General features: G+C 65.7%; 86 protein-coding genes and 1 pseudogene (1 of these 87 running past the window's edge). 33 read left to right on the forward strand and 54 right to left on the reverse strand.

What is annotated here, in order from left to right; translation table 11 throughout:
• Window positions 1-981, reverse strand: the 5' portion of a protein-coding gene (locus EWH10_RS04520; RefSeq protein WP_044660393.1) for a cytochrome P450. 393 nt of this gene lie to the left of the window's left edge; 981 of the gene's 1,374 nt are visible here — the first part of the coding sequence; the start codon lies at window positions 979-981; the stop codon falls past the left edge of the window.
• Window positions 978-2,105: a hypothetical protein gene (locus EWH10_RS04525; RefSeq protein WP_044660394.1), complete on the reverse strand. Its 1,128-nt coding sequence runs from the start codon at window positions 2,103-2,105 to the stop codon at window positions 978-980. Before EWH10_RS04525 ends, EWH10_RS04520 begins: the two co-directional genes overlap by 4 nt.
• Window positions 2,106-2,126: 21 nt before the next feature.
• Between EWH10_RS04525 and EWH10_RS04530 the strand changes: the two genes are divergently transcribed.
• Window positions 2,127-2,420, forward strand: coding sequence for a hypothetical protein (locus tag EWH10_RS04530; RefSeq protein ID WP_025551496.1), 294 nt, complete (start codon window positions 2,127-2,129; stop codon window positions 2,418-2,420).
• A gap of 5 nt (window positions 2,421-2,425) precedes the next feature.
• Window positions 2,426-3,253 (forward strand): 3-deoxy-8-phosphooctulonate synthase, encoded by an 828-nt coding sequence (gene kdsA / locus EWH10_RS04535; protein WP_044662825.1) that lies wholly within the window; start codon window positions 2,426-2,428, stop codon window positions 3,251-3,253.
• 101 nt (window positions 3,254-3,354) lie between these two features.
• On the opposite strand, the gene EWH10_RS04540 is transcribed toward kdsA, so the two are convergent.
• From EWH10_RS04540 to EWH10_RS04550, 3 genes are all read right to left on the reverse strand, one after another.
• Window positions 3,355-4,620: a glutamate-5-semialdehyde dehydrogenase gene (locus EWH10_RS04540; RefSeq protein ID WP_044660395.1), complete on the reverse strand. Its 1,266-nt coding sequence runs from the start codon at window positions 4,618-4,620 to the stop codon at window positions 3,355-3,357.
• 253 nt (window positions 4,621-4,873) lie between these two features.
• Window positions 4,874-5,518, reverse strand: a complete 645-nt coding sequence (locus EWH10_RS04545) for a class I SAM-dependent methyltransferase (protein ID WP_044660396.1) — start codon at window positions 5,516-5,518, stop codon at window positions 4,874-4,876.
• Between the two features lie 214 nt (window positions 5,519-5,732).
• Complete coding sequence (locus tag EWH10_RS04550; protein ID WP_025551488.1) at window positions 5,733-8,027, reverse strand: CDC48 family AAA ATPase; 2,295 nt, start codon at window positions 8,025-8,027, stop codon at window positions 5,733-5,735.
• 338 nt (window positions 8,028-8,365) lie between these two features.
• Between EWH10_RS04550 and EWH10_RS04555 the strand changes: the two genes are divergently transcribed.
• Window positions 8,366-9,247 carry a LysR substrate-binding domain-containing protein gene (locus tag EWH10_RS04555; protein ID WP_025551486.1) on the forward strand — a complete coding sequence of 294 codons (882 nt, stop codon included), beginning with the start codon at window positions 8,366-8,368 and terminating at the stop codon, window positions 9,245-9,247.
• Between the two features lie 77 nt (window positions 9,248-9,324).
• On the forward strand, window positions 9,325-10,488 hold the full coding sequence (locus EWH10_RS04560) for a GGDEF domain-containing protein (RefSeq protein ID WP_044660398.1): 1,164 nt from the start codon (window positions 9,325-9,327) through the stop codon (window positions 10,486-10,488).
• 142 nt (window positions 10,489-10,630) lie between these two features.
• Here the strand turns inward: EWH10_RS04560 and EWH10_RS04565 are convergent, their stop codons facing one another.
• On the reverse strand, window positions 10,631-11,302 hold the full coding sequence (locus EWH10_RS04565) for a glutathione S-transferase family protein (RefSeq protein WP_044660399.1): 672 nt from the start codon (window positions 11,300-11,302) through the stop codon (window positions 10,631-10,633).
• Window positions 11,303-11,483: 181 nt separating this feature from the next.
• On the opposite strand from EWH10_RS04565, the gene acs reads away from it, so the two are divergent.
• Window positions 11,484-13,427, forward strand: coding sequence for an acetate--CoA ligase (gene acs / locus EWH10_RS04570; RefSeq protein WP_044660400.1), 1,944 nt, complete (start codon window positions 11,484-11,486; stop codon window positions 13,425-13,427).
• 21 nt (window positions 13,428-13,448) lie between these two features.
• Entirely contained in the window at window positions 13,449-13,961 is a 513-nt protein-coding gene (locus EWH10_RS04575; protein WP_044660401.1) for a cytochrome b, read from the forward strand.
• Window positions 13,962-14,151: 190 nt separating this feature from the next.
• Here EWH10_RS04575 and EWH10_RS04580 read toward each other — a convergent pair whose 3' ends face one another.
• Together EWH10_RS04580 and EWH10_RS04585 are read right to left on the reverse strand one after the other, a co-directional pair.
• Window positions 14,152-15,360 (reverse strand): UbiH/UbiF/VisC/COQ6 family ubiquinone biosynthesis hydroxylase, encoded by a 1,209-nt coding sequence (locus EWH10_RS04580; protein WP_044660402.1) that lies wholly within the window; start codon window positions 15,358-15,360, stop codon window positions 14,152-14,154.
• A 180-nt stretch (window positions 15,361-15,540) separates the two neighbouring features.
• Window positions 15,541-16,632 carry a branched-chain amino acid aminotransferase gene (locus EWH10_RS04585; RefSeq protein WP_025549772.1) on the reverse strand — a complete coding sequence of 364 codons (1,092 nt, stop codon included), beginning with the start codon at window positions 16,630-16,632 and terminating at the stop codon, window positions 15,541-15,543.
• 152 nt (window positions 16,633-16,784) lie between these two features.
• Here EWH10_RS04585 and EWH10_RS04590 point away from each other — a divergent pair, with 152 nt between their 5' ends.
• Window positions 16,785-17,801 carry a threonine aldolase family protein gene (locus EWH10_RS04590; protein ID WP_044660403.1) on the forward strand — a complete coding sequence of 339 codons (1,017 nt, stop codon included), beginning with the start codon at window positions 16,785-16,787 and terminating at the stop codon, window positions 17,799-17,801.
• Window positions 17,798-18,688, forward strand: a complete 891-nt coding sequence (locus EWH10_RS04595) for a DMT family transporter (protein WP_044660404.1) — start codon at window positions 17,798-17,800, stop codon at window positions 18,686-18,688. Before EWH10_RS04590 ends, EWH10_RS04595 begins: the two co-directional genes overlap by 4 nt.
• On the opposite strand, the gene EWH10_RS21645 is transcribed toward EWH10_RS04595, so the two are convergent.
• The 12 genes from EWH10_RS21645 to EWH10_RS04650 all read right to left on the reverse strand — a co-directional run bounded on the left by EWH10_RS21645 (window position 18,685) and on the right by EWH10_RS04650 (window position 27,321).
• Complete coding sequence (locus EWH10_RS21645; RefSeq protein ID WP_165363314.1) at window positions 18,685-18,840, reverse strand: hypothetical protein; 156 nt, start codon at window positions 18,838-18,840, stop codon at window positions 18,685-18,687. The genes EWH10_RS04595 and EWH10_RS21645 overlap by 4 nt on opposite strands.
• Before the next feature lie 89 nt (window positions 18,841-18,929).
• Complete coding sequence (locus EWH10_RS04600) at window positions 18,930-19,727, reverse strand: Rossmann-fold NAD(P)-binding domain-containing protein (RefSeq protein ID WP_044660405.1); 798 nt, start codon at window positions 19,725-19,727, stop codon at window positions 18,930-18,932.
• Between the two features lie 14 nt (window positions 19,728-19,741).
• Window positions 19,742-20,104 (reverse strand): HesB/IscA family protein, encoded by a 363-nt coding sequence (locus EWH10_RS04605; RefSeq protein WP_044660406.1) that lies wholly within the window; start codon window positions 20,102-20,104, stop codon window positions 19,742-19,744.
• Window positions 20,105-20,148: 44 nt separating this feature from the next.
• Entirely contained in the window at window positions 20,149-20,598 is a 450-nt protein-coding gene (locus EWH10_RS04610) for an SUF system Fe-S cluster assembly protein (protein WP_044660407.1), read from the reverse strand.
• A complete protein-coding gene (locus tag EWH10_RS04615; RefSeq protein ID WP_044660408.1) occupies window positions 20,595-21,815 on the reverse strand; it encodes a cysteine desulfurase in 1,221 nt (406 codons plus the stop codon). Before EWH10_RS04615 ends, EWH10_RS04610 begins: the two co-directional genes overlap by 4 nt.
• On the reverse strand, window positions 21,812-22,564 hold the full coding sequence (locus EWH10_RS04620; protein WP_044660409.1) for a SufD family Fe-S cluster assembly protein: 753 nt from the start codon (window positions 22,562-22,564) through the stop codon (window positions 21,812-21,814). The genes EWH10_RS04615 and EWH10_RS04620 overlap by 4 nt, the downstream gene beginning before the upstream one ends.
• Before the next feature lie 145 nt (window positions 22,565-22,709).
• Window positions 22,710-23,456, reverse strand: a complete 747-nt coding sequence (sufC, locus tag EWH10_RS04625; protein WP_044660410.1) for a Fe-S cluster assembly ATPase SufC — start codon at window positions 23,454-23,456, stop codon at window positions 22,710-22,712.
• 3 nt (window positions 23,457-23,459) lie between these two features.
• Entirely contained in the window at window positions 23,460-23,915 is a 456-nt protein-coding gene (locus EWH10_RS04630) for a hypothetical protein (protein ID WP_025549781.1), read from the reverse strand.
• Complete coding sequence (locus EWH10_RS04635; protein WP_268236453.1) at window positions 23,912-24,307, reverse strand: endonuclease domain-containing protein; 396 nt, start codon at window positions 24,305-24,307, stop codon at window positions 23,912-23,914. The genes EWH10_RS04630 and EWH10_RS04635 overlap by 4 nt, the downstream gene beginning before the upstream one ends.
• A gap of 98 nt (window positions 24,308-24,405) precedes the next feature.
• Window positions 24,406-25,890, reverse strand: coding sequence for a Fe-S cluster assembly protein SufB (gene sufB / locus EWH10_RS04640; protein ID WP_044660412.1), 1,485 nt, complete (start codon window positions 25,888-25,890; stop codon window positions 24,406-24,408).
• Window positions 25,887-26,384, reverse strand: a complete 498-nt coding sequence (locus EWH10_RS04645) for an RrF2 family transcriptional regulator (RefSeq protein WP_044660413.1) — start codon at window positions 26,382-26,384, stop codon at window positions 25,887-25,889. The genes sufB and EWH10_RS04645 overlap by 4 nt, the downstream gene beginning before the upstream one ends.
• Window positions 26,385-26,490: 106 nt before the next feature.
• Window positions 26,491-27,321: a helix-turn-helix domain-containing protein gene (locus EWH10_RS04650; RefSeq protein ID WP_044662826.1), complete on the reverse strand. Its 831-nt coding sequence runs from the start codon at window positions 27,319-27,321 to the stop codon at window positions 26,491-26,493.
• A gap of 464 nt (window positions 27,322-27,785) precedes the next feature.
• On the opposite strand from EWH10_RS04650, the gene EWH10_RS04655 reads away from it, so the two are divergent.
• Complete coding sequence (locus tag EWH10_RS04655; RefSeq protein WP_044662827.1) at window positions 27,786-28,823, forward strand: quinone-dependent dihydroorotate dehydrogenase; 1,038 nt, start codon at window positions 27,786-27,788, stop codon at window positions 28,821-28,823.
• Window positions 28,824-28,871: 48 nt separating this feature from the next.
• Window positions 28,872-30,572 (forward strand): gamma-glutamyltransferase, encoded by a 1,701-nt coding sequence (gene ggt / locus EWH10_RS04660; RefSeq protein ID WP_044660414.1) that lies wholly within the window; start codon window positions 28,872-28,874, stop codon window positions 30,570-30,572.
• A 52-nt stretch (window positions 30,573-30,624) separates the two neighbouring features.
• Here the strand turns inward: ggt and EWH10_RS04665 are convergent, their stop codons facing one another.
• The 9 genes from EWH10_RS04665 to EWH10_RS21650 all read right to left on the reverse strand — a co-directional run bounded on the left by EWH10_RS04665 (window position 30,625) and on the right by EWH10_RS21650 (window position 34,380).
• Entirely contained in the window at window positions 30,625-31,119 is a 495-nt protein-coding gene (locus EWH10_RS04665) for a hypothetical protein (protein WP_044660415.1), read from the reverse strand.
• A gap of 69 nt (window positions 31,120-31,188) precedes the next feature.
• The gene (locus tag EWH10_RS04670) at window positions 31,189-31,617 is read right to left on the reverse strand and encodes a SufE family protein (protein WP_025549788.1); all 429 of its coding nucleotides are present in this window, start codon (window positions 31,615-31,617) and stop codon (window positions 31,189-31,191) included.
• A 203-nt stretch (window positions 31,618-31,820) separates the two neighbouring features.
• The gene (locus tag EWH10_RS04675) at window positions 31,821-32,054 is read right to left on the reverse strand and encodes a hypothetical protein (protein WP_025549789.1); all 234 of its coding nucleotides are present in this window, start codon (window positions 32,052-32,054) and stop codon (window positions 31,821-31,823) included.
• 28 nt (window positions 32,055-32,082) lie between these two features.
• Window positions 32,083-32,334, reverse strand: a complete 252-nt coding sequence (locus tag EWH10_RS04680) for a hypothetical protein (RefSeq protein WP_025549790.1) — start codon at window positions 32,332-32,334, stop codon at window positions 32,083-32,085.
• Window positions 32,335-32,365: 31 nt separating this feature from the next.
• Window positions 32,366-32,689, reverse strand: coding sequence for a hypothetical protein (locus EWH10_RS04685; protein WP_044660416.1), 324 nt, complete (start codon window positions 32,687-32,689; stop codon window positions 32,366-32,368).
• Window positions 32,690-32,817: 128 nt separating this feature from the next.
• A complete protein-coding gene (gene pspC / locus EWH10_RS04690) occupies window positions 32,818-33,198 on the reverse strand; it encodes an envelope stress response membrane protein PspC (RefSeq protein WP_025549791.1) in 381 nt (126 codons plus the stop codon).
• A 1-nt stretch (window position 33,199) separates the two neighbouring features.
• On the reverse strand, window positions 33,200-33,496 hold the full coding sequence (gene pspB, locus EWH10_RS04695) for an envelope stress response membrane protein PspB (protein ID WP_025549792.1): 297 nt from the start codon (window positions 33,494-33,496) through the stop codon (window positions 33,200-33,202).
• Window positions 33,497-33,499: 3 nt separating this feature from the next.
• Window positions 33,500-34,168 (reverse strand): phage shock protein PspA, encoded by a 669-nt coding sequence (pspA, locus tag EWH10_RS04700; RefSeq protein ID WP_025549793.1) that lies wholly within the window; start codon window positions 34,166-34,168, stop codon window positions 33,500-33,502.
• 38 nt (window positions 34,169-34,206) lie between these two features.
• Complete coding sequence (locus tag EWH10_RS21650) at window positions 34,207-34,380, reverse strand: hypothetical protein (RefSeq protein WP_165363315.1); 174 nt, start codon at window positions 34,378-34,380, stop codon at window positions 34,207-34,209.
• A gap of 175 nt (window positions 34,381-34,555) precedes the next feature.
• Here EWH10_RS21650 and pspF point away from each other — a divergent pair, with 175 nt between their 5' ends.
• Complete coding sequence (gene pspF, locus EWH10_RS04705; RefSeq protein ID WP_025549794.1) at window positions 34,556-35,572, forward strand: phage shock protein operon transcriptional activator; 1,017 nt, start codon at window positions 34,556-34,558, stop codon at window positions 35,570-35,572.
• A 140-nt stretch (window positions 35,573-35,712) separates the two neighbouring features.
• Here the strand turns inward: pspF and EWH10_RS04710 are convergent, their stop codons facing one another.
• Window positions 35,713-36,591 (reverse strand): 3-hydroxybutyryl-CoA dehydrogenase, encoded by an 879-nt coding sequence (locus EWH10_RS04710; protein WP_044660418.1) that lies wholly within the window; start codon window positions 36,589-36,591, stop codon window positions 35,713-35,715.
• A gap of 179 nt (window positions 36,592-36,770) precedes the next feature.
• On the opposite strand from EWH10_RS04710, the gene EWH10_RS04715 reads away from it, so the two are divergent.
• From EWH10_RS04715 to pal, 6 genes are all read left to right on the forward strand, one after another.
• Window positions 36,771-37,241 carry a YbgC/FadM family acyl-CoA thioesterase gene (locus tag EWH10_RS04715; RefSeq protein WP_044660419.1) on the forward strand — a complete coding sequence of 157 codons (471 nt, stop codon included), beginning with the start codon at window positions 36,771-36,773 and terminating at the stop codon, window positions 37,239-37,241.
• Window positions 37,238-37,957, forward strand: coding sequence for a protein TolQ (gene tolQ, locus EWH10_RS04720; protein WP_044660420.1), 720 nt, complete (start codon window positions 37,238-37,240; stop codon window positions 37,955-37,957). The genes EWH10_RS04715 and tolQ overlap by 4 nt, the downstream gene beginning before the upstream one ends.
• 22 nt (window positions 37,958-37,979) lie before the next feature.
• Window positions 37,980-38,447 (forward strand): protein TolR, encoded by a 468-nt coding sequence (tolR, locus tag EWH10_RS04725; protein WP_025549797.1) that lies wholly within the window; start codon window positions 37,980-37,982, stop codon window positions 38,445-38,447.
• Window positions 38,448-38,465: 18 nt separating this feature from the next.
• On the forward strand, window positions 38,466-39,428 hold the full coding sequence (locus tag EWH10_RS04730) for a cell envelope integrity/translocation protein TolA (RefSeq protein WP_044660421.1): 963 nt from the start codon (window positions 38,466-38,468) through the stop codon (window positions 39,426-39,428).
• Window positions 39,429-39,460: 32 nt separating this feature from the next.
• On the forward strand, window positions 39,461-40,774 hold the full coding sequence (gene tolB / locus EWH10_RS04735; RefSeq protein ID WP_044660422.1) for a Tol-Pal system beta propeller repeat protein TolB: 1,314 nt from the start codon (window positions 39,461-39,463) through the stop codon (window positions 40,772-40,774).
• A gap of 114 nt (window positions 40,775-40,888) precedes the next feature.
• Complete coding sequence (gene pal, locus EWH10_RS04740; protein WP_044660423.1) at window positions 40,889-41,401, forward strand: peptidoglycan-associated lipoprotein Pal; 513 nt, start codon at window positions 40,889-40,891, stop codon at window positions 41,399-41,401.
• A gap of 134 nt (window positions 41,402-41,535) precedes the next feature.
• Here pal and EWH10_RS04745 read toward each other — a convergent pair whose 3' ends face one another.
• From EWH10_RS04745 to EWH10_RS04775, 7 genes are all read right to left on the reverse strand, one after another.
• On the reverse strand, window positions 41,536-42,909 hold the full coding sequence (locus EWH10_RS04745; RefSeq protein ID WP_044662828.1) for an efflux transporter outer membrane subunit: 1,374 nt from the start codon (window positions 42,907-42,909) through the stop codon (window positions 41,536-41,538).
• Between the two features lie 124 nt (window positions 42,910-43,033).
• Window positions 43,034-43,951 (reverse strand): efflux RND transporter periplasmic adaptor subunit, encoded by a 918-nt coding sequence (locus tag EWH10_RS04750; protein ID WP_044660424.1) that lies wholly within the window; start codon window positions 43,949-43,951, stop codon window positions 43,034-43,036.
• Complete coding sequence (locus tag EWH10_RS04755) at window positions 43,948-44,163, reverse strand: DUF1656 domain-containing protein (protein WP_025549801.1); 216 nt, start codon at window positions 44,161-44,163, stop codon at window positions 43,948-43,950. The genes EWH10_RS04750 and EWH10_RS04755 overlap by 4 nt, the downstream gene beginning before the upstream one ends.
• A complete protein-coding gene (locus EWH10_RS04760) occupies window positions 44,160-46,220 on the reverse strand; it encodes an FUSC family protein (RefSeq protein ID WP_083199212.1) in 2,061 nt (686 codons plus the stop codon). Before EWH10_RS04760 ends, EWH10_RS04755 begins: the two co-directional genes overlap by 4 nt.
• 42 nt (window positions 46,221-46,262) lie before the next feature.
• Window positions 46,263-46,712, reverse strand: a complete 450-nt coding sequence (locus EWH10_RS04765; protein WP_025549803.1) for a MarR family winged helix-turn-helix transcriptional regulator — start codon at window positions 46,710-46,712, stop codon at window positions 46,263-46,265.
• Window positions 46,713-46,934: 222 nt separating this feature from the next.
• The gene (locus EWH10_RS04770; protein ID WP_044660426.1) at window positions 46,935-47,237 is read right to left on the reverse strand and encodes a hypothetical protein; all 303 of its coding nucleotides are present in this window, start codon (window positions 47,235-47,237) and stop codon (window positions 46,935-46,937) included.
• Window positions 47,238-47,260: 23 nt separating this feature from the next.
• Window positions 47,261-50,131, reverse strand: a complete 2,871-nt coding sequence (locus EWH10_RS04775; RefSeq protein WP_044660427.1) for a M16 family metallopeptidase — start codon at window positions 50,129-50,131, stop codon at window positions 47,261-47,263.
• A 173-nt stretch (window positions 50,132-50,304) separates the two neighbouring features.
• Here EWH10_RS04775 and EWH10_RS04780 point away from each other — a divergent pair, with 173 nt between their 5' ends.
• From EWH10_RS04780 to EWH10_RS04790, 3 genes are all read left to right on the forward strand, one after another.
• Window positions 50,305-51,954: a M28 family metallopeptidase gene (locus EWH10_RS04780; protein ID WP_044660428.1), complete on the forward strand. Its 1,650-nt coding sequence runs from the start codon at window positions 50,305-50,307 to the stop codon at window positions 51,952-51,954.
• 215 nt (window positions 51,955-52,169) lie between these two features.
• Window positions 52,170-54,749: an ATP-dependent chaperone ClpB gene (gene clpB, locus EWH10_RS04785; RefSeq protein WP_044662829.1), complete on the forward strand. Its 2,580-nt coding sequence runs from the start codon at window positions 52,170-52,172 to the stop codon at window positions 54,747-54,749.
• Between the two features lie 77 nt (window positions 54,750-54,826).
• Complete coding sequence (locus EWH10_RS04790) at window positions 54,827-55,549, forward strand: 2OG-Fe(II) oxygenase (RefSeq protein WP_044660429.1); 723 nt, start codon at window positions 54,827-54,829, stop codon at window positions 55,547-55,549.
• A gap of 8 nt (window positions 55,550-55,557) precedes the next feature.
• Here the strand turns inward: EWH10_RS04790 and EWH10_RS21870 are convergent, their stop codons facing one another.
• The 7 genes from EWH10_RS21870 to xseA all read right to left on the reverse strand — a co-directional run bounded on the left by EWH10_RS21870 (window position 55,558) and on the right by xseA (window position 66,078).
• Window positions 55,558-56,196 carry a hypothetical protein gene (locus tag EWH10_RS21870; RefSeq protein ID WP_130029829.1) on the reverse strand — a complete coding sequence of 213 codons (639 nt, stop codon included), beginning with the start codon at window positions 56,194-56,196 and terminating at the stop codon, window positions 55,558-55,560.
• 432 nt (window positions 56,197-56,628) lie between these two features.
• Complete coding sequence (locus tag EWH10_RS04800; RefSeq protein WP_025549425.1) at window positions 56,629-59,487, reverse strand: TonB-dependent receptor plug domain-containing protein; 2,859 nt, start codon at window positions 59,485-59,487, stop codon at window positions 56,629-56,631.
• Between the two features lie 329 nt (window positions 59,488-59,816).
• Complete coding sequence (locus EWH10_RS04805; protein ID WP_052628080.1) at window positions 59,817-60,080, reverse strand: hypothetical protein; 264 nt, start codon at window positions 60,078-60,080, stop codon at window positions 59,817-59,819.
• Between the two features lie 70 nt (window positions 60,081-60,150).
• Entirely contained in the window at window positions 60,151-63,165 is a 3,015-nt protein-coding gene (locus EWH10_RS04810; RefSeq protein WP_052628081.1) for a TonB-dependent receptor domain-containing protein, read from the reverse strand.
• A gap of 320 nt (window positions 63,166-63,485) precedes the next feature.
• Window positions 63,486-64,322, reverse strand: coding sequence for a M23 family metallopeptidase (locus EWH10_RS04815; protein ID WP_044660431.1), 837 nt, complete (start codon window positions 64,320-64,322; stop codon window positions 63,486-63,488).
• Between the two features lie 15 nt (window positions 64,323-64,337).
• Window positions 64,338-64,547 carry a DUF2093 domain-containing protein gene (locus EWH10_RS04820; RefSeq protein ID WP_044660432.1) on the reverse strand — a complete coding sequence of 70 codons (210 nt, stop codon included), beginning with the start codon at window positions 64,545-64,547 and terminating at the stop codon, window positions 64,338-64,340.
• Between the two features lie 31 nt (window positions 64,548-64,578).
• On the reverse strand, window positions 64,579-66,078 hold the full coding sequence (gene xseA / locus EWH10_RS04825; RefSeq protein WP_025549422.1) for an exodeoxyribonuclease VII large subunit: 1,500 nt from the start codon (window positions 66,076-66,078) through the stop codon (window positions 64,579-64,581).
• Between the two features lie 7 nt (window positions 66,079-66,085).
• On the opposite strand from xseA, the gene purD reads away from it, so the two are divergent.
• Entirely contained in the window at window positions 66,086-67,369 is a 1,284-nt protein-coding gene (gene purD / locus EWH10_RS04830; protein WP_044660433.1) for a phosphoribosylamine--glycine ligase, read from the forward strand.
• Between the two features lie 64 nt (window positions 67,370-67,433).
• Window positions 67,434-67,961 (forward strand): hypothetical protein, encoded by a 528-nt coding sequence (locus EWH10_RS04835; protein WP_044660434.1) that lies wholly within the window; start codon window positions 67,434-67,436, stop codon window positions 67,959-67,961.
• Between the two features lie 4 nt (window positions 67,962-67,965).
• On the opposite strand, the gene EWH10_RS04840 is transcribed toward EWH10_RS04835, so the two are convergent.
• Complete coding sequence (locus EWH10_RS04840) at window positions 67,966-68,922, reverse strand: acyltransferase family protein (RefSeq protein WP_044660435.1); 957 nt, start codon at window positions 68,920-68,922, stop codon at window positions 67,966-67,968.
• Window positions 68,923-69,039: 117 nt separating this feature from the next.
• Here EWH10_RS04840 and EWH10_RS04845 point away from each other — a divergent pair, with 117 nt between their 5' ends.
• Window positions 69,040-69,753, forward strand: a complete 714-nt coding sequence (locus tag EWH10_RS04845) for a GDSL-type esterase/lipase family protein (RefSeq protein ID WP_044660436.1) — start codon at window positions 69,040-69,042, stop codon at window positions 69,751-69,753.
• 96 nt (window positions 69,754-69,849) lie between these two features.
• On the opposite strand, the gene EWH10_RS04850 is transcribed toward EWH10_RS04845, so the two are convergent.
• From EWH10_RS04850 to EWH10_RS04865, 4 genes are read right to left on the reverse strand one after another with little or no spacing between them, the layout of a single operon-like run.
• On the reverse strand, window positions 69,850-70,647 hold the full coding sequence (locus EWH10_RS04850) for an inositol monophosphatase family protein (protein WP_025549418.1): 798 nt from the start codon (window positions 70,645-70,647) through the stop codon (window positions 69,850-69,852).
• Complete coding sequence (locus EWH10_RS04855; RefSeq protein ID WP_044660437.1) at window positions 70,634-71,980, reverse strand: TldD/PmbA family protein; 1,347 nt, start codon at window positions 71,978-71,980, stop codon at window positions 70,634-70,636. The genes EWH10_RS04850 and EWH10_RS04855 overlap by 14 nt, the downstream gene beginning before the upstream one ends.
• Window positions 71,981-72,028: 48 nt before the next feature.
• On the reverse strand, window positions 72,029-72,961 hold the full coding sequence (gene nudC, locus EWH10_RS04860; protein WP_044660438.1) for an NAD(+) diphosphatase: 933 nt from the start codon (window positions 72,959-72,961) through the stop codon (window positions 72,029-72,031).
• Complete coding sequence (locus EWH10_RS04865) at window positions 72,948-74,018, reverse strand: A/G-specific adenine glycosylase (protein WP_044660439.1); 1,071 nt, start codon at window positions 74,016-74,018, stop codon at window positions 72,948-72,950. Before EWH10_RS04865 ends, nudC begins: the two co-directional genes overlap by 14 nt.
• A 26-nt stretch (window positions 74,019-74,044) precedes the next feature.
• Here EWH10_RS04865 and EWH10_RS04870 point away from each other — a divergent pair, with 26 nt between their 5' ends.
• The 4 genes from EWH10_RS04870 to smc all read left to right on the forward strand — a co-directional run bounded on the left by EWH10_RS04870 (window position 74,045) and on the right by smc (window position 79,636).
• Window positions 74,045-74,587: a DUF721 domain-containing protein gene (locus tag EWH10_RS04870; protein ID WP_044660440.1), complete on the forward strand. Its 543-nt coding sequence runs from the start codon at window positions 74,045-74,047 to the stop codon at window positions 74,585-74,587.
• A 70-nt stretch (window positions 74,588-74,657) separates the two neighbouring features.
• A complete protein-coding gene (locus tag EWH10_RS04875; protein ID WP_044660441.1) occupies window positions 74,658-75,329 on the forward strand; it encodes a DsbA family protein in 672 nt (223 codons plus the stop codon).
• Window positions 75,330-75,377: 48 nt separating this feature from the next.
• Entirely contained in the window at window positions 75,378-76,112 is a 735-nt protein-coding gene (locus EWH10_RS04880; RefSeq protein WP_044660442.1) for a thioredoxin domain-containing protein, read from the forward strand.
• 80 nt (window positions 76,113-76,192) lie between these two features.
• Complete coding sequence (gene smc / locus EWH10_RS04885) at window positions 76,193-79,636, forward strand: chromosome segregation protein SMC (RefSeq protein WP_130029830.1); 3,444 nt, start codon at window positions 76,193-76,195, stop codon at window positions 79,634-79,636.
• A 57-nt stretch (window positions 79,637-79,693) separates the two neighbouring features.
• On the opposite strand, the gene EWH10_RS04890 is transcribed toward smc, so the two are convergent.
• Both EWH10_RS04890 and ubiA read right to left on the reverse strand, forming a co-directional pair.
• Window positions 79,694-81,151 carry a phospholipase D-like domain-containing protein gene (locus EWH10_RS04890; RefSeq protein ID WP_044660444.1) on the reverse strand — a complete coding sequence of 486 codons (1,458 nt, stop codon included), beginning with the start codon at window positions 81,149-81,151 and terminating at the stop codon, window positions 79,694-79,696.
• The gene (ubiA, locus tag EWH10_RS04895) at window positions 81,148-82,050 is read right to left on the reverse strand and encodes a 4-hydroxybenzoate octaprenyltransferase (protein WP_044660445.1); all 903 of its coding nucleotides are present in this window, start codon (window positions 82,048-82,050) and stop codon (window positions 81,148-81,150) included. Before ubiA ends, EWH10_RS04890 begins: the two co-directional genes overlap by 4 nt.
• Window positions 82,051-82,171: 121 nt before the next feature.
• On the opposite strand from ubiA, the gene EWH10_RS04900 reads away from it, so the two are divergent.
• Together EWH10_RS04900 and EWH10_RS04905 are read left to right on the forward strand one after the other, a co-directional pair.
• On the forward strand, window positions 82,172-82,918 hold the full coding sequence (locus tag EWH10_RS04900; RefSeq protein ID WP_044660446.1) for a 16S rRNA (uracil(1498)-N(3))-methyltransferase: 747 nt from the start codon (window positions 82,172-82,174) through the stop codon (window positions 82,916-82,918).
• A gap of 115 nt (window positions 82,919-83,033) precedes the next feature.
• Complete coding sequence (locus EWH10_RS04905) at window positions 83,034-84,407, forward strand: glutamate--cysteine ligase (RefSeq protein ID WP_044660447.1); 1,374 nt, start codon at window positions 83,034-83,036, stop codon at window positions 84,405-84,407.
• Between the two features lie 96 nt (window positions 84,408-84,503).
• Here EWH10_RS04905 and EWH10_RS04910 read toward each other — a convergent pair whose 3' ends face one another.
• The 3 genes from EWH10_RS04910 to EWH10_RS04920 all read right to left on the reverse strand — a co-directional run bounded on the left by EWH10_RS04910 (window position 84,504) and on the right by EWH10_RS04920 (window position 87,145).
• Entirely contained in the window at window positions 84,504-85,799 is a 1,296-nt protein-coding gene (locus EWH10_RS04910; protein WP_044660448.1) for a methyltransferase family protein, read from the reverse strand.
• A 102-nt stretch (window positions 85,800-85,901) separates the two neighbouring features.
• Entirely contained in the window at window positions 85,902-86,528 is a 627-nt protein-coding gene (locus EWH10_RS04915; RefSeq protein WP_044662832.1) for a DUF1345 domain-containing protein, read from the reverse strand.
• Window positions 86,529-86,569: 41 nt separating this feature from the next.
• Window positions 86,570-87,145, reverse strand: coding sequence for a peptidase S14 (locus EWH10_RS04920; protein WP_025550553.1), 576 nt, complete (start codon window positions 87,143-87,145; stop codon window positions 86,570-86,572).
• 140 nt (window positions 87,146-87,285) lie between these two features.
• On the opposite strand from EWH10_RS04920, the gene ruvA reads away from it, so the two are divergent.
• From ruvA to EWH10_RS04940, 4 genes and pseudogenes are all read left to right on the forward strand, one after another.
• Window positions 87,286-87,894, forward strand: a complete 609-nt coding sequence (gene ruvA / locus EWH10_RS04925) for a Holliday junction branch migration protein RuvA (protein ID WP_044660449.1) — start codon at window positions 87,286-87,288, stop codon at window positions 87,892-87,894.
• 78 nt (window positions 87,895-87,972) lie between these two features.
• Window positions 87,973-88,299: a GIY-YIG nuclease family protein gene (locus EWH10_RS04930; protein WP_044660450.1), complete on the forward strand. Its 327-nt coding sequence runs from the start codon at window positions 87,973-87,975 to the stop codon at window positions 88,297-88,299.
• A gap of 58 nt (window positions 88,300-88,357) precedes the next feature.
• Window positions 88,358-89,377 carry a Holliday junction branch migration DNA helicase RuvB gene (gene ruvB, locus EWH10_RS04935; RefSeq protein WP_044660451.1) on the forward strand — a complete coding sequence of 340 codons (1,020 nt, stop codon included), beginning with the start codon at window positions 88,358-88,360 and terminating at the stop codon, window positions 89,375-89,377.
• A 181-nt stretch (window positions 89,378-89,558) separates the two neighbouring features.
• A pseudogene (locus EWH10_RS04940) lies at window positions 89,559-89,643 on the forward strand (IS5/IS1182 family transposase); the annotation flags it as partial.

Here is an 89,643-nt window from a genome sequence, read left to right on the forward strand (position 1 = left end):
GAGGCGCAGCGTTTCGCGGAAGATGTTGCGGATCGCCCCCATGTCCTTGAGCATCGCGGCGGTGAGCGGCGCGTCCCCGGCGAGCTGCTGCACCTCCGTGCGGGCGGCGTTCTGGATATGGGCGCATTCCGCCAGCATGTAGAGCGCCCAGGTCATGGTGCTGGCGGACGTTTCATGGCCGGCGAGGAAGACGGTGGAAACCTGGTCCATCACCTGTTGCAGGGTGAAGGGGTCGCCGGTTTCGGGATGCTTCGCCTCGATCAGCGATTGGAGGATGTCCTTGTGCGGCGCCTCGCCACGCTGGTGGAAGCCCTCATGGCGCGCTTCGACGATGGGACGGAAGACCTCATGGATCGCCTTTGCCGGGGCCAGCGAGCGTTTCTCGAACCAGCGCGCCGGAAAGCCGTAGAGGCGCAGCATCGAGGCGCTGTGGGCGAGCCGCTGGAAACGGCCGAAGGCGGTGTGGATGATGTTGGAGCGGCGCTCGTCCAGCGGCTCCGAGAAAAGCGTGCGGAAGATGATGTCGGCCGCCACATGGGTCATCATCGGGTCGATGTCGACCGGCTTGCCCTTGTCCGCCGCGTCGAGCCGGGCGAGCAGGTCGTCGGCCGCCGCTACCATCAGCGGCATGGAGCGGTTGAGCGCGGTGTGGGCGAAGGCGGGGTTCACCATGGCGCGCTGGCTTTCCCAATCCTCCCCATTGGCGGAGAAGACGCTGTTGCCGATCAGGGGGGACAGGTTGCGGACCAGTTCGCGATGTTTGGGATAGGCCGTGCCGCCGCGCAGGATCTGGTCCACCAGCGGCAGTTCGTTGGCGATGTACATGGTCTGGCCGGGCATGCGGATTTCGCCCAGCTTCATCGTGTAGCTCTTCTCGAACAGGACATGAATCCAGCTATGCCAGCCCCGGAAGAAGCGCTTGACGAGGCCACGGCGGGTCCGCGGCGGTTCGGGATAGGGCGGGGTGAAGGGCTGCGTCATGGGATCGTCCTGAACTGCGCTATGGCTTCGTCGATGGTGCGGCGGCCGGCGGTGAGGCTGACATAGTCCACCGGCGACAGGCGGTCGCCCACGCGCAGATAGTCGAAATGCGCCTCATATTTGTTCGACCAGCCGCCATGATAGTTTTCCGGATCGTAGAAGAGGTGGAAGCGGGGCGAGAGCAGGTCGACGCGCGCCGCGCACCGATCCGAAACGAGGCGGATCGGATGGACGCCATGATAGGCCGCGCCATCGGGGGGAGCGGAGAAATCGACGAGGCGGAAGGGCTTGTCGTCCAGCGCCTTGAGGTCGGCATGATACCAGCGCGCATCCTTGCGCAGGGCGATGACGGGAACGACCTGGCCCAGGGTGAGGACGGTGAAATTTTCGGGCAGCGGCCGGTCGCCGCGCAATTCCAGGATGCGGCGCAGCACGCTCATCGCATAGATGGTGCCGTTGCTGTGGGAGGCGAAGACGACCTCGTCCCAGGGGCCGTCCACCTCCGCCACGATGCGGGCGGCGAACTGGTCCAGGCGCTCGTCCATATCCGCACCCGGGCCTTTGGCGGCGACGCTGTGGTTGTAAACCATGAAACGGAGCAGCCAGGGCACGATCAGCTTGTTGAGCAGGCGGCCCGACAGAGCCACGCTGACGGCGATGCCGATCAGCGCGGCGGCCCAGAAGGGCATCAGCAGCGAAAGCGGCAGCGCGGGTATCAGCGCCAACGCCAGCGGGATCAGCACCGCCAGCAGCGGCGGGTAGAGGATGGTGATGACCGGCCCCGGACGCAGTTTCCGCATCCGCAGGAACTGCATGTGGCGGGCATGGGCGCCATATGTGGCGATGGAGCGCCACGCCAGCAGCAGCGGATTGCGTATCCACACCTTGCCGACCAGATCCTCCCAGCGGAGGAACTCATAATCGGTCTCGACCCCGGCGCTATGGTTGGTGACGGTCCAACTGGCGGAAGAGGCCGGGCCGGAGCGGCGGGCGCTGACCTCCACCCGTTCGCCCGACAGGCGCGTGTAGGCTTCCGCCTGCTCGCGGTACATCTGGTGGTAGAAACGCACCCCGCGCGGGTCGAAACCGCCAAGGTAGAAGACTTTACGCTTGAACTTTTCCATGGCCCCTGTCCACATCGGGCCATGACGACACCCGAACGCGATTACTGCTATTTCATAGACCACCGCAAATACAACCGAAACATCGGTTGCCGGCGTCACGACAATGCCTATGGCATCAACGGCGGCGGCAGCGAGCGGGACCGGTGGCGGGCGGACCTTGCCTTTTACCGGCACATGAAGGGGGAAGGCGATCCGATGGCGCTGCCCTCGCTGCTGGCCTGCCTCGTCTTCGGCTGGTTCTGCTGGAATTATCATCCCGGCAAGGGGCTTTGGCGCGGGCAGCTCTTGCGCCGCTTCGTCAAAGCGCCGAAGTGAGCGCGATGATGACAGCCAAGCATGTTTCCATCGGGTCGGTTACCGTCGGCAACGACCTGCCCTTCGTCCTGATCTCCGGCCCCTGCCAGATCGAGAGCCGCGACCATGCGATGATGATGGCGGAAAAGCTATCCGGCCTTGCGGGACGTGCCGGGGTGCCATTCATCTTCAAATCCTCCTTCGACAAGGCGAACCGGACCTCCGTATCGGGGCAACGGGGCGTCGGGATCGATACGGGGCTGGCGATCCTGGCGGAGGTGAAGGCGGCGTTCGGCTGTCCGGTGCTGACCGACGTGCATGAGGCCGGGCAGGTGGAAGCGGCGGCGGAGGCTGTGGATATTCTCCAGATTCCCGCCTTTCTGTGCCGCCAGACCGATTTGCTGCTGGCGGCGGGGCGGACCGGCGCGGTGGTCAATGTGAAGAAGGGGCAGTTCCTGGCGCCGTGGGACATGGCGGCGGTGGCGCAGAAGGTCGCGTCGACCGGGAATGAGCGGATTTTGCTGACTGAACGAGGGGCGAGTTTCGGCTATAACATGCTGGTCAGCGACATGCGCTCGCTGCCGGCGATGGCGCAGACGGGCTATCCGGTGGTGTTCGATGCCACCCATTCGGTGCAGCAGCCGGGCGGATTGGGATCGGCTTCCGGTGGGCAGCGGGAATTTGCGCCGGTGCTGGCGCGCAGTGCCGTCGCGGCGGGTGTCGCCGCGATCTTTGCCGAGGCGCATGACGATCCGGACCATGCGCCTTCGGACGGGCCGGTGATGCTGCCGGTAGAGTGGGTCGGGCCGATGCTGGAGAAGCTGAAGGCGATCGATGGGGTGGTGAAGGGGTAAGCGCCACCCTCTCCATTTTGAGCACCACCCTCTCCCCGTTCGGGTTGAGCCTGTCGAAGCCCTTCGACAAGCTCAGGGCGAACGGAGGAGGGGTTTGGGCATTACGGCCGGGTCTGCCCCGTTCCGCGCACCAGCCATTTATAGGTCGTCAGGCCTTCCAGCGCCACTGGGCCTCTGGCATGCAGGCGGCCGGTGGAGATGCCGATTTCCGCGCCCAGCCCGAACTCGCCGCCGTCCGCGAACTGGGTGGAGGCGTTCCACATCACGATGGCGCTGTCGACCGCGTTCAGGAAGCGCTCGGCTCTCTCCGCATCCTCGGTGATGATGGCGTCGGTATGGTGGCTGGCATGGGCGGCGATATGGGCGAGCGCCTCGTCCAGCCCGTCCACGATCCGCACAGAGACGATAGCTTCGAGATATTCGGTATCCCAATCCTCGTCCGACGCCGCCGTGACGCGGCTGTCCATCGCCTGCACGGCCTCGTCGCCGCGCACTTCGCATTGGGCGTCGAGCAGCGCCTTCACGATGGCGGGCGCCTCAGCATAGGCCTTGTCGATCAGCACCGTCTCGGTCGCGCCGCAAATGCCGGTGCGGCGCATCTTGGCGTTCACCACCAGCTTTTGCGCCATGTCCGGATCGGCCGCGCCGTCGACATAGCTGTGGTTGATGCCGTCGAGATGGGCGAGGACGGGCACGCGCGCCTCTTCCTGCACGCGGGCGACCAGGCTCTTGCCGCCGCGCGGGACGATCAGGTCGATGAATTCCGACGCCTTCAGCAGCGCGCCCACGGCGGCGCGGTCCGTGGTGGGGACCAGTTGCACGGCATCGGCGGGCAGGCCGGCGGCGACGATCCCCTCGACCATCGCGGCGTGGATGGCGCGGTTGCTTTCCTTCGCCTCGCTGCCGCCGCGCAGGATCACGGCATTGCCGGCGCGCAGGCAGAGCGCGGCGGCGTCGGCGGTCACATTGGGGCGGCTTTCATAGATGATGCCGATGACGCCCAGCGGCACGCGGACGCGGCTCAACTCCATGCCGTTGGGGCGGACCTGCCTGTCGATCACGCTGCCCAGCGGATTGATGAGGATCGCGACCTGATCCACGCCCGCCGCCGTCGCAAGGACGCGGTCCTCGTCCAGCTTCAGCCGGTCGAGCATGGCGGGCGACAGGCCGTTGGCGGCGGCGTTTTCCATGTCCCGGGCATTGGCGGCGATGATCCGCGGCGCCTGATCCCGCAGCGCCTGCGCGGCGCGGCGCAGCGCGTCGATCTTCTGCGCGTCGCTGGCGGTGGAAAGCTGGGCCGCTGCCGCGCGGGCACGCGCGCCCATGGTCGCGATCAGCATTTCGGGGGTCTGGGTCAGGTCGTTCATGAACTATCTCGCCGTGTTTCGCGCCGGGCCTTATCATGAAAGCCGGCCGAAGCGAAACGATCGTTGCGGCAACCTTAGCCGGCAACCGGGCCATGGGTCGCAATATGGCCCGGCCGCCGGAGGCAGAAGGTCTGCCTATGCGGGGCGCGTAGCGACCGGCGCTGCATGGCGCATACCCCAAATGGGGTATAGACCTGCCGGACAGGACAAAATCCCGGCGAAATGACGTAAATTCAACAGGAAGGCGGAAGGGTCAGGCCACCTGGGCCAGGATTTCCCGCTTCACCGCCGTGAACATCCGGCACGGTGGAATGTTGCGCCACTCCACCCGGTCGCCGATTTCGTCGAACAACGGCGACAGCAGGCGGCGGACATAGCCGGAATATTGATAGACCAGAAATGCGCCGCCGGTCTTCAGCACCGAGCGGGTTTCGGCGCAGATCGCCTCCCCCACGCCGCCGGGCAGGGTCGAGAAGGGAATGCCCGACAGGACATAGTCCGCCTGGGCATAGCCGGCCTCCTTGATGAAGCGGCGGACATCGGCGGCCGAACCGTGGACGATGCGCAGCCGGGGATCGTCGATCTCCGCCTCCAGATAGGCGACGAAGTCCAGATTGAGGTCGATCGCCAGCAGGGTGGCGTCCGGATGCAGCCGGTCGAGAATGGGCCGCGTGAACGTCCCGACGCCCGGGCCATATTCCACGAACAGCCGGGTCCGTTGCCAGTCCACGCCCTCCAGCATGCTGTCGACCAGCATTTGCGAGGACGGGATGACCGATCCGATCATGCCGGGATGCTTGATGAACTGCCGGAGGAACATGCCCCATTGACCCAGGAAGGTGGAGGACGGTTTTCCGGAAACGGCCCGGTTCTTTTTCTTCAAAGGGATGGAGGCCATTCATTCTCGCCTGTCTGCCTTGCCTGTCCGACTCGCAAAAATCGCACGGGCATGCAAGCGCCTTCGCGGTGGAGGGACAAATAGGTCGGAGGGACCGGCATCATCAGGTCATGCGCATGCGTTCCCGCGAAGGCGTTCGACAGGACAGGATGCCTTTCGGGAACCCGGTGCAAACGGCGGAACCGGGTTCCCGCCTTCGCGGGAGCATGTCCCTTCATTCAGTCCTGGCGCGCGCCCGCAACATGCCGGGCGACACGAAGCCGATGGGGTCGATCTGCATCACGCTCTGCTTCAGCGTTGCCTGGATCTGCTCATATTCCCGCTCCATTTCGGGCGTGACGGAGGCGCGGGTATCCTCCAGCGCGGCCTCGAAATGCGCCTGCGTGACCTTGTCGACCGACAGCGACTGGCGCAGCGCGACCAGGCCGGCGCGGCGGACCAGATCCTCCAGATCGGCCCCGGTGAACCGTTCCGTGCGCTCCGCCAGCGCATCCAGATCGACGTCCTCGGCAAGCGGCATCTTGCCCGTGTGAATGGACAGGATGCGCCTGCGCCCCGCCTGATCGGGCACGGGGACATAGATCAGCTCGTCGAACCGGCCCGGCCGCAGCAGCGCCGGATCGATCAGCGTCGGGCGATTGGTCGCGCCGATGACGACGACGGACTGCAATTCCTCCAGCCCGTCCATCTCGGCCAGAATGGTGTTCACCACCCGCTCCGTCACCTGCGGTTCGCCAAGGCCGCCGCCGCGCGCCGGAACCAGGCTGTCCAGTTCATCGATGAAGATGACCGTCGGCGCCACCTGCCGCGCGCGGGCGAAGAGGCGGGCGATCTGCTGCTCGCTCTCCCCATACCATTTGCTGAGCAGGTCGGAGGATTTGGTGGCGATGAAATTGGCCTGCGCTTCCCGCGCCACGGCCTTCGCCAGCAGCGTCTTGCCGGTGCCGGGCGGGCCGTAGAGCAGGAACCCCTTGGCCGGGCGGATGCCGATGCGGCGGAAGGCGTCCGGGTCCTTGAGCGGCAGTTCCACCCCTTCCTTGAGGCGCATCTGCGCTTCGTCCAGGCCGCCTATGTCGGCCCAGCCGATATTGGGCGCCTGCACCATCACCTCCCGCATGGCGGAGGGCTGGACGCGCTTGATCGCGGCCATGAAGTCGTCGCGCGCGACGGACAGTTCCTCCAGCACGTCAGGGGGGATCGTTCCCTCCTCCAGATTGAGCCGGGGCATGAAGCGGCGCACGGTCTCGATCGCCGCCTCGCGGGTCAGCGCCGCCAGATCCGCACCGACAAAGCCATAGGTCATGCGCGCCAGTTCGCCCAGGTCAACGCCGTCGGCCAGCGGCATGCCGCGGGTGTGGATGCCCAATATCTCCCGCCGTCCGCGCTCGTCAGGCACGCCGACGATGATTTCCCGGTCGAAGCGGCCGGGGCGGCGCAGCGCCTCGTCTATCGCTTCCGGCCGGTTGGTGGCGGCGATGACGACCAGATTGGTGCGCGGTTCCAGCCCGTCCATCAGCGTCAGCAACTGGGCGACGAGGCGCTTTTCCGTCTCCCCGGTCACATTGCCGCGCTTGGGCGCGATGGAATCGATCTCGTCGATGAAGAGGATCGACGGTGCCGACTTGGCGGCCGCCTCGAAAATCTCACGGAGCTGCTTTTCCGACTCGCCATAGGCCGAACCCATGATCTCCGGCCCGTTGATCAGGAAGAATTCCGCTTCCGATTCATTGGCGACGGCGCGGGCCAGCCGGGTCTTGCCGGTGCCCGGCGGGCCGTGGAGCAGCACGCCCTTGGGCGGGTCCACGCCCAGCCGCTCGAACAGTTCGGGATAGCGCAGCGGCAATTCCACCATTTCCCGCAGCTGGTCGATGGCTTCGGCCATGCCGCCGACATCGTCATAGGTGACGTCGGCGCGGCGGGATTCGCGGGGCTCCTCATATTCGGCGCGCAGTTCCACTTCCGTGTCGGCGTCGATATGGACGATGCCCTTGGGCACGGTTGACACCACGACCAGGCGGATTTCCTGCAGGGCATAGGCCGGGGCGGCCAGCATCTGGCGCAACTGGGGCGGCATGTCGCCGGGCGGCACCTGTTGCTGTCCCGCAGTTGCGACGACATCCCCAGAGGCGAGCGGCCGCTGGAAGAAAACGCGCTTCAGCGCCTCCGGATTGCCCTGCAGCCGCAGGTTATTTTGTGCAGGCGCGAAGACGACCCGCTGGGCAGGCCGGGGATCGACCTTCCGGATGATCACGAAGTCGCCCGATCCGACGCCGGCATTGGCGCGCTGAAGCCCGTCGAGGCGAAGGACATCCAGCCCCTCATCCTCCTTATAGGGCCGGACCACCCGCGCGGGGGTCGACCGCTTGCCCGCAATCTCCACCACATCGCCTTCCGCAAGGTGGAGTTCCGCCATGACCGCCAAAGGAAGGCGGGCAAGGCCGCGCCCCGCATCCTCGGGCCGCGCATTGGCCACCTGTATCCTGCGTCCTGCGGTTTCTTCTTCGGCCACTTCGCCTTCCCCGTTCTGTTCGCTGCGTAACGAGATAGGGAACGTCGCGGCTGAGGGAAAGGGGCCATGGCGAGCCCCGAAACGAATAAAAAAAGGGCCGGCCCGAAGGCCAGCCCGGAAAGTTTATAGGAGAGGATGCCTGAAAGGCCTTTCCTATGTGCAGTGCGGGATGTATTTTCGCAAGTGCGAAAAGAATCGAGGAGTTGCAATTTTTGCATCTTGCCAACTGCCCTTTTTTCCTGCTCAGTGGAATAAGGATGCTTGAAGCCGGTTTGCGCGCCGTTCCAGAAGAAGCAATGATGCGTCGCAGCGGACCGGCCAGATGAACATGACGGTTTATGCGTAGATTGCCGCCCCTTACGGCCCTGGAGGCCTTTGTTCAGGTCGCCCGCCTTGGATCGGTCAAGGCGGCGGCGGAGGAACTCGCGCTCTCGACGCCCGCGCTCAGCCGGCGGGTGCAGGCGCTGGAACGGTTCATCGGCCGGCCCCTGTTCGACCGCAAGCATCAGGCGCTGGAAATCAATGCCGACGGGCAACGCCTGCTGGACGACATCGCGCCGGCGCTCGATTCGCTGAGCCAGGCGCTGGAGAATATCCAGAGCGGCGGAAACCAGTTGCGGCTGCGGCTGGCGGTCATGCCGCTGTTCGCGACGCAAAGGCTGTTCCCGCATCTGGGCGCCCTTCGGCAGCGGCATCCGCAGCTTCATATCGACATCGAGACCACCCCCTATGCCGTGGCGCGGCTGGGCGAAGGGCTGGACGCGGCGATCGTGCTGGCGAAGGACATCGATCCCGCGCTCTACGCCCATGAGCTGGACCATGACGAGGTCTATCTGATCGGGCGCAAGGCGTTGCTGGAGGCGCCCAATGCGCTGACCGCCCCGCAGGAGCTGGCCAATCATACGGTGCTGCTGCATCGCGACATGGCGCTCGCCTTCGAGGCGTGGAAGGAAGCGGTGCACCTGCCCGACCTGCAACCGCTGGCGATCGACAATTATGATTCCGGCCAGTTGATGCTGGAGGCGGCGGCGCAGGGGCTCGGCATCGCCGTGATGCACGCCAGCCACTATAATGAAGCGCAGGATTCCCGGCTGGTCCGGCTGTTTCCGGAAAATCGGGTCGAAAGCCCCTATCGCTATTTCTTCGTCTGCCGGCCGCGCGCGCTGCAGACCCGGGCGGTGCGGATTTTCCGCGACTGGCTGATCGGCGCGGACATATAATCGAGGACGATCAACGCCTTGCGTCTTTTCGCTTGGCACGTCCTTAACCTTGTTTATCGCCGGTCGTTCTAGCGGACATGACTGGGGCATCATCTTCCGCAAACGCGCAACATGGTCTGACCGACCGCCTGGCCCGCTGGGCCAGAGGCCTGTCAGGCAAGACCGACGACGAGGCCATGGACGAGCCGGAGCAGCCGCAACGCGCCCGGCACGGCAGCGCTTCCAGCCGGGAAATCGTCCAGCGGCGCAAGCTGTACGAGGACATCGGCGATTTCCTGTTCGCCCATGACCTGGACCTGACGCCGCTCAATTTCGGCGTCGCCCATGATTATCTGACCGGATCGCATATCGGCGTGGAAAAGGCCGTGAAAGCGGTGCTGGCCGAACGCGGCAAGATCACCAATGGCTGGGTCGAGAATGTCGCCGCCGAACAGCGCAACGACGAGGTCACGCCCGAAGCGCTTGCCTCGATGCTCGACAAGGTCGAGGAGAATCTGTCGCAATTCACCGGGCTGATGACCGAATCGCGCAATTCAGCCAAGGATTATGGCGCGGCGTTGCAGGAAGAGGTGAAGGGCCTGGCCGCCGGTTCCGACAACCAGCCGGTGCTGGCGCGCCTGGTGGCGCTGACCCGATCCATGGTGGAAAAGACCCGGCAGGTCGAAACCCAGCTTCGCGACAATCAGAAGCAGACGCAGCTTCTGAAATCCAATCTGGAAAGCGCGCGCCGCGCCGCCGAGCACGACCATCTGACCGGCCTGCCCAATCGCCGCGCCTTCGAAGGCACGCTGCGCGAGGAACTGGCGCAGGCGCAGAAGGAAGGGCAGCAACTGGCCGTCGCCTTTTGCGACATCGATCATTTCAAGCTGATCAACGATACCCATGGCCATGATACCGGCGACCGGGTGCTGAAATTCGTGGCGGGATTGCTGTCCAAGGTCAGCAACGACCAATGCCATGTCGCGCGCCATGGCGGCGAGGAATTCGTCATGCTGTTCCGGGGCAAGACCGCCGCCGAGGCATGCGAAGCGGTGGACAGCGTGCGGCAGGACCTGTCCACCCGAAGCCTGGTCAACCGGGCCAATGGCGAGCGGATGGAGCGGGTCAGCTTTTCCGCCGGGGTCGCCAATGTGCTGGCCTATGAAGACCCGCGCGCTGCGCTGAAGGCGGCGGACCGCGCGCTCTACCTGGCCAAGGAGCATGGCCGGAACCGGGTATATCTGGCCGCGGAGCTGGATTGACCCCCACCTCCCCCTCCTGCAAGCGGGGGTCGGAGGGCGGGCTGGCGCGACATCGGCGGCGGTTCTCTACCTCTAGGCTGGAAGCTCGCTGCGCTCGCGCCCACCCCTGACCCCTCCCGCTTGCGGGAGGGGAATGTCCGTATTAAAAATCCGGCTTTTCATAATGGGGCGGCGGGGTGATCACCTCCATCCGCTCCGACAGAAGGGGCCGGAAGGAAGGGCGCGACTTGAAACCCGCATACCAGCGCTTCACCGTCTCATGCCCGGCCCAGTCGATGCCGCCCAGATAATCCGCCACCGAAAGATGCGCGGCGGCGGCGATGTCCGCCAGGCTCAGCGTTCCACCCGCCATCCAGGCGCGATGGTCGAGCAGATAGTCCATGTAATCCATATGGACATTGGCGCGCTTCATCGCTTCCCGCAGCACGCGGGCATCGGGCGGCGCGCGCTCTATCAGGCGCTTCTTCATCCGTTCATGCAGGAGCGGGCCGACGACGTCGCCGTAGAAATTCTGGTCGAAGAAGGCGGTCAGCCGCCGCACCTCCGCCCGACCCGTGGCGGTGCCGGAGATCAGCGGGAATTTCTCCACCGTCTCCTCGAAATATTCGCAGATCGCCTGGCTGTCGATCAGGGTCACGCCCTTTTCCTGATCCACCATCACCGGCGTCGTGCCGGCGGGATTGAGATCGAGGAACTCGTCGCGCGCTTCCCAGGGCGATTCGCGCACCAGGTCGTAGCCCACGCCCTTTTCACCGAGCAGCAGACGGACCTTGCGTGAGAATGGACAGAGCGGAAATTGGAAAAGTTGCCACATATTCCCTTCCTGTTAGGCCGAGCCGGCTCATGCGAAAAGCGGCAAATGGCATGATCCTGCTTAAATCCGGTGCGACATGAGCGGAAACTGTGGCCGGGGAAGAACGATCCTGTCTTCCTGTCGCCGCGGCTTGGTTCTAGGAGGACGCCAAGCGATGGTTTCGTGAAGGAAAGGATGCTGCATGTCTGACGATTTTTTCCCGGTTCCTGCCGAATGGGCGTCTTCCGCCCTGTTCGACCGGGACGGACGGGCGGCGGACTATCGACGGTCCATCGATGCCGCCGACGCCTATTGGCTGGAACAGGCGAAGCGGCTGGATTGGGTGAACTTTCCCACGAAAACCAATGAGAGCAGCTTCCACGAAGCCGATTTCGGGGTGAAATGGTTTGCCGACGGCGTGCTGAACGTCAGCGTCAACTGCATCGACCGGCATCTGGCCGAACGCGGCGACCAGACCGCGATCATCTGGGAACCGGATTCGCCGGACGCGCAGCCGCGCCGCTACACCTATGCCGAGGTGCATGAGGAGGTCTGCCGCTTCGCCAATGTGCTGAAGGCCGCAGGGGCGAAGAAGGGCGAGCGGATCACCGTCTATATGCCGATGATCCCGGAAGCCGCCTTCGCCCTGCTCGCCTGCGCGCGGATCGGCGCGATCCACAGCGTCGTGTTCGGCGGTTTTTCGCCGGAGGCGCTGGCGGGACGGATCATCGACTGCGATTCCACGCTGGTGATCACCGCCGACGAGGGGTGCCGCGCGGGCAGGCAAGTGCCGCTCAAGACCAATGTCGACGCGGCGCTGAAACTGTGCACCAGCGTCCGCAAGGTGATCGTCGTCCAGGCGACCGGTGGGGCTGTCGCCATGGAGGAAGGCCGCGACCTGTGGCTGCATGAGGAGGCGGCCAAGGTGTCGGCGGATTGCGCGCCCGAGCCGATGAACGCGGAAGATCCGCTGTTCATCCTCTACACATCGGGTTCGACGGGCAAGCCCAAGGGCGTGCTGCACACGACCGGCGGCTATCTGCTCTGGGCCAGCCTGACCCATGAGCTGTGCTTCGACTACCGGCCCGGCGACATCTATTGGTGCGCGGCGGACATCGGCTGGGTCACGGGGCACAGCTATATCGTCTATGGCCCGCTGGCGAACGGGGCGACGACGCTGATCTATGAGGGCGTGCCCAATTATCCGACGCCCAGCCGCATCTGGGAGGTCGTGGACCGGCATCAGGTGCAGACCATCTTCACCGCGCCCACGGCGCTGCGCGCGCTGATGAAGGAGGGGGACGAGTTCGTGCATTCGACCAGCCGCCAGTCGCTGCGCCTGCTGGGCACGGTGGGCGAGCCGATCAATCCCGAAGCCTGGCGCTGGTACCATCATGTCGTGGGCGAGGATCGCTGCCCGATCATCGACACCTGGTGGCAGACCGAGACGGGCGGAGCGATGATCGCGCCGATGCCGGGTGCGACGGACCTGAAGCCCGGTTCCGCGACGCTGCCGATGCCGGGCGTGGTGCCGCAGATCGTCGATGCGGAGGGCCATGTGCTGGACGGCGCGGCCGAGGGCAATCTGGTCATCGCGCAAAGCTGGCCGGGCCAGATGCGCACCGTCTGGGGCGATCATGAGCGTTTCTTCCAGACCTATTTCACGACCTTTCCCGGCAAATATACGACCGGCGACGGGGCGCGGCGGGACGAGGACGGCTATTACTGGATCACGGGCCGCGTCGACGACGTGATCAACGTGTCGGGCCATCGCATGGGCACGGCGGAGGTGGAAAGCGCGCTGGTGCTGCACGAGGCGGTGGCGGAAGCGGCGGTGGTCGGCTTCCCGCACGACATCAAGGGACAGGGCATCTACGCCTATGTGACGCTGAACAGCGGCGAGGAAGCGACCGACGAACTGCGCCAGACGCTGGTGAAATGGGTGCGCAGCGAGATCGGGCCGATCGCGACGCCCGACGTGATCCAGTTCGCCCCCGGCCTGCCCAAGACCCGGTCGGGCAAGATCATGCGCCGCATCCTGCGCAAGATCGCGGAGGGCGAGGTGTCCGCCCAGGCGCTGGGGGACATTAGTACACTTGCCGACCCGTCGGTGGTGGATAATCTGGTCGCCAATCGTCAGGGGTAAGAAGCCAGGCAGGAGTATGGGATGGATCGCTACAGTCACGTTGCGCGCGCGCTGCACTGGATCATGGCGATCCTCATCCTGTTCAACCTCTTCCTGGGCTTTGCGCATGACGCGCTGCCCAGGGAGTGGAAGGTGATGCCCGTCCACAAGTCGATCGGGCTGACCGTGCTGGCCCTGACGGTCGCGCGCATAATGTGGCGCTTCACGCGCAGCGCCCCCCCGCTGCCAGCCGAAATGCCCGCATGGGAAAAGGGGGCGGCGCATCTCACCCATTTCGCCTTTTACGCGTTCATGCTGGTCCTGCCACTGACCGGATGGGTCATGACGTCCGCCGGCGACCGGCCCCTGAACTGGTTCTTCCTGTTCGACGTGCCTAAATTCGCGGTGGCGAAGGGCGATGCGATCGTCGGCATTTCAGGCGAGGCGCATGAGGTTCTGGGCTTCGTCTGGGTGGCGTTGCTCATCCTGCACGGGCTGGCGGCGATGCGGCATCATTTCATATTGAAGGATGGCGTGCTGCGGCGGATGGTCTGATCGGTGTATGGAGGGGTGGAATCAGGACATTCCCCCTCCCGCAGGCGGGAGGGGTTAGGGGGTGGGCTGGCGCGACATCAGCGCTGTTTTGCAACGGCTAAGTCAAAAGCTCGCTACGCTCGCGCCCACCCCTAACCCCTCCCGCCTGCGGGAGGGGAATGTCTTGGATTGGCCAGAAACAGCCTCATAGCTACACCATCTCGCCCGTCAGCAGGCGCGGCAGCGCGCCGGATTGTCCCCGCGCCTCCGCCATGAAGCGGTTCTTGAGCAGCGACGTGCGCTGCACCGCCGCCAGCCCGGCGCGGCGGACCAGCGAGGGAATGCGCCCCGGCACGTCGAACAGCCGGACAAGCCCGTCCATCGCCACGCTGGTCATCATCGCGTCCAGGCCCCGCCAGCGCTGATAGCGGGCGAGCAATTGCGCGTCGCCCGGATCGAGGCCGAGCCGCATGCCCTCCACCAGCACCTCCACCAGCGCGGCGACATCGCGGAAGCCGAGGTTCAGGCCCTGCCCCGCAATCGGGTGGATCGCATGGGCGCTGTCGCCCACCAGCGCGAGCCGCGTGTCGGTGATCCGCGCCGCATGGTGGAAGCCGAGCGGATAGCTGGAGCGCGGCCCGGCCAGCGCGATCTCGCCCAGGAAGCCGCCCATGCGCTTCTGCGCCTCCGCCAGCCAGGCCCGTTCGGACAGCTTGAGCATGGCGGGAGCCTGCTCGGTCGGCACGGTCCAGACGATGGCGGAGCGGGTGCCCGGCAGCATCGGCAGCAGCGCGAAGGGGCCGCCGGGATAGAATATCTCATAGGCCGTGTTGGCGTGCGGCACGGCATGGTCGATGGCCGTCACCATCGCGACATGCTTGTAGTTCCAGCGCGTGGTGCGGATGCCCGCCGCCTCCCGGGTCGGGCTGTTGCGGCCCTCCGCCGCGACCAGCAGCGCGCCGTGGAGGGTTTCGCCGCTGGCCAGGGTCAGCGTCACGCCGTCGGCGTTGCGGTCGACATGCAGCGCCCGGTCGGGCTGGAAGCGGGTGAGATTGTCCGCCTTTTCCGCCGTCTGCGCCAGGGCGACGCGCAGGTCGCGATTGGGGAACATGATTCCCATCACGCCGTCATCCGCGTCCGGCGCGAAGTCGAGAGCGCCCGGCTCCAGCCCGTCGCTGACCCAGATGCGGTCGATGGGGCAACCCTTGCCGTCCAGATGATCGGCCACGCCTATGGCCGACAGCATGGCGAAACTGGTGGAACTGATGGCCGAAACCCGCCCGTCGAAACCGGCGGCGGTGGTCTCCACCGGATTGGCGGGATCGATCACGGCGCAGAGCAAGCCATGGCCGGAAAGCGCGATGCCGAGGGTCAGGCCGACAAGGCCACCGCCCAGAATGACGACGTCGAAGCGTTGCATGAGGGCGGTTCTAGGCGCTTGGGCCAGGAATGGGAAGGGCGACAAAACGCCTCCCCTCTCCTCCGTTCGCCCTGAGCTTGTCGACCCGAAGGACGGCGATAGCCAACGGTTCCACTTTCTTTGAAAATGTGAAGGGCTTCGACAGGCTCAGCCGGAACGGAGGAGGGGTATGTTGATCCGTTACAGCTTCCGCACCCAGTTCGCCGGATCGGCCACCGTGCCGCGCTGGATGCCGGTGAGGTCGGCGCGCAGCGCTTCGGTCACGATGCCGCCGTCGCCATTGCCGATGGTGAAGTCGCCATCGACGCTCTTGACCGTGCCGATGGCCGTCACGACCGCCGCCGTGCCGCAGGCGAAGGCCTCCCGCAGCTTGCCGCTGGCGGCGTCGGCGCGCCACTGGGCGAAGCTGTAGGGTTCCTCGCGCACTTCATGCCCCTTGGCGCGGGCGAGCGAGAGGATGCTGTTGCGGGTGATGCCCGGCAGGATCGTGCCGGACAGCGGCGGGGTGACGATGGACCCGTCGTCCATCACGAAGAAGACGTTCATGCCGCCCAGTTCCTCGACCCACTTGTTCTCGGCGGCGTCGAGGAAGACGACCTGGTCGCAGCCATGCTGGATCGCTTCCTTCTGCGCCACCAGCGAGGCGGCGTAATTGCCGCCGCATTTCGCAGCGCCGGTGCCGCCGCGCGCCGCGCGGGTGAAATGTTCCGACACCCAGAGCGTGACCGCCTTCTTCCCGCCCTTGAAATAGGCGCCGGCGGGCGAGGCGATGACGCAGAAAATATATTCGTTCGCCGGGCGCACGCCCAGGAAGGTCTCGCTCGCGAACATGAAGGGGCGCAGGTACAGGCTGCCCTCCCCGCCCGGAATCCAGTCGGCGTCGATCTTCACCAGTTCCTCGACCGCCTCCAGGAAAAGGTCTTCCGGCAAAGCGGGCATGGCCATGCGCTCGGCCGACTCAGCGAAGCGGCGCGCATTTTCCTCCGGCCGGAACATGGCGATGCTGCCGTCCTCCAGACGATAGGCCTTCATCCCTTCGAAAATTTCCTGCGCATAGTGCAGCACGGCACAGGCCGGATCGAGCTGGAAGGGTTCGCGGGGGCCGATGGCGTGGCTGTGCCAGCCCTGCCCTTCCGTATAGCGAATCGTCACCATATGGTCGGTGAAGAGCTTCCCGAAGCCGGGGTCCGCCAGCAATACCGCGCGCTGGTCAGCCGACACAGCCTTGCTGCTGCGGGTGACGGTGAAGCGCGATGTCTGCTGGACGTCCATGACGAAAACTCCTTTGGGTTGGACGCGCCGCCTATGTCACAGATGGCGGCGCGAAACAAACGGTCAATATTGCTGACCCATGTAGCCGCCCATAGCCGATCCGATGGGGGTGGCATCTTGGCGCTGGAGCGCGGCGGGGCTATCGCTGCGCCATGCACTTTTTTTCCGACAATGCGACGCCGGTCTGTCCGGAGGTGATGGCGGCCATCGCGGCCGCTGACCATGCCGACCATGGCTATGACGGCGATGGCTGGAGCGCCCGGCTGAACGGCGCCTTTTCCGACCTGTTCGGGACGCAGGCGGTGGCGCTGTGGATCGCGACGGGCACGGCGGCGAACAGCATCGCGCTGGCCTGCCTCTGCCCGCCCTATGGCGGGGTGCTGTGCCATGAGGAGGCGCATATCGTCGTCGACGAATGCGGCGCGCCCGGCTTCTACACCCATGGGGCGAGCCTGATGGCGCTGCCCGGCGCGGGCGCGAAACTGTCGCCCGATGCCGTGACCGCTCGGCTGAGGGCGATCCGCCCCGATGTGCATCAGGTGCCGGCGCGGGCGATCAGCATCACCCAGGCGACCGAATATGGGGTGGTCTACAGCCCCGATGAGGTGGCGGCGCTGGGCGATCTGGCGCGGGAACATGGGCTGGGTTTCCACATGGACGGGGCGCGCTTCGCCAATGCGGTGGCGCATCTGGGCTGCCATCCGGGCGATGTGACCTGGCGGGCGGGCGTCGACATACTCTCTTTCGGCTGCGTCAAAAATGGCGGGATGATCGGGGAGGCTCTGGTCTTTTTCGGGGACCGGGCGGAGGCGCGGGCGGCCGAAGCGGCGCGTTGGCGCAAGCGGGCGGGGCATCTCTTCTCCAAGGGGCGCTATCTCGCGGCGCAGGCGCTGGCGATGGTCGAGGGCGACCTCTGGCTGCGCAATGCGCGGGCGGCCAATGCGGCGGCCCAGGCGCTGGCGGAGGGCGCGGCGGGTCGGCTGATGCATCCGGTCGAGGCCAATGAGCTGTTCGTGCGGCTCACCGAAGCGGAAAGGGCGCAGTTGCGGGCGCAGGGCTTCGATTTCTACGATTGGGGCGCGGATGCGGCGCGGCTCGTCACCAACTGGTCGCAGGATGCCGCCAGCGTGCAGCCTCTGGCCGATGCGCTGAGGGCGTTGAAGGGATGAGGCAAGGCAAGGGCGTCGTCCTGCCCTTCATCCTCGTCACGCTGATCTGGAGTTCGACCTGGATCGTCATCCGCGACCAGTTGGGCAGCGTGCCGCCAAGCTGGTCGGTCTGCTACCGCTTCCTGCTGGCCGGGGTGGCGATGGCGATCTTCGCCCGGCTGCGCGGCGTGCCGCTCAGCATCGGCGGCAGGGGGCTGGTCTTTGCGGGCCTGCTGGGCGTGGCGCAGTTCGTGATGAACTTCAACTTCGTCTATCGCGCGGAGCATTATCTGACGTCCGGCGTGGTGGCGGTGGTCTATGCGATGCTGCTGATCCCCAACAGCGTCCTTGCCTTCCTCTTCTTCCGCCAGCCGGTGAGCCGGGCTTTCATCGCCGGATCGATGGTGGCGGTGGCGGGGATCGCGCTGATGCTGGCGCATGAATATCGCGCGGCGAGCGTGCGGCCGGACATGGTGATTCTGGGAGCCGCTTTCTCCGTTGCGGGGCTGCTGAGCGCGTCCGCCGCCAATGTCATGCAGGGGATGGAGATCGCCCGGCGGCTGCCGATGGTGGCGGTGCTGGCCTGGGCGATGCTGATCGGTGCGGGGGTGGATGCGCTGTTCGCCTGGATTACGACCGGGCCGCCGGTGATCGAGGCGCGATGGAGCTATCTGGCGGGAATCGCCTGGCTGGGGCTGGCCGGATCGGTCGTGACCTTTCCGCTTTATTTCCGGCTGATCCAGAGCATGGGCGCGGGGCGCGCGGCCTATAGCAGCGTGCTGATCCCGGTGATCGCGATGCTGATCTCCACGCTGGTGGAGGGCTATCGTTGGACGGCGCTGGCGGGTGCGGGTGCGCTGCTGGCGATAATCGGGATGGTCGTGGCGCTGCGGACCAAGCAGGCTTAACGGCGGACGCCGGGCCGATAGAGCCGCTTGGCCGCGTTCACCCGGTCGATCAGGCTGGCGAGCGGGACAGGCGCGGATGCGGCGCGTTCGGGCAGGGACAGGCTGTTGATGCGCTGGCCAAGGGCGGTGAAGGCGTGATCGAAGCGGTCCATCTCTTTAGTCCCCGAAAGCTGAAGGACAGCCATCGGGCAGGGATGGTTAAGAAGGCGTTAGCGATGACCGGGCTTTGCGGCGGAGCGAGTCACAGGCAGGCGCGCAACCCTTGGCGATAGGTTGGATAGCGGGGCGACCAGCCCAGCAACCGCTTGGCCCGACCGTTCGCGACCCGGCGGTTTTCGGCGTAGAAGGACCGGGCCATGGGGGTGAGCTGGGCTTCCTCCAGCGTCAATAGCGGCGGCAGCGGTTGGCCAAGCAGGGCGCAGGCCGCTTCGATCAGACGGTTCTGCGCGCAGGGCAAGTCGTCCGAAAGATTGTAGATGCCTGGCGGTCCCTGATGAATCGACGCGACGATGCCCGCGCCGATATCGTCGACATGGGCCCGGCTGAACACCTGATCAGGCAGATCGATGCGATGCGCCCGCCCTTCCCGCACGCGATCCAGCACCGAGCGGCCGGGGCCGTAGATACCGGGCAGGCGGAAACGCCGCACATCGGGGCGAAGCGCACTCCAGTCGGCGTCGGCCTGCGCCCGTGCGGCGCGGCGACCCTGACGGAGAGGGGTGGCTTCATCGACCCATGCGCCCGCCGCATCGCCATAGACTCCGGTGGAGGAGAGATAGCCTGTCCAGATCGCGGGCGCGGCGGCGATGGCCGCGCCATAGCGGCTGAGGACGGGGTCGGCATCTCCCTCCGGCGGAACGGACGAGAGGATATGGCTGGCCTGCGCGATGGCGGCGCGGACGGCGTCTTCATCATCGAAGGCGAGCGCTTCGGCATCGGCGGTGCGGCGGACGCCGGTGACGTGCCAGCCTTCTTCGCGAAGGCGGACAGCCAGGCGGGAAGCGGTGTAGCCTTGCCCCAGAATGAGCATATGGGGCATGAAACACTATTCCCTCAGACCGTGAAGCTCTCGCCGCAGCCGCAACTGCCCTTGGCATTGGGGTTGTTGAAGACGAAACCGGCGGTGAAGTCGTCCTCCACCCAGTCCATCGTCGACCCGACCAGATAGAGCACCGACGCGCCGTCGATGTAGAAGGCGCCGCCGGGGGTCTCGATCTTCTCGTCGAACTTCGCTTCCTCGCTCACATAGTCGACCGAATAGGCAAGGCCCGAACAGCCACGGCGCGGGGTCGAGAGCTTGACGCCGATCGTGCCTTCGGGAGCCTGGCTCATCAGGTCGGCGATGCGCTGCTCCGCGCTCGGCGTCAGGATGACGGCGGCGGGGCGGGCTCGAGTCTTGGTCGTCGTTTCGGTCATTTCCGTTCCTTCTTCCCTCCTCCCGCCTGCGGGAGGGGAGAGTGTTACAACATCCCCAGTTCGAGCTTCGCCTCATCGGACATTTTCTGCGGGTCCCATGGCGGGTCCCAGACGAGGTTCACCTGCGCGTCGCCGACGCCGGGCACCGCGCCGACGCGCAGCTCGACTTCGCCGGGCATGGATTCGGCCACCGGGCAGTGCGGCGTGGTCAGCGTCATGGTGACGACGGCATGGCCGTCCTCCGTCACGTCGACGCCGTAGACGAGGCCCAGATCGTAGATATTGACCGGAATTTCCGGGTCGTAGATTTCCTTGAGCGCGTCGATGATCGCGTCGTAGAGGCTGCCGCCCGGCTCACCCTTCGGCGTTTCCGTCGGCTTGGCGCTCAGGAAACCGTCCAGATAGTCGCGCTGGCGCGGTTCTTCCACGCGCGCCTTTGGCGGGGTCTCCACCGCCGCGACCTCTTCCACCAAAATCTTGCGTTCCTCGGTCATCCGAAGATCTTCCTCACTCGTTCAATCCCTTTGACCAGCGCGTCCACGTCGCCCTCGTCGCTATAGATGCCGAAGCTGGCCCGCGCGGTCGCCTCGACGCCCAGATGGCGCATCAACGGCTGCGCGCAATGATGCCCCGCCCTGATGGCCACGCCCGTTTCGTCCAATATGGTGCCGACATCGTGCGGATGAACCCCCTCGACCTCGAAAGAGAGGATTCCCGCGCTGTCCTGCGGCCCGAAGACGCGGACGCTGTTGAGGCTTTCCAGCGCGGCCCGCGCTTTGCCGACCAAAGCGCATTCATGGGCGTGGATCGCGTCGAGCCCGATGGCCTGCACATAGTCGATCGCCGCCGACAGGCCGACGACGCCCGTGATATGCGGCGTGCCCGCTTCGAACCGCGTCGGCGCAGGGGCATAGGTGGTTTTTTCGAACGTCACCTTGTCGATCATCGACCCGCCCCCCTGATAGGGAGGCATGGCGTCCAGCAGTTCCTTGCGGCCCCAGAGCGCGCCGATGCCGGTCGGGCCGTAGAGCTTGTGCGCGGAAAAGACGTAGAAGTCGCAGTCCAGCGCCTGCACGTCGACGGCGAGGCGCGGCACGGCCTGACAGCCGTCGATCAGGATTTTCGCGCCGACGCTGTGCGCGATGTCGGCGGCGCGGCGGACGTCGAGTACGCTGCCCAGCACGTTCGACACATGGGCCAGCGCAACCATCCTGTGCGCCGGGGTGATCATCGCGGCCATGGCGTCGAGGTCGATCCTGCCGTCGGCCGTCAACGGCACCACGTCGATCTGCGCGCCGACTTTCTCGGCCACGATCTGCCAGGGGACGATATTGCTGTGATGTTCCAGCATCGAGAGCAGGATGCGGTCGCCGGCTTTGAGCTGCGTCCCCGCCCAGCTTTGCGCGACGAGGTTGATGCCCTCGGTCGCGCCGCGGACATAGACGATCTCGCTGTCCGACTGCGCGCCGATGAAGCTGGCGACCTTCCGCCGCGCCGCTTCATAGGCGAGCGTCATATTGGCTGAACGCTCATAGACGCCGCGATGGACGGTGGCGTAGTCCGGCCCATAGGCGCGGGCGATCGCGTCGATCACCGCATGGGGCTTCTGCGCGGTGGCGGCGCTGTCGAGATAATGCCATTTGCCCCCCGCACTGTTCAAAAGACCGGGGAAGTCGTCGCGCAGCCGCAGCGCCTGGGCGAGGTCGCTCATACCAGTGCCTCCAGCTTGGCGAGCGCGGCGGCCTCAAGGCTGTCCTTGACCGCTTCATCCGCCACATCGTCGAACACGCCCGCGACAAAGGCCTTCAGCAGCAGCGTCTTGGCCGTCGCCGGGTCCATGCCGCGGCTGGCCATGTAGAACAGCGCCTGCCTGTCCAGTTCGCCCACGGTCGCGCCATGGGCGCATTTCACATCGTCGGCGTAGATTTCCAGCTCCGGCTTGGCATTGGCCGTGGCGGTGCGGTCCAGCAGCATGGCCTTGACCGACTGGAAGGCGTCGGTGCGCTGCGCGTCGCGAGCGACGTTGATGCTGCCCAGATAGCTGCCGGTGGCGCGCTGGCCCAGGATGGAGCGGATCGTCTGGCCGCTGGTCGAGTCCGGCTGCGCATGGGTGACGGCGGTGACGATCTCCAGCACCTGGTCGCCGCCGCCGATGATCGCGCCGTTCAGTTCGAAATGGCTGCCCTTGCCCAGCGTGACGGCGAAGGTCACGCGGCCCAGTTTCCCACCGATATTGAGGACATGGAAATCGCAGCGCGCGCCGTCCGCGATGTCGATGACATAATCATGCACTGCGGCCGCGCCGTCGGCTGCGTCCTGCAACAGATGGTGGCGCGCGCTTTCCCCGGCGGCGACATCGATCCGCGTCGGCGCGGGGGTCGGCCAGATGGCGGCCAGCGCGTCGAGGTCGCTGTAGCGCCATTCCTCGGCCTTGCGCGTGGGAAGGGTGAGCGCGTTCATTCGATAAACCCGTTCGGGCTGTCCGAGCGAGCCACTTGTCTCGCTCGAATGTCGAAGCCCAGTCCTTTCTTCGAGGAAAAACAAGGCCGTTGGCTATTGCCGCCCTCCGGGTCGACAGGCTCAGGGCGCACGGAACCGGGAAGCATCATGCCGCAACCACCTCGGCATAGCCTTCGCGCTCCAGTTCCAGCGCCAGTTCGGGACCGCCCGATTTCACGATCCGTCCCGCCGCCAGCACATGCACGAAGTCCGGCTTCACATAGTCGAGCAGGCGCTGATAATGGGTGATGAGCAGCACCGCCTTGTCGGGCCTGCGCATGATGGCGTTGATGCCCGCGCCCACGATCTTGAGCGCGTCGATGTCGAGGCCGGAGTCGGTCTCGTCCAGTATCGCCAGCCTGGGGTCGAGAATGCCCATCTGCACCATTTCGGCGCGCTTCTTCTCGCCGCCCGAAAAGCCGACATTCACCGGGCGCTTCAGCATCTCCATATCGAGGCCCAGCAGAGCCGCCTTTTCCTTGGCGAGCTTGATGAACTCGCCGCCCGACAGCGGTTCCTCGCCCCGCGCCTTGCGCTGCGAATTGAGGCTCTCGCGCAGGAATTGCAGGTTGGAGACGCCCGGAATCTCGACCGGATATTGGAAACCGAGGAACAGGCCAGCGGCGGCGCGCTCATGCGGTTCCATCTCGAACAGGTCCGCGCCCTCGAAGGTCGCGGTGCCGCCGGTGACCTCATAATGGGGGCGACCGCCCAGCGTATAGGCCAGCGTCGACTTGCCCGCGCCGTTCGGTCCCATGATCGCGTGGATCTCGCCCGCCTTGATGGAGAGCGACAGGCCTTTCAGGATCGCCTTGCCGTCGATTTCGTTGGTGAGATTGTCGATCGTCAGCATCTTTTATCCCTTATGCGCGCGCTGGAGCGTCCGCGCTGTCCAGAAGGCCATGTCCCGCACATCGCCCGGCGCGGGGAACAGCGTGTCGATATGCCGCTTGATGGGCATATAGGGCCACCAGTCGGCGCCGGGTTCGGGCGCGCCCTTTTCCAGCACGCCGGTCACGAACTCCGTCACCGGACCCATGCGGGCGAGATTGGGGGCCTTGGCCTTGTGGAAGGCCTTGTCGGTCCTGAGGCGCTCGGTAAAGGCGGCGTCGCCCTTGTCCAGTGCGGCGCGGCATTCGGCCTGATAGGCGTCGAGGTCGCCGAAATCCTTGGCCGCGCGTGCCTGAAGCTCGCCCTCTTCCAGCTCATAATCTTCGGTCAGGATGCGGATCGCAGCGGTCCAAGCCTGGCCGTTTCCGACATCCTCCGCGAAATCCGCGAGGGCGTCCTGAATATCGTCTTCGTCGCTCAAGAGTCTTGGTCCTCTAAAAGCCCCTCCCCTTCAGGGGAGGGGTTGGGGTGGGGGCTGGCCCAACGATCCGGCGCCTGTTCAAGCGCGCCGAAGATCGCGGCACAAACCCCTTCGATATTCTGCATCACGTCATGGTTGGCGATACGGATGATGCGGTAGCCCAATGCGTTCAGCGTCGTATCGCGCGCCTTATCCGACCCCGCTCTATGCGTATCGCCATCGACTTCGACGATCAGCGCTTTTTGCGGGCAGAGGAAGTCGACGATGAAGGGACCGATCACGGGCTGGCGGCGGAATTTATAGCCGCCGAGCTGCGAGCGGGAGAGTTTTGCCCAGAGGCGCCTTTCCGGTTCGGTCGGTTCGCGGCGCATTTTGTGGGCGAAGCCTGCCAATTGAGCGAGGCGACCAGCGGAGAGCCCCCACCCCCGGCCCCTCCCCTGAAGGGGAGGGGAGTTTAGGCGCGTGGCCTGGTCGAGAGGGTTCAGGCTCCTCAACCGACCGACCCCTCCAGCGAAATGCCCAGCAGCTTCTGCGCCTCGACGGCGAACTCCATCGGGAGTTGTTGCAGCACTTCGCGCGCGAAGCCGTTGACGATCAGGCTGACGGCCGCTTCCTGATCCAGCCCGCGCTGCATCGCGTAGAACAACTGGTCGTCGCTGATCTTGCTGGTGGTCGCCTCATGCTCGATCTGCGCCGAGGGGTTGCGCACCTCGATATAGGGCACGGTATGCGCGCCGCACTGGTCGCCCAGCAGCAGGCTGTCGCACTGGGTGAAGTTGCGCACGCCCTCCGCGCCCGGCGCGACGCGCACCAGCCCGCGATAGGTGTTGTTGGACCGCCCGGCGCTGATCCCCTTGGACACGATGGTCGAACGCGACCCCTTGCCATTGTGGATCATCTTGGTGCCGGTATCGGCCTGCTGCAGATTGTTGGTCAGCGCCACCGAGTAGAATTCGCCTACGCTGTTCTCGCCATTCAGCACGCAGCTTGGATATTTCCAGGTGATGGCGGAGCCGGTTTCCACCTGGGTCCAGCTCACCTTCGAGTTGCGGCCCTGGCAGAGCGCCCGCTTGGTCACGAAATTATAGATGCCGCCCCTGCCATTCTCGTCGCCGGGGTACCAGTTCTGGACGGTTGAATATTTGATCTCCGCATCGTCCAGCGCGACCAGTTCCACGACCGCCGCATGAAGCTGATTCTCGTCGCGCATCGGCGCGGTGCAGCCTTCGAGATAGGAGACATAGCTCCCCTCATCCGCGACGATCAGCGTTCGCTCGAACTGGCCCGTATTCTCCGCATTGATGCGGAAATAGGTGGAAAGCTCCATCGGGCAGCGCACGCCCTTGGGGATGTAGACGAAGGTGCCGTCGGAGAAGACCGCGCAGTTGAGCGTCGCGAAATAATTGTCGTGCATCGGCACGACCTTGCCCAGCCACTTCTTCACAAGGTCCGGATATTCGCGCACCGCCTCGCTGATCGAGCGGAAGATGACGCCCGCTTCCTCCAACTCCTTGCGGAAGGTGGTGGCGACCGAGACGCTGTCGAACACCGCGTCGACGGCGACCTTGCGGCTGCCCTTCACCCCGGCGAGCACTTCCTGTTCGGCAATGGGGATGCCCAGCTTCTCATAGGTGGCGCGAATCTCCGGATCGAGTTCGTCCAGCGACTCCAGCTCCGCCTTCTTCCTGGGCTCGGCGTAATAATAGGCGTCCTGATAGTCGATCGGCGGAATGTTGAGCTTGGCCCAGTCCGGCGCTTCCATCTGCCGCCACATGGCGAACGCCTTCAGCCGCCATTCCAGCAGCCATTCGGGCTCCTGCTTCTTGGCGGAGATGAAGCGGACCGTGTCCTCGTTCAGCCCTTTGGGCGCGAAGTCCTGCTCGATGGCGGAGGACCAGCCATGTTCGTAGGTGGAGGCGCGATCGGCGGCCTCCTGCGCTTCGAGGTTGCGAACGGTGGTGGCTTCTTCGGTCATAGCGTCTGCTCTGCAACTCGTTTCTCGACTTCGCCCGAAACGAACGGAGGCGGGGTGACTTCTCTGGCGAGGCTGGCGATGGTGACGGCGGCGAGCGCCGACCGGATCGCATTGTTCGCCACATTCATGTGCGGACGGACGCGGCAGTCCTGCTCCAGCGAGCAGTCATGCGCGCCCATTTCGGTGCAGGCGGTCATGGCGATGGGGCCTTCCACCGCCTCCACCACATCGGCCAGGGTGATCGCGGCGGGCGGGCGGCTGAGGCGCACGCCGCCGCCGGTCCCCCGGCTCGATTCGAGCAGTCCGGCGGCCGAGAGGCGGCTCACCAGCTTCTGCGCGGTGGGCAGGGGAATGCCGGTTTCGGCGGAGAGCGTGGTCGCGTTCATCTTCACATATTTGCTGGTCGCAGGGTCAAGCCCAGCGCCCGCTCCGCAATGGCGGGCGGCGGCGGACATCAGCACCACGGCATAATCTGCGAAACTCGAAAGCCTCATGACCCTGCGTCTTGCGAACCATTCTCAAATCGGATCGAATCAATCCGATTGCGCATGTGGTCCCGCCCGCGCGCCGAATCAAGGCATTTTTGCTTGGAACGAAGGCTTAGCTGAAACGGTTGATTACGGCCACGTCCCCGCCCAGCGAGCGGCGCAGCAGGGTGAGTTGCGCCACGGCGCTGGGTTCGGTCTGCAACTGATGCGGGGTCAGGCCGATGAAATGCTTGATCTCCCGAATGAAATGCGACTGGTCGTAGAAACGCCCGTCGTCGCACAGCGCCTGCCAGCTTTCATGATCCAGCGCGATTCGCGCGCTGCATCGAAGCGCCCGATATTTGCGCGCCAGCAGCTTGGGCGGGCAGCCATAATATTTGTTGGTGAGCCGGGCGAGCTGGCGCGGCGAGAGGCCGGTGATGTCGGCCAGCGTCTCGATCCGCGGGGAGCCTTCCCCCATCAGCCAGCCGTCCACCGCCTCCAGCAGCCGCCATGTCGCTTCCGGCAGCGGGACCAGCCTTTCCGACAGGAAGGACCAGCAAAGCGCCGCCATCCCCTCCGCATCGTCGGTGGCGCGGAGCTGGTCGAGCAAATCGCGGTAGCCGCCAAGATGCGCCATTTCCTGCACGCGATCCGTAAGCGTGCTGGCATCCCCCCCATGCAGGGCGATCCATCCTGCCGGCAGCAGCGAAATGCCGACCACCCGGCCCGGCCCCGTCAGTTCGAAGCGGGTCGCGCCCATGGTCGGACCCAAAAGGCAGACTTCGGGCGTCGGCAATATCGTTCCGTCGTGGAAATGATAATTGCCGCTATTGTCCAGCATGAAGCGAAGTTGCGGTACGTCAGCGCGTGTCACATCCGAATAATGTTCGGCCGTTTCGGTAAAGATATAAAGCGAACCGAAATAGGCGTTGAGTTGTTCGGGCGGCGCGAAATAGCGCAACCGCACCGGTCCCTGTGCCGCGTCGACGGTATAGGACAGCGGCGCATGACCATCTCTTGCCGTGATATTCGACGCCCCCCCGGGCGCCCCGCCTTTATGCGACCGCATATTTCACCCCAGCACGCAATATGCGCCATCGGGGTGAAGGTGCAAGGGCTATGCTTGACGGGATGCCACTTTCCGTCTTGTCCGGAGACGATGAACGGGGGTTCCCGTAAAAACGACCCGGCGGTTTTCACCGCCGGGTCAGGAAAAGGTCTCGTCAGCCATATGGCCTAGAGCCTTCGGGTCGCAGGACTCTCTTACGTCCGAATCGGGGAAATTTTATTGGATGGATCGGACATCGGCCGGACCAAAACGGGACGAATCCACGGAATCTTGTTAAGAAATGCCGTTCCTTCCTTACTGTTGCCGCGTTGCAACAGCGACTCGACGCCGGCCGTCCGCGCTGGCATAGCGCGGCCATGTCGTACCGCCTGATCCGCCCCCTGTTTTTCGCTCTGGACGCCGAGCGCGCCCATCATCTGTCCATCAAGATGCTGCGCCTGATGCCGGTGCCGCCTACGCTGGAACCCGATTCGATGCTGGCGCAGACCGTGGCGGGCATCGCCTTTCCCAATCCGGTGGGCCTGGCGGCGGGTTATGACAAGGAAGGACTGGTCGCGCACAAGATGCACGGGCTGGGCTTCGGCTTTGCCGAGTTGGGGACGCTGACCCCCCTGCCCCAGCAGGGCAATCCCCTGCCCCGGCTGTTCCGCCTGGCGGAGGATCGGGCGGTGATCAACCGCATGGGCTTCAACAATGGCGGCCAGGCGGCGGCGGCGGAACGGATCGCCAAGCGCAGGCGGCCGGGCGGCCCCGTCATCGGCATCAACATCGGCGCCAACAAGGATGCGGCCGACCGGATCGCTGACTATGCCACCGGCGTCACCTGCATGGCTCCGCTGGCCGATTATCTGACGGTCAATATCTCCTCCCCCAACACGCCGGGATTGCGCGCGCTTCAGGACCGGGCGGCGTTGGACCAGTTGCTGGGCGCGGTCATGGCGGCGCGGGGGGCGAATCGGACGCCGGTCTTCCTGAAGGTGGCCCCTGACCTGGAGCCCGCCGATGTGGAGGATATTGCCGCCGCCTGCATCGACCACAGGATCGACGCGCTGATCGTGTCCAACACCACCATTTCCCGGCCGTCGCTGCAGTCTCCGCTGGCGGGGGAGGCTGGCGGCCTGTCCGGCGCGCCGCTGCACGATCTGGCGCTGCAAAGGCTGCGCGACTTCCGCCGGGCGCTGGGCACGCGGCTGCCGCTGATCGGCGTGGGCGGGATCGCCACGGCGGACCAGGCCTATGCCCGCATCCGGGCGGGGGCCAGCCTGATCCAGCTCTACAGCGCGCTGGTCTATGAGGGGCCTTATCTCGCCCGGCGGATCAATGCCGGGATCAAGGCGCTGATGGCGCGCGACGGCGTGGGGAATATCAGCGAGATAGTGGGTATCGACGCCTGATCCGTCCTATGGGTTGCGAACCGCAACGCAGCGACTAGGGTGCCGGACATGACTTTTCGCCTTTCCGGCCTGCTGGCTGCCTTCACCCTTCATGCCCTTTCCCCCTCTCCGCTCGCCGCGCGGGAGCCGGTCGCGGTCAACGCCACCGTGTCCGCCGCCGATCCCCGGGCGGCGGAGGCGGGGCAGGAAATATTGCGCAAGGGCGGCAGCGCCACCGACGCCGCCATCGCCATGATGCTGACGCTGAACGTCGTGGAGCCGCATAATAGCGGCATCGGCGGCGGCGGCTTCCTGATGCATCATGATGGGCGGACCGGCGTGCTGGAATCGATCGACGGGCGGGAGACGGCTCCCGCGGCGGCGCGGCCCGACCGTTTCATGGGGGCGGACGGCCAGCCCCTCTCCTTCCGCGAAGCCTGGCCGGGCGGCTATTCCGTCGGCGTGCCCGGCAATGTCCGCCTTGCCTGGGACGCGCATCGCAAATGGGGCAAGCTGCCCTGGGCCGAGCTGTTCCAGCCCGCCATCCGCTTTGCCGAACAGGGATTCGAGGTGCGCCAGCGGCTCGACACGGCGATGAAAGCGGTTGCCCCGGTCTGGGCCGATTTTCCGGAAATCCAGAAATATTTCTGGATCGACGGCAAGCCGGCGCCGATGGGCACGATCCTCAAGAATCCGCCGCTTGCCGCGCTGTTCAAGCGGATCGCGGCGGAGGGACCGGATGCCTTCTATCGGGGCGACAATGCTCGGATGATGGCCGAAACCGTCACCAACGCGCCGAAAAACCCGGTGCCGATGACGGAGGCCGACCTCGCCGCCTATCGGGCGAAGCCGCGCAAGCCCGTCTGCGGCCCCTATCGCGCCTATACGGTCTGCGGCATGGGGCCCGCCTCGGCGGGCGGCATCACCGTCCTTCAGGTGCTGGGCATGGTGGAGCGATTCCCGCTGGCGCAATGGGGCAAGGACGATCCCCGGTCCTGGCATGTCATCGGGGAGGCGATGCGGCTCGCCTATGCCGACCGGGACACCTGGCTGGGCGACCCGGAATTCGTGTCCGTGCCCATCGCGGGGCTGATCGATCCCGGCTATCTGAAGCAGCGTTCGGCGCTGATCGGCATGGGCAGGGCGCTGAACGACTATCGCCCCGGCACGCCGCCGGGCGCGGAGAAGCGCACCGCCGCCCGGCCCCAGCCGGAATCGGGCACCAGCCATTTCGTCGCGGTGGACCGCAATGGCGATATTGCCGCCTGGACCTCCACCATAGAGAGCTTCTTCGGCAGCCAGCTCGTCGCCAATGGCGTGATCCTGAACAATGAACTGACCGATTTCAGCTTCACCCCCGAAAAGGACGGCGCGCCGGTCGCCAACCGGGTCGAGCCGGGCAAGCGGCCGCTGTCGTCCATGTCGCCCACCATCGTCTATGATGCGGCGGGAACCCCGGTCTTCACCATCGGCGCGGCGGGCGGCAGGACCATCATCATGCAGGTCGCCAAGGCGCTGATCGCGCATTTCGACTGGGGGATGTCGGCGCAGGATTCGATCGCCCTGGGATTCCTGTTCTTCGACCGGGACGGACTGGTCGTGGAACAGGGCACGTCGCTGGAGGGCATGAAGGCACCGTTGGAGAAGCTGGGGCACAAGGTATCGGTCAGCCGCTTCGGCCTGAAGGCCAATGCGGCGGAGCGGACGGCGGACGGCCATTGGGTCGGCGGCGCCGATCCGCGCAGCCCGGGCGTGTCGTTGCAGGAGTGACGCCCTTTCCGCGCACCCTGTTCGCGCGCAGGAGCACGGTGCTCCGGGCAGGCTACCCCTTCAAATCCAGGCCGGCGACGTTGAACTGGAAGGGGAAGACCTTGTCCTTCGGCCCGACCACCAGGTTCACCTTGATCGTCCGGCTGTCCTTGATCGCGTCATAGGCCCCGGCGGCGGGCAGGACTTCGATACCGTCCTTGTTCTCGGTCATCCGGCCCTTCCATTCTTGGGTCTTGCCGTCTTCCGTGACCGCCGTGACCTTGCAGTCCGACAGGTCGCAGGTGAAGGGCGCGCCGACCAGCTTGATCGTCACATCTGCCCCGCCCTCCTGCATGGGCTGGACCAGCAGCACGCCGAAGGTGTCGGCCGCGGTTATGGTCTGGACCGCATTGGCGCTGCCGATATAGGCGACCTTGGGCTTTCCGCCCTCGCCGCCCTCATATTTCCAGACCTGCCCGATCTGGTCGCGCTGCGTCGGTCCCTTGTCCTCGGAGGATGAGCAGGCCGCGATCAGCCCCAGGGCGGCAAGCACCGCTATCGATCGCATCGCGTTTCTCCTTCTGTCCGTTTCGATGTCGGAAGGAGAACGCATGGCCCCTGCGGGGTTTCCCTCCGCTCAGCTATAGCGGGCTGCGGTTTCCCGGATCAGCGCGATCATGTTGGGAATGCCCTGCGTCCGATTGGAGCTCAACTGGTTGCGCAGGTCGAACGGCGCCAGCGCGCCTTCGATGTCCGTGGCGGCGATGGCCGCAGGCGGCTGGTCCTGCACGGTCAGGAGGACGAGCGCGATGATCCCCTTGGTGATCGCCGCATTGCTGTCCGCCAGGAAGTGGAGCCGTCCCCCGCCGGCAGAACCGGCGTCGATCACGGTCGGATAGACCCAGACCGCCGCCGAGCAGCCCCGGACCAGCGTGGCGTCGGTCTTGAGCGCGTCGGGCATCGGCTCCAGCGCCTTGCCCAAATCGATCAGCAGGCGATAGCGGTCGTCGGCATCGAGAAATTCATATTCTTCGACCAGATCGGCAAGGACGGGCAATTGGGTCATGGCCGCCCATATAGGGGTAAAATCGGGCGGGGGAAGGCGGTTTCCGCTGCTGCTCCGTCCCCCTTGAGGCAGGTTGGAGGGACAGACGGAGCAAGCCGGTCGACCTGTCCGGCAAGGATGGAAGCGACTGCGCCGCCATCACGCCCGCCCCCTGCCCACGCCCCCTGCCCCCGCCCCCTCGCGGGAGGGGGAGCATCGGATTTTCAGAGGTCCACGCCCGCGGCGATCGCTTCCAGCTTGCGGATGCGTTCCTTGAGGTCGGCCACCTCGATCCGCGTCGCGGTGGAGGGTGGTGCTGCCTCGTCCGTTCCGCGGGCGAGTTCCGCGCGCTTCAGGTCCAGCCAGCCATTCCATCCCCGCAGGGCGGTGGCGGCGACGATGGCGAGTCCGGTCAGACCCGCGACCGCCAATGTCAAAGTGATGAGGGGGTCCTGCATATCGTCCTCCCTGTGATGGTGGGCCGCGTCAGTCGCGATCCCGGAGCTTGTCGAATTCGCGGTCCAACGCGGTGCTGCTGTCCGTGGCCAGCCGTTCCAGCACGGCGACCCGGTCCTTCAGCGCCTTCACCTCCGCACGGAGCCGTTCGGCTTCCGGATCGGGTCCGCGCTGGACCAGTTCCTCGCCCTTGTGGCGGCGGACGATGCCATATTTGGCGCGAACGACGCTGGCGATTGCCGCTATGGCGACGATGGCGACGACCATTTCGAACGGATTCATGACTTTTTTCCCTTGCTGAGCGTGGGGCCCTTCAGTTGGCGGGGCCGCGCAGGCGCTCGATTTCCCTGTTCAATGCGTGACTTTCATCGGTGACGATGCGCTCGACCACGGCCAGCCTGTCCTTCATCGATCCGAGTTCGGCACGAAGCTGGGCGTTTTCCTGGGTCAGCAGGCTGATCCGTTCCATCGCCTCATTGCCCGCCCTGGGATAGACGGCCTGGCCCCAGGCCCCATCCAACGGATAACCATGCTTGATCCGCAGCCAGGTGGTGAAGATCCATCCGCCCACACCGATCCCGGTACAGATCGCGATCAGCGGCGCGAGTTGCGCGAACATCGCGAATTGTTCCGACATGGCAAACCTCCCTCATTCCGCTCCCCATGGGCGCGGCCCATCAGATGTTGGATTTCTCAGACAAATTGGCCGGCTTTTCGACAGGCTCCCAAGCCCGTTCGATAAACGGCGTAGGCGATGCGATTCCGTCAGCGCAGGCTGTCGATCTCATCCGCCAGCCTGGTGTTGCGGCTGGTATAGTAGGTTTCGATGTCGGCCAGGCGCCGGTCGATGTCGCGGAACTTGGACCGCACGTCGCGGGTGGAGCGCGCCGGATTGGTGCGCACGCCCTGCCAGAATTTCTGGTCGTCGCGGTCGGCATAGAGGCCCAGCGGCTTGTTCTCGGCAAAATAGGCGACGACGAAATAGGCGATCAGCGTCCAGGGAAAGGCCCCCATCAGCGTCACCAGCACGGCGCCGACCCGGACCCACAGCACGTCGATCCCCGTATAGTCGGCAATGCCGGCGCAGACGCCCATCCATTTGCCGTTCTGCTTGTCGAGATAGAATTTGGTGCGACGGGCAGCCATCTCAATTCCTCCTGTCGGGATTTTGGCGTTCGGGATATGGGCGGTCGAACTCATAGCCATCGTCCTGCGACGGACGGGCGGGGCGGAAATCGGGGTTGTCGGCGGCGACGATCCGTTCGACCGTCTGCAGCCGCTCCTCCAGCCGCCGGGCGAGCAGGTGAAGCTCGTCCAGCAGCTTCTCGTCCTCATCGGTGATCTTGGGCGCCTGCTTCCACTTGGTGACATAGTGGAAGATCAGCCAGGGCATGCCGATGAACAGCATGCCGCAGATCATGATGGGCAGGAACACGTCCTCCATGCGTCACTCTCCCTTGTTCATGGACGCCTTGAGCGCGGCCAGTTCGGCATCGACCTTGTCGCTGGCCTTCAGCTCGGCAATCTCTTCCTCCAGCGTCTTGGGCTGGGCGCCAAGACCCATGGCGTCCGCGCGGCCTTCGGCCATGTCGACCCGCCGTTCCAGCATGTCGAAGCGGGCGAAGGCGTCGTTCACCTTCTCGCCGGCATAGGCTTCGCGGACGCGCAGGCGATTCTGGGCGCTTTCCATGCGGGTCACAAGGCTGTTCTGGCGGGCGCGCGCCTCGCGCAGCTTGGCCTGGAGCTTTGCGATGTCCTCTTCGGAGGCGCGCAGCGCTTCGTCCAGCACCCCGATCTCATGGGAAAGCTGCTCCGCCATGTCGGCTGCCTTCTGCTTTTCCACCAGCGCGGCCTTGGCAAGGTCTTCGCGGTCCTTGCTGAGCGCGAGCTGGGCCTTTTCCGTCCAGCTGTCCTGCAGGCCCTGAAGCTTGGCGATGTGGCGCCGCATTTCCTTCTGGTCGGCGATGGTGCGGGCAGCAGAGGCGCGCACCTCGACCAGCGTCTCCTCCATTTCGAGGATGATCATGCGGATCATCTTCGCCGGGTCTTCCGCCCGGTCGAGCAGGTCGGTGACATTGGCGGCGATGATGTCGCGGGTGCGGGAGAAAATACCCATTTGAACTTCACTCCTGGTACGAACTTGTTAGGCAGGCCTTACGCCAGATAGTGCAAGGCTGCGGGGCATTCCTTGTTCGCGAGCATCGGGATTTCGCTGGCGCGGGCCGGGCCGACCGCCGAAAGGATCAGGGTCGATCCGAACAGGACGGAGGCGATGGCGACGGACAGGAACTGGCCGATTTCGCGAACGCTGTTGCTTTGCTTTTCCATGATAAACTCCTGAACCTTGGCCTTCGTCGATGTGCCGCTTGATGCGTCAGCGGCTTCGCTTTCCAACTTTGCAGAAGCCGTGCCAATTTGCGGAAATGACGGAATTTCGCGGTTTTTTACGATTGTCCGAATATTGGGCTTGCCGAAAGATGGGAAATTTCACCATAAGTTGGGGATGGAGAAAAATACCCAGTTCGTCGGCCAGTCGCTGGCCTTTCTGGATGCGGTCGAGCAGGCCGGGCGGGCGGCAGAACTCAACCGGCCGGTCCTGGTCATCGGCGAACGCGGGACCGGCAAGGAACTGATCGCCGAGCGCCTTCACCACCTCTCGCCGCGCTGGGACGAACCGCTGATCGTCATGAACTGCGCGGCCCTGCCCGAAACGCTGATCGAGGCGGAACTGTTCGGCCATGAACAGGGCGCGTTTACGGGCGCGGCGCGGGCGCGGGCGGGGCGGTTCGAGGAAGCCGATGGCGGCACGCTGTTTCTGGACGAGCTGGGCACGCTGTCCATGGCGGCGCAGGAGCGGCTGCTGCGGGTCATCGAATATGGCGAGGTGACGCGGATCGGGGCGTCGAAGCCCATGACCGTCGACGTGCGGATCGTCGCGGCGACCAATGAGGATTTGCCCGCCGCCGCCGATGCCGGGCGGTTCCGGCCCGACCTGCTGGACCGGCTGAGCTTCGAGGTGATCACCTTGCCGCCGCTGCGGGCGCGGGAGGGGGATGTCGCGGTGCTGGCCGATCATTTCGGGCGGCGCATGGCGGCGGAGATCGGCTGGCCGCAATGGCCGGGCTTTTCCGCCGCCTGCATGGCCGAGCTGGAGGCGCATGACTGGCCCGGCAATGTGCGCGAGCTGCGCAATGTGGTGGAACGGGCCGTCTATCGCTGGAATGAGCCCGGGCGGCCGGTCGCGGCGATCGTGTTCGATCCCTTCGCCTCGCCGTGGAAGCCCAAGGCGTTGATGCCGGCAAGGGTGGAGGCGGAGGCGGGTCCGTCAGCCGTCCAGATAGCGAACGGCCATGACGCGATCACCGACCTCAAATCCGCCGTCGATGCGCATGAGGCCGCCATCGTGCGGGCGGCGCTGGAGCGCTACCGCTACAACCAGCGCGCGACGGCGAAGGGATTGGGGCTGACCTATGACCAGCTTCGCCATTGCATGAAGAAACATGGGTTGAGCGCGGGGTAGCCACCTCCCGCAAGCGGGACGGGCTGGAGGTGGGGGTGGGCATGCCGCGCCAGCGGCAATTTGCAACTGAGGACAGAAGCTCGCTCCGCTCGCGCCCACCCCTAACCCCTCCCGTCTACGGGAGGGGGACTATTGTCCTCTTAACGCGTCGGCACGGGCTCCGCGCCCGAATAATCGTAAAAGCCCTTGCCGGTCTTCCGCCCGAGCCAGCCCGCCTCGACATATTTCACCAGCAGCGGCGCGGGGCGATATTTGGGATCGCCGGTCGTGTTCTGCAGCACCTTGCAGATTTCCAGGCAGGTATCGAGGCCGATGAAATCCGCCAGCGTCAGCGGACCCATGGGATGGTTGAGGCCCAGCATCGCGCCCTTGTCGATGTCGACCACGCTGCCCACGCCCTCGCCCAGCGCGAACACCGCCTCGTTGAGCATCGGCAGCAGGATGCGGTTCACCACGAAGCCCGGCGCGTCGAAGGCATGGACGACCTGCTTGCCCAGGCTGGCGGCGAATGCTTCCACCGCGCTCACCGTCTCCGCGCTGGTGGCGAGGCCGCGAATGACCTCGACCAGCGCCATGACCGGCACCGGGTTGAAGAAATGCACGCCCACGAAGCGCCCCGCATCGGGCGCCGCCTGCGCCAGCCGGGTGATCGGGATGGAGGAGGTGTTGGAGGCGAGGATCGCATCGCCGGCCAGCAGGGCGCCGACATTGGCGAAGATCGAACGCTTGATCTCTTCCCGCTCGGTCGCGGCTTCGATCACCAACTGGCAGGCGGCCAGCGGCGCGACTTCGCCCACCGGCGTGATCCGGGCGATGGCTGCGTCGGCGTCGGCCTGCGCCAGCTTGCCCTTTTCCACAGCCTTTGCGAGTTGACGGATGATGCCGTCGCGGCCCTTCTGCGCGCGGGGCAGATCGATGTCGGACAGGATCACCTCATAGCCCGCCTGCGCCGCCACCTGCGCGATGCCCGCGCCCATCTGGCCCGCGCCGATCACGCCCACGGTCCGAATATCCGTCATTGCCGAAACCCTCCTGCACTGAATCCTGTTCGCCGTCCCCGTAGCGCCATGGCAGGCGGGCCGCCAGAGCTTCCGCACGGGCGAAAGCGGACGGAAAGCCCCGGACGGTCGGCGGAGCGCTGATCTTTCTGTGATTTCCCGCTTTGCGCCGCGCCTGCTTGATGGTTAAAAGCCCCGGCATGTCCGTTTCAGACCTGCTGCCCGCGCCGGCGACCGGAAGGTTCATTGCCGCCGTGCATCACTTCCCGCTGCGCGTCTATTTCGAGGACACCGATCTGTCCGGCCTCGTCTATCACGCCAATTATCTACGCTATATGGAGCGGGCGCGGTCGGACATGCTGCGCATCGCGGGGATCGACCAGCGCGGCAATCTGGAGGGGGGAGAGGGCGTCTATGCCGTCACCGACCTTCAGCTCCATTACCGCCGCCCCGCCCGGCTGGACGATGACCTGATGGTCGTGAGCCGCGTCACCAAAGTCGGCGCCGCTTCATGTTCCATTCATCAGACGGTCATGCGCGATGGGGAAATACTGACGCAAGGCGATGTTTCCGTCGCCTTCCTGACGCCCCAGGGCCGCCCGCGCCGGCAACCCAAGCCCTGGACCGACATTTTCAGCCGTTTGATGAGAGGGGAAGACATCAACCCATGAGCCTTTCGATGCCCGACGTTGGCCTTGCGGTCGGCAATGCCGCGCAAGCCGCCACCATTTCGCCGCTGGCCCTGTTCCTTCAGGCCGACATCGTCGTGAAGGTGGTGATGCTGGGCCTGCTGCTGGCCAGCATCTGGACCTGGGCGATGATCATCGGCTTCAGCTTCACCCTGCGCAAGGCGAGCCGGCAGAGCCGGGCGTTCGAGCAGGATTTCTGGAAGGCGGAGGATATAGACCGCTTCTATGAAGCCCGCGGCAAGGCGGAATTCCCCGCCGCCAGGGTGATGGCTGCGGGCGTCACCGAATGGCGACGCTCCACCGCGCAGAAGGTGATCGACCGGGAGGGCACCCGCGACCGGCTGTCGACCGCCATGTCCAGCACCATCGCGGCGGAGGTCGACCGGCTGTCGGACCGGCTGAACATCCTGGCCACCATCGGGTCGGTCGCGCCCTTCGTCGGGCTGTTCGGCACGGTATGGGGCATCATGCGGGCCTTCACCAGCATCGCGGCGGAGCAGAACAGCAGCCTGGCGGTCGTGGCGCCGGGCATTGCGGAGGCGCTGTTCGCCACCGCCATCGGCCTGTTCGCGGCGATCCCGGCGGTGATCGCCTACAACCGCTTCAGCCATGGCATCAACCGGATGGAATCGGGGCTGACGCGCTTTGCCGACGGCTTCTATTCGACGCTGAGCCGCGAGCTGGAGGCGCAGCGGTGACGGGTGAAAGAGGAGCGCGCTGATGGCCATGTCCGGACCTCCCTCCGGCCGGCGCGGCCGTCACCGCGCGCCGATGGCGGACATCAACGTCACGCCGCTGGTCGACGTCATGCTGGTGCTGCTGATCATCTTCATGGTGACGGCGCCGCTGCTGGTCACGGGCGTGCCGGTGAACCTGCCCGAAACCCGCGCCAAGGGGCTGGACCAGGACCAGAAGCCGACCGTGGTGTCGATCGACCGCGACGGCGGCGTCTTCATCGACGACGCGCAGATCAGCGACGCCGAACTGCCCGGCCGCCTGGCCGAGATCATGTCCGCCAATGCCGGCAAGGCCGAACCGCCGCAGATATTCCTGCGCGCCGACAAGGGATTGGACTATGGCCGGGTAATGCTGGTCATGGGCGAGCTGAACCGGGCGGGACTCAACAAGGTCGCGCTGGTCAGCACCGGTTCCGAAGGCGGTTCCGCTGTCAGCAGCGGTTCAGAATAGGGGCCATAGGTCGTGGCGATGGATCGCGCGGAGAAAATCGGCCTTGGCGTGGCGACGGCGGGACATGTCCTGCTGTTCGGCCTGCTGTCGTCCGGCTTTCTGGCCACTCCCAACCCCCTGAAGCTCAATTCGCCGCCGATGGACGTCAGCCTGGTGGATGAGGTGGCGCTGAAGTCGACGGCGCCGCAGGTTTCGACGCAGCCGCCCCCGCCCAGCGTCGCGCCGGAGCAAGGGCCGACCGAGGATGCCGCGCCTGCGCCGGAACCCGAACCGGCGCCGCAGCCCGAACCGACCCCGGCGCCGCCGGCTCCCCGGCCCGCGCCGCCCAAGCCGGTGGCAAAGCCAGCGCCGCCCAAGCCCGCGCCCGCTCCGCCGAAGAAGGATATGCCCGCCGCCAAGCCGAAGCCCAAGCCGGCGGCGGAAAAACCCGCCCCCGCCAAGTCCAAGCCTGCGCCGGAAAAACCCAAGCCAGCCGCCGCCGCGCCCGCCAAGGCGTCGCAGAAGCCCGCCGCCAGGCCCAGGTCCGACGCGCCTGCCCGCGCTTCGGGACAGGGCAAGGCGGACAAGCCCAAGGGATCGCTGCTGGGCAAGGATTTCCTGAAGGGCATCGACACCGAGGATGACGCGCCGCGCAAGCCCGCGCCGGCGCCCGCCGCCGCCATGGGCCCCGCGCAGAAGGCCGCGCTGGACGCGGAAATCCGCCGCCAGCTCAAGCCCTATTGGAAATCCCCGAGCGGCGCGGACATCGAACAGCTTCGCACCTTCGTCGACGTGCAGCTTGCCCGCGACGGTTCGCTCGCGGGGCAGCCGCAGGTCGTCAACACCACCGGCATCACCGCCAGCAACCGCACGCAGGTGACGCTGCATCAGGAACTGGCGGTGAAGGCGATCCGCCTGGCCGCGCCGTTCAAGCTGCCGCCCGCTCTTTATGATGGCTGGAAATCCCTCCGCATCTCCTTCGACAAGAGGCTATCGCAATGACCCGACCCTTCAGGACAGGAAAGGCCCGAGCCATGTTCGGCGCCACGCTGGGGGCGCTGCTGCTGGCGTTCGCGCCCGCCGCTTCCGCGCAGCTCAGCGTCGATGTGACGGACGAATCCTCCTCCAACCTCAAGATCGTCGTCCCCGCGCTGCCGGCGCAGGCGGAAGTCTCCACGCCCGCAGGCGGTTCCACCGAACTGGGCCGCAAGATCGCCGAGGTGATCGCCGCCGACCTCAAGGGGTCGGGCCTGTTCGATCCCTCCGGCCCCGGCGGCATCCCGACCATCGCCTTTCCCGAAGTCACCAATCCCGCCTACGATAAATGGGGCGCCTATCAGGCGCTGGTGCAGGGCTTCGTCCGCACCACCGGGGGCGAGGCGGACATCACCGTCGGCTGCTATCTCTACGACGTGGCGCTGAAGCAGGAACTGACGCGGCAGGGCTATGTCGTCGCGCCCCGCGACTGGCGGCGGGCCGCGCATAAATGCGCCGACGCCATCTATGCGCGCCTGTCGGGGGAAAGCCCCTTCTTCGACAGCCGCATCGCCTATATCGCGGAAAGCGGTCCCAAGGGGAACCGCACCAAGCGCCTCGCCATCATGGATTCGGACGGCGCGAACCACCGTTTCATCACCAATGGCCAGTCGATCGCGCTGACGCCGCGCTTTTCGCCCGACTACAAGTCGATCGTCTATGTGAGCTACCTGAACAACCGGGTCCGCATCTATGTCTATGACATCGGCACGGGACGGCAGCGGCTGGTGACGGAAAGCAACAATCCGACCTTCGCGCCGCGCTGGTCGCCCGACGGCCGCAACATCCTCTTTTCCATGGCGATCGCCGGCAATACGGACATCTATCGCGTTTCGGCCAGCGGCGGCGCGCCCGTGCGCCTGACCACGGCGCCGGGCATCGATGTCGGCGGCAGCTATTCGCCCGACGGCCGCCAGATCGTCTTCGAAAGCGACCGCTCCGGCAGCCAGCAGATCTATGTCATGAACGCCGACGGTTCGGGCCAGCGCCGGATCAGCCATGGCGGCGGCCGCTATGCGACGCCCGAATGGAGCCCCCGCGGCGACCTGATCGCCTTCACCAAGATTTCGGGCGACTTCAAGATCGCGGTCATGACGCCGACCGGCGACAATGAGCGCATCCTGACCAATGGCTGGCAGGATGAGCAGCCGAGCTGGTCGCCCAATGGCCGCGTGCTGCAATATTTCCGCACCACGCCGGGCCGGGAGGGCAGCAGCCAGGTTTGGCAGGTCGACCTGACCGGCGTGAACGAACGGCGCATACCGACGCCGCTCAGCGGTTCGGACCCGGCCTGGGGGCCCTTGCTGCCCTGATATGCGCGGCCATCCCACTCAGGGCGGACTGCCCACGCTCCTGATCTGCATTATATCGGAACCGAATCGTCCCGACTGCGTAACGACTTTCAGACCATGTTGAGGAGCAACCCGATGAAACTATCCCGTCCCCTGCTGATGGCGACCGCCGTCATAGCCCTTGCCGCCTGCTCCAAGAAGCCGCCGCAGGAACTGCCGCCTGCCCCCGGCGGCGACGGTTCGGCCCAGACCGGCGGACCGGCGACGCCTTCGGGCCCGGTCAAGGGCAGCCAGGAGGATTTCGTGGCTTCCGTCTCGTCGGACCGCATCCTGTTCGACACCGACCAATATGATGTCGACGCGCAGGATCAGCAGATACTGCAGAGCCAGGCCGCCTGGCTGCAACAGAACCCCAATGTCCGCGTGACCATAGAGGGTCATGCCGACGAGCGCGGCACCCGCGACTATAATATCGCCTTGGGCGAGCGCCGCGCCAATGCGGCGAAGAACTATCTCGCGTCGCTGGGCATCGACGCCGGCCGCATCACCACCGTCAGCTATGGCAAGGAACGCCCCGCCGCCCTGGGTTCGGACGAAGCGGCCTGGGCGCAGAACCGCCGCGCGGTGACGGTCACCGTCCAATATTGATCCCGTGAAGCATTGGAGTCTCAACAGCTCCATGACCCGCCGGTCCCCAGGATCGGCGGGTGTTCTTTTCCCCGTCTGAATGGCAGCCAGTTCCCGCGCAGGAGCATGTTGCGCCCTGATCTGGTCAAACCAGCTTACGACCAGCCACCGCCGAGAGCGAGGAAGATGGCGATCTGGTCCTGCACCAACTGCACCCGCGCCGCCGCCGCCGAAGCCTCCGCATTGGCGAGCGAGCGCTGCGCGTCCAGCAGGGACAGGAAATCGCCGCGCCCGAAGCGGAACAGCTTGCCCGCCTGCGCCGCCGAAACGCCTGCGCTGTCCCGCGCCCGGTCGAGCGCGGCCGTCTGCTCGGCATGGCGGCGGTAGCTTTCCAGCGCCGTTTCCGTCTGCCGCAAAGCCTCCAGCACAGTTCCGTCGAAACGGGCGAGATCGGCCTGTACCTGTGCATCGGCCTGCGCGATCCGCGCCCTGACGACAGGCCGGTTGGGGAAGCTCCAGCTCAGCAGCGGGCCCAGGCTCATGCCGAAGCTGGTGCCCGAACCGAAGCTTTTAAGCGGTCCGGCGAGCCCCAGCGATCCGCCGATGCTGACCTGCGGATAGAGGTCCGCGGTCGCCACCCCGACGCGGGCGGTGTCGGCGGCGATGCTGCGTTCCGCCTGCCGGATGTCGGGCCGCCGCCGGATCAGCGCCACGCCGTCGCCCACGGGCATGGGTGCGTTCAGCGCCGGCAGCGCCGCGCAGCCCTCCACTTCCTTGGGATAATCCGCGGGCGATCGCCCCAACAGCGTCGCCAGCAGATAAAGTCCGCTCTGCCGCTGTGCATCGAAGGCGGGAAGGCTCGCCTCGCTGGCGTCGACCGCCGCCTGCGCCCGGCTGACGTCGAAGGCGGTGCCGCGGCCGCCCCTGAACAGCCGCTGGGTGGCGTTGAGCGTCTCCCGCTGAAGCGCGACGACGCGCCGGTTGACGGTCAGCGAATAATTGGCGGCGCAGACCTGCGCATAGGCCCTGGCCGTGGCGGCCGCCACGCTGACCCGTACATAGTCGCGCGCCGCCACGACCGTTTCCAGGTCGGCGGTGCTCGCCTCTATCGCGCGCCTGATCCGGCCGTTGAGGTCGAGCGGATAGGAGGCGGCAAGGCCCAGATCATAGCCGACCACCCCCGGCAGGCTCTCCGCCGTGCCGGAGGGCCGGGCAAGCGTCCCGCCGCCGCTGACCGTGGTGCCGACGGTGCGCCCGGCCTCCGCCTCGCGCAGCACCGCCTCCGCCGCGGTCAGGTTCGCATCCGCCACGCGCAGGTCGGTGTTGGCGGCGAGCGCCTGTTCGACCAGCGCATCCAGCCGGGGATCATTATAGAGCCGCCACCAATGATCGGGCAGTTCGGCATTGCTGAAGCTGGGGTCCTGCGCCGACAGGAAAGCGCCCTGCGCGGCGGGGGCGGTTGCGGCGGACTTTTCCGGCGGGCGATAGTCAGGGCCCGCGGTGGCGCAGGCGGCCAGCGCCAAGGCCAGAAAGGGCGTCCATATCTTCGCCCCACATCCGCTCCCTTCGGGTGAAGGCTGTCGGCTTCCCAAGAAAGAAAAGGGCTTCGACAAGCTCAGCCCGAACGGCGAGAAGGTGTCGGGAGCCGCGACATTATGCATGGCGGCACACCCCCGGCTTCGAGTCCTTCCGCGCCGGTTCGATCGTCACCGTGGCCGTGCGCCCGGCGATCAGCTTCACCTCCGGCGGTACCCGCGTCAGCTTCACCCGTACCGGGATGCGCTGGGCCAGGCGGACCCAGGAGAAGGTCGGCTCGACGGTCGGCAGCAGATTGCCCGAATCCGAACGGCTGCTGTCGTTGATGCCGTAGGCGATGCTGTCGACCCGCCCGTAGAGGTCCTGCGCCTCGCCCATCAGCCGCACCGTCACCGGCGCGCCGATGCAGACCAGCGGCAGCTTGGTTTCCTCGAAATAGCCTTCGATGCGCAGGCTGTCGCGGTCGACCAGCGCCATGGCCTGCTGCCCCGCCGCGACGAAATCGCCCGGATGCAGGTCGAGGTTCGTGACCACGCCGTTGACCGAGGCGACCACCCGCGTTCGCTTGAGATTGAGGGCGGCGGCATCGCGCGCGCTCATCGCTTCGGCCAGCGCAGCCTCCGCCGTCGCGACGCGCGCGACATTCTGTTCATGCGCCTCCTTCGCCACCAGTTCGCCCAGCGCGACGTCGCGGGTCGCCTCCCGCCGCGCCTGACCGAGTGTGGCCCGGGCGCTGGCGATCTGCGCCTCCGCCTGCTCCAGCGCCAGCGCATAGCGCGGCCGGTCGATCACGAACAGCAGGTCGCCCGCCCTGACCGCCTGGTTGTCATGCACGGCGACGGAGGTCACGAGCCCGCCAATGTCCGGCGTCACCCGCACCACATCGGCGCGCACCCGCCCGTCGCGGGTCCAGGGACTGCGCTCATAATGGTTCCACATCCATATCGCCACCAGCACGGCCGCGATGACGATGACGATGGTGGCGGCGCTCCTGATCAGGGCAGGGGGGATCAGCGTGGCGGCAAAACGGTTCATAGGCGGATTCCAAGGGTGGGAACGAGGAGGGCGAGCGCGCCCAGCACCAGCACGAAGATGCTGAGGTCGACCGCCGCGCGATAGGCGAGGAAACGATAGAGCCCGAAAGCGCCGATCAGCCGGGTGACGCCCCAGCTCAGGATGAGCGCCACCAGCGCGAGCAACAACAGGGTCGGCACATAGACGCCGCCCAGGGCGATTTCTCCGGTCATGCGGCCACTCTCCGATAGCCTTCGCTTTCAGGGAACAGGTTGCGGCGCAGGCTGACCAGCGCGAGTATGGCCTCCCGCCGGATCACCGCGCTGGGATTGCGCGACAGGTCGCTGATCGCATGGTCGATGTCGGTGAGCAGGGCGGGCTTCGCGGGCGCGGGCGCATCCGGGTCCAGCCCGCGATAATGCGCGCTGACGCCCGTCAGCACATCGGCCAGCGGCGCCGCTTCATCGGCGGGCAGGTCGAGCCGCAATTGCCGCAATTCGCCAATGGCGACGCCGGTCCGCAGGTCGCGCAGCGCGTCGTAGAGCGGCCGCCCGCTGTCGGACCGCACCGCCGCCAGACGCGGCGCCAACAGGGCGATGCGGTCCAGCATCCGGTTGATCCAGCCGCGCAGATCGGGCGGCGTCATCAGTGTGGCGCGGTTGGCGATGTCGTTCCAGCCCGCGCGCACCGTGCGCCGGATCGCCCGCTCCACACCGGCCGACTGCAACAGCCCGGCCATGATGATCGCGAACCAGATGCCCACCAGCTGCGCCACGGTACCGTTGGCGTAGCTGGCAAAGGCGCTGACATAGCGATCCGACAGCAGCACCGGGCTGCCCAGCCCCAGCAGCGTCGGCAGGGCGATGCCCATCCAGCGGGGCGACGCCATCATCGTGCCGAGCAGCAACAGCATCGGCGCATAGGCAGCCGCCAGCATGGCGAAGCCGTCGAGGCGGGGCATGATCGCATAGCCATAGACCGCGCCGAGCAGCGAAGCGGCGATGGTGCCGATCATGAAGCCCTTGAGCGGCGCCAGCGGATTGTCCGACGCCGCGAACAGGGAAAGGAACACGCCCGCCAGCATCACCGCGCTGCCGCCGTCCTTCCAGCCGCTGCCGATCCACAATGCGCAGCCCAGCGCCACGGTGACGAAGGCGCCGAAGGCCCCGCGCGCCGCCCCGGCATAATCCCTGTGCAGTTCGCGGTTGCGCCGCCCCTCCAGCAACTCACCGACGCGGGGGCTGACGGCTTCCCGCCTGTGCGTCACCATCTGGTCGTAAAGGTCGCGGCAGTCACGATGCGCCGCGATCAGGGCGGCCAGCCGGGCGAACAGGCTGAGGCGCATCATGTCCGCCCACCCCATCTCCGCCCGCGCCGCAGGCTCCAGAGCGGCGCAGCGGGCGATCAGGGCATCCGCCGCCGCGGTGCGAAGGATGATGTCGTCGCCGGGGTTGACGATCCAGGCGCGGACATCCGCGATAAGTTCTTCGACCTCCCGCGGCACCTTTCCGCCGCTCGCCGCCTTCAGCATGGCCAGCCGGTCCTCCACGGCCGCGCCCAGGGGCAGCAGCAGCGAAAGCTGGTCCTGCATCGCGCGCACCGTGCGCACGCGAGGCGCGAGGCGGCTGATGTCGAAGGGCAGATGCACCGACATCTGGTGCAGTTCGGTGATGTCCTGCGCCAGACGGCGACGTTCCTGCGCCAGCCCCTCCACCGGCTCCAACGCGATGGCGTCATGCGACCAGCGCTCCGCATCGCGCAGCATCGCCTCCACCCGCGCCAGCAGCAGGTTGGTGATGGAGCCGGGGAAGACGACGCCGTGGACCAGGCTGCCGCACATGATGCCGATGGTGATTTCCTGCACGCGCAGCGTCGCCACGGTGAAGATGGTCTGCGGCGTGTCGACGTCGGGGAAGACGATGAGGCAGGCGCTATAGCCCGCCAGCACGAACATATAGGATCGCGGCGTGCGGTCGAGCAGGGAGACGAAGACGCACAGGGCCAGCCAAAGCGCCATGGCGAGCGACAGCAGTTCCGGCGCATTGACCAGCGGCGGCACGATGGCGACGGAGAAGATCGCGCCGGTCAGCGTGCCGATGACGCGGAACACCGCCTTGGAAATCACCGCCCCGGCCAGCGGCTGGGCGACGATATAGCTGGTCAGGAACGCCCAATAGGGCCGCTCCAGCCCGATGCTGAGCGCGACATAGAGCGCCAGCATCGCCGCCGCGAAGCATTTCAGGGAAAAGAGCGCGGCAGGCCAGCCGATGCGCTCTCCAAGGGCGTTCATATCAGCGCTCGCATGTCGGGCCATTCATGGCGGGCGGTCCCGTTACGACTGACCCCGCCGCTCGGCCATGCGCCGCTCCAGCAGGTTCAGCAGGTTGACGATGATCTCGATCGCGGCGTCGGGCACGCCGTCGAGCAATTCGCGCCGAAGATTCTCCAGCCTGGCCTCTATCCGGCCCACCAGCTCCTGCCCCTCCGGCGTGAAGGCGACTCGATTCGACCGCCGATCATCGGGATTGGGTACGCGCTCCACAAGCCCCGCCGCCTGCAACTGGTCCAGGGTCCGGACCAGCGAAGGCTGGGCGATGCCCAGTTCCTCCGCCAGATCCGCCTGCCGGACGTCGGGGCCCAGCCGGTCGAGATAGATGAGGCACCAGCCCGCGCTGTTCGACACACCGAACTCCGCCAGCGCCAGATCGGCCAGTTGCCGCCACTGGCGCGCCACCTGCGGCATTTTATGCGCGAGGGCGCGCTTCAACTCCGATCGGGACATTTTTCTTAGATAGCTAACTAATGTCCTACGTCAAGGGATTTTCGTTTCTCTCCATCGCGGGATGGGAGCAGAAGCAGCCTTGGGCGGGGTGGAGTTAAAACGGGCCACGACCTGCCGCGCCCGCAAGCGCGCCCACGTTGCGCACAGGGGAAGTTTTTGGCGCGGCACGAAAAAGGGCCGGAAACTCGCGTTTCCAGCCCTTTTTCCGCCCTGCTGAAACCCTCAGGCCCGGCGCGTCCCCGAAAAGCCCGCCGTGCCGAACGCGCCAAGCTGCATCGTCCCGGCGATGGCGTCGCCATTCACCTCCGCCTCGCATTCCAGCGTCATCGGCATGGGCAGCGTCATGTTCATCTTCCAGCGCAGCTTGTTGCCGTCCACCTTGCCCTCGGCCACGTCGAGCGAACCCATCATGCCCGCGAAGGTGCCATGAAAGCCATCGCCCGAGCTGATGACCGTCAGCACGCCATTCTGGTCGCCCATCGGCGTTTTCGCGACGCAGTCATAGGCGCCATCCACTGCTGCCATAGCACTTCTCCTTTACGTAACCGTCAATCGGCCAATGTGCCCATTTCCACCGGAAGGCCGACGACGTCAAGCTGCGGTTTCACCAGTTTCGCGTCGCCCACGACCACCCAGATCAGCCGGTCGGGATTGATTGCATCCCGCGCCGCCTTGTCGAGATCGGCAGCCGTCATCGCGCGGTACACGCCCGGTAGCGTCTCATAATAATCGTCCGGCCGCCCGAGCATCCGGTTGCGCATCATCGCGCCGAGCAGGTCGGACGAGGTTTCGAAACTGCCGGGCAGCGACAGGATCTGGCTGTTGATCGTCTGGTTGCGTTCCGCCTCCGTCGTGCCCTTGGCGGTCAGGAAGTCGCTGATGTCCTTCCGCGCGGCGACGATGGACTCCCCGGTCTTGTCGGTCTGGACCGGGGCATAGACCAGCAGCGGGATCGTCTCCTTGACGCCGGGCAGCGCGCTGCCCGCATAATAGGCCCAGCCCTTGGTCTCTCGCAGGTCCATGATCAGGCGGGAGGTCGAGCTGCCGCCCAGCACCTCATTGGCGGTCAGCAGCGTCACCGGATTGTCCGTGCCCGCCTTGTTGGTGAGCAGCCCGGCGAGGATCATCGACTGCGGGCTTTGCGGCTTGTCGACCAGGATGATGCGCGAAGGGCGCATCATGCGGTCCATGCGGAACAGCTTGGCGCCCTTGGCCGCCTTGGGCGCCTTCCAGTCCCCGAAGCGCTTTTCCAGCAGCGGCATCACGTCGGCCAGCGTCGTGTCGCCGGTGACGAAGATCGTCGCATTGTCGGGCCGCATCCATTTGTCGTGGAAGGCGACGAGATCGGCCCGCGTCACCGCCTTGACGCCGCTTTCCGTGCCCGATCCGGTGAAGGGAATGCCATAGGGATGCGCCTGCCCATAGAGAAGCGGCGGCAGCAGGCGTTGCGCGATCGGCATGGGTTCGGTCTTTTCCGCCGCGATCCGGGTCAGCACCTGGCCGCGCAGGCGTTCGACCTCCGCCGGCGCGAAGGCCGGGTTGCGGATCACGTCCGCCAGCAGGCCCAGCGAGGCGTCCAGATTGGGCTTGAGCGCATAGAGGCCGACATTGGTCGCGTCCATGCCATTGCCCGCGCTGATCGAGGCGCCCAGCCGTTCCTGCTCCTCCGCGATCTGCACGGAGCTGCGCGTCGTCGTGCCTTCGTCCAGCAGCGCGGTGGTCAGGCCCGCCGTGCCCAGCTTCGCCTTGTCGTCGGCCGCATTGCCCGCATCGAAGGACACCGACACCCGCACCACCGGCACCGTTGCTCGGCGCGCGAAGACGATGGGAATGCCGTTCTTGAGCGTCGCATGCTCGACCGCCGGGAATTCCAGGTCCTTGACCGGCTCGATCCCCGGCTCAGCGATTTTTGTGGGCGGCGGCGGGGTCGCCGCGACCGGCGCGGGCTTCTTGGGATCGCGGAAATAGGCCGGATGATGGGTCGCGTTGCCCGCCAGCGCATTGTCCTCGGCCGACCGCTCGCCCGGGGCCACGGTCAGGCGGAACACCGGGCGGGACAACCATTTGCGCGCCGCCTCGCTCACCGATTGGGGCGTCGCGGCGGCGGCGGCGGCCAGATCCTTCTTATATTTGGCCGGATCGCCCGAATAGACGGCGCCCTCGGCCAGCGTCACCGCCTTGCCGCTGAAGCCGCCGACCTTCTCCAGCCCGCCGATGGTGCCCGAAAGCTGCTGCGTCGCGGCGCGCTGCACCTCGTCCGCCGTCGGCCCCTTGGCGAGATAGTCGGCCAGAAGCTGGTCGAGCCGCTTGCCCACCGCCGCCGGGTCCTGTCCCGGCTTCACGTCCACGGTGATCTCCGCGATGGAGAGCTTCTCGAAGGGCTGGATGCTGGCCTTCACGCCCACGGCGATCTTCTCGTCCCGCACGAGGATATTGTCGAGCCGCGAGGATTTGAGGCCGCCGAACACAGCCATCGCCAGGTTGAGCGGCGTCAGATCGTCCGAATTCACCCCCGGCACGATCCAGTTGCGATAGAGCCGGGTGGCGGCGACATTGTCGTGCATCAACTTCTCGACGTCCCTGTCGAGCGTCGGGACGGCCGCATCCACATCCTTGGGCGCGGGACCGGCGGGGATATTGCCGAACCACTTCTCGACCTTGGCCTTCGCCGTCGGCACGTCGATGTCGCCCGCCAGCACCAGCACGGCGTTGTTCGGACCATAATGGGTCTTGAACCATGTCTGCACATCGGCAAGGCTGGCGGCGTTCAGGTCCGCCATCGAACCGATGGTGGAGTGGCGGTAGGGATGCCCCTCCGGCAGCATGGCGGCGAGCTGCGCATATTCGACCAGCCCATAGGGCTCATTCTCGCCCATGCGCTTTTCATTCTGCACGACGCCGCGCTGGGTATCGAGCTTGGTCTGGGTGACGGCGCCCAGCAGATGGCCCATGCGGTCGGATTCCAGGAACAGCGCCCGGTCCAGCGCGCCGGTCGGCACCGTCTCGAAATAATTGGTGCGGTCGAACCAGGTCGTGCCGTTCCAGTCGGTGGCGCCGATGTCCTCCAGCCGCCCGAAGAAAGGTCCGTCGGCATTTTCGGAACCGTAGAACATCAGATGTTCGAACAGATGGGCGAAGCCGGTCTTGCCCGCCGGTTCGAAGCGCGAGCCGACATGATACCAGATGGACACGCCCACGACCGGCGCCTTGCGGTCGGTGTGGACGATGACGCGCAGCCCGTTCTTCAGCGTGAACTGCTCATAGGGAATGTTCACCGCCGCGACCAGGCTGGAAAGCGGCGCGGGCGCGCTCGCCGCCTGGGACGCCGGAGCAGCCGCCGCCTGCATCATGGGCACGAACGCGAGCGAGGACAGGCCGAGCATCAGGGCCATCCGGCGGGAAATGGGGGAGAAGGTCATCGGCGCCTCATGATGGTCAGTGGATTGGCGGGCAGCATAGCGGGGCGTTTTAGCTGTGCAATACGCATGTGGGAGAGGCGCCTCATCCTCCGGCAAGGGCGAGAGGCCGCTGGACAGACGAAACCAGCGCGCTAGGTTTCCCTTCCAACCATAAACAGAGGTTTTCGCACCCGATGCGCCTTCGGTCCTTCGCCTTCGCTTCCACCTTCGCCCTTGCCCTCGCCACCCCCGGAACCGCACCCGCCGGAACCGCACCCGCCGAAACCGCGCCGGCCATCAGTGCGGAGGGCATTCGGGCCGACATCGGCTTCCTGGCCGACGACCTGCTGGAGGGGCGCGACGCGGGCACGCGCAGCTATGACATCGCCGCCCGCTATGTCGCCGCGCGGTTCGAGACACTGGGTCTGCGGCAGGCGGTTGCCGACAGCTGGTATCAGCCCGTGACGCTTGCCGTGGCGCGGCTCGACAAGGGGGCCGCCCCGTCGATGGACATCGGCGGCAGGCGCTTCGCCAATGGCGACGATGTCGCGGTCGGCGCCTTCGGCCGGGAGCCGCGGCAAAGCATCGAGGCGCAGGCGGTGTTCGTCGGCTATGGCCTGAAATCCGGGCGCGAGAAGATCGACGACTATGCCGGTCTCGACCTGCGCGGCAAGTTCGCGGTGGCGCTGTCCGGCTCGCCCGTCGGCATGCCGAGCGAGATCGGCGCGCACCTGGCCGCCGAAAAGGCGCTGGCGGCGCAGCAGGCCGGGGCCATCGGCCTCATCACCATTCCCACCACCGGCTATCTGCGCCGCACCCCCTGGGAGAAGCTGCGCGACCGGGCGCAGCATCCGACGGTGAGCTGGCTGGAAAAAGACGGCCAGCCCTATGTCCGCACTCCCGGGATCCGCGGCACCGGCACAGTGACCGGCGCCGCCGCCGACGCGCTGCTCGCCGGATCGGGCAGGAGCCTGGCCGCGATCCGCGCCGAGGCGGAGAAGAAGGGCGTCCGCCCCAAGGGCTTCGCGCTGAAGCCCGGCATCCGCATCGACCGCACCAGCACCGTCGAGACCGCGCCCAGCCGCAATGTGCTGGCGGTGCTGCCCGGTTCCGACCCGGCGCTGGCCCGGGAATATGTGCTGCTGATGGCGCATCTCGACCATCTGGGGGTCAAGGAAGACGGCAAGGGGCCGGACAGGGTCTATAATGGCGCGATGGACAATGCGTCGGGCGTGGCGACCCTGCTGGCGGTGGCCAAGGCCTTTGCGGAGAGCGGGGAGCGGCCGAAACGCTCCATCCTGTTCGCGGCGGTGACGGCGGAGGAAGACGGGCTGCTGGGGTCGCAATATCTGGCGCGGAACCCCGTCCTGCCGGCGGGGGGCAAGCTGGTCGGCGTGGTCAATCTCGACATGCCGATCCTGACCTATGATTTTCAGGACGTGATCGCCTTCGGCGCCGATCATTCGACCCTGGGGCCGATTGTCGAGAAAGCGGCGAAGGCCGAGGGCGTTTCGCTCTCGCCCGATCCCCTGCCGGCCGAAGGGCTGTTCACCCGGTCCGACCATTATCGCTTCGTGCAGGAGGGGGTGCCGGCGGTGTTTCTGATGACCGGTTTCGCCGGGCCGGGGAAAGAGGCGTTCGAACATTTCCTCAAGACCGACTATCACCAGCTTTCCGACCAGATGAGCCTGCCCTTCAACTGGGGCGCGGCGGCCAAGTTCGCCAAGGTGAACTATGCCATCGCGCGGGAGATCGCGGACGAGCCGCAGGCGCCGCTCTGGTACAAGGGGGATTTCTTCGGGGACGCCTTTGCCCCGGATGCGCCAAAAGCGGTGAAGCGATAGGGAACATGTGTTCCCCGCCCGAGGTTTAACGCAGCGTGCTCCCGCGACCCGAAGGTCGGCCTGAGCCAATGCAGGAGTCCAGTTCTGACGGTGGGACCGGCTTCCCGCCTTCATAAGGAACACGGTGCGCCAGGACGTAAGGATATTTGCGTAGAGCCTCTTGTGTTGCTTTTATGCAACATTACATCGTGACGAGCTTCACGAAGGGGAACATGATGAACCTCGAAAAATTCACTGACCGCGCCAAGGGCTTCCTCCAGTCGGCGCAGACCGTCGCGATCCGGATGAGCCATCAGCGCATCGGCCCGGAGCATCTGCTGAAGGCGTTGCTGGAGGACCAGCAGGGCATGGCCTCCGGCCTGATCAAGGCAGCGGGCGGCGACGCCGGCGTGGCGCTGCGCGAAACCGACGCAGCGCTAGCCAAGGTGCCTGCCGTATCCGGCAGCGGCGCGCAGCAGACCCCCGGCCTGGACAATGATGCCGTGCGCGTGCTGGACAGTGCCGAACAGATCGCGACCAAGGCGGGGGACAGCTTCGTCACCGTCGAGCGGCTGTTGCTGGCCCTCACCCTCGCCACCACCACGGCGGCCGGCAAGGCTTTGGCGGCGGCTGGTGTGAAGGCGGAGGCGCTGAATGCCGCGATCAACAATCTGCGCGGGGGGCGCACCGCCGACACGGCGGGCGCGGAGGATCGCTACGATGCGCTCAAGAAATTCGCCCGTGACCTGACCGAAGCGGCGCGCGAGGGCAAGCTGGACCCCGTGATCGGCCGTGACGAGGAAATCCGGCGGACGATCCAGATCCTGGCCCGCCGCACCAAGAACAATCCCGTCCTCATCGGTGATCCCGGCGTCGGCAAGACCGCCATTGCCGAGGGGCTGGCGCTGCGCATCGCCAATGGCGACGTGCCCGATACGCTGAAGGACCGCACGCTGATGGCGCTCGACATGGGGAGCCTGATCGCGGGCGCCAAATATCGCGGCGAGTTCGAGGAGCGGCTGAAAGGCGTTCTGGACGAGGTGAAGGGCGCGGAAGGCCAGATCGTCCTCTTCATCGACGAGATGCACACGCTGATCGGTGCGGGCAAGTCCGAGGGCGCGATGGATGCGGGCAATTTGTTGAAGCCTGCCCTGGCGCGCGGCGAACTGCACTGCATCGGCGCGACCACGCTCGACGAATATCGCAAATATGTCGAGAAGGACCCCGCGTTGCAACGGCGGTTCCAGCCTGTCTTCGTGGGCGAGCCGACGGTGGAGGACACCATCTCCATCCTGCGGGGCCTGAAGGAGAAATACGAACTCCACCATGGCGTGCGGATCACCGACGGCGCGATCGTGTCGGCGGCGACTCTCTCCAACCGCTACATCACCGACCGTTTCCTGCCGGACAAGGCCATCGACCTGATGGACGAGGCGGCTTCGCGGTTGCGCATGGAGGTGGAGAGCAAGCCGGAGGAGATCGAGACGCTCGACCGGCGGATCATCCAACTCAAGATCGAGCGGGAGGCGCTGAAGAAGGAGACCGACAAGGCGTCGCAGGATCGCTTGGCGGCGCTGGAAGAAGACCTCGCCAATCTGGAGCAGCAGTCGGCCGAACTCACCCAGCGCTGGCAGGCGGAGAAGGACAAGATCGCGGGCGAAAGCAAGCTCAAGGAGCAGTTGGACGCTGCCCGCGTCGAACTGGACCAGGCGCAGCGCGCGGGCGACCTCGCCAAGGCGGGCGAGCTGGCCTATGGCCGCATTCCGGAGTTGGAGCGCAAGCTGGCCGAGGCCCAGAACGTCACGCAGGGCGCGATGCTGCGCGAGGAAGTGACGAGCGAGGACATCGCTTCGGTCGTCAGCCGCTGGACCGGCATCCCCGTCGACAGGATGATGGAGGGCGAGCGCGAGAAGCTGCTCGCCATGGAAGAGGAACTGGGCAAGCGCGTCATCGGCCAGGCCGATGCGGTCAAGGCCGTGTCGACCGCGGTGCGCCGTTCGCGGGCGGGTTTGCAGGACCCGAACCGGCCGCTGGGATCATTCCTGTTCCTGGGGCCCACGGGCGTGGGCAAGACCGAGCTGACCAAGGCGCTCGCCGGATTCCTGTTCGACGACGACAGCGCGATGGTGCGCATCGACATGAGCGAGTTCATGGAGAAGCACTCGGTCGCCCGGCTGATCGGCGCGCCGCCGGGTTATGTCGGCTATGAGGAAGGCGGCGTGCTGACCGAAGCCGTGCGTCGCCGGCCCTATCAGGTCGTGCTGTTCGACGAGGTGGAGAAGGCGCATGGCGATGTGTTCAACGTGCTGCTCCAGGTGCTGGATGACGGCCGCCTGACCGATGGGCAAGGCCGGACGGTGGACTTCACCAATACGATCATCGTACTGACGTCGAACCTTGGCAGCCAGTTCATCGCCAGCCTGGCCGATGACGAGCCGGTCGAAAAGGTCGAGGATCAGGTGATGGACATCGTCCGCGCGCATTTCCGGCCGGAATTCCTGAACCGGCTGGACGAGGTGATCCTGTTCCACCGCCTGGGCGCCGCCCATATGGCGCCGATCGTGGACATCCAGGTGGCGCGGATCGGCAAGCTGCTGAAGGACCGGAAGGTGAAGCTCGACCTGACCGACGGCGCACGGGCATGGCTGGGCCGGGTGGGTTATGATCCGGTCTATGGCGCAAGGCCGCTGAAGCGCGCGGTGCAGCGCTATTTGCAGGACCCGCTGGCCGACCTGATCCTGCGCGGCGAAGTGCCGGATGGCGCGACGGTGAGGGTGGATGAAGGGGATGGGGCGTTGAGGTTGAGTGTGGGCTGATGCGGGAGCCAAAGAGGGGCGTTTCCCGGACGGGAAAATCGTTATAGTCCGTCCATATGGAACGCCCTTCATTCCCCATGTTCAAATTGAATCCGGACTTGGACGAAGCGATTTTGCGAGAGCATTTTGCATGCGAGGGCCGCGTGCAGATCGCCGATTTCCTTGAAGCCCCTCAGGCTCTGGCGTTGCGCGCCAGTCTGAGCGAACGCTCCGATTGGCGCCATGTCATCAACGGCGAAAGCCAGGTCTTCGAAATCGCTGCCGATCGGTTCGATGCTTTGCCGGACGAGACGCGCAAGACCTTGGAACAGGCCATGTTCGCCAAGGCCAGTCATGGTTTTCAGTTCCAGTTCGACACCATCCGCGTGCCGGATGAAAAATCGAAGAGGCAAGCGACCAGCGAGCATCTCGCGGCTTTTGCAACCTTCATGAGTTCTCAGGAGGTCCTGGAATTCATCGCGGCGATCACAGGAGAAAAGGGGATCGGCTTTGCCGATGCGCAGGCCACCCGCTATCGGCCGGGAGACTTCCTGACGCGGCATGATGATGCCGTCGCCGGCAAGAATAGGCGGCTGGCCTATATATTGGGTTTGACGCCGGGATGGCGACCGGATTGGGGCGGGCTATTGCTGTTCCATGGCGCGGGCGAGAATGTCACCGACATATTCGTTCCTCACTTCAACAGACTGAGCCTATTCGCCATCGGGCAACCGCACAGTGTGAGCCATGTGGCGCCCTTTGCCGGCGCCGAACGCCTTTCGGTGACAGGCTGGCTTCGGACAGGCCAGCAACCCGATTGATCCCGCATTCAGTTACCCAAAGCTTCGTTCGCCCATTGCAAGGCTGCCTCCATCCGGTCCCCGATGGCTGTTGCGGCCCGGCCGTCCGCATCCCTTTCGTCCTGCACTGAATAAGCTTGATCCGGCGCCTTGGCGTTCCGTCCGGACCAATGCGCAACGGTATCCGCCAGCATCGGCTGCGGCACCGCCAGCGTTTGCATCGCCTGACGAGCAAGATGCCGTGGGTCCGTCCGCAAACCCTCCCCATAGAGAAGGCGCATCTCCTTTTGACCAGACTGCTTCATCGCTTTTTCAAAGGCGCGCTGCTGGATCGCATGCAGCACCAGCGTTAGCGCGAGCAAGCGATCCAGATCGTCGCCTTTGCGAGCCAGAGCGCCCGACACCTGACTGGCGTCGCGCGTGCCCCTGCTGGACAGATGGACTGCCGCCCGAGCCGCAAAGGCCAGCCGATCGCTGCCGCCCCGGCACACCGCCTGAAGAAAGGCCAGGCGCGTCATGGTGAGGAAAATCGCTTTCAGCGGACCGACGGACATTATCGAGGGCAACAGATTATTGGCCCAGTTGGATGGCTTCACCACCATGATCTCGCCAGGGGACCAGGGGCGATGGAGCAGCAAACAGATATGCTGCACCAACCGGTCGCTCATTTCCGCATTGCTTTCCCTTCGGTCGAGCGCGGCGCGATAATTCGCCAGATCGGCAAATATGTTCGGCTCCCGCAGCACCCGCACATGACCAGGCGCCTCGATCAGCCGCGACAATAAAGTCGAGCCGCAAAAACCGATATGGAAGAGAAAACGGCAGGTGGGGCGGGATGGCAAAGGCTGTCGCAGCAGATCGGCAATAGGCAGGGCAAGGTAGGAGCCGACGCCGATGTCCGTACGCCCGTCAATGAAGGAGGCGGCGGCGATCCTATCGGGATCACAGCGCAGGAACAGTATCTCGCCACGATCCGGATCGATCCTGTGCGGGAGCCAGGTGGGATCGTAAAGAACCGATTCGCGGTGAGTCATTCCCCCGTCATAGCGGCAATAAACCGGGCCGGGACCGCCTTAATGATCGGCCCCGGCCCTTCAGCATCAGAACTTGATCGACGCGCCGGCGAAGAACTGCCGCCCAATCACATCATAGGTATTGGGGAAGGTGCTGCCGCCGTTGGCTGACGCGCCGACCGTGTCGCCCACGATCGGAGGCTTCTTGTCGAACAAGTTCAGCACGCCCAGGCGGAACGTCACTCCATCTTCGACATTGACGCTGAGCGTCTCATCGAAATAGGAGTATCCGCCGATCTTGGACCTCAGGATGTCGGTCGCGGCATCTTGCTTGACCGAACCCAGATAGCGCCAGCGGCTGTTCAACGTGAAGCCCTTGAAGCCGAGGTTCAGGTCCAGAACATGCTTCCATTCCGGCAGCGGCTCCATGTCGCATGCACCGCCGAAAGTACCCGCGCATTCATAAACGGGGGAAGTCGGATCGCTCTGCTTCTTGAACGAAAAGACGTAGGTGCCAGCGAAGTTGATGCTGTAATTGAAGCCTTCCGACGAACCGCCGCGATAGCTGGCGGTGATGTCCAGCCCCTCCGTCTTGATGCCGGCGACGTTGCCCAGCTGCGATGGCACGCCAATGGTCGTGTCGCCGCTGAGTCCGCCTGTTACCGGGTTGCGCACGATGCCGGCACAAGCGGCGCTGTTGGGGTCCTTATCGATATTATAGCATTGGTTCATCGTCACGAAGACGGGCGTGTCATCGACCGCATCCTTTATCTTGATGCGGTAATAATCGAGCGAGAAAGTGAAATTCCGCAGAGACGGCGGGTTTACCACCAGGCCGAGCGTGACCGTATCGGCCTTTTCCTCATGCAGATTCTGATTTCCGCCAGTGAAGATGTTGACCTGACCCGAAATCGGCTGCGCAATCGCGCCCACGGTCGGAGCCCCCTGCGCGATACAGATGGCAGCGATGTCGGCAGGCACATTGCTGCCCGCACAAGGATCGACCTGAAGACTGCCGGTGGCTGCCACGACGGGAGAGTATAGTTCATAGAGATTAGGGGCGCGAACGGCGCGCTGATAGATGCCGCGCAAACGCACGCCATTGATCGGCGCATAGTCGCCGCCGAACTTGTAGGTATGAACCGACCCGACGGTCGAGTAATCGGAATAACGGTACCCGCCCTCCACATTCAGCGCGTAGATGCCCGGCCGTTCCTGAACCAGCGGCATTTTCAGTTCCGCATAAAGTTCCTTGACGTCATATTTGCCGGAAATGTTCTGACCCTGACCATAATAGATGAGATCGCCCGACGCATAGAGCGGATCGACCTTGGTCGTGCCCTTTTCCCGGCGATATTCCGCACCGATCGAGAAAGCCGCCGGGCCGTCGGCCCAGGGGCTCTTCAGAAAACCGATGTCACCCGCCAGGCTGCCGCCCGCGATGAACTGGGTTGTCTTGGTATTTTCCGTCGCGTTACGCAGAACGAAGGCGAGCTGCTGCTGTGTCACCGGCGTCGTGGTGAAGATGTTGAGCGGCACGCAGCCATTGGACGGATCGAAGCATTGCGGGCCGTTGGGCCCCTGGACCACGTCCAGCGCTTGCTGCAGAGCCGTATAGGACAGGTCGTTACGCAGCACGGTGTCGCGCTTCGATTGCCCGTATTGCGCGAAGAGATCATAGTTCAGCCCATCGCCGATCTGCCCCCGCAGACCACCCACAAACTGAAAATTGTTCGTGGTGTAGGTGCTCAAACGGCCGCCGGTTTCGACCATGCGGCGGCGGATGCCGATGTTGGACGTTCCCGCACGCGCCGTGGGATCTTCAGCGACATCCGATCCATCGTTGATCTGCAGGAAGGGATTGGCCACCTGGTCGAAGAAGGCGGCGCGCATCGCATCCGACAGGAAGGGGTTGCTGGGATCGAGATTGAAGCCGAAACCTGCGGTCGCCGTCGGCGCCAGGTTCGTCTCGACCTTCACATGACTGTAGCTGAAACGGCCATAAGCCTCTACGCCGTCGGTCACTTCATACCGGCCGAGCGCCATCACATTATAGCGTTCGAAGGGCAACTGGGCATAGTTGACGGGATTGAAGTTGTAGAGCTCGACATCGCTGGACAGCGAGCCATCAGGTTGGACCTGTTGCAGCCCCCCAACGGTGCCGTCCTCGTCCCCGGGAATGTCGAACAGCGTTGGGACGCCATTGCTGGAGCCGCCGGAGCTGACCAGGTCACTCGAATCCAGCGCGGTTGCGTTCCGGCGGCGAGCGCCGAAATAGACGCCGTTACGCTTTGAATAGCCGCCCGACACGACCAGATTGCCCCGATCACCCAATTTGATGCCGCCAGTCAGGCTGATATTATAGAGCGCGCCGTCGCCCCGGCTGGAAATCTGGCTGCTGCCATCGGCTGCGAGCCCTTCGAACCGATCGTCCAGAACGAAGTTGACCACGCCCGCCACGGCATCCGAGCCATAAACGGCGGATGCGCCACCGGTCAGCACATCGATCCGCTTGATCAGTGCCGTGGGGATGCTGTTGACGTCGACAGCGCCCGACGTATCGTAGAAAGGCGCACGCTTGCCATCGATCAGCACCAGCGTGCGGTTTTCCCCCAGGCCGCGAAGGTCGACCGTGGCCGAACCATCGCCCGGGTTGTTGGAAGATCCGCCGAAGCCCGCCATGAATTGGGGGTTGGACGACAGGATCTGTTCGACCGTCACGGTATTGACCTGTTTGATCTGCTCAGCGGAGAGCACAGCCACAGGACTGCTCGCTTCGAGATCCGGCCGCTGGATGCGCGATCCGGTGACAATGATCGTATCTTCTGCTTCGGGAGCCGCCGCCTGGGGTTCGCTCTGAGAGAAGGCAGGCCCTGCGACCAGTGCCATGGACAGGATCATCGGTGCCGCGCCGGAACGCAACATGCTCTTCTTAATATGGATCAAAGCTCTACCCCTTGCTTCGAGTGTCTCTGCCTCTCTCCGCCCTGTCTGGCCACTTGCGTGGCGTCGAAACGGCGCGGACGAACAAAGCCTGCTCAGCCATTTAACAAAAGTAAAGCTACGGAACTAATCTGCGATAATTTTGCTCGCCGCCATGTCGCTGAAATGCAACAGCCGCGAGCCCGTCCTGGGGGGACTGTAAAGGAGGAGAAGAAGCCGCTAGGCTCAGGAGGGCTTTGTCCATTGGAAGATGCTGTTGATCCCGATCAACACAGCCGTGGATATAAGGTGAATGGTGAATATCCCAGTCACGCAGCTTTTTCGTGCCGCGTTTAGTTCGGACGCCAATTCCCCGACAATGAGCGTGTACCTGCTCGGTCCTTTTCCGCATTCGCATTCTGTTCGATCGCTTCCCACTCCGCTCGCGTATGGCAAGTGCGCTTGGGCATGAACGACCCTGTTACCGTTTCCCGGCGGCAGATTTTCTTTTCCGCGACGCTCTCCGCTGACATCGCCTGACCGGACGGTGCATCGGCTGCGAAAGTCGGCGGAGCCAGCACAGACCCGCAGATCAGAATGATGGGAAACAGCTTCATCGAAAATTCCTCCTTTACGAAAAAGGCGGCCTCGATAAGAGACCGCCTCTTCTGTTTGCATTTCGTCCGATCAGAACTTGAAGCGCGCGCCGGCCCGGAAAATCCGGCCATACACGCCTTCGCCCGCCTGAACCGAGTTGTACAGGAACGCACCATAGGTGACCGGGTCGATGTCCGGCAGGTTGTCGAACAGATTGATGACGTTCACATAGAAGTTCACCTTATCCGTGACCTTGAAGTTCGTGTTCAGGTCGAAGGTGATGTACTTGGACACATGACAGTCGCCGTAGCCAGGCGACAGACCGCAATCCTTATACTCATTCCCCTGATCCATCGCCGACAGGTCATAGCCCGACGTGTAGTTGACGGTGCCAGTCAAAGCCAGCTTGCCGAAGTCCAGCGTATTCGACCAATAGCCATGCCACTTGAACGTGCCCGAACCAGCCGTCAGGTTGAAGTTACCCAGGGTACCGACATATTTTTCGGTCGTGCCGTCGGGGAAGGTCGTGCTGAGATTGATCAGCATGGAAGCTTCCAGATTGCTCGACCACTTCACACCGCCAAAATCGTGAGTGAAGTTCGCGCCGAAGTCGATACCTTCCGACTTGATGGTGTCGGAGTTGATCAGCGTCGATTCAACGAAGGCGATACGCGGAGTCGCCGTCGGATTGTTAACGTCGGGCGCGTCGGCGATGACATTGAAGCCGGCCGGGATCGGCTGGCCGGCGTAATAAGCTGCGATAGCAGGCGCCGTCGACGGCGAGGTGATCGCCCCAGTCTTCTTGATGTTGTAATAGTCAACGGTGAATGACAGGTTGCGGATCGGCTCGAACACCGCGCCGGCCGTGAAGCTGCGCGACTTCTCTGGGTTGAGATTGGGCGAAGCCAGCGTCGTCTGGCCGATAGAGTAGTTGGTCAGATAGGTCGGGCAGGATGCCGGTGTAGTGGCACAAGCCGCACCATATTGAGCGCGGAAAGCCGCCGGGATGTTGGCGGCAACCTGCGACACATAACCGGTGGTCGGCAAAGCATTGGCTTCACCGAAGGACGGGATACGGAAGCCCTTCGAATAGGTGCCGCGCAGCAGCAACTGACGAACCGGCTTCACCTTGATGCCAAATTTGGGCGAGAAGGCGCTTTGACCCGAGCTATAGTGGTCATAACGACCCGACGCTTCCAGTTCGACTTGGTCGATGACAGGAGCGACGATTTCACCGAAGGCCGACGAAACGGTGCGGCTACCCTTGGTACCAAATGCGTTGAGAGTGAAATAACGCATGGTGGGACCATTGATGTCCGAGTTGGCGCTGGGAGCGTCGACGGCTTCATGATAGATCGATCCGCCGATCGCGACCTGCAGCGGACCGCCCGGCAAATCTGCGATCGCCTTCGACATGGTGAACTGGCCCTGGTACAGGTCCGACGAGGCATTCGAGATGTTCGTTGGCGTCAGATAATCCTGAACGTCTTGGCTGTTCGCGGCCGGATTGACGAAGTTATATGACCCGTCCTTGATCACATCCAGCAGGTGCTGGATATAGACATAGCCATCCATCTTGCGGCGCAGATCGGTGTGCATCGCCGTAAAATCGACCTTGTAGTCGACATCGTCGAATATCGTGCCCTGAATGCCAGCAGCAGCGCGATAGACGCGGCTGCGGGTTTCGTTGGACGTGATCGTCGTGGGAAGGCCGCCGATGATCAGCGCATTCTGGCCGGCCGTAGCAAACGGATTGTTTGGATTCAGCGTGCCGTTGGTCGCGGTGCACGGGCCAACGGTAGAACGAGCGCAGACATAGACGGGCAGCGACAGCACGAACGAGCCAGGCGCGCGCACGGCGGCATTGCTCGACGTCGAGAACTGCGGATAAAAAATGCCGGTCGGCGCATTTCCGCGGATCGTCGGCGGACCACCGGTATAGCTGACGGTGGACTGCTGGAAATTGACAGACAGATATGCTTCCGACGTATCGCCAACGCGAGCTGTGATGCGTGCGGAACCGCCGAAACGCTGAATTTCGGGAGCGACGACACCATATTTGTTCACGCCGTCCTCGTTGCAGACGAGGTTTGGAATATTGGCGTTGTTGCTGGGTGCGCGGTCTGCAGCCGTCGGGGTATAGGGCGTACCGTTGAGGCAACGGCCGGCCAGCAACTGATAGCGGCTGCCCGCAATTGCGGTGTTGGTGAGAGCGTCTGCTGGGCGAACATACAGGTTGCCCAGATTGTAATTACCATCGCCCTGCGCTGTCAGCGTGCCATTATTTTCCAGAACGCCGTTCGCGTCCAGACCATAGGCCTGGCCGTTATGGCCGCCGATGCCGCGCTGATCGGAAGAATTAAAGGGTGCATCAAGCTGACGATTATAAACCGCTTCCGAATGATAGTAGAAGCCGCTGATATAAGCGTTGAAACCATTGTCATCCAGATCGCCGGTGCCGGCCATCAGCGACAGGCGTTGACTGCCCCCAGCGCCATTTTCGGCAACACCTGCCTCGACCCGACCGGCAATGCCCTTGAATTCACGCTTGGTGATAATGTTAACCACGCCGGCAATGGCATCCGCGCCGTAGCTGGAGGAAGCGCCGTCCTTCAGGACTTCGACATTTTCAACGATATCGTCCTGAATGGTGTTGAGGTCGACGAAATTACGCGAACCGTCGTCCGCCAGCGGGTAATAAGCAGCGCGCAGGCCGTCGAACAGCACGAGCGTCGAGTTGGTTGATAGACCACGCAGCGAGACAGCGGATGCACCGCCAGCGAAAGCGCCGTTGGCTGTGAAGCCGTTGGTAAGGGCGGGGCCGTTATTGGAAGCCAGTTTCTGAATGCCGTCCTGCACGGTGTTGATGCCACGGCGGTCCAGTTCCTCAGTTGTGACCCGGGTCACTGGCGAGGGTGTTTCGGCGTCAGTGCGGCGAATAATGGAACCGGTAACGACGATCGTGTCACTAGACGGTTCGTCCGAGGAAGCTTGCGACGCTTGCGCGAATGCGGGTGCGGAGAAAGTCGTAAGGCCGGCGCTGACAAGAGTCAGCACCTGGAGAGCCGCGCCACCGCGCAGCCCAATCTTGGTTATGGTCTTCACTATCCAGTCCCTTGCTCTGGAGGTTCGCGGATTGCCCCGCGCGCTTTTTTGACGCGTGAAGAGAGCGAAAGGAGCCCGACAGCAAGCCCTCTTCACACGCACTGCGGGGCACTCTGCTCAGTCGTTTTATGAGTGTAAAGCAGGGCAGAAGCCCGGGCATCGCATTTGACCGAAACTGTAGCAAATATGCCACAAATCGAGAAAATCAGTATTGAACACCTGTTTAACAACAATGTTACAGGTCTGAGTTCCTAGAAGGAATTTTTACATTTCGACATATCATCACGAAGAATAAAATTATAGTTCCGTGAAATAATAGATCAGTTCTGCGGCATGGGTCCGGTGAGCAGAATCGGATCGATCCGGGCTTCATTCCACTTCATCCCCCAATGAAGATGCGGACCCGTGGCCCGTCCGGTGGCCCCGATTGCGCCTATGCGCTGCCCCTGAATCACATGCTGCCCGGGAATCACGTCGATCCGCGAAAGGTGAAGGAAGGCGCTGTTCAATCCATGACCATGGTCGATCATCAGCAGATTGCCCTCCAGCGTGAACGGGCGATCCGCGGCCAGGATCACCACCCCGTCGGCCGGGGCCACCACCGGCTCGCCCGTCGCGCCCGCTATATCCACGCCGCCATGATAGGCGCCCGGCTGCCCCTGATAGATGCGCTGCGCGCCGAACAAGCCGGAGACGCGGCCGATGCGCGGCCAGATGAACCGCTGGCGCCAACCCTGCGCGTCAGTCACGGTTTCGCGCGCGGCGGCGATCCGTTCAAGCTCCGGCTTGCGCAGGGCGAGGAAGGCTTCCGTGCTTTTCGTCGGACGCAGCGGCGCATCGACCCGCTCGATCCGCCAGTCGCGCGGCGCGACGGTGAGGGCGCGGTCGAGAAGCGTTCCATCGGCAAGACGTCCGGTAAGCCGGGCCTGCGACGCCGCATCGCGGTCGAAGGCGATCAGGAAACGGCCATCGGCATCGACCGGCACCAATTGCCCGTTGAAGCGCAGTTCGACCGTCCCCTTGGGCGCGGTGCCCAGCAAGGCGCCGCCCTGGACGGGCGTATCGGCCAGCACCAGTTCCACGGCAGGCGGCGCTGCCGGGGAGGTGGCCGCCACACCGGCCATCGCCAGCGCAGCGGCGGCGATCCAGCCCTTCATCTAAACCCCGGCACCTTACAGACCCCGCGCCTTCAGTTCGGCCTGGGCGGAGATTTCGGCGCTGGCATAGGGTTCCTGCCGGGCGATGCTCCAGTAGCGCAGATCCTCCAGCGGAATTTTGCGCCCGCTGACGGCGCAGATCACATGATCGCCCGCCTGCAGCACGCGGAAGCTGTAGGCCATATAGTGCAGCCGGGCCGGGCGGTCGCGGTTGGACATCAGCATGGGATCACTCGGCCTTTCCTGTGCAACGGCGTCATTGGGAAAACAGGTCCTGCTGGCCCGTCTCCTGGCCCTCGCGCGCTTTGCGCGGGGTGCGTGACGGAGTCGATATAGCCTCGGCGGCGGGCTTCTCAAGGGGCGTGCCGCCATCGATGCTCGCACCCACCGCGCCGTCGCGGAAATGCAGGCTGACCGCGCCCGCCGCCCGCGCCTCCGCCACGGATTTCACCAGCCGGTCGCCCGCCATCACCCGCGCGAAGCCGCGTTGCAGCGGCAGGTCGGGATTGACCGACGTGAAGAGACGCGAGACGCGATCGAAAGCGGTCGCCCGGTCCTTGTAAACGCGCTCCAGATAATCCGGGCGCAGCCGCAACCGGCCGACGCGCTCGGCGGCGCGGTTGACATATTGGCGCAGCAGGGCGGGCCGCAACGCGCCGCCCGCCTGCCCCAGATGCGCCCGCGCATCGGCAACGCGATGCCGCAATCCGCTGACCAGACCATCGGACAGTTGGTCCAGCCGCTGGCGCTGGGGTGCGAGCAGCATATCGGGCGTCGGCATCAGCCGCGCCTGCATCTCCAGCCGCTCGCGCGCCTGCGCCGCTCCTCGCCGCACGGCCCGGTCCATGCGCAAGCCCTGCTCCGTCAGCATCGCCAGCAGCTCCGCCCGCACCGGCACCGCCATTTCCGCCGCCGCCGTGGGCGTCGGCGCGCGCATGTCGGCGGCATAGTCGCAGAGCGTCGTATCCGTTTCATGCCCCACGGCGGAGATGATCGGGATCGAACATTCCGCCACGGCGCGGACGACGATCTCCTCGTTGAAGCTCCACAAATCCTCGATCGAGCCGCCGCCACGCGCCACGATCACCAGATCGGGCCGGGGCACAGGGCCGCCCGGCTGCATCTCGCTGAACCCGCGCACCGCCCGCGCCACCTGCTCAGCGGCGCCCTGTCCCTGCACCAGCACCGGCCAGAGCAGCACCTGCGTCGGGCAGCGGTCCTCCAGACGGTGGAGAATGTCCCGGATCACCGCCCCGGTGGGCGACGTCACGACACCGATGACGCGCGGCATGAAGGGCAAACGCCGCTTGCGCTCCCGGTCGAACAGCCCCTCCGCCGCCAGCTTCTGCTTCAATTTCTCCAGCAGCGCCATCAGCGCGCCTTCGCCCGCCAGCTCCATCCGCTCGATCACGATCTGATATTTGGAGCGCCCCGGATAGGTGGTGAGCTTGCCGGTGGCGATCACCTCCACCCCGTCCTGCGGCGCGAAGGGCAGGCGCGCCGCCCCGCCCTTCCACATCACGCCGTCGATCACGGCATTGTCGTCCTTCAGGCACAGATAGATGTGCCCCGACCCGGCCCGCTTGAAGCCGGAAATCTCTCCGCGCAGGCGGACATGGCCGAAACGGTCCTCGACCGTGCGCTTCAGCAGGGCCGACAATTCGCTCACCGACAGCGGCGGCGCGTTGTCCCCTGAGCGTTCCTCGGCTAACAGGCGCCCCGAGACATCGAAACCAGCTTCATATTCCGGGGACATGGGCGAAATGAACATCCTTCTGTTGGGCGGCGGCGGCCGCGAACATGCTCTGGCCTGGAAGCTGGCGCAATCGCCCGCTCTCAGCACCCTTTATGCCGCGCCGGGCAACCCCGGCATAGCCCAGCATGCGACATTGGTCGACCTTGATGCCACGGATCATCGCGCCGTCGTGGATTTCTGCCTGCGCCACAGCATCGGCCTGGTGGTGATCGGCCCGGAAGCACCGCTGGTCGACGGGCTGGCCGACAATCTGCGGGTCAAGGGCTATCCGGTCTTCGGTCCGGGCAAGAAGGCGGCGCAGCTTGAGGGGTCCAAGGGGTTCACCAAGGACCTGTGCAAGCGCGCGGGCATCCCGACCGCCGCCTATGAGCGCGTCACCAGCAAGGACGGCGCCATCGCCGCGCTGGACGATTTCGCGCTGCCGGTCGTGATCAAGGCGGACGGTCTGGCGGCGGGCAAGGGCGTGATCATCGCGGAAACGCGGGAAGAGGCGCTGGAGGCGCTCGATTCCATGTTCTCCGGCGCGTTCGGCGCGGCGGGCGAGGAAGTGGTGCTGGAAGAATTCATGACCGGCGAGGAAGCGAGCTTCTTCGCCCTGACCGACGGCAGCGCCATCCTGCCCTTCGGATCGGCGCAGGATCACAAGCGCGTGGGCGACGGCGACACCGGCCCCAATACCGGCGGCATGGGCGCCTACAGCCCGGCCCGCGTGCTGACCCCGGAACTGGAAGCGGAAGTGATCGAGAAGATCGTCCGCCCCACCGTCGACACGCTCGCCGCCGAAGGGACGCCTTATAGCGGCGTGCTCTATGCCGGGCTGATGCTGACCGCCGAAGGGCCGAAGCTGATCGAATATAATGCCCGCTTCGGTGATCCTGAATGCCAGGTGCTGATGATGCGCTTCGACGGCGATCTGGTGGCGCTGCTGCTCGCGGTGGCGGAGGGCAGGCTGGCCGAACAGGGTCCGGTGCAACTGGCGGACCGCGCCGCGCTCACCATCGTCATGGCCGCGAACGGCTATCCCGGCACCCCGGAAAAGGGCGGCGCGATCACCGGAATCGACGCGGCGGAAGCCACGGGAGCGCGGGTTTTCCATGCGGGCACGGCGGACAGGGACGGCACGATCGTCGCCCATGGCGGCCGCGTGCTGAACGTCACCGCGACCGGCGGCACGGTGAAGGCGGCGCAGCAGGCGGCCTATAAGGCAGTCGACGCCATCGGCTTCCCGACCGGCTTCTGCCGCCGCGATATTGGGTGGCGGGAGGTCGCGCGGGAGGAAAGCGCGCGCTGATCCCCTTGCGGCGTGCCCTCAACCATCCTTAAATAGGCCAAATTCGGACAGGGAGGGACGAGCGATGCAAGAATTTTTCATGGACTATGGCCTGTGGCTGCTGATCGCGCTGTTGGTCATCATCGGCATCGTCTTCCTGCTGTCCGGGCGCAACCGGCCGAGCGAACCTTCCGTCCCGGTGGAGGCCAAGAAGCCCACCACCCCCGTTTCCGCGCCGCCTGCTTCCGCCCCGCCCCTTTCCAAGCCGGCGGAGCCGGTCGTACCCGAACCCGTCGCCGCTGCCCCGGCTCCGGTCGACGCTGCGGCGCCCATCGCGGTCCCGGCGTCGCCGGCGGTCACCACAGCGTCCGGCGATGCCGACGACCTGCTGAGGTTGAAGGGTGTCGGCCCCAAGCTCAACACGCTGCTGATCGAACTGGGCGTAACGCGCTATGCCCAGATCGCCGGCTGGAGCGATGCCGACATTGCCGCAATCGATGCGAAGCTGGGCAATTTCAAGGGCCGCCCGGTGCGCGACCAGTGGATCGACCAGGCGAAATATCTCGCCGCCGGAGACGTTGCCGGTTTCGAAGCCAAATATGGCAAGATCTGAACGGTCAGGCCGGTAGGGGCGCTTTGGCCAGGGGCGGGACCGTCCCGCTCCCTTGCGGCAGGCTGCCGAACAGCAGCGGCAACAGCGTGCCGCGCGCCGTCAGGCGACATGCCAGCGCAAGCAGCAGGAGCGACAGCGCCAGCGTCGCTGCCGGGCCCACATCCGTCATGACGAGCACGCCCATGACCAGCGGGTGCCACAGGTAGAAGAACAGGCTGTCGCGCCCGATCGCATTGACCGGCGCGAAATCCAGCCGCAGGGCGGACAGCATCGGCAGCAGCGCGATCAGGCCAAGGCACATCAAAAGCCGCGCAGGCACGAAGGCCAGGACATTGTCGGCATCATAGAGGCCGGACCACCAGAGAAGGCCCAGCAGCGCGACCGCCCCGGCGATCGGCAGATAGCGTCGCGAAACCCGCCGCTCCGCCATCAGCATGCCGAAGAAGAAATAGACCAGATAGCGCAGGAAGCGGCTGTCGGGCGAAAACAGACTGTCCCCCACCGGTCCATGATGGAGGCCGAAGCCATACATGATCGCCAGGCTGACCGGCGTGCCGACCGCCAGCAGCGCCAGCGGGGTGAAGGGCAGCAGCCGCGTCAGCATGATCAGGAAGAACAACGTCGGCACATACCAGAGGTGAAAGGGCGGCCGGAACAACAGGTCGAACGGCAGGGTCCAGCGGAGCGCCGCGCCGCTCGCGATCAGGTACACCATGCCGGCAAAAAGCCAGGGCAGCAGCATCCGCCGGCCATAGCGGGACATCAGGCGCTGGATACTGTCGGTGCGGATGCGGGTGACGTTGAGCAGATAGCCGGAGATGCCGACCATCAACGGCATGCGAAAACCCGACCCGACCCACAGCGCCAGATCGTGGCCGCCGGTCAGTTCCATCACGTGCCCACCCATGACGAGCAGGATCAGCACGCCTTTCAGCAGGTCGATCGACGGATTCTTGCCCACAAAAATTGCCCCGGTGCAGGAATCGGAACGATATCGTTACATTCTTGCCGGATCGTTAAGGCGCAGTAGGGAATTTCGGCTTTGCGCCGTAGAAAAAGACGCTACTTATATCCTTCGATGAAGACGCCGCTGCTGCAACGCCTCGACGCCTCGCCTTTCGCCAAATGGGGGCTGGCGGCCCTCATCTTCTGCCTGATCGTCGGTAGCTGGCTGGCGGTAGGCCGATACCGCGCGGCGCATGTGGCGCTGCCGGACGACGCGCCCGGGCCAAGCGCCTGTTCGCTCTGGTTCGTAGGCAGTTCTTCCATGCGCCGCTGGACCAGCCTCAACCACGACATGGCGCCGTGGAAAGCGCATAACCGCGGTATCGATGATGCCACCTTTGCCGAGATCCTGCCGCGCTTCGCCAATGCGGCGCAGGACAGCAAACCCGTGGCGATCATCCTCTATGCCGGGGAGAACGACATCGCCAACGGCATTGAGGTTCGCACCGTCCTCCGCAACCTTGGGCGATTTCTGGACCTGCGCAACCGGATGATGGGTGACGTGCCGGTCGTGATATTGTCGATGAAGCCCAGTCCGGCGCGGCGGTCGATCTTCAAGAGCCAGATGCTGTTCAACGCGGCGACGCAAGGGCTGATCGAGCGCATGCCGCTGACCTATTATGCCGACATCACGACGCCGCTGCTGAAGGATGGAAAGCTGGGCGACAATTATCGGGCGGACGGCGTCCATATGAATCCGGCCGGATATGGCATCTGGGCGGGGGTGGTGCGCCAGCGACTGAACGACGTCCTGCCGGCCGAGACTGTCCGTCGCTGCGTGGCTTGATATGTGGAAGGGTGGCTGCCTCTCTGTTTTCGCCGAGCCGCCCATGCCAATGGCGGCGATTGGCCACCATCATGGTATCTCAAGCCCGGCGACGCTTCACCCGCGTCCCAATATTTCCCGTGCGCGCGGCGCCAGCCGCTCCGCTGCGGCGGCATGGATTCCTGGCGCGGCGCACAGCAAGCCGAAGGCGGTCGGCTGCGGCCGGTTGAAGGAAAAGGGATTGCTGAGCGCATCGGTGACGATCGCCCCCGCCTCCTCCGCGATCAGCGCGGCGGCGGCGACGTCCCATTCATTGCCCCAGCGCACCGTGGCGACCAGATCGGCCTCGTCCGCCGCCACCATCGCCATGCGCAGCGCGATGCTGTTGGGCTTGTCGACGGTGACGAGATCGCGGTCATGGCGGGGCAACTGATCCGCCGGCACTCGTGAACCCGGCAGGACGGCCCGCGATCCGGCCTGCAAGGTCCGGCCGTTGCGGGTCGCCCCCGCGCCTGCCTGCGCTATCCACAGTTCGTTGCGCGCAGGCGCCGCCAATATGCCGAAGCGCACCGCGCCATGCTCCACCAGCGCCACCGATACCGCCCAGCCGGGCCGCCCGCGCAGATAATCCCGCGTCCCGTCGATCGGATCGACAACCCAGACCCGCGGCAGGTTCAGCCGGTGAACGGTGTCCGCCGTCTCCTCCGACAGCCAGCCGGCCGACGGATCGATGGCGTAGAGCCGCTCGCGCAGCATCGCGTCCAGTTCCAGATCGGCCTCGCACACCGGATGGCCGGGCACCTTCTCCCACTGGCGCACGCGCGTTTCCCCGCCCGCCCAGAGCGTCAGGGCCCGGTCAGCCGCGTCCGATACGACCGCCACCACCTCGCGCAAGGAGATGTCAGCCGCCGGCAACGGTCATCCCGTCGATACGGAGGGTCGGCACGTTCATGCCATAGCGGAAGGCGAGGTCGTTGGCCGGCACCAGCGCCCGGAACATGTCCTTCAAATTGCTGGCGATGGTGATTTCCGACACGGCCTGACCCACGGCGCCATTTTCGATCAGGAAACCCGCAGCACCCCGGCTGTAATCCCCGGTCACGCCGTTGACGCCCATGCCGATCAGTTCGGTGACATAGAGGCCGCGCTTCACGTCCGCCATCAGTTCGCCCGGCGACAGCGTGCCCGGCTCCATATGGACATTGGTGACGCCCGCACCCGGCGCGCCGCTGCCGCCCCGGCTGGCATGGCCGGTCGGCTCCAGCCCCAATTGCCGCGCCGAAGCGCTGTCCATCAGCCAGCCGGTCAGCACGCCCCTGTCGATCAATGCGCGGCGTTCGACCGGAAGCCCCTCGCCGTCGAAGGGTCGCGAACGCAGGCCGCGCAACCGCAGCGGATCGTCGATGATCGTGATGGCCGCATCGAACAGCGCCTCGCCCAGCGATTCCAGCAGGAAGCTCGACCGCCGCGCAATGGCGGGGCCTACCATGCCGCCGATCAGATGCCCGACCAGGCTGGAGCCGATGCGCGGGTCGAAGATCACCGGCATCACGCCGCTGCCCACCTTCACCGGATTGAGCCGCGCCACCGCCCGATGCCCGGCGCGGGTGCCGACCGTTTCGGCATCGTCCAGATCCTCGATATGGCGGACGCTGTGGCTGGCATGGTCGCGCTGCATGTCGGCGCCGGTCCCGGCCAGCACGCTCGCCCAGGTCGAATGGCTCGTCCCCGCATAGGCCCCGGCAAAGCCATGGCTGGTCGCCAACGCCATCTGGCTCCGCCCGGTCGCCGCGCCGCCGCCCTCGCTGTTGGTGACGCCTGGCACGGCCCGCGCCGCCTCCTCGGCTATCATGGCGCGCTCCCTGAGCTGCGCCGGTTCCGGCTCGAACGGATCGGTCAGGTCCAGCGCGGGCAGCTTCTTCCTGAGCAGCCGGTCTTCGGGCGCAAGGCCCGCATAGGGGTCTTCCGGCGCCTGCCCCGCCATGGCGATGCAGCGGTCGACCAAGGTCGCCAAGGTCGCCGGATTCATGTCCGACGCCGAAATGCTGGCGGACCGGCGGCCGATGAACACGCGCAGGCCGATTTCCTCGCCTTCCGACCGCTCCACATCCTCCAGCGCGCCCAGCCGCACGGATACATTGGTCGAGGCGTTGCAGGCATAGATGGCGTCGGCCGCATCCGCCCCCGCCCGGCGCGCCGCCGTCACCAGATCCTGCGCGCGGGACTGGGCTTCTTCTAGGCTGAGCATGGACTGTGTCGATTCCTGAAAGGGGATATGCAGGGCGAAGGGGCGGCCTTACGCGCTTGGGCCATGGTCGGCAACCTGCCCTTCCGGTCGCTCATCCAGCCAGTGCCGCAGCAGATGCCAGGCGACCGCCATCGGCGGCGGCGCGATGAAGGGCGCGTCCTCTTCGCCAGCCATCGCGGCGCGAACGCCAGCCTCGTCGCACCAGAAGGCATGTTCGATCTCATTTTCATCGATCTTCAGCGCGTCGTCATCGGCCTGCGCCGTGCAGGCGATCATCAGCGAGGAGGGGAAGGGCCAGGGCTGGCTGGTCACATAGCGCACGGCATGGGTGGCGACGCCCGCTTCCTCCTTGATCTCGCGGATGACGGCTTCCTCCAGCGTCTCGCCCGGCTCGACGAAGCCGGCCAGCGCCGAATAGCGCCCCGCCGGCCAGCTATGCTGCCGCCCCAGCAACACCCGCCCGCGATGTTCGGCCAGCATGATCACCACCGGATCGACGCGGGGGAAATGCTCGGCCCGGCACGACCCGCATCGCCGCGACCAGCCCGCCTTGACCGGCGCCGTGCGCTGCCCGCACACCGAACAGAAGCGATGCCGCGCATGCCAGGCCAGCAGGCTGCGCGCCGCGCCGTAGAGGGCAACCTCATGCCCCGGCACCTCATCCGCCAGCGCACGGCTGCGCGGCGTGGCGAAGAAGCTGTCCGGCGCATCCGCCAGCAGTTCCACGAAGATCGGCCGCTGCTGCTCATCCACGCCCAGCAGCGCATGATGCTCGATCCAGGCATCGTCCGGCAGCGGCTCCATGACCAGATGCCCGCCCTCGACCACCGGCTCCAGCCCTTCCAGCACGACGCGGCGCGCCAGCGGCGAGGCAAAGGCCTCCGCCAGCAAAGCGGGATTGGTGCGGACATGGTCGACCCGGTCCAGCCGTCCCCCGCCAAAGGCCACGAGCCGCGAATAGGGGGCGTTAGAGCCGTGCATCGTCCATTCTCTCCTTCATCGCTGCCTCGGCGGCGCGAGCGAACAGGGTCGGCAGGCCCGCCTTCCCGATGTCCGCCACGGGCCACCATTCGCCCTCGCCGGGCGGCGTCACGTCCGGCCCCACATGGGCATGGTGCACCGTCAATGCGAGGGAGAAATGGGTAAAAACATGCGCGACTGGCTCGGCCACCCGCCGCCATGGCGCGGCAAGCGGCGGCGTCGCGTCGGGCGCATCGTTCCAATCCGACGAAGGCAGCGCCCGCATGCCGCCCAGCATGCCCTTGTCGGGCCGCCGCACCAGCCAGACATGTCCGTCGGGCCGCTCGATCCACCAGCCATGGCCCAAGCGGTGCGGCTTGGCCTTCTTCGCCGCCTTGACCGGGAAAGCGGCGGGATCGGCGGTGCGGAAAGCCGCGCAATCCTCCCGCAAGGGGCAAATGCCGCAGGCGGGGTTGCGCGCCGTACAGATGGTCGCGCCCAGGTCCATCATCGCCTGCGCGAAGTCCCCGGCGCGGGCATCGGGCGTGATCGCGTCGGTCGCGGCGCGAATCTCCGGGCGCGCCGCGGGCAAGGGCGTGGCGATGGCGAAAAGCCGCGCCACCACCCGCTCGACATTGGCGTCGACCACCACGGCGCGCCGCCCGAAGGCGATCGCCGCCACCGCCGCCGCCGTATAGGCGCCTACGCCCGGCAGGGCGCGCAGGCCCTCTTCGGTATCGGGAAACACCCCGCCATGGTCGTTCGCCACCGCCCGGGCGCAGGCCAGCAGATTGCGGGCGCGGGCATAATAGCCCAGCCCTGCCCAGGCGGCCATGACCTCGGCATCCTGTTCCGCCGCCAAAGCCGCCACATCGGGCCAGCGCTGCGTGAATTTCGCGAAATAGGGCCCGACCGCCGCCACCGTGGTCTGCTGGAGCATCACCTCCGACAGCCAGACGCGATAGGGATCGGCGGCATTGGCCCCCGGCGGGGCGCGCCAGGGCAGTCTGCGCGCATGCACATCGTAATGAGCGAGCAGATCGGATGCTATTTTCTGGATGTTACCCTCGACGCGCATGCCGCCCCTATGCCATTAAGCGAGGCATGACGGAACGCCCCCCGACTCCCAAAATGAAAAGCCGCAAGTCGGATGCGGAAGACCGCCCGCGCATCGGCGCGCCGCGCCGAATCGCGGACCTGATGCCCGCCATCGGCGCCGCCGCCTTCCGCAAGTTCGGCTTCGTCCAGTCCAGCATCGTCACCCGCTGGGCGGAGATCGTCGGCCCGCATTATGCGGCGATCAGCGAACCCGAATCGATCCGCTTCCCGGTCGGCAAGAAGGCGGGCGGCACATTGCAGCTCACCGTCATGAGCGGCCATGCACCGATGATCCAGCATGTGCTGCCCGACATTGTCGAACGGGTGAACCGCTTCTTCGGCTATGCCGCCGTCGCCCGGGTGGCGATGAAACAGGGGATGGTCCAGGCAAGGGAACCGGAACGCCCCCCCCCCCCGGTCAACCTCAAACCCATTCCGGTCGAGCTGGGCGATTCCCTGCGCGACATTGGCGATCCGGAACTGCGCGCGGTGCTGGAATCCCTGGCGCAAGGGCTGGCCAACAGCAGCGGTTTGCCCAAGATCAGCTAGTATCGCAGTTGAGCAGTTCAAACTTGACAACCTCAGCCGTGACAGGGGCGGCGCATCACTGGACCACCGCATGACGAAAATCCGTTTGGCTTTCCTCGCCCTGCTCGCCATTTCCGCGAGCGCATCCCTGTCCGCATGGGCCGCCCCCGCCGCCGACTGGCTGGGCCGGATCGCCCTCTCTCCCATGGGCGGCCATGTGCTGGGCAATCCCGCCGCGCCGACGAAGCTGGTCGAATATGTCAGCTACACCTGCTCGCACTGCGCCCATTTCGTGGGAGAGGCCAGCGAGCCGCTTCGCGCCCGTTATGTGAAGGGCGGCACGCTGAGCGTCGAAGTGCGCAACGCGGTGCGCGACCGATATGACCTGACCGCCGCGCTGCTTGCCCGCTGCGGCGGCCCGAGGCGCTTCTTCGGCAATCATGAGGCGCTGTTCGCCAATCAGGATGCCTGGATGGAAAAGCTCCAGGCCTATGAGAAAGACGCCGCCAAGCCCGCCGACCAGAAGGCCGCGCTGCGCGACATCGGGCAAAAGACCGGCCTCTACGCCCTGATGGCGAAGCGCGGCTACAAGCCCGCCCAGCTCGACGCCTGCATCAACGATCCCGCATCGATGAAGCAGATCCTCGCCATGACGGACGAAGCCTGGAACAAGCTGCGGATCGGCGGCACGCCTGCCTTCACGCTAAACGGCACGCTGGTTCATGGATCGGACTGGACGCGGTTGCAGGCTGCATTGCCCTGATCTAAACCCTTCGACGACAACGCCCGACGATACGGAGCCCAGAACAACGTGAAAGCCCTTTCCGGACTTGCCCTGATCGCCCTCAGCCTGACCGTCGCCGCCTGCGGCAAGAAGGAAGGAGGCAGCGCCACCTCCGCCGAACCGGTCGCCGCCGTCGCCGCGCCGGCCGGCACCAAATGGTCGGAGACGATCGCCACGACGCCCGACGGCCATTTCGTCATGGGCAATCCCAATGCGAAGGTGAAGCTGGTCGAATATGGCTCCTACACCTGTTCGCACTGCCGCGACTTCGCCGCCGAATCGGCCGAGGAGATCAGGCAGATCGTCGATTCCGGCAAGATGAGCTTCGAATTCCGCAACTATGTGCGCGATCCGATCGACATTTCGACGGCGCTGCTGGCCCGTTGCGGCGGCAAGGACATCTTCTATCCGCTGTCCGACCAGTTCTTCGCCAACCAGAACGCCATGTTCGAAAAGGCGCAGGCGCTGGGCGACGAAAGGTACAAGGCGCTGATGAGCGCGCCCCCGGCCCAGCGCTTCGGCCAGCTCGCCGCCGCCGTCGGCCTGGTCGACTTCGCCAAGCAGCGCGGCATATCGGAAGATCAGGCGAAGCAATGCCTGGCCGACACCGCCGCCGCCGAAAAGCTGGCCAAGGGCGTAGAGGACGCCAATCAGCAATATAAGATCGAGGGCACGCCGACCTTCATCCTGAACGGCGTGACGGTGGAGAACACCGCCGCCTGGCCCGCGCTGCGCACGAAGCTCAAGGAAGCGGGGATCTGATTGGACAAGGGGGGGCTGACATCGTCGGTCCGGCTTCCTGCTGATGGCGGGGCGGCTCCGCGCTGCCCCGATCTTGCACGATGCAGATAAAGCGCCTCAAGCTCTCCGGCTTCAAGAGCTTCGTCGACCCGACGGAGCTGCGCATCGAACCCGGCCTGACCGGCATTGTCGGGCCCAATGGCTGCGGCAAGTCGAACCTGCTGGAGGCGATCCGCTGGGTCATGGGCGAATCCAGCGCCAAGTCGATGCGCGGCGGCGGCATGGAGGATGTGATCTTCGCGGGCACCTCCACCCGCCCGCAGCGCGATTTCGCGGAAGTCTCGCTGCTCACCATCCAGGAACAGGGCGAGCTGTTCAATGCGGTGGAAGTCGGTACGGACGGGGAACTGGAAGTCACCCGCCGGATCGAGCGCGGGGCGGGCAGCGCCTATCGCGCCAATGGCCGCGACCTCCGGGCGAAGGACGTGTCGCTGATCTTCGCGGACGCCGCCACCGGCCCGCATAGCCCCGCTCTGGTCAGCCAGGGGCGCATCGCCGCCGTGATCGCCGCCCGCCCGCAGGAACGCCGCGCCATGCTGGAGGAAGCGGCGGGCATTTCCGGCCTGCATGTCCGGCGCAAGGATGCCGAACAGAAGCTGCGCGCCGCCGAAGCGAATCTGATGCGGCTGGACGAAATCCTGTCCGACATGGACGCCCGCGCCAACAGCCTGCGGCGTCAGGCCAAAGCGGCGGAGCGCTATATCCGCCTGTCGGAGCAGATCCGCATTGGCGAGGCGCGGGTGATCTTCGCCCGCTGGCGCGAGGCCGCCGCCAGCGCGGACGCCGCCCGTGCCGAAGCCAAGCAGGCCGAAAGCGCCGTCGCCGCCGCGCAGGAGGCGCAGCAGGCAGCAGCCGTCCATGCCAATGCCGCCGTCGAAACGCTTGCGCAGAGACGCGCCGCCGCCCAGGCCGCCCGCGACGCCGCGAGCGAAGCAGGCCACAAGCTCGCCGCGCTGCGCACCGAGCGCGACGGCGTGGTCCGCCGCCTCCACGACCTCGCCCAGCAGGCCGCACGGCTGGAAGAGGACAGGGAGCGGGAAGGCACGCTCGCCAACGACGCGGCGGAGGCCATTGCCCGCCTCGCTGGCGAGATCGCCGTGCTCAAGGCGCGCATCGCGCAAACCGAAGCGATGCGTCCCGATTTCGCCGGGCGCATCGCCCGCGCGGAGGATACCGCCCGCGACGCCGAACTCGATCTTGCCAAGGCGATGGCGAAGCAGGCGGGCGAGCAGGCGGAACTGCGCGTGGCAGAGGCTGCGCTGGCCGCTGCGCGCACCCGCCTCGACCGCGCCTCCCGCGAGGCGCAGCGGCTGGAAGCCGAAGCCGCCGCGCTGCCCGACCCGGCGCCGCTGCAAGGGAAAAGGGCCGAAGCGATCGCGGCCCAGCAGCAGGCCGGCACCGACCGCGACGCCGCCGAAGCCGCGATCCGCGCCGCCGAGACCAGCCGTGCCGAAGCGGCCGAGGCCCGTGCCGCCGCCGAAGCCGCCCTGTCCTCCGCCCGCGCCACCCTTGCCGCGCTCGACAGCGAAGCCGCTGCGCTCCAGCGCGCCGTCGACAGCGGCACAGGCAACCGCAGCCGCGCGCTCGACCGGCTGAAGGCGGCGCCCGGCTATGAACGCGCGCTCGCGGCGGCGCTGGGGGACGATCTGGAAGCGCCCATCGCGACCGAAGGCAAGCGGCGCTGGGCCGGCGCCGCCGCGCTCGCCGGCGACCCGTCCTTGCCCGAAGGCTGCGCCGCCCTCTCCGCCCATGTCACCGCCCCGCCCGAACTCGCCCGCCGTCTGGCGCAGGTCGCGGTGGCGGACGGCGACGAAGGCCAGGTCCTTGCGGTCGGCCAGCGTCTCGTCACCAGGGACGGACAGCTTCGCCGCTGGGACGGCTATGTCGCCATCGAGGGTGGCGCCGCCGCCGCCGAACGGCTGATCCGGCTCAACCGCCTCGAAGCCATTGCCGCCGCCCGGCCTGCCGCCGAAGCCGAGGTCGAGACGGCCCGCGCCGCGCAGGACGCCGCCTCGATGCGCGAGCGGGAGGCGGCCCAGACGCTGGCCGCCGGCCGCACTCAGCTTGCGGATGCGGACCAGCGGCTGCGCACCGCCCTGCGGGCCGCCGATGAAGCCGCCACCGCGCTCGAACGGCTGATCGGGCGCCGCGAGGCGATAGAGGAGCGGTTGAGCGAAGCCCGCGGCGACCTCGCCGCGGCGCAGGCCGAGCATGACAAGGCGCAGGCCGGCCGCGCCGCCATGCCCGATGGGGAGGAGACCCGCGCCCAGGTCGCCACGCTGCAGCAGGCGAGCGAGAAGGCAAGGCTCGCCGTCAGCCAGCTACAGGCCGATCAGGCGCTGGCGGATCGCGCGCTCGCCAGCGACCGCGAACGCATGGCCGCCGCCGATGCGGAGGCCAGGGGGTGGCGCGCCCGTGCCGGCGAAGCGGCCAAGCGCATCGCCGCCATGGTCGAGCGTGGCGAGGGCATAGCGAAGGAACGGGCCGAGATCGCGGACCAGCCGGACGGTCTGGCCGCCGCCATCGCCATGTTGAGCGAGCAGGGCGACACATTGACGCAGGCCGCGGACGCCGCCCGCCGCGAGGAAAGCGAAGCCGAAGCCGCGCTCCGCGCCGCCGAACAGCGCGCGGCGCAGGCGGGCGAAGCGCTCGCCAACGCCCGCGAAGCCCGCGCCACCGCCGCCGCGCGTGCCGAGGCGGCGGATGAGAAGCGGGTCGAAACCAACCGCCTCTCCGGTGAACGCTTCGAGTGCCCGCCGCCGGTCCTGCCGGAGAAACTGGGTTTCGCCAGCGCCGACATCCGCATCGCCCAGAGCGAGCAGGCTGAGCATGACCGGCTCGTCACCGAACGCGAGCGCATCGGCCCGGTCAACCTCGTCGCCGCGCAGGAACTGGAGGAGCTGGAGGCCACGCAGGCCAACAGCCGCGCCGAAAGCGAGGAACTGACCCAGGCGATCAACCGCCTGCGCGGCTCCATCGGCAGTTTGAACAGGGAGGGGCGGCAGCGCCTGCTCGCCGCGTTCGAGGCGGTGGACGGTCATTTCCGCCGCCTGTTCACCACCCTGTTCAACGGCGGCCAGGCGCATCTGGAACTGATCGACAGCGACGATCCGCTGGAAGCGGGGCTGGAGATCATGGCCCAGCCGCCGGGCAAGAAGCTCGCCGCCTTGACGCTCCTTTCCGGCGGCGAGCAGGCGCTGACCGCCGTCGCCCTGATCTTCGGGCTGTTCCTGACGAACCCCGCGCCGATCTGCGTCCTGGATGAAGTCGACGCGCCGCTGGACGACGCCAATGTCGAGCGTTTCTGCGACCTGCTCGACGCCATGGTGGGGCAGACCGACACGCGATACCTGATCGTCAGCCATAATGCGGTGACGATGGCGCGCATGCACCGGCTGTTCGGCGTGACGATGGTGGAACGGGGCGTCAGTCGGCTGGTTTCGGTCAATCTGGGCGGCGCGGAGGCACTTCTGGCGGCGGAATAGCTGATCCTATTTTCGTAACCGTCATTCCCGCGGAATCGGAAATGACGGAAAAGAGAGCTACCCCCCCTCCGTCCATCCACGCATCCGGCGGAAAAGTCCGCGCTCCGTGATCGGCTCCAGCATCTCGCCCGGTCCTTCGGGATCGAGCACCTCATGATCCGCCAGCCAGGCCTGCACGTCGTTCAGGTCAGGCGTCACATAGGGCCGCAAGGTCCGTCCCGGCCTGTCGCGCAACTGTTCGATGGCCGCGATCAGCCCACGCTCGGCAATCACCGCCGCCACGCGCTCGACGGGCAGGTCTAGATGCTCCGCGACCAGATCGTCGCGGATCCCCCGGATCGCATCCTCGCGCCCCGCATTGGCGGGCAGCGCGGAATCGATCGTCACGTCGCATTCGGTGTCCAGCCGCATCGAGCGGTTGTTCATGTTGGACGATCCGACGCGCAGCACCCGATCGTCGACGATCAGTATCTTGGCATGGACATAGATCGGCTCCCCCCGCGCGGTGAAGGGATGATAGAGCCGGAACCGGTCATGGACGTCCCGAGCCTTCAGCGCCTCGAACAGCCGGGCGCGGGCCGTGTCCATCGCCTGCTGCTCCAGCCAGCCATCGGCCTGTTCCGGGTTGACGATGACGATTTCCGGCCCGTTCTCTTCCGCCAGCCGCGCCGCAATCGCCTCGGCAATGCGGCGGGAGGCGAAATATTGGCTCTCCGCGTAGATATACCGCCGCGCCGACGCGATCTGGTTCACATAGAGCCGCTCGATCTCGATCAGCGGCTCCTGATCCTCCATCTCCGGCGCGGAGCGGGATATGGCGATGTCGACATCCTCGAACTGCACCGGCAACGCATCGGGCCAGCAATCCTGCTCGCCCTCGACCGGCGCCAGTTCCCCGCCGCCCGCACCCGTCCACCGCGCCCGCGCATGCTGGCCCAGCGCCGCGGCCACCGGTCCCTGCAAGGCGGTCGTCGCGTCATGCCAGGGGCCATAGGGCGAGCCGTCCGGGTGCCGCCGCCATGGTTCCTCATCACGGTGATGCCGCGTGTCCCAGCGGTCGGCCGTCATGTCGATCCCGCCGCAAAAGGCGAAGCAATCGTCGATCACCACGATCTTCTGATGGTGGGAGGCGGCGGTCGGATGATGGCTGTCCAGCTTTACGGTGATGCGCGGATTGGCCATCCAGCGGACCGTGGTGAACAGGTTGGACGGACGCACCATGGACTTCATCGCCCCGACATCCCATCGCAGCAGGAATATCTCCAGTTCCGGGGTCCGCTCCACCAGCCAGCTTATGAAATCCCCGATCACCGTGGGCGCGCCGTCGCTCGCCTCATCCTCCCGGATCAGCGTGATCGCGGCATCGAAGTCCCAGCCGATCAGCATGATCCGCTGCTTCGCCTTCATCATCGCGGCGCGGGCATGGCGGAAATAGGCATCCGCATCGATGATCACGCTGGCCTTCAGCGCCCGCGCGATCCGCCAGCAATCCTCTCCCTCGCGCGGACCGTTCATGCGCTTCCCACCACCAGACAGCCCAGGAACATCAACAGCCCCGCAAAGCGATTGGAGCGGAATTTGGCCAAGGGATCGATGCCGTCCTCCTTCAACGTCGCGACCTGCCATCCCAGATGCGCCGCCATCGGCAGCAACGCCGCCAAAGCCAGACCCTGCGGCCGGACCTGCCAGATCGCGCCGCCCCACAGCGCCAGCGCGAGCGCATAGCACAGCGCCACGCCCGCGCGCACATGCCTGCCCATGGACAGGGCGCTCGACCCGATGCCGATCAGCGCGTCGTCCTCCCGATCCTGCAAGGCATAGATGGTGTCATAGCCCATCACCCAGACGATGCAGCCGCCATAGAGCAACAACCCCGGCAGGGCGAGGGTTCCCGCCACCTCGCTCCACCCGACCAGCGCGGCCCAGGAAAAGACCAGCCCCAGCCAGATTTGCGGCCAGCCGGTGATCCGCTTCATGAAGGGATAGGCCGCCACCAGCGCCAGCGAGCCCAAGGCGACGATCTGCGCATATGGATGCAGTTGGAGCAGCACCGCCAGCCCGACCAGGCAGAGGGACAGCAGCCATATCCACGCCGTCCCCAGCGACACCGCTCCACTCGCGAGCGGGCGCGACGCGGTGCGCGCCACCTGCCGGTCGAGGTCGCGGTCGACGATGTCGTTGAACACGCATCCCGCGCCCCGCATGGCGATGCTGCCCAGCAACAGCCAGAGGATCAGCGGCCAGTGCGCCCACGCGCCCCCCGCCAGCGCCACCGCCCATGCCCCCGGCCAGAACAGCAGCCACCAGCCGATCGGCCTGTCGAACCGCGCCAGCAAGGCAAGCGCGCGGGGAATGTCCGGCAATCGCGCCACCAATCCGCGCGCTTCGCTGTCGGGAACGATGCTACTTGCCACACTCACTCCGTTCGCCCTGTTTGACCGAGTCCCTTGCCTCGTTCAAATGTCGAAGGGCTCACTTGCTCTTTAGAGAAGAAAAGGGCTTCGACAAGCTCAGCCCGAACGGAGTTCGAACCGAATGACCGCAACCCCCGCCTGGCCGCCGCAAAGCGCCCCGCGCCTCCATGTCGAAACCCTGCTTGGCGAGGGCGTTTCCGTGCCCGTCGACGGCAACCCGGCCCATTACCTCATCAGCGTCATGCGGGTGAAGCCGGACGACATCGTCCTGCTGTTCGACGGCCGCTCGGGCGAATGGGCGGCCCGGGCCCGCGACATCCGCCGGCGCGACCTGGTGCTGGAGGTCGTCAGCCAGACCAGGCCGCCGGAGGACGTCCCCGATTTCTGGCTCTGCTGCGCGCCGATCAGGAAGGGCCGCATCGACCTGATCGCGGAAAAGGCCTGCGAATTGGGGGTGGCGCGGCTGCAGCCCGTGCTTACCCGCCGCGCCGTGGTGGACCGGCTCAATCTGGATCGCCTGCACGCCCATCTGGTGGAGGCGGCCGAACAATGCGGCCGCACCGCGGTTCCCGATCTTGGGGAGATGGTGAAGCTCGACGCGCTGCTTCGGGATTGGCGCGACGATCGCTGGCTTTTCTTCGCGGACGAGACCGGCGGCGAACCGCTGGCCGATACGCTCAAGGCCCATCCCGGCCCCGCGGCCTTCCTGATCGGCCCCGAGGGCGGCTTCGACCCCGCCGAACGCGAAGCGATCCGCGCGCACCGCCAATCCGTGGCCGTCTCGCTCGGCCCCCGCATCCTGCGTGCCGAAACCGCCGCCATCGCCGCGACGACTGCATGGATGACGATCAACGGGGACTGGCGATAAGGGTATCCCAACATCGTTTTCTTCCGCAACCGGATTGAAGCCGTCATCAACGCAGCTTATTTGAGCGCCGAACGTTGCGGCTTTGACGCAACCGGGGGAAAGATTAAGGCGGGGCATGAGCACCAGAACCGACTCAGGGGGGACCGATCCCATCATCGAGAGCCGCGACCAGTTGATCGCGGCCTTCGCCAAGGGCGCCAAGCCCAAGGATCGCTGGCGCATCGGCACGGAGCATGAGAAATTCGTCTATGCCAAGGCGGATTTCCATGCGCCCAGCTATGATGAGCGCGGCGGCATCCACACGCTGCTGATCGGCCTTACCCGCTATGGCTGGAACCCGGTGTTCGAGGGGGAGAATATCATCGCCCTCTCCGGCACCGACGGCACCATCAGCCTGGAACCGGCGGGGCAGCTCGAACTGTCGGGCGCGCCGCTGGAAAATCTGCACCAGACCTGCGCGGAGACCAGCCGGCACCTGGAACAGGTCAAATATGTCGGCGACATGCTGGGCCTGGGTTTCCTGGGCCTGGGCATGTGGCCGGACAAGACGCGCGAAGAACTGCCCATCATGCCCAAGGGCCGCTACGACATCATGCTGCGCCACATGCCGCGCGTCGGCACGATGGGCCTGGACATGATGCTGCGCACCTGCACCATCCAGACCAACCTCGACTATGGGAGCGAGGCGGACATGGTGAAGAAGTTCCGCGTCTCGCTGGCCCTGCAACCTCTGGCGACCGCTTTGTTCGCCAACTCGCCCTTCACCGAAGGCAAGCCCAACGGCTTCCTCTCCTATCGCAGCCATATCTGGTCGGACACCGACCCCGGCCGCACCGGCATGCTGCCCTTCGTGTTCGAGGACGGCTTCGGCTATGAACGCTATGCCGACTATGCGCTCGATGTGCCGATGTATTTCGTCTATCGCGACGGCCGATATATCGACGCGGCGGGCCAGAGCTTCCGCGACTTCCTGAACGGCGAACTGCCCGCCCTGCCCGGCGAGAAGCCGACCGAGAAGGATTGGGAGGATCATCTTTCCACCGCCTTCCCGGAGGTGCGAATGAAGAGCTTCCTCGAAATGCGCGGCGCGGACGGCGGGCCGTGGAACCGCATCTGCGCGCTGCCGGCGCTATGGGTCGGGCTGCTCTATGACGAAGGCGCGCTGGACGCCGCCTGGGATCTGGTCAAGGACTGGAGCATGGAGGAACGGCAGGTTCTGCGCGATTCCGTGCCGAAACTGGCGCTGGATGCCCCCATCGGCGGCAATCGCAAGCTGCGCGACATCGCTGGCGAAGCGCTCGACATCGCCCGCAGCGGCCTTTCCGCCCGCGCCCGGCTCAATGCGTCGGGCGACAATGAAAGCGGCTTCCTCGCCCCGCTGGACGAGATCGTGGCGTCGGGCCGGACCCATGCCGAACGCCTCCTCGCCCGCTATCATGAGGAATGGAAGGGCGACCTCAGCCAAATCTACGCTGAAGAAAGCTTCTAGGCGGGATTGGCGGGATGCTGGAGAACGACGGCATCCCCCATTCGTCATGCTAAACTCGTTCAGCATGACGGGCCTTCGAATGCAGGAAACGAACAGCTATTCGGCAGGCTGAACCGCGCTCAAAGGCTTCCGCCCCGCTGCCCACGCAAAAAAGCGCGGCACTACACCATTGCGCGCCATCCACTCGCTATAGGCCCGATATTCTGAATCGGCGCTCAAATGCGCTTCCTCGGTCTTCGCGCGCCAATAATAGACCGCGTTGGTCACGCCCAGCAGCGCGCAGTTCCGCACCACATCGGTCAAACTCCCTGACAGGCTCAAAAAAGGCAGGGCTGAAAACCACCAGAACAGATTCTTCGACAGATAGGCAGGATGCCGCGTCCAGCGATAGGGGCCATGCGTCAGAATGCCCCGATGCGTCAGGTTGGAAAAGCGCAGCCCGAAGGCGACCGTCGCCCAGGCGTAGATGGCCGTCAGCAATACCAGCCATCCGCCCAGCAGCCATTGCAGGACGCCATGCCCCCGCGTCCAGACATCCCATTCCGCCCCGCCCGCATGATAATCGAGCGGGCCGCCATTGCCCATCAGCACGAAGGGCGGATAGCAGATCAGCGCCGCCACCCACCCGGCCAGCAGCGGATTGGCGGTGCGGATATGCGAATCCAGCGGCTTGCAGGTCAGCATATAGCCGACCGTCGCCATGCAGACGTCGATCATGAACATGACCGCGATCAGGAAGCTCGCCAGAGCCACCGGATGGCTGACCGCATCCTCGATCCGCCATTCGACCACGCTGGCGAAATTGCCGGGCACGATCGACAGCATGAAGGCAAGGAAGAAGCCCTTCACCGCCCAGGCCCGGGCATGATGGGCGACCTCGGCCTTGTCCGCAGCGCCGGCGGCCCCGCCGATCACCCATTGACCGAAGGCATAGCCTGCGTCCCTGGGCTCGACCAGCCGCCGGTCCAGCCAGATCACATAGGGCACCGATGCCGCCAGCAGCCAGGGCGCCGCGCCCATCAGCACATTCATGGAAAGGCGATAATCCCCGCTCCAGTACCAGCGGGCGATGCAATAGAAGACCGCTATGGCAAGCCATGTCGCCCACAGGCCGGCGATCTTGACGATGCTGACATCCAGCACCGCCCGCCACGGCCGCGCGGGCGCGGTCCAGTCGATCCCCGTCGATGCGCGGCGATGCACCTTGTCGACCAGCAGCGACCACGACACCATCGGCAGGCCGCAGGCGACGACCGCGGCAAAACCCGCATTCGGCCCATTCATCCCATAATGGCGCGCGACCAGCGTCCAAAGCCCCAGCCCGACCAGCCCGGCCACGCCAACACCGTGGCTGACGGCGGACTTCGGACAGGGATCGGCTTTGTCGCTCATGCCGCGGCCCTAGCGGAAATTGGTAAACAACCCCCGAAGGTCGGAAGGGGGGAATGTCCGCATCTGGCCACATCCCGAACGCCCGCTTTAAAACCCGTCGGTTCAGATGCCGCCCAGCACATTGATGGTGAACGCCAATATGCCCAGGTTGAACAGGAACGCCGCGAGGCAATGGAACAGCGCCGCCTGCCGCATGCCCCGGCTGGTCACCGACACGTCGGATGTCTGGAACGTCATCCCCAATGTGAAGGCGAAATAGAGGAAATCCCAATAGCCCGGCTCCTGCATGTCGGGAAAATCAAGCCCGCCGCTGTCGCCGCCCTTGCCATCGCCCAGATAGAAGATATGCGCATAGTGCATCGCATAGACGAGATTGGAAAACAGCCAGGCCAGCGCCAATGTCGCCAGCAGCAGCGCGACCGCCGCCTTGCTCGGCCCGCCATGCTGGCTGACCGCCACGCCGACGGCGACCAGGATCACCACCGACACGATCCCGGTCAGCAGCAGCATCAACTGCCGGTTCGCATCGTTTTCCGCCGCCTTGCGCCGCATCGCATCCGCATCGGAATCCAGCAGCGGCCAGACCGACAGGATGAACGCCAGCGCCGCCAGGTCGAACCCTGCCATTACCGCCTCATGCCAGCGCAGCACCAGGCCGAACGGCGCCATGCTGGCCAGCAGGGCCAGGAACATGCCATAACGCCAGGGAAATATCCGGGATCGGTTCATGGGCGCATCAAAGGCATAATCCGCGCCCTGCACAAGACGCTTTATATCACCGCCGCGATCAGCCCCAGCGCCTGCGCTTCGTTCGCCTCCAGATACCAGTTTTCCGGCGCGCGGTTCAGCAGTTCCTCCATGGAAACCTGCGATCCCAGGATCAGGTTCGCAAAGCCCTCATTCTGGATCGCGATCGACGCCTCTATCTCATGCAGCGTCGCCTTGAGCGAGGCGATGCAGGTCGACAGCGGCCCTTCCAGATGGATGTCCCGGGTAATGATCCGCTCATGGATCATCAGCCGCGTGCCCCGCGCCAGATAGCGGTTTTCCGCCGCGAAGAAGCTCATGAAGGTCACGCCCGCCGAATAGACCGCCGTCTTGCCCAGGAAAACCAGCCGCCGGTCAGGATAGAGATCGGAATGGAAGCGTATATCCTCCCCCATCATCCGGGCGATTTCCGGGTCGCCGCCCAGGGTGGCGATCTCCACCACCACCAGCCCCTGCTGCGGCGCGGACGAAAGGCAATTGCGGAAATGCAGATACATGCCATGGTCGACATAGCCCGACAGCATGATCGCGGGAAATTCGAAATCCTTGGGGCCCAGCAATGGCGCCTGAATCGACATGAAAAACGGCTCCTTCCTTCGCCCCTCGCCGGCTGCTCTACGCGCGGGCCGGCAAATGGTGCCTTTGCTCCGTCGGTTTTTAGCTGGCGCCCTGCCGGAGACGCCCCTAAAGAACAGACCATGACCAAAGGGCGGGGCGCATGATCGCGAAACTGAAAGGGCGGCTGGACAGCACGGGCCTGGACCATGCCATCATCGATGTGGGCGGCGTCGGCTATCTGGTCGGCGCCTCCTCCCGCACCCTGTCGGCGCTGGGGCCGGTGGGGGAAGCGGTGACGGTCCATACCGAAATGCTGGTGTCGGACGATGCGATCCGCCTGGTCGGCTTCGCCCGGGCGGAGGAGCGCGACTGGTTCCGCCTGCTGACCGGTGTGCAGGGCGTGGGTTCCCGCGTGGCGCTGGCCATACTTTCAGCGCTGGAACCGGCGGAACTGCACCGCGCCGTCGCGACCGGCGACAAGGCGATGATCGCCCGCGCCAACGGCGTCGGCCCCAAGCTGGCCCAGCGCATCGCCAATGAGCTGAAGGACAAGATCGGCGCCGTGCCCACGCCGGCCGGCGGGATCGGCGGCGGGTTCGCCCCGCTGCCGACCGGCGGCCACAGCGCCGATGCGATCTCCGCGCTGCAGAATCTGGGCTTCAAGCCCGCCGAAGCCAGCACCGCCGTCGCGGCGGCGGAAGAGGAACTGGGCGAGGGCGCGTCACTGGACGCGCTGGTCCGCCTGGCGCTCAGGAAAGCGGCGAAATGATGCGTCTCCCCCTCCCCACCCGTCATGCTGAACTCGCTTCAGCATCCATCAGGCCTCTCGCACCGAAGGGAGGAGACGATGAAAGAACCGTGCGTCTATATCCTGGCCAGTCAGCCTCATGGCACGCTGTATATCGGGGTGACGTCGAATCTGCCTGGGCGGCTGCATCAACACCGCACGAACGGCATCCCGGGTTTCACCGAGAGATATGCCGTCCACAGTCTCGTCCGTTTCGAAATGTGCGACACGATGGAACAGGCCATTATCCGGGAAAAGCAACTCAAGCGCTGGCATCGGCAGTGGATGATCAATCTGATCGAGTCCGAAAATCCGCGGTGGATCGACCTGGCTCCGGGCCTTGGTTTATCGCCTATCCATCCGAACCAGCGGCACGATGGATGCTGAACCGAAGGTCGGCGCAAGCCAAACAAGTTCAGCATGACGGTTGGGGCAGGCGTCGCGCATGAGCGAGGATCGCCTGATCTCCTCCACCCGGCGGGTCGAGGATGCCGACGCCGCGCTGCGGCCCAAATCGCTTGCCGAATTCATCGGCCAGCAGGGCGCGCGGGAAAATCTGCGTATCTTCATCGAGGCCGCCCGGGGCCGCGGCGAGGCGCTGGATCATGTGCTGTTCTTCGGCCCGCCCGGCCTTGGCAAGACGACGCTGGCGCAGATCGTCGCCCGCGAAATGGGCGTGGGGTTCCGCGCCACATCCGGCCCTGTGATCGCCAAGTCGGGCGATCTGGCCGCGCTGCTCACCAATCTGGATGAGGGCGACGTCCTTTTCGTGGACGAGATCCACCGGCTCAACCCCGCGGTCGAGGAAGTGCTCTACCCCGCCATGGAGGACCGGGCGCTCGACCTGATGATCGGGGAAGGCCCCTCCGCCCGGTCTGTGCGGATCGACCTGCCGCCCTTCACCCTGGTGGGCGCAACCACGCGGCAGGGCTTGCTGACGACGCCCCTGCGCGACCGCTTCGGCATTCCGGTGCGGCTGCAATTCTATACCGTCGATGAGCTGGAACTGGTGGTGCGCCGCGCGGCCCGGCTGCTGGACCTTGCCATCACTTCCGACGGCGCGGTGGAGATCGCCCGGCGTTCCCGGGGCACGCCGCGCATCGCCGGACGGCTGCTGCGGCGGGTGCGCGACTTCGCCAATGTGGCGGGCGCCCCGGCCGTGGATGCGAAGGTGGCCGATGCCGCGCTGACCCGGCTGGATGTCGACCATCTCGGTCTCGACCTGATGGACCGCCGTTACCTGACCATGATCGCTGACATCTATCGCGGCGGGCCGGTGGGAGTGGAAACGCTCGCGGCAGGCCTCTCCGAAGCGCGCGATACGATCGAGGAAGTGATCGAGCCTTATCTGATCCAGCTCGGCCTGATCGCCCGCACTGCGCGGGGACGCTGCCTCAACGGGCCGGGCTGGAAGCATCTGGGACTCAATCCGCCCTCCAATGTCCAGGATGGCTTGTTCGATTAGGATCGGCAGGTTCCTTCGACTGCCTGCAAGACAGGCGCTCAGGACAGGCTCAGGGCGAACGGGAAGAAAAAAGCGCGCGGGCTGCGTCCGATTTAACGCAGCGCGCTCTAGGCAGTAGTGACATTTTAGGGATTCACGACGGTTTGGATTTGTGATTCAAGGCTGGCTTTTGGAGGCTGGCGTGGAAGGCGAAGTGCTGCGGGATGATCAGTGGGAGCGGCTGCGGGAGTTCGTTCCGGGCGGGCGCAAGGGCAAGCGCGGTCCTC

The sequence above is a fragment of the Sphingobium fuliginis genome, assembly GCF_004152845.1.
Classification (GTDB): Bacteria; Pseudomonadota; Alphaproteobacteria; order Sphingomonadales; family Sphingomonadaceae; genus Sphingobium; species Sphingobium fuliginis.

Excerpts from the sequence above, each read along its gene's own strand:
- EWH10_RS04805 (WP_052628080.1), bottom strand. The coding sequence starts at position 60,080 with ATGAAGCTGTTTCCCATCATTCTGATCTGCGGGTCTGTGCTGGCTCCG.
- tolB (WP_044660422.1), top strand. The coding sequence starts at position 39,461 with ATGTTCGGCGCCACGCTGGGGGCGCTGCTGCTGGCGTTCGCGCCCGCC.
- clpB (WP_044662829.1), top strand. The coding sequence starts at position 52,170 with ATGAACCTCGAAAAATTCACTGACCGCGCCAAGGGCTTCCTCCAGTCG.
- EWH10_RS04665 (WP_044660415.1), bottom strand. The coding sequence starts at position 31,119 with ATGCGATCGATAGCGGTGCTTGCCGCCCTGGGGCTGATCGCGGCCTGC.
- EWH10_RS21650 (WP_165363315.1), bottom strand. The coding sequence starts at position 34,380 with ATGGAAAAGCAAAGCAACAGCGTTCGCGAAATCGGCCAGTTCCTGTCC.
- acs (WP_044660400.1), top strand. The coding sequence starts at position 11,484 with ATGTCTGACGATTTTTTCCCGGTTCCTGCCGAATGGGCGTCTTCCGCC.
- EWH10_RS04820 (WP_044660432.1), bottom strand. The coding sequence starts at position 64,547 with ATGCTGATGTCCAACCGCGACCGCCCGGCCCGGCTGCACTATATGGCC.
- EWH10_RS04540 (WP_044660395.1), bottom strand. The coding sequence starts at position 4,620 with ATGAACGACCTGACCCAGACCCCCGAAATGCTGATCGCGACCATGGGC.
- pspB (WP_025549792.1), bottom strand. The coding sequence starts at position 33,496 with ATGGAGGACGTGTTCCTGCCCATCATGATCTGCGGCATGCTGTTCATC.
- pspC (WP_025549791.1), bottom strand. The coding sequence starts at position 33,198 with ATGGCTGCCCGTCGCACCAAATTCTATCTCGACAAGCAGAACGGCAAA.
- tolR (WP_025549797.1), top strand. The coding sequence starts at position 37,980 with ATGGCCATGTCCGGACCTCCCTCCGGCCGGCGCGGCCGTCACCGCGCG.
- EWH10_RS04875 (WP_044660441.1), top strand. The coding sequence starts at position 74,658 with ATGACGAAAATCCGTTTGGCTTTCCTCGCCCTGCTCGCCATTTCCGCG.
- EWH10_RS04645 (WP_044660413.1), bottom strand. The coding sequence starts at position 26,384 with ATGAGGCTTTCGAGTTTCGCAGATTATGCCGTGGTGCTGATGTCCGCC.
- purD (WP_044660433.1), top strand. The coding sequence starts at position 66,086 with ATGAACATCCTTCTGTTGGGCGGCGGCGGCCGCGAACATGCTCTGGCC.
- EWH10_RS04855 (WP_044660437.1), bottom strand. The coding sequence starts at position 71,980 with ATGCTCAGCCTAGAAGAAGCCCAGTCCCGCGCGCAGGATCTGGTGACG.
- EWH10_RS04845 (WP_044660436.1), top strand. The coding sequence starts at position 69,040 with ATGAAGACGCCGCTGCTGCAACGCCTCGACGCCTCGCCTTTCGCCAAA.
- EWH10_RS04835 (WP_044660434.1), top strand. The coding sequence starts at position 67,434 with ATGCAAGAATTTTTCATGGACTATGGCCTGTGGCTGCTGATCGCGCTG.
- EWH10_RS04760 (WP_083199212.1), bottom strand. The coding sequence starts at position 46,220 with ATGAACGCCCTTGGAGAGCGCATCGGCTGGCCTGCCGCGCTCTTTTCC.
- EWH10_RS04565 (WP_044660399.1), bottom strand. The coding sequence starts at position 11,302 with ATGTGGCAACTTTTCCAATTTCCGCTCTGTCCATTCTCACGCAAGGTC.
- EWH10_RS04585 (WP_025549772.1), bottom strand. The coding sequence starts at position 16,632 with ATGGACGTCCAGCAGACATCGCGCTTCACCGTCACCCGCAGCAGCAAG.
- nudC (WP_044660438.1), bottom strand. The coding sequence starts at position 72,961 with ATGCACGGCTCTAACGCCCCCTATTCGCGGCTCGTGGCCTTTGGCGGG.
- EWH10_RS04580 (WP_044660402.1), bottom strand. The coding sequence starts at position 15,360 with ATGCAACGCTTCGACGTCGTCATTCTGGGCGGTGGCCTTGTCGGCCTG.
- EWH10_RS04870 (WP_044660440.1), top strand. The coding sequence starts at position 74,045 with ATGACGGAACGCCCCCCGACTCCCAAAATGAAAAGCCGCAAGTCGGAT.
- EWH10_RS04730 (WP_044660421.1), top strand. The coding sequence starts at position 38,466 with ATGGATCGCGCGGAGAAAATCGGCCTTGGCGTGGCGACGGCGGGACAT.
- EWH10_RS04610 (WP_044660407.1), bottom strand. The coding sequence starts at position 20,598 with ATGACCGAGGAACGCAAGATTTTGGTGGAAGAGGTCGCGGCGGTGGAG.
- EWH10_RS04750 (WP_044660424.1), bottom strand. The coding sequence starts at position 43,951 with ATGAACCGTTTTGCCGCCACGCTGATCCCCCCTGCCCTGATCAGGAGC.
- pspF (WP_025549794.1), top strand. The coding sequence starts at position 34,556 with ATGGAGAAAAATACCCAGTTCGTCGGCCAGTCGCTGGCCTTTCTGGAT.
- pal (WP_044660423.1), top strand. The coding sequence starts at position 40,889 with ATGAAACTATCCCGTCCCCTGCTGATGGCGACCGCCGTCATAGCCCTT.
- EWH10_RS04595 (WP_044660404.1), top strand. The coding sequence starts at position 17,798 with ATGAGGCAAGGCAAGGGCGTCGTCCTGCCCTTCATCCTCGTCACGCTG.
- EWH10_RS04930 (WP_044660450.1), top strand. The coding sequence starts at position 87,973 with ATGAAAGAACCGTGCGTCTATATCCTGGCCAGTCAGCCTCATGGCACG.
- EWH10_RS21645 (WP_165363314.1), bottom strand. The coding sequence starts at position 18,840 with ATGGACCGCTTCGATCACGCCTTCACCGCCCTTGGCCAGCGCATCAAC.
- EWH10_RS04655 (WP_044662827.1), top strand. The coding sequence starts at position 27,786 with ATGTCGTACCGCCTGATCCGCCCCCTGTTTTTCGCTCTGGACGCCGAG.
- EWH10_RS04615 (WP_044660408.1), bottom strand. The coding sequence starts at position 21,815 with ATGAGCGACCTCGCCCAGGCGCTGCGGCTGCGCGACGACTTCCCCGGT.
- smc (WP_130029830.1), top strand. The coding sequence starts at position 76,193 with ATGCAGATAAAGCGCCTCAAGCTCTCCGGCTTCAAGAGCTTCGTCGAC.
- EWH10_RS04910 (WP_044660448.1), bottom strand. The coding sequence starts at position 85,799 with ATGAGCGACAAAGCCGATCCCTGTCCGAAGTCCGCCGTCAGCCACGGT.
- EWH10_RS04780 (WP_044660428.1), top strand. The coding sequence starts at position 50,305 with ATGCGCCTTCGGTCCTTCGCCTTCGCTTCCACCTTCGCCCTTGCCCTC.
- kdsA (WP_044662825.1), top strand. The coding sequence starts at position 2,426 with ATGATGACAGCCAAGCATGTTTCCATCGGGTCGGTTACCGTCGGCAAC.
- EWH10_RS04575 (WP_044660401.1), top strand. The coding sequence starts at position 13,449 with ATGGATCGCTACAGTCACGTTGCGCGCGCGCTGCACTGGATCATGGCG.
- ruvB (WP_044660451.1), top strand. The coding sequence starts at position 88,358 with ATGAGCGAGGATCGCCTGATCTCCTCCACCCGGCGGGTCGAGGATGCC.
- EWH10_RS04890 (WP_044660444.1), bottom strand. The coding sequence starts at position 81,151 with ATGAACGGTCCGCGCGAGGGAGAGGATTGCTGGCGGATCGCGCGGGCG.
- EWH10_RS04715 (WP_044660419.1), top strand. The coding sequence starts at position 36,771 with ATGTCCGTTTCAGACCTGCTGCCCGCGCCGGCGACCGGAAGGTTCATT.
- tolQ (WP_044660420.1), top strand. The coding sequence starts at position 37,238 with ATGAGCCTTTCGATGCCCGACGTTGGCCTTGCGGTCGGCAATGCCGCG.
- EWH10_RS04765 (WP_025549803.1), bottom strand. The coding sequence starts at position 46,712 with ATGTCCCGATCGGAGTTGAAGCGCGCCCTCGCGCATAAAATGCCGCAG.
- EWH10_RS04770 (WP_044660426.1), bottom strand. The coding sequence starts at position 47,237 with ATGGCAGCAGTGGATGGCGCCTATGACTGCGTCGCGAAAACGCCGATG.
- EWH10_RS04710 (WP_044660418.1), bottom strand. The coding sequence starts at position 36,591 with ATGACGGATATTCGGACCGTGGGCGTGATCGGCGCGGGCCAGATGGGC.
- EWH10_RS04600 (WP_044660405.1), bottom strand. The coding sequence starts at position 19,727 with ATGCCCCATATGCTCATTCTGGGGCAAGGCTACACCGCTTCCCGCCTG.
- ruvA (WP_044660449.1), top strand. The coding sequence starts at position 87,286 with ATGATCGCGAAACTGAAAGGGCGGCTGGACAGCACGGGCCTGGACCAT.
- xseA (WP_025549422.1), bottom strand. The coding sequence starts at position 66,078 with ATGTCCCCGGAATATGAAGCTGGTTTCGATGTCTCGGGGCGCCTGTTA.
- EWH10_RS04560 (WP_044660398.1), top strand. The coding sequence starts at position 9,325 with ATGACTGGGGCATCATCTTCCGCAAACGCGCAACATGGTCTGACCGAC.
- EWH10_RS04675 (WP_025549789.1), bottom strand. The coding sequence starts at position 32,054 with ATGCAGGACCCCCTCATCACTTTGACATTGGCGGTCGCGGGTCTGACC.
- EWH10_RS04620 (WP_044660409.1), bottom strand. The coding sequence starts at position 22,564 with ATGAACGCGCTCACCCTTCCCACGCGCAAGGCCGAGGAATGGCGCTAC.
- EWH10_RS04755 (WP_025549801.1), bottom strand. The coding sequence starts at position 44,163 with ATGACCGGAGAAATCGCCCTGGGCGGCGTCTATGTGCCGACCCTGTTG.
- EWH10_RS04865 (WP_044660439.1), bottom strand. The coding sequence starts at position 74,018 with ATGCGCGTCGAGGGTAACATCCAGAAAATAGCATCCGATCTGCTCGCT.
- EWH10_RS04900 (WP_044660446.1), top strand. The coding sequence starts at position 82,172 with ATGACCGCAACCCCCGCCTGGCCGCCGCAAAGCGCCCCGCGCCTCCAT.
- EWH10_RS04915 (WP_044662832.1), bottom strand. The coding sequence starts at position 86,528 with ATGAACCGATCCCGGATATTTCCCTGGCGTTATGGCATGTTCCTGGCC.
- EWH10_RS04525 (WP_044660394.1), bottom strand. The coding sequence starts at position 2,105 with ATGGAAAAGTTCAAGCGTAAAGTCTTCTACCTTGGCGGTTTCGACCCG.
- ggt (WP_044660414.1), top strand. The coding sequence starts at position 28,872 with ATGACTTTTCGCCTTTCCGGCCTGCTGGCTGCCTTCACCCTTCATGCC.
- EWH10_RS04605 (WP_044660406.1), bottom strand. The coding sequence starts at position 20,104 with ATGACCGAAACGACGACCAAGACTCGAGCCCGCCCCGCCGCCGTCATC.
- EWH10_RS04680 (WP_025549790.1), bottom strand. The coding sequence starts at position 32,334 with ATGAATCCGTTCGAAATGGTCGTCGCCATCGTCGCCATAGCGGCAATC.
- EWH10_RS04555 (WP_025551486.1), top strand. The coding sequence starts at position 8,366 with ATGCGTAGATTGCCGCCCCTTACGGCCCTGGAGGCCTTTGTTCAGGTC.
- EWH10_RS04530 (WP_025551496.1), top strand. The coding sequence starts at position 2,127 with ATGACGACACCCGAACGCGATTACTGCTATTTCATAGACCACCGCAAA.
- EWH10_RS21870 (WP_130029829.1), bottom strand. The coding sequence starts at position 56,196 with ATGAGCGACCGGTTGGTGCAGCATATCTGTTTGCTGCTCCATCGCCCC.
- pspA (WP_025549793.1), bottom strand. The coding sequence starts at position 34,168 with ATGGGTATTTTCTCCCGCACCCGCGACATCATCGCCGCCAATGTCACC.
- sufB (WP_044660412.1), bottom strand. The coding sequence starts at position 25,890 with ATGACCGAAGAAGCCACCACCGTTCGCAACCTCGAAGCGCAGGAGGCC.
- EWH10_RS04920 (WP_025550553.1), bottom strand. The coding sequence starts at position 87,145 with ATGTCGATTCAGGCGCCATTGCTGGGCCCCAAGGATTTCGAATTTCCC.
- EWH10_RS04775 (WP_044660427.1), bottom strand. The coding sequence starts at position 50,131 with ATGACCTTCTCCCCCATTTCCCGCCGGATGGCCCTGATGCTCGGCCTG.
- EWH10_RS04905 (WP_044660447.1), top strand. The coding sequence starts at position 83,034 with ATGAGCACCAGAACCGACTCAGGGGGGACCGATCCCATCATCGAGAGC.
- EWH10_RS04790 (WP_044660429.1), top strand. The coding sequence starts at position 54,827 with ATGTTCAAATTGAATCCGGACTTGGACGAAGCGATTTTGCGAGAGCAT.
- EWH10_RS04685 (WP_044660416.1), bottom strand. The coding sequence starts at position 32,689 with ATGTCGGAACAATTCGCGATGTTCGCGCAACTCGCGCCGCTGATCGCG.
- EWH10_RS04545 (WP_044660396.1), bottom strand. The coding sequence starts at position 5,518 with ATGGCCTCCATCCCTTTGAAGAAAAAGAACCGGGCCGTTTCCGGAAAA.
- EWH10_RS04670 (WP_025549788.1), bottom strand. The coding sequence starts at position 31,617 with ATGACCCAATTGCCCGTCCTTGCCGATCTGGTCGAAGAATATGAATTT.
- EWH10_RS04590 (WP_044660403.1), top strand. The coding sequence starts at position 16,785 with ATGCACTTTTTTTCCGACAATGCGACGCCGGTCTGTCCGGAGGTGATG.
- EWH10_RS04815 (WP_044660431.1), bottom strand. The coding sequence starts at position 64,322 with ATGAAGGGCTGGATCGCCGCCGCTGCGCTGGCGATGGCCGGTGTGGCG.
- sufC (WP_044660410.1), bottom strand. The coding sequence starts at position 23,456 with ATGCTGACGATCGACAATCTCACCAACGAAATCGACGGCAAGGCGATC.